Annotated in this window: 98 protein-coding genes (1 of these 98 running past the window's edge); 38 read left to right on the plus strand and 60 right to left on the minus strand. The window is 58.8% G+C overall.

What is annotated here, in order from left to right:
- Positions 1–248: 248 nt before the first annotated feature.
- The 4 genes from GY33_RS0112435 to GY33_RS0112460 form a co-directional block, all read right to left on the minus strand.
- On the minus strand, positions 249–3,620 hold the full coding sequence (locus GY33_RS0112435; protein WP_084185147.1) for a PAS domain S-box protein: 3,372 nt from the start codon (positions 3,618–3,620) through the stop codon (positions 249–251).
- 324 nt (positions 3,621–3,944) lie between these two features.
- Positions 3,945–5,594: a PAS domain-containing hybrid sensor histidine kinase/response regulator gene (locus GY33_RS0112450; protein ID WP_051822594.1), complete on the minus strand. Its 1,650-nt coding sequence runs from the start codon at positions 5,592–5,594 to the stop codon at positions 3,945–3,947.
- A gap of 91 nt (positions 5,595–5,685) precedes the next feature.
- Positions 5,686–7,722: a methyl-accepting chemotaxis protein gene (locus GY33_RS0112455; protein WP_031387644.1), complete on the minus strand. Its 2,037-nt coding sequence runs from the start codon at positions 7,720–7,722 to the stop codon at positions 5,686–5,688.
- 35 nt (positions 7,723–7,757) lie between these two features.
- Positions 7,758–8,240, minus strand: a complete 483-nt coding sequence (locus tag GY33_RS0112460) for a chemotaxis protein CheW (RefSeq protein WP_031387645.1) — start codon at positions 8,238–8,240, stop codon at positions 7,758–7,760.
- A gap of 560 nt (positions 8,241–8,800) precedes the next feature.
- Between GY33_RS0112460 and GY33_RS0112465 the strand changes: the two genes are divergently transcribed.
- Positions 8,801–9,085 carry an AbrB/MazE/SpoVT family DNA-binding domain-containing protein gene (locus GY33_RS0112465; RefSeq protein ID WP_051822595.1) on the plus strand — a complete coding sequence of 95 codons (285 nt, stop codon included), beginning with the start codon at positions 8,801–8,803 and terminating at the stop codon, positions 9,083–9,085.
- An 18-nt stretch (positions 9,086–9,103) separates the two neighbouring features.
- Here GY33_RS0112465 and GY33_RS0112470 read toward each other — a convergent pair whose 3' ends face one another.
- Both GY33_RS0112470 and GY33_RS0112475 read right to left on the minus strand, forming a co-directional pair.
- Positions 9,104–10,021, minus strand: a complete 918-nt coding sequence (locus GY33_RS0112470; RefSeq protein WP_031387647.1) for a diguanylate cyclase domain-containing protein — start codon at positions 10,019–10,021, stop codon at positions 9,104–9,106.
- A 3-nt stretch (positions 10,022–10,024) separates the two neighbouring features.
- A complete protein-coding gene (locus tag GY33_RS0112475) occupies positions 10,025–11,647 on the minus strand; it encodes a PAS domain-containing hybrid sensor histidine kinase/response regulator (RefSeq protein ID WP_051822596.1) in 1,623 nt (540 codons plus the stop codon).
- 244 nt (positions 11,648–11,891) lie between these two features.
- On the opposite strand from GY33_RS0112475, the gene GY33_RS0112480 reads away from it, so the two are divergent.
- From GY33_RS0112480 to GY33_RS0112535, 11 genes are all read left to right on the plus strand, one after another.
- Positions 11,892–12,887 (plus strand): nucleoside recognition domain-containing protein, encoded by a 996-nt coding sequence (locus GY33_RS0112480; protein ID WP_051822597.1) that lies wholly within the window; start codon positions 11,892–11,894, stop codon positions 12,885–12,887.
- Positions 12,888–13,082: 195 nt separating this feature from the next.
- Positions 13,083–16,328 carry a carbamoyl-phosphate synthase large subunit gene (gene carB, locus GY33_RS0112485; protein ID WP_031387650.1) on the plus strand — a complete coding sequence of 1,082 codons (3,246 nt, stop codon included), beginning with the start codon at positions 13,083–13,085 and terminating at the stop codon, positions 16,326–16,328.
- A 60-nt stretch (positions 16,329–16,388) separates the two neighbouring features.
- A complete protein-coding gene (locus GY33_RS20575; protein ID WP_084185148.1) occupies positions 16,389–16,652 on the plus strand; it encodes a BrnT family toxin in 264 nt (87 codons plus the stop codon).
- Positions 16,624–16,893 carry a type II toxin-antitoxin system BrnA family antitoxin gene (gene brnA, locus GY33_RS0112495; RefSeq protein WP_035272126.1) on the plus strand — a complete coding sequence of 90 codons (270 nt, stop codon included), beginning with the start codon at positions 16,624–16,626 and terminating at the stop codon, positions 16,891–16,893. Before GY33_RS20575 ends, brnA begins: the two co-directional genes overlap by 29 nt.
- A complete protein-coding gene (gene purF, locus GY33_RS0112500; RefSeq protein ID WP_031387652.1) occupies positions 16,890–18,287 on the plus strand; it encodes an amidophosphoribosyltransferase in 1,398 nt (465 codons plus the stop codon). The genes brnA and purF overlap by 4 nt, the downstream gene beginning before the upstream one ends.
- Before the next feature lie 28 nt (positions 18,288–18,315).
- Positions 18,316–19,356: a KpsF/GutQ family sugar-phosphate isomerase gene (locus tag GY33_RS0112505; RefSeq protein WP_084185149.1), complete on the plus strand. Its 1,041-nt coding sequence runs from the start codon at positions 18,316–18,318 to the stop codon at positions 19,354–19,356.
- A gap of 67 nt (positions 19,357–19,423) precedes the next feature.
- Entirely contained in the window at positions 19,424–19,975 is a 552-nt protein-coding gene (locus tag GY33_RS0112510) for a YkgJ family cysteine cluster protein (protein ID WP_031387654.1), read from the plus strand.
- A complete protein-coding gene (locus GY33_RS0112515) occupies positions 19,975–22,401 on the plus strand; it encodes a penicillin-binding protein 1A (RefSeq protein WP_031387655.1) in 2,427 nt (808 codons plus the stop codon). The genes GY33_RS0112510 and GY33_RS0112515 overlap by 1 nt, the downstream gene beginning before the upstream one ends.
- Positions 22,402–22,478: 77 nt before the next feature.
- Positions 22,479–22,937 (plus strand): chemotaxis protein CheX, encoded by a 459-nt coding sequence (locus GY33_RS0112520; RefSeq protein ID WP_031387656.1) that lies wholly within the window; start codon positions 22,479–22,481, stop codon positions 22,935–22,937.
- A 132-nt stretch (positions 22,938–23,069) separates the two neighbouring features.
- A complete protein-coding gene (locus GY33_RS0112530; RefSeq protein ID WP_031387657.1) occupies positions 23,070–24,239 on the plus strand; it encodes a D-alanyl-D-alanine carboxypeptidase family protein in 1,170 nt (389 codons plus the stop codon).
- Positions 24,240–24,457: 218 nt separating this feature from the next.
- Positions 24,458–27,292 carry a [protein-PII] uridylyltransferase family protein gene (locus GY33_RS0112535; RefSeq protein WP_031387658.1) on the plus strand — a complete coding sequence of 945 codons (2,835 nt, stop codon included), beginning with the start codon at positions 24,458–24,460 and terminating at the stop codon, positions 27,290–27,292.
- A gap of 28 nt (positions 27,293–27,320) precedes the next feature.
- Here the strand turns inward: GY33_RS0112535 and GY33_RS0112540 are convergent, their stop codons facing one another.
- Positions 27,321–27,506, minus strand: coding sequence for a hypothetical protein (locus GY33_RS0112540; RefSeq protein WP_031387659.1), 186 nt, complete (start codon positions 27,504–27,506; stop codon positions 27,321–27,323).
- Positions 27,507–27,654: 148 nt separating this feature from the next.
- Here GY33_RS0112540 and GY33_RS0112545 point away from each other — a divergent pair, with 148 nt between their 5' ends.
- Entirely contained in the window at positions 27,655–28,293 is a 639-nt protein-coding gene (locus tag GY33_RS0112545) for a Uma2 family endonuclease (RefSeq protein ID WP_051822620.1), read from the plus strand.
- A gap of 14 nt (positions 28,294–28,307) precedes the next feature.
- Here GY33_RS0112545 and GY33_RS0112550 read toward each other — a convergent pair whose 3' ends face one another.
- Entirely contained in the window at positions 28,308–29,516 is a 1,209-nt protein-coding gene (locus GY33_RS0112550; RefSeq protein WP_031387661.1) for an aspartate aminotransferase family protein, read from the minus strand.
- A gap of 147 nt (positions 29,517–29,663) precedes the next feature.
- A complete protein-coding gene (gene dut, locus GY33_RS0112555) occupies positions 29,664–30,116 on the minus strand; it encodes a dUTP diphosphatase (protein ID WP_031387662.1) in 453 nt (150 codons plus the stop codon).
- A 293-nt stretch (positions 30,117–30,409) separates the two neighbouring features.
- Between dut and glgP the strand changes: the two genes are divergently transcribed.
- The 5 genes from glgP (at position 30,410) to GY33_RS0112585 (ending at position 36,592) form a co-directional block, all read left to right on the plus strand.
- Positions 30,410–32,974, plus strand: coding sequence for an alpha-glucan family phosphorylase (gene glgP / locus GY33_RS0112565; protein WP_031387663.1), 2,565 nt, complete (start codon positions 30,410–30,412; stop codon positions 32,972–32,974).
- Positions 32,975–32,984: 10 nt separating this feature from the next.
- On the plus strand, positions 32,985–34,301 hold the full coding sequence (locus GY33_RS0112570) for a phenylacetate--CoA ligase family protein (RefSeq protein ID WP_051822599.1): 1,317 nt from the start codon (positions 32,985–32,987) through the stop codon (positions 34,299–34,301).
- 5 nt (positions 34,302–34,306) lie between these two features.
- Positions 34,307–34,801 (plus strand): hypothetical protein, encoded by a 495-nt coding sequence (locus tag GY33_RS19255; RefSeq protein WP_084185163.1) that lies wholly within the window; start codon positions 34,307–34,309, stop codon positions 34,799–34,801.
- 40 nt (positions 34,802–34,841) lie between these two features.
- Positions 34,842–35,918, plus strand: a complete 1,077-nt coding sequence (locus GY33_RS0112580) for a branched-chain amino acid aminotransferase (protein WP_031387666.1) — start codon at positions 34,842–34,844, stop codon at positions 35,916–35,918.
- A 179-nt stretch (positions 35,919–36,097) separates the two neighbouring features.
- On the plus strand, positions 36,098–36,592 hold the full coding sequence (locus GY33_RS0112585) for a peptidylprolyl isomerase (RefSeq protein WP_031387667.1): 495 nt from the start codon (positions 36,098–36,100) through the stop codon (positions 36,590–36,592).
- A 174-nt stretch (positions 36,593–36,766) separates the two neighbouring features.
- Here the strand turns inward: GY33_RS0112585 and GY33_RS0112590 are convergent, their stop codons facing one another.
- From GY33_RS0112590 to GY33_RS0112615, 6 genes are all read right to left on the minus strand, one after another.
- Complete coding sequence (locus tag GY33_RS0112590) at positions 36,767–37,093, minus strand: helix-turn-helix transcriptional regulator (RefSeq protein WP_031387668.1); 327 nt, start codon at positions 37,091–37,093, stop codon at positions 36,767–36,769.
- The gene (locus GY33_RS22010) at positions 37,086–37,412 is read right to left on the minus strand and encodes a type II toxin-antitoxin system RelE/ParE family toxin (protein WP_031387669.1); all 327 of its coding nucleotides are present in this window, start codon (positions 37,410–37,412) and stop codon (positions 37,086–37,088) included. The genes GY33_RS0112590 and GY33_RS22010 overlap by 8 nt, the downstream gene beginning before the upstream one ends.
- Before the next feature lie 146 nt (positions 37,413–37,558).
- Positions 37,559–38,833 (minus strand): DUF4857 domain-containing protein, encoded by a 1,275-nt coding sequence (locus GY33_RS0112600; protein ID WP_031387670.1) that lies wholly within the window; start codon positions 38,831–38,833, stop codon positions 37,559–37,561.
- Positions 38,833–39,501, minus strand: a complete 669-nt coding sequence (locus GY33_RS0112605; protein ID WP_031387671.1) for a hypothetical protein — start codon at positions 39,499–39,501, stop codon at positions 38,833–38,835. Before GY33_RS0112605 ends, GY33_RS0112600 begins: the two co-directional genes overlap by 1 nt.
- A 13-nt stretch (positions 39,502–39,514) precedes the next feature.
- Entirely contained in the window at positions 39,515–40,396 is an 882-nt protein-coding gene (locus GY33_RS0112610; RefSeq protein ID WP_031387672.1) for an ABC transporter ATP-binding protein, read from the minus strand.
- Positions 40,393–40,716, minus strand: coding sequence for a hypothetical protein (locus GY33_RS0112615; RefSeq protein ID WP_031387673.1), 324 nt, complete (start codon positions 40,714–40,716; stop codon positions 40,393–40,395). Before GY33_RS0112615 ends, GY33_RS0112610 begins: the two co-directional genes overlap by 4 nt.
- A 370-nt stretch (positions 40,717–41,086) precedes the next feature.
- Here GY33_RS0112615 and GY33_RS0112625 point away from each other — a divergent pair, with 370 nt between their 5' ends.
- Positions 41,087–43,021: a heavy metal translocating P-type ATPase gene (locus tag GY33_RS0112625; RefSeq protein ID WP_031387674.1), complete on the plus strand. Its 1,935-nt coding sequence runs from the start codon at positions 41,087–41,089 to the stop codon at positions 43,019–43,021.
- On the plus strand, positions 43,011–43,427 hold the full coding sequence (locus tag GY33_RS0112630; RefSeq protein WP_031387675.1) for a MarR family winged helix-turn-helix transcriptional regulator: 417 nt from the start codon (positions 43,011–43,013) through the stop codon (positions 43,425–43,427). Before GY33_RS0112625 ends, GY33_RS0112630 begins: the two co-directional genes overlap by 11 nt.
- A 16-nt stretch (positions 43,428–43,443) precedes the next feature.
- Here GY33_RS0112630 and GY33_RS0112635 read toward each other — a convergent pair whose 3' ends face one another.
- The 9 genes from GY33_RS0112635 to GY33_RS0112680 all read right to left on the minus strand — a co-directional run bounded on the left by GY33_RS0112635 (position 43,444) and on the right by GY33_RS0112680 (position 53,372).
- Entirely contained in the window at positions 43,444–44,781 is a 1,338-nt protein-coding gene (locus GY33_RS0112635; protein ID WP_031387676.1) for a YhjD/YihY/BrkB family envelope integrity protein, read from the minus strand.
- The gene (locus GY33_RS0112640) at positions 44,759–45,811 is read right to left on the minus strand and encodes a 3-isopropylmalate dehydrogenase (protein ID WP_031387677.1); all 1,053 of its coding nucleotides are present in this window, start codon (positions 45,809–45,811) and stop codon (positions 44,759–44,761) included. Before GY33_RS0112640 ends, GY33_RS0112635 begins: the two co-directional genes overlap by 23 nt.
- Positions 45,812–45,932: 121 nt before the next feature.
- Positions 45,933–46,427, minus strand: a complete 495-nt coding sequence (locus GY33_RS0112645) for a 3-isopropylmalate dehydratase small subunit (protein ID WP_031387678.1) — start codon at positions 46,425–46,427, stop codon at positions 45,933–45,935.
- 1 nt (position 46,428) lies between these two features.
- Positions 46,429–47,700, minus strand: coding sequence for a 3-isopropylmalate dehydratase large subunit (locus GY33_RS0112650; RefSeq protein ID WP_031387679.1), 1,272 nt, complete (start codon positions 47,698–47,700; stop codon positions 46,429–46,431).
- Positions 47,685–49,220 carry a 2-isopropylmalate synthase gene (locus GY33_RS0112655; RefSeq protein ID WP_031387680.1) on the minus strand — a complete coding sequence of 512 codons (1,536 nt, stop codon included), beginning with the start codon at positions 49,218–49,220 and terminating at the stop codon, positions 47,685–47,687. The genes GY33_RS0112650 and GY33_RS0112655 overlap by 16 nt, the downstream gene beginning before the upstream one ends.
- 476 nt (positions 49,221–49,696) lie before the next feature.
- Positions 49,697–50,458: a CDP-diacylglycerol--serine O-phosphatidyltransferase gene (pssA, locus tag GY33_RS0112665; RefSeq protein ID WP_031387681.1), complete on the minus strand. Its 762-nt coding sequence runs from the start codon at positions 50,456–50,458 to the stop codon at positions 49,697–49,699.
- A gap of 12 nt (positions 50,459–50,470) precedes the next feature.
- The gene (locus GY33_RS0112670) at positions 50,471–51,124 is read right to left on the minus strand and encodes a phosphatidylserine decarboxylase family protein (RefSeq protein WP_031387682.1); all 654 of its coding nucleotides are present in this window, start codon (positions 51,122–51,124) and stop codon (positions 50,471–50,473) included.
- 77 nt (positions 51,125–51,201) lie between these two features.
- Entirely contained in the window at positions 51,202–52,905 is a 1,704-nt protein-coding gene (locus GY33_RS0112675) for a potassium channel family protein (RefSeq protein WP_031387683.1), read from the minus strand.
- 38 nt (positions 52,906–52,943) lie between these two features.
- On the minus strand, positions 52,944–53,372 hold the full coding sequence (locus GY33_RS0112680; RefSeq protein ID WP_031387684.1) for a DUF4079 family protein: 429 nt from the start codon (positions 53,370–53,372) through the stop codon (positions 52,944–52,946).
- Between the two features lie 250 nt (positions 53,373–53,622).
- On the opposite strand from GY33_RS0112680, the gene ahbC reads away from it, so the two are divergent.
- From ahbC to ahbA, 6 genes are all read left to right on the plus strand, one after another.
- Positions 53,623–54,816, plus strand: a complete 1,194-nt coding sequence (ahbC, locus tag GY33_RS0112685; RefSeq protein WP_031387685.1) for a 12,18-didecarboxysiroheme deacetylase — start codon at positions 53,623–53,625, stop codon at positions 54,814–54,816.
- A 59-nt stretch (positions 54,817–54,875) separates the two neighbouring features.
- Entirely contained in the window at positions 54,876–55,847 is a 972-nt protein-coding gene (gene hemB, locus GY33_RS0112690; RefSeq protein WP_031387686.1) for a porphobilinogen synthase, read from the plus strand.
- Positions 55,848–55,906: 59 nt separating this feature from the next.
- Complete coding sequence (locus GY33_RS0112695) at positions 55,907–56,119, plus strand: addiction module protein (protein ID WP_031387687.1); 213 nt, start codon at positions 55,907–55,909, stop codon at positions 56,117–56,119.
- Positions 56,116–56,409, plus strand: coding sequence for a type II toxin-antitoxin system RelE/ParE family toxin (locus GY33_RS20580; protein ID WP_084185153.1), 294 nt, complete (start codon positions 56,116–56,118; stop codon positions 56,407–56,409). The genes GY33_RS0112695 and GY33_RS20580 overlap by 4 nt, the downstream gene beginning before the upstream one ends.
- A gap of 62 nt (positions 56,410–56,471) precedes the next feature.
- Positions 56,472–57,650, plus strand: coding sequence for a heme b synthase (gene ahbD, locus GY33_RS0112705; protein ID WP_031387688.1), 1,179 nt, complete (start codon positions 56,472–56,474; stop codon positions 57,648–57,650).
- 32 nt (positions 57,651–57,682) lie between these two features.
- Entirely contained in the window at positions 57,683–58,144 is a 462-nt protein-coding gene (gene ahbA, locus GY33_RS0112710) for a siroheme decarboxylase subunit alpha (protein ID WP_031387689.1), read from the plus strand.
- A gap of 58 nt (positions 58,145–58,202) precedes the next feature.
- On the opposite strand, the gene GY33_RS0112715 is transcribed toward ahbA, so the two are convergent.
- The 5 genes from GY33_RS0112715 to GY33_RS0112735 all read right to left on the minus strand — a co-directional run bounded on the left by GY33_RS0112715 (position 58,203) and on the right by GY33_RS0112735 (position 62,603).
- On the minus strand, positions 58,203–58,421 hold the full coding sequence (locus GY33_RS0112715) for a hypothetical protein (protein ID WP_031387690.1): 219 nt from the start codon (positions 58,419–58,421) through the stop codon (positions 58,203–58,205).
- A gap of 173 nt (positions 58,422–58,594) precedes the next feature.
- Complete coding sequence (locus tag GY33_RS0112720) at positions 58,595–59,848, minus strand: PQQ-dependent sugar dehydrogenase (protein ID WP_031387691.1); 1,254 nt, start codon at positions 59,846–59,848, stop codon at positions 58,595–58,597.
- A 126-nt stretch (positions 59,849–59,974) separates the two neighbouring features.
- Positions 59,975–60,394 (minus strand): pentapeptide repeat-containing protein, encoded by a 420-nt coding sequence (locus GY33_RS0112725; protein ID WP_035272131.1) that lies wholly within the window; start codon positions 60,392–60,394, stop codon positions 59,975–59,977.
- Between the two features lie 388 nt (positions 60,395–60,782).
- Positions 60,783–61,925: an ATP-binding protein gene (locus GY33_RS19260; RefSeq protein ID WP_051822602.1), complete on the minus strand. Its 1,143-nt coding sequence runs from the start codon at positions 61,923–61,925 to the stop codon at positions 60,783–60,785.
- Between the two features lie 309 nt (positions 61,926–62,234).
- Positions 62,235–62,603 (minus strand): hypothetical protein, encoded by a 369-nt coding sequence (locus GY33_RS0112735; RefSeq protein WP_031387694.1) that lies wholly within the window; start codon positions 62,601–62,603, stop codon positions 62,235–62,237.
- Positions 62,604–62,895: 292 nt separating this feature from the next.
- Here GY33_RS0112735 and GY33_RS0112740 point away from each other — a divergent pair, with 292 nt between their 5' ends.
- Positions 62,896–64,689, plus strand: a complete 1,794-nt coding sequence (locus tag GY33_RS0112740; RefSeq protein WP_235185521.1) for a GspE/PulE family protein — start codon at positions 62,896–62,898, stop codon at positions 64,687–64,689.
- Between the two features lie 9 nt (positions 64,690–64,698).
- On the opposite strand, the gene GY33_RS0112745 is transcribed toward GY33_RS0112740, so the two are convergent.
- Positions 64,699–65,916, minus strand: coding sequence for an L-serine ammonia-lyase, iron-sulfur-dependent, subunit alpha (locus GY33_RS0112745; RefSeq protein ID WP_031387696.1), 1,218 nt, complete (start codon positions 65,914–65,916; stop codon positions 64,699–64,701).
- Positions 65,917–66,082: 166 nt separating this feature from the next.
- Between GY33_RS0112745 and xerD the strand changes: the two genes are divergently transcribed.
- From xerD to GY33_RS0112790, 9 genes are all read left to right on the plus strand, one after another.
- A complete protein-coding gene (xerD, locus tag GY33_RS0112750; RefSeq protein WP_235185522.1) occupies positions 66,083–67,072 on the plus strand; it encodes a site-specific tyrosine recombinase XerD in 990 nt (329 codons plus the stop codon).
- A 7-nt stretch (positions 67,073–67,079) separates the two neighbouring features.
- Positions 67,080–69,797, plus strand: a complete 2,718-nt coding sequence (locus GY33_RS0112755; RefSeq protein WP_084185155.1) for a CBS domain-containing protein — start codon at positions 67,080–67,082, stop codon at positions 69,795–69,797.
- Positions 69,794–70,729, plus strand: coding sequence for a transglycosylase SLT domain-containing protein (locus GY33_RS0112760; protein WP_031387699.1), 936 nt, complete (start codon positions 69,794–69,796; stop codon positions 70,727–70,729). The genes GY33_RS0112755 and GY33_RS0112760 overlap by 4 nt, the downstream gene beginning before the upstream one ends.
- A gap of 17 nt (positions 70,730–70,746) precedes the next feature.
- Complete coding sequence (locus tag GY33_RS0112765) at positions 70,747–71,676, plus strand: substrate-binding periplasmic protein (protein ID WP_031387700.1); 930 nt, start codon at positions 70,747–70,749, stop codon at positions 71,674–71,676.
- Between the two features lie 18 nt (positions 71,677–71,694).
- Positions 71,695–75,519: a hybrid sensor histidine kinase/response regulator gene (locus GY33_RS19905; RefSeq protein ID WP_051822604.1), complete on the plus strand. Its 3,825-nt coding sequence runs from the start codon at positions 71,695–71,697 to the stop codon at positions 75,517–75,519.
- Complete coding sequence (locus GY33_RS21830) at positions 75,516–77,606, plus strand: response regulator (protein WP_152555188.1); 2,091 nt, start codon at positions 75,516–75,518, stop codon at positions 77,604–77,606. Before GY33_RS19905 ends, GY33_RS21830 begins: the two co-directional genes overlap by 4 nt.
- A 138-nt stretch (positions 77,607–77,744) precedes the next feature.
- Entirely contained in the window at positions 77,745–78,038 is a 294-nt protein-coding gene (locus GY33_RS0112780; protein ID WP_031387703.1) for a type II toxin-antitoxin system TacA family antitoxin, read from the plus strand.
- Positions 78,035–78,547 carry a GNAT family N-acetyltransferase gene (locus tag GY33_RS0112785; protein ID WP_031387704.1) on the plus strand — a complete coding sequence of 171 codons (513 nt, stop codon included), beginning with the start codon at positions 78,035–78,037 and terminating at the stop codon, positions 78,545–78,547. The genes GY33_RS0112780 and GY33_RS0112785 overlap by 4 nt, the downstream gene beginning before the upstream one ends.
- Before the next feature lie 341 nt (positions 78,548–78,888).
- Positions 78,889–80,130 (plus strand): ISL3 family transposase, encoded by a 1,242-nt coding sequence (locus GY33_RS0112790; RefSeq protein WP_031387705.1) that lies wholly within the window; start codon positions 78,889–78,891, stop codon positions 80,128–80,130.
- Between the two features lie 68 nt (positions 80,131–80,198).
- Here GY33_RS0112790 and GY33_RS0112795 read toward each other — a convergent pair whose 3' ends face one another.
- From GY33_RS0112795 to GY33_RS0112845, 10 genes are all read right to left on the minus strand, one after another.
- Entirely contained in the window at positions 80,199–80,810 is a 612-nt protein-coding gene (locus GY33_RS0112795) for a hypothetical protein (RefSeq protein WP_152555189.1), read from the minus strand.
- An 85-nt stretch (positions 80,811–80,895) separates the two neighbouring features.
- The gene (locus GY33_RS0112800) at positions 80,896–81,537 is read right to left on the minus strand and encodes a hypothetical protein (RefSeq protein WP_031387707.1); all 642 of its coding nucleotides are present in this window, start codon (positions 81,535–81,537) and stop codon (positions 80,896–80,898) included.
- 74 nt (positions 81,538–81,611) lie between these two features.
- A complete protein-coding gene (locus GY33_RS0112805) occupies positions 81,612–82,454 on the minus strand; it encodes a hypothetical protein (protein ID WP_031387708.1) in 843 nt (280 codons plus the stop codon).
- 200 nt (positions 82,455–82,654) lie between these two features.
- Positions 82,655–82,939 (minus strand): DUF2442 domain-containing protein, encoded by a 285-nt coding sequence (locus GY33_RS0112810; RefSeq protein WP_051822605.1) that lies wholly within the window; start codon positions 82,937–82,939, stop codon positions 82,655–82,657.
- A gap of 80 nt (positions 82,940–83,019) precedes the next feature.
- Positions 83,020–83,217, minus strand: a complete 198-nt coding sequence (locus GY33_RS19270) for a DUF4160 domain-containing protein (protein ID WP_200874871.1) — start codon at positions 83,215–83,217, stop codon at positions 83,020–83,022.
- 330 nt (positions 83,218–83,547) lie between these two features.
- Positions 83,548–83,754 carry a hypothetical protein gene (locus GY33_RS0112825; RefSeq protein WP_200874872.1) on the minus strand — a complete coding sequence of 69 codons (207 nt, stop codon included), beginning with the start codon at positions 83,752–83,754 and terminating at the stop codon, positions 83,548–83,550.
- A 280-nt stretch (positions 83,755–84,034) separates the two neighbouring features.
- Positions 84,035–85,477 carry a P-loop ATPase, Sll1717 family gene (locus GY33_RS0112830; RefSeq protein WP_031387712.1) on the minus strand — a complete coding sequence of 481 codons (1,443 nt, stop codon included), beginning with the start codon at positions 85,475–85,477 and terminating at the stop codon, positions 84,035–84,037.
- Between the two features lie 153 nt (positions 85,478–85,630).
- The gene (locus tag GY33_RS0112835; RefSeq protein WP_031387713.1) at positions 85,631–86,194 is read right to left on the minus strand and encodes an NYN domain-containing protein; all 564 of its coding nucleotides are present in this window, start codon (positions 86,192–86,194) and stop codon (positions 85,631–85,633) included.
- A 697-nt stretch (positions 86,195–86,891) separates the two neighbouring features.
- The gene (locus GY33_RS0112840; RefSeq protein WP_031387714.1) at positions 86,892–87,548 is read right to left on the minus strand and encodes a DsbA family protein; all 657 of its coding nucleotides are present in this window, start codon (positions 87,546–87,548) and stop codon (positions 86,892–86,894) included.
- Positions 87,545–87,982: a disulfide bond formation protein B gene (locus GY33_RS0112845; RefSeq protein WP_200874873.1), complete on the minus strand. Its 438-nt coding sequence runs from the start codon at positions 87,980–87,982 to the stop codon at positions 87,545–87,547. The genes GY33_RS0112840 and GY33_RS0112845 overlap by 4 nt, the downstream gene beginning before the upstream one ends.
- A 1,188-nt stretch (positions 87,983–89,170) precedes the next feature.
- Here GY33_RS0112845 and GY33_RS0112860 point away from each other — a divergent pair.
- A complete protein-coding gene (locus GY33_RS0112860; protein WP_051822606.1) occupies positions 89,171–89,752 on the plus strand; it encodes a DUF305 domain-containing protein in 582 nt (193 codons plus the stop codon).
- Positions 89,753–89,811: 59 nt separating this feature from the next.
- Here GY33_RS0112860 and GY33_RS0112865 read toward each other — a convergent pair whose 3' ends face one another.
- The 20 genes from GY33_RS0112865 to GY33_RS0112960 form a co-directional block, all read right to left on the minus strand.
- Positions 89,812–90,366: a pentapeptide repeat-containing protein gene (locus GY33_RS0112865; protein WP_161788474.1), complete on the minus strand. Its 555-nt coding sequence runs from the start codon at positions 90,364–90,366 to the stop codon at positions 89,812–89,814.
- A 59-nt stretch (positions 90,367–90,425) separates the two neighbouring features.
- Positions 90,426–90,692, minus strand: a complete 267-nt coding sequence (locus GY33_RS0112870; RefSeq protein ID WP_031387719.1) for a c-type cytochrome — start codon at positions 90,690–90,692, stop codon at positions 90,426–90,428.
- A 200-nt stretch (positions 90,693–90,892) separates the two neighbouring features.
- Positions 90,893–92,098, minus strand: coding sequence for a sensor histidine kinase (locus GY33_RS19910; protein WP_051822608.1), 1,206 nt, complete (start codon positions 92,096–92,098; stop codon positions 90,893–90,895).
- Positions 92,095–92,802: a cobalamin B12-binding domain-containing protein gene (locus tag GY33_RS0112880; RefSeq protein ID WP_051822609.1), complete on the minus strand. Its 708-nt coding sequence runs from the start codon at positions 92,800–92,802 to the stop codon at positions 92,095–92,097. The genes GY33_RS19910 and GY33_RS0112880 overlap by 4 nt, the downstream gene beginning before the upstream one ends.
- A 42-nt stretch (positions 92,803–92,844) precedes the next feature.
- A complete protein-coding gene (locus GY33_RS0112885; RefSeq protein ID WP_031387722.1) occupies positions 92,845–93,699 on the minus strand; it encodes a hypothetical protein in 855 nt (284 codons plus the stop codon).
- Positions 93,696–94,391: an ABC-type transport auxiliary lipoprotein family protein gene (locus GY33_RS0112890; RefSeq protein ID WP_031387723.1), complete on the minus strand. Its 696-nt coding sequence runs from the start codon at positions 94,389–94,391 to the stop codon at positions 93,696–93,698. The genes GY33_RS0112885 and GY33_RS0112890 overlap by 4 nt, the downstream gene beginning before the upstream one ends.
- Complete coding sequence (locus tag GY33_RS0112895; protein WP_031387724.1) at positions 94,388–95,536, minus strand: MlaD family protein; 1,149 nt, start codon at positions 95,534–95,536, stop codon at positions 94,388–94,390. Before GY33_RS0112895 ends, GY33_RS0112890 begins: the two co-directional genes overlap by 4 nt.
- 329 nt (positions 95,537–95,865) lie before the next feature.
- Positions 95,866–96,678, minus strand: coding sequence for an ABC transporter ATP-binding protein (locus GY33_RS0112900; RefSeq protein ID WP_051822610.1), 813 nt, complete (start codon positions 96,676–96,678; stop codon positions 95,866–95,868).
- Positions 96,662–97,798, minus strand: coding sequence for an ABC transporter permease (locus GY33_RS0112905; RefSeq protein WP_235185523.1), 1,137 nt, complete (start codon positions 97,796–97,798; stop codon positions 96,662–96,664). The genes GY33_RS0112900 and GY33_RS0112905 overlap by 17 nt, the downstream gene beginning before the upstream one ends.
- A 31-nt stretch (positions 97,799–97,829) precedes the next feature.
- Complete coding sequence (gene sugE, locus GY33_RS0112910; RefSeq protein ID WP_031387727.1) at positions 97,830–98,144, minus strand: quaternary ammonium compound efflux SMR transporter SugE; 315 nt, start codon at positions 98,142–98,144, stop codon at positions 97,830–97,832.
- Positions 98,145–98,147: 3 nt separating this feature from the next.
- Positions 98,148–100,955 (minus strand): hybrid sensor histidine kinase/response regulator, encoded by a 2,808-nt coding sequence (locus GY33_RS19915; protein WP_051822611.1) that lies wholly within the window; start codon positions 100,953–100,955, stop codon positions 98,148–98,150.
- Positions 100,945–102,216, minus strand: a complete 1,272-nt coding sequence (locus tag GY33_RS0112920) for a branched-chain amino acid ABC transporter substrate-binding protein (protein WP_161788475.1) — start codon at positions 102,214–102,216, stop codon at positions 100,945–100,947. Before GY33_RS0112920 ends, GY33_RS19915 begins: the two co-directional genes overlap by 11 nt.
- A gap of 67 nt (positions 102,217–102,283) precedes the next feature.
- Positions 102,284–105,565, minus strand: coding sequence for a chemotaxis protein CheB (locus tag GY33_RS0112925; protein WP_051822613.1), 3,282 nt, complete (start codon positions 105,563–105,565; stop codon positions 102,284–102,286).
- A gap of 46 nt (positions 105,566–105,611) precedes the next feature.
- The gene (locus GY33_RS0112930) at positions 105,612–107,315 is read right to left on the minus strand and encodes a glutamine--tRNA ligase/YqeY domain fusion protein (RefSeq protein ID WP_031387731.1); all 1,704 of its coding nucleotides are present in this window, start codon (positions 107,313–107,315) and stop codon (positions 105,612–105,614) included.
- Between the two features lie 24 nt (positions 107,316–107,339).
- Positions 107,340–108,152 carry a DsbA family protein gene (locus GY33_RS0112935; protein ID WP_051822614.1) on the minus strand — a complete coding sequence of 271 codons (813 nt, stop codon included), beginning with the start codon at positions 108,150–108,152 and terminating at the stop codon, positions 107,340–107,342.
- A 114-nt stretch (positions 108,153–108,266) separates the two neighbouring features.
- The gene (locus tag GY33_RS0112940) at positions 108,267–109,262 is read right to left on the minus strand and encodes a hypothetical protein (protein WP_031387733.1); all 996 of its coding nucleotides are present in this window, start codon (positions 109,260–109,262) and stop codon (positions 108,267–108,269) included.
- A gap of 21 nt (positions 109,263–109,283) precedes the next feature.
- Positions 109,284–110,213 (minus strand): glycosyltransferase family 2 protein, encoded by a 930-nt coding sequence (locus GY33_RS0112945; protein WP_031387734.1) that lies wholly within the window; start codon positions 110,211–110,213, stop codon positions 109,284–109,286.
- 63 nt (positions 110,214–110,276) lie between these two features.
- The gene (locus GY33_RS0112950) at positions 110,277–112,706 is read right to left on the minus strand and encodes a glycosyltransferase family 4 protein (RefSeq protein ID WP_084185157.1); all 2,430 of its coding nucleotides are present in this window, start codon (positions 112,704–112,706) and stop codon (positions 110,277–110,279) included.
- Between the two features lie 46 nt (positions 112,707–112,752).
- Entirely contained in the window at positions 112,753–113,241 is a 489-nt protein-coding gene (locus GY33_RS0112955) for a hypothetical protein (RefSeq protein ID WP_031387736.1), read from the minus strand.
- Positions 113,242–113,387: 146 nt separating this feature from the next.
- Positions 113,388–114,401, minus strand: coding sequence for a GDP-mannose 4,6-dehydratase (locus tag GY33_RS0112960; protein WP_235185524.1), 1,014 nt, complete (start codon positions 114,399–114,401; stop codon positions 113,388–113,390).
- On the opposite strand from GY33_RS0112960, the gene GY33_RS20585 reads away from it, so the two are divergent.
- Positions 114,400–115,343 carry the 5' portion of a glycosyltransferase family 4 protein gene (locus tag GY33_RS20585; protein WP_161788476.1) on the plus strand. It continues 334 nt past the right edge of the window, so only the first 944 of its 1,278 coding nucleotides appear in the window; the start codon lies at positions 114,400–114,402; its stop codon lies beyond the right edge, outside the window. The two genes, GY33_RS0112960 and GY33_RS20585, sit on opposite strands and share 2 nt — an antisense overlap.

Consider the following 115,343-nt stretch of genomic DNA (forward strand, 5'->3'; position numbering starts at 1 on the left):
TTTGGCCGTCTGTCCGACGAATACCAGGCCGGCTGGACCGACTTGGACGTTTTTCTTGTGAACCTCCTTGGATATGCCCATGCTCGTTGCGCTCACCACCTGCTGGATGAACTTTTAAGACCACTGCGTAGATGAGGCATCATATCGAAATATATGGTTTAAGTCAATAAAATTTCTGCAGTGCGACTGTATTAGCTATGCAGTAACTTCACGGATATAGGTTGGAAAACAAGATGGAACTACTGTTATCAGTCTTCAGCTACCGTCTCAAGCAACGAGAACCAGGCCGTGAACCAGAACGTCGCCCCTTCGCCTTCCGTGCTTTGCACCCGGATTTCGCCGCCCATCAATTCCACCAGTTCCTTGCAGATGGCCAGGCCCAGTCCGGTACCGGAATGTCGACCCACGTTCTTTCCACGAACATACGGAGAAAACAGCGCATCGATCTGGTCCGGTGAAATGCCGATCCCCGTATCCTTGACCGTGAAACGCAACAGAGCTCTTGGACCGTCAATCATCTCCAGACTACAAAACAGGTCCACTGTGCCCTGATCCGTAAACTTGATGGCGTTGTCGACAAGGTTCAGCAGAATTTGTCGCAACCTGTCCATGTCTCCCCGGAGAACATTCGGCACATCCTCCGCAACGTTCCATTTCAGGGCAAGGCTCTTTTGACGGGCCAAGGGGGTCATCAGGTTCACCGCCTCCTTCACGACCGAGCAGGGCGAGAAGGATTCATCCTGTAGTTCGATCTTCCCAGCCTCGACCTTCGAAAAGTCGAGCAAGGTATTGAGCAGGTTGAGCATTTTTTCCGAACTCGCGATAATATGCGAGACGCATTCGCGCTGTTCCGCATCAAGAGAGGTGTCCACGAGAAGGCTGGCAAAACCAACGATTCCGTTCAAAGGCGTCCGGACTTCATGGCTGATCTTGGCCAGGAAGTCGCTTTTGGACCGATTGGCTGCTTCCGCGATTTCCTTGGCTTGGGCCAACGCTGCCTCGGCCTGCTTCCGCTGCGTGATGTCCCGCAAAAAGCAGACGATCTTTCCTCCGTTCATGTTCAACAATGTCGCGGAGGCCTCGATGTTATAAACTTTACCGTCACTTCTCCGTTGCCGGACTTCGAACAGCTCGCAACCGTTTGTGATGATGCGCGCCACTCTTTCCGCGATTTCAGACGGAGTTTCGTCACTATCCAGGTCTTTGATGTGCATGCGTAGCAACTCTTCCCTGGTATATCCGGACATATGACAATACGCCTCATTGACGTCGTCGATATGACCTTGGAGGTCGACAATGCAGAACCCGTCTCGTGTCGTATCAAGAATTGCCCGTAAGTAGGATTTTTGATCAAGCACCGCCTTTTCGACCAGCTTGCGTTGAGTGATATCCACGCCGACGGCCCAAGCGGCGTTCCCCGTAAAGCTCAGTTCTCGTGGAAGGTTCGACCATGCGACGCAGTGTTGTGATCCATCCTTGGATGTCAGAATAATTTCCTTGTTATCAAATTGCCCCTTTTTTTCCTCCCAATCACGCACGATCTGCTCACGATACCCTTGGTCCGGATACATCAGGGCAAAAATTTCAGGATTGAGGAGGGCCTCTTCTTGAGAATAACCGGTAATAACTTCGCAGGCCTTATTCCAATAGGTGAACCCAACGTTCGGTTCTGTTGTCCCGGCATTGATCAATACGGGCAGGTTTTCAACCAGCGTGCGAAAGCGTCGTTCACTCTCCACGAGTGCTTTTTCGGCCTTTCTACGTTCCGTAACGTCCTGGGTAACGGCCATGGACCTCAGAAAGACAACGTCTTCATCGTATTCGGACACGCCGGACATCAACACTTCCAGTATCCGCCCATCCTTGGTCACCATCTGGTACGGCAGGTCATACGCCGAGCCGGTTTCGAAAAACCTGGGGATGTTCACTTCCACTGCCCTACATCTGGATTCCTCTGTGAAAAAGTCCACGGAGCGGCGTCCCAGCACTTCTTCCCGGGTGTAGCCGAGTTTTTCGAGCCACATGTTGCTGACGCTGACGATTTCGCCGTTATCATTAATGGAATGGAGCATGGCCGGGGTGTTTTCGTACAAGGAACGGAGACGTTCATTGCTTTTCCGTACCGCCTTCTCGGCCGTCAGTCTGTCGGTAAGGTCGATGTCAATGCGGAACAATTCCGCTGGGGCGCCCTCCTTTTTGACGATCGCGTAGCTGGAATACACGGGGACCAGGGAGCCGTCCTTGCGCATCAGCCACAACTCGGAGGCGGGGATGGGCTCGCCGGTTTGGGCCATATGGTGCATCGCCGTTTCGACCTCTTCCCGTATTTCCGGAGGAATGATCAGGTCCTGGATTTTACGGCCCACGACTTCCTCGTAGGAATAACCATAAATCTGTTCCGAAGCCTGGTTCCAATAAAAAGTCGTGCCGTCCATGCGATACCCCTGGACGGCCACGTTGGGGATGTTGGCGAGAAGGTTACGAAAGCGGGCTTCGCTTTCCGCGAGTTGATCACGGGCAATCATCAGATGGGTGAGGTCATGTACCGTGATGATCACCCCGACCATATTTTTCCCCTCTCTGCATGGGGTGTAGCTACGACTCAAATACCTACGGCCTGAATCCAGAGTTATCCATCCGTCATAAAATGTTATTCTTCCATGCAGAAGAGCGGTATCCACGCGCGGTTTAACTTCAAGATCATAATATGCGTCGCCAAAATTTCTGGAAATGAAAACCTGGTGTAATATTCCGATTATTTTTTGCACCGGAATATTAATAATCTTTTCATAGGCGACATTCGCGACGACGATGATTCCTTCCATATTGACGTATACTTGCGCGTCATTTGAATTCATGACCATCATCTTGTAAATATTTAAAAATTTTTCTAATTTGATACGCTCTGAAATCTCCTGCTGATAGCGATACAGCGTCAACTCAAGTTCGCTGTTTTTCTCACGAACATATTCTTCCAGTTGCTCATTTCCACGAACAAGATCACGATCCATGAGTATTCTATCCGTTACATCCTGGACAAGAATATAAGGTTCTGCATCAGTGCTTTCTCCGGGAAGGAAATCCATGGAAATCACTACAAAACGTTTTTCCGATGATTTTGTGACTATACGGAGAAACTGGCTCCCGATGTTTTCTGATTGCTTCGTGGCATCAATAAACGCTTTGCATGCGGATTGGCCTTCAGGAGAAACATGCTTTAAAAAGCGACTCAAGGTGGGCTTGACGGAAAAAGGCGTGTAGCCAAGAAGCTGATACAGGGAAGCGGACCAGCGAGGCGGTCCGGAGGTGGTTCTCAAGGTCCACACCCCGGTCAGTGAATGTCCGCAATCAACTTGTTTTTCTCCAGTTCTTTCGAGACAGTCACTTCTTCCCTCCGCGTCGAAAACCAAAAAAAGCGTGCTCAAGCATGAATCAAGGACCGCGCAAATCCGCTCTAACAACGCGATGGTCGGTTGCGACTCGCCCCGTTCAACGCGGTTATACTGTCTCAGGCTGATGTCGAGCTTTTGCGCCAGTTCGGCCTGGGTCATGTTTTTTAGCGTCCGCAAATACCGTAACCGATCTCCAATGTGGTGATCCGAATTTGGCCATTGATGCATATGCTTCTCCTTTCCGTTCAACGGCGAGCCCGAACCAGTTCTCCCGTCAAGCCAAGCCTCTACATTCCCGTGTCGACATGCTTCAGCGTTTCCCGCACCTCCTAGAACCGCCTCTCCTTTCCCCGCACGGCGTCCAGATCACCGCGGCCTTCAAGGCCAGCCGGTCTATGGTCAACAAAGAAATCTTCCCTGGCTTGCTCATGGAATGTATTCTTGAAAAGAATCCGGGCTCCCATTACTCGCACCTTTTTGAAACCATTTTTTTAGGAACCCATTGCGCAAACTCCTTGGCGAAACTTATGACCCGAAGCGCAAGGCACTCTGCTACACCTCGCCGTCCTCTTGCCGATCATGGTTCAGCACGTCTCGAACCCGGATGGCCAGGTCGCGAAGCTGATAGGGCTTGTGGATGAATCCGGCCGCACCGTTTTTCAAGACCTCATCAACCAGTCCGACTTCATGGTATCCGCTGGCCACGAGGACCTTCACCTCTGGATCGATGCGCCGCAATTCGCGCAAACAGCGTCGCCCTCCCATGCCGGGCATGCCCAGATCAAGAATGACCAGCCGGACTGTGTTTTTCTTTTCCGCGTAAACTACCAGGGCATCCTCTCCGTTTTTCACCGCGATCACGGCATACCCAAGTGACTCAAGGGACTCCTTGGTCAATTCACGAATGTCCGGCTCGTCGTCCACCACCATAATGGTTTCATCACCTTCCGGAAAAACCGGGGCAACCTGCTCCGGCTCATCCTGAACCGCCTCGCGATCCGGCGCGGCCGACAAGTAGATTTTGAACGTGGTCCCCAGGCCCGGTTCGCTGGAGCATGCGACATGTCCGCCGTGGCCAGAGATGATCTCGAACGTCGTGGCGAGCCCCAGTCCGGAGCCTTTGCCGACACATTTCGTGGTGAAGAATGGGTCAAAAACATGCTCCAGCGTCTCCTTGTCCATTCCGCACCCGGTGTCCGTGATCGTCAGCAAGACATGCGGGCCGGGCTGAACACCAGGGAGGCCGAGGGCATGTGACTCGTCGATCATCACGTTTTGCGTCGCGATGGTCAGCCGACCGCCGTCCGACATGGCGTCCACGGCATTGTTCGCCAGGTTGAGCAGCACCTGCTCCACCTGAACCCGATCGGCGTTGACGGTCCAGATATCCTCAACAAGGCGTACCTCCACACTGATCATCCTGGGGATGACATGTTCCAGCAACGCGACGACGTGAGCGACTTCCTGGTTCATATCCATCCATTCCTTGTGGGTTTCGGCCTTGCGGCTGAACTGCAAGAGTTGCCGGACCAGATAAGCGCCGCGATCAACGGACTTGGCGAGTGTCCGCAGACGGCCGATGTCGGGATGGTCACGGGGAACGCTTGGACGCATAAGTTCAATGGTTCCGCTCATGGTTTGCAGGATATTGTTAAAATTATGGGCCACGCCGCCCGTCAGAATGCCCACGGCCTCCATCTTCTGCGCCTGAAGCAGCTGTACTTGAAGTTTTTCCTGTTCTTGCTCCATTTTTTTTTGTTCCGTAATATCCCTGATGGCGCCTATCATCCTGACCGGCTTGCCCTGATCATCCCCTTCAAAACTTCCCACGTCGTGCACCCAGCGTTCCCTGCCGTCGTCTTGCCGGATAATCTTGTATTCCTGGTCGAAACGCTCACATTTTTTCATGGCTTCGTCGCGCGCACGCATGACCTGATCCCGCCATTGAGGATGAATGGAGGACGGCCAAATTTTCGGAAGATGCTTTTCCTGCTGTGGGGTGCCCAAAAGGGAGTTGAGTACTGTTGAGCTGTTGCAGACAGCTCCGACCAAATCCACGACATAGCTCCCTATCCCGGCGGCTTCCAGACATTCAAGCGGCATTGCCTCGCTCTCTCGTAAGGCTGCCTTGGGCGGGAAGTCATCCTTCTCCTGGCTGGCGGGAGCAGCATGGAGGTTCGTTTCGAAGGCGGTCTGTTTCATAATCCTCCTAAACGCTACATGCCGTGTGGCGTTGTCCTCGCGAAAAAATCATCGCCCGGCCCAATCTGGATGATCGGGCCGGGCGAAAGTATCAACCCTGCTTGAGTTGCTGCACCAGGGTGCGCAGTTCCACGGCCTGGCGGGCCAGTTCGGACACGGCCTGGGCCGATTGGTCCATGACCTCGCTGGTCTCCGTGGAGATCCGGTTGATGTCCTCCATCCCGCGGTTGATCTCTTCGCTGGCCGCGGACTGCTCCTCGGCGGCGGTGGCGATGGAGCGGACTTGGTCCGAGGCCTCCTCCACCAGGGAAACAATCTCCCGCAGAGCCTGACCCGATACAGTGGCCAGCTTGGTGGCATCGCCCACGGCTTCGACGGCCTGTTCCATGCCCCGGAGGCTGTCCTTGGTGCCTTCCTGGATGGCCGAAATGGCGTCGCCCACTTCCTTGGTGGCGTTCATGGTTTTTTCGGCCAGCTTACGCACCTCGTCGGCCACAACGGCGAACCCTCTTCCGGCGTCACCGGCCCGGGCCGCTTCGATGGCCGCGTTCAGAGCCAGCAAGTTGGTCTGGTCCGCGATGTCCTCGATCACGGTCATGATCCGGCCGATCTGCTCGGCCTGCCGCCCGAGCTTGGTCAGATCGTCCTTCATAGCCTCCGTCGTGCTTTCCACCCGATTAATGGCCGCCACCGCCTGAGTGACCACCCTCGAGCCGTCCTGGGCCTTGCCCCGTGCATTTTCCGAGCCTTCAGCCGCGGAGGAAGCATTTTTGGCCACTTCCAGGACCGTGGCGTTCATCTCCTCCATGGCCGTGGCCGTCTCTCCAGTGCGATTCTTCTGCTCCTCCGCGCCCCGGCTGGCCTGCTCCACCTGGGCGGAAAGCTGTTCCGAAGCCGTGGTCATCCGTTCCACGACGCCCTCGATGCTGGCCGCGGCCTGGAGCATGCCGTCGCGCTTGGCTGTTTCGGCCTGGGCTCGTGCTTTCTCGGCCTCCTTGGTGGCGATCTTGGCCTTCTCGGTTTCCTGGCTGGCCAAATCCGACTGGTGCTCGGCCTCCTTCATCTTTTCGATCAGGGACTGAACCATGGTTTGAATGCTCTGGTTCAGTTTGCCGACCTCGTCCTTCTGGTTAATGCCGGACTGGGCCTGCAAGTCGCCCTTGGCCACAATCTCGGCGTAGCGCATCAGGCGGTTTACCGGATTGGTAATGCTCCGGCTGACCAACAGGGCGATGATGATGCCTATGACGAAAAATACGGAAGAGGCTATAACGATGATCCAACGCATCGTATATACCTGCTCAAAGACATCGTTCCTCGTCGCGCCCACGGCAATGGACCAGCCCGTGCCCGGAATAGAGGTGAAACCAAAAAAACGATCAGACCCGAAAAATGGGTACTCGTCAAAACCGGACTCACCCCGGGTCATGCGCTGGAGCATGGCGGAGACCGTCGCGAAATCAGGGTTGGTTCGACCTTCTTCGAGGAAGTTGCGTTGATCCAGCACAAACTGCCTGTTGACGTGCGCGATCAAGACCCCTTTGTCGTCGATGATGTAGGAATATCCTCGTTCGCCGTACTTGACGTGGTCCGTGATATCGCTGAGCACGGTCGCGTCCATTACCGCCATCAGCACGCCAACGACTTGGCCATTTTCTCCCCGGATAGGTGTAGCGATGGACAGAATTGGCTGGTTTGTCACCCGGCTGATAATCACGTTGGAGAACACCGATTGTCCGGCCATGGCTCGCTGGAAATACTCCCGGTCCCTGAGGTCCGCAGTGGTTCCGTCCGGGTAACGAACTTGGCCATCCGGGAAGACGACGCCCATGCGCTGATAGTTCAACCGGGTGGTTTCATTTTCCAGGGCCGGTCGCTGCTGGCTCCAGTCCATGGACCGAATAATATGCCGGTTGGCCACCCCTTCAATGGCCAAAAGATGATAATCCAGCTGGCTTCTGAGTAGTCTCGCTCCATCTTCGGCGATAATGACGATGTTTTCCTCGACTTGACTGAACACGGCACGGGAGGCCCGCTCATAGGCGATAAAGCCGAGCCCTGCGCAAACCAGAATCAGCAGGGCCAAAAAACCACAAGTCAGTTTGATGCCAATGGGGATGTTCTTCATTGTTTCCCTCGTTTCTTTTCGGTTGATTTCGGGTTCTATAAGCCCGTAAGCAAATTCTGTTCGCCTCTGCTCAATAAGTGGTCCAAGTCCAGTAAGATCAGGAGTCTATCCGCCAGCTTGCCCACCCCGCTGATGTACTCGGATTCGATCCCGGCAATGATGGACGGTGGTGGTTCCACTGTGTTTGCCGGGATGCGCAGCACCTCGGACACCGAATCCACCACAAAGCCGACGATGACGGCGTTAATCTCGATGACGATGATCCGGGTGTGCTTGTCGTGCTCCTGGCCGGTCATGCCGAAACGCTTGCGCAGATCAATGATCGGGATGACCTTGCCCCGCAGGTTGATCACCCCTTCCACGAAATCCGGAGCTTTGGGCACCCGGGTGATGCCCATCATCCGGATAATCTCCTGCACCTTGAGGATCTCCACCCCGAACTCCTCGTCTCCGATGTGAAACGTGACCAGTTGCAGCAAGGTGTCGTCCTTGCCCGCCGACTGCTGCTGACCGTGCATTTTTCTCCTCCCGTGCTGGTTCATGCTCTAGGTTATTGGCCACTTGCCCCTGGCTCACGGATCATGACCTTCAGGTTGGAGGCCATGGTCGAGAGGGATTCCGGGGGAACCAAGGGCGCCAAATCTCTTCCGGGTATCATTTGAGTTTATTATAATAACACGAATACTGTCGACGCGTATACGACGCGAAACGGCGTATTTGTGGCGTTTTTTTTGAAGAGAGGCATTAACGCTGAGCGTTGATCAGGAGAGGCTGGACATGAAGATCATGCCATGTCCGCGTTTTTTGTTCCGCGAGAGGAAGGCGGGAGGTGTCGATAGGCGGTGTCTCAAAATGGTGGGCCAGGCGTCTTGCCTGTCCACGGAGGCAGGATGCTGCGCTATTGGTTCTACGCGAGTGATTGGAATGCCGGCATATTGCCGCTGCCCCGCGTTGCCGCGCCCATCCAGGGCGGCCGCGAGAGACGCCCCTACGGAGGATTGACGGGCACAAAAATAACTACCACACTCTTCAGGTTGTTTTTGCTCGCATCCGTAATCTGCATAAAAAGGAGTACGATATGGAAGCAAGAGCCGTTAAAATGGCTAACAGTCTGGCGTTCCTGATACCCAAGCCAATCGTCGCGAAACTCGGACTCATGGAGAACACCTCTGTCGATATTTCACTCAGAGGCGACGAAATTGTGTTCAGGCCCATGCCCAGAAAGTATATTCTGTCCGAACTTCTGGCCGGGATAACACCGGAAAATATGCATGACGAGGTCGGCTGGGGCGAGCCTATGGGGCAGGAGCTGCTCTGGGACGCATCCCAGACCAACCCCCTGAAACCTTCAAGTGTCTATTGAGAGAAAAGGTCCGAGGTATCAATCCCCGGCGGCCTGAACCCGATTACGACCGGATTCCTTGGCTTTATAGAGAGCACCGTCCGCGGCATCCACCAGCTTGCGGGGAGAATCCTCAAACTCGTTGAAGCCGGTGGCGTGGCCCAGGGAGACGGTCACGTGGTCGGCAATGGGGGAGTGTTCGTGAGGCAGTTTGAGGTTGGAGACGGCCTCGCGCATGGCCGAAGCGATCATCTCGGCTCCTTGGACGTCGGTCTCAGGGAGCAGGGCCGCGAACTCCTCGCCGCCGTAGCGGGCGACCAGGTCCGCAGGGCGTTGGGTAACGGAGCGCAACGCCTTGGCCACCTGCTGCAGGCAGATGTCCCCGGCTCCGTGGCCGTAGTTGTCGTTATAGGCTTTGAAATGATCGATATCGATCATCACCACGCTGATGGGCAAAGCGTTCCGGGATGTGCGTTTCCATTCATGCTCCAGGCTTTGGTCGAAACTGCGCCGATTGGCGATTCCGGTCAGCCCGTCCACCATGGCCAAGCGCTCCAGCATTTCCGTACGGGCCTTCAGCTGAACGTGGGTGCGCACCCTGGCCTTGACCACCGGAATGCTGAACGGCTTGGTGATATAGTCCACGGCCCCGAGATTCAACCCCAGGGTCTCGTCCTCGCTGGAGCTTTTGGCCGTGACGAAGATCACGGGGATATTCTTGGTTTCCGGAGCATTTTTGAGCCGTCGGCAGACTTCGTACCCGTCCATCTCCGGCATCATGACGTCCAGCAGGATGATGTCCGGCGGATCGTCGGACGCGGCGATGGCCAGGGCCTTTGGGCCGTTGGCGGCGATGCGCACCCGGTACTCCGTGCGCAGGGCTTCGACCAGCACCTGAATATTAATGGGGACGTCGTCCACGACCAGTACGGATCGGAGTTCCAGGGATTCGGACATGCGTCATGCTCCTTGTTGCGGTTGCGACGACACGGCGGTTCGCATCGCCTGGAGGACGGCGGAGGCGGATTCGTAGTCAAAGTGTTCCAGGCAATGCCGCGCTTCGTCCAACAGGACTTGCTCTTTTCCGGCCAAAGCCTGGCTCAATCGCTTCAGCATGACTTCCTCCACCAAGTCCCCGCTTTCCACCAGGCGGATCATCCGCTCCAGGATTTCCAGGGCAGTCGCGGCGTCCGGTTCGCCTGAATCATCCGTGACACTTGAGATATCCGGCGGATTCGCGGCGGAGAAGGAAGCGATAGGCTGGTCTGGTTCCGTTTCCGGGGCAGGTTGAAGGATCGCGGTGAGCACGAAGGTGCTGCCCTGGCCCGGAACGCTCTCAAAGTCCAGATCGCCGTTCATCATTTCGGCCAGAAGCTTGCTGATGGCCAGCCCCAGCCCGGTGCCGCCGAATTTCCGGGTGGTGGACGCGTCGGCCTGGGTGAAGATGGAGAAAAGTCGTTCTCGCTCTTCAGGTTTGATGCCGATGCCCGTATCTTTCACGGCGAACCGCAACCGAACCTGATGGGCGTCCCGCCCCTCAAGGCTGACATGAAGCTCCACCCCGCCCCGCTCCGTGAACTTCACGGCGTTGCCCAGCAAATTGGCCAAAGCCTGTTCCAGGCGCAACGAGTCGCCCACAAGGCTTCGGGGAACATCCGGTTCAACCTGTAAGGAAAGAGTGAGCCCTTTTTCCTTGATCGACGCCTCAATAAGCGCGGACAATTGATCCAATACCTCGTTCAAGGCGAAAACCCGTTGTTCCAAAACCAGCCGCCCGGCCTCGATCTTGGAATAGTCCAGGATGTCGTTGAGGATATTCAACAGCATCCCGGACGAGCGCAGCACCTTTTGCAGATAGTCGCGTTGCCGCGACTCCAGTTGGGTTTCCAGGCAAAGCTGGGTCAGGCCGATCACCGCGTTCAAGGGGGTACGGATTTCATGGCTCATGTTTGCCAGGAAAGCGCTCTTGGCTTTCGACGCCGTCTCAGCCGTTTCCTTGGCCTGGACCAGGGCCTCTTCGATCCGCTTCCGCTCCGTGACGTCACGGGCAGCCGCATAGATAATTCCCCCCTGAGGCTTGGAGCGCCATTCGATCCAGCGGTACGAGCCGTCTCGGGAGTGAAGACGATTCTCAAAAAAAAGCAAATCCTGTTGCGCGGCCAGGCGGGCCCCGGCAGCCAAGGTCCGGTCCACGTCCTCTGGATGAACGAAGTCCAGGTACGGTCGCCCCTCAAGCTCTGAAAGCGGGTATCCGAGCACCTTTTCCCATTCAGGATTAAGCTGGATAAATCGTCCATGGACATCGGCAATGCAGAGCAGGTCCAGGGAAACGCTGAAAAACCGCTCCAAATCGACGTTTCTTTTTCGCAGGGCCTCATCCGCGGCGGACATGCGCGTCGCGACACAAGTCCGTCGCCGTTGGCTCTCCGCGAGCACGAGCACGGAGGCCACGGCCAACAACGCGAACAGGCCGCCCAAAGCGAAAAGATGCTCCCTCCAGGATACATGAAACGTGATGAACCCGCCGAGAGCAGTCAGCACGGTCCCCAGCAGCAACCATTGCGTCAGATATTGTCGTTTCATGGAGGCGATCCCGTGACCAGCTTGATTGCGAGCATGAGCGCCGCTTTGTTGAGCGCTTGCCTGGAGATGTCGGTGGACGTTCGCAACTGTTCTGTTTCGAAAAAATATCCTGAGCACAGGCACGGGCAAAGTCAATCACGGCCTGAAATGCCGATGGTGAAAGACCGATGGTGAAAGGGTTGACAGCGAAGCCGGACGTCCATAGGCCTCACGCAATCCCAAATCAAAGGACAGTCGCTCCGCCATGCCCTCCTCCAGTGCCTTGTTTACAGCTCTGCATGCCACGCAAGACTTCTTGCGCCGCAACATCCTCGCCGCCGGTCAGGTCTGCGCGGCGCTCTTCAAGATCATGATTCCGGTGATGATCGTGATGAAGGTATGCCAGGAATTGGGGCTGGTGGCCGTGCTCGGCCAGGTCATGGGGCCAGTGATGGAGGTATTCGGGCTGCCCGGCCCCATGGGATTGGTCTGGGCCACGGCGCTTTTGACCAACCTCTACGCCGCGGCCGTGGTCCTGATCACCCTGCTGCCGGAAGCGCCCCTGACCTCGGCCCAGGTCACGGTCCTGGCGACCATGATGCTCATCGCCCACGGCCTGCCCGTGGAGCTAAGCATTGCCAGGCGCTCCGGGGCCCGGGTGCGCACCCAGTTTGTCGTGCGGATCGGAGCGGCCATACTCTGCGGCTGGCTGCTGTATCTGGGCTATGGATGGCTGAATTGGGGAACGACGCCGGTCCAGCCGTCCTGGATTCCGGATTCGCCGCCCACGGGCTGGGCGGCCTGGGTGCTGCGGGAAATCCGCAATCTGGCGGGCATCGCGGTTATCGTGCTGATCATGCTCATGCTTCTGGACGTGCTCAAGCGCCTGGGCGTCACGGACCTGATGATCCGCCTGCTCTCCCCGGTGCTCAAATCCATGGGCATCGGCCGGGAAGCCGGGACCATCACCATCGTCGGCATGACTCTGGGCCTGTCCTACGGCGGCGGGCTGATCATCCACGAAGCCCGCTCCGGACGTATTCCCGCCAAGGACGTCTTCCTGGCTCTAACCTTCATGGGGCTGTGTCACAGCCTGATCGAGGACACCCTGCTGATGCTCCTGCTGGGCGCGGACATCAGCGGCGTGCTCTGGGCCAGAATGGCCTTCTCCCTGGTCTTCCTCTGGATTCTGGCCTGGACCGTGGCCCGCCTCCCGGAGGGGGTGATCAATGCCTTGCTTATCCGCTCCAGGGATTCATGATGACGGCTTGACGTGTGTTGCGACCCTCGGTCCGTTTGCGTTTAACCGCGCACTTAGGTAGATAAAACTGTTTTTCGCGGGAACTCACCTCTAAGGGTCTTCTAGACCCCACTGGATGAACTTCGCGGTGCATTATTTGGTCTATGGCGAACAGCTTTGCCTAGCCGACAACCTTCTACCACCCCATTCCGAAACATGCCCAAACGAACCGATCTTCGCCGCATTCTGCTCATCGGCTCCGGCCCCATCGTCATTGGTCAGGCCTGTGAATTCGATTATTCCGGGACCCAGGCTCTCAAGGCCTTGAAGGAAGAAGGATACGAAGTCATTCTGGTCAATTCCAATCCGGCCACGATCATGACCGATCCGGAACTGGCCGATAAAACCTACATCGAACCCATTGATCCGGAAGTGGTTGCCAAAATCATCGCCCGGGAGCGTCCGGACGCCCTGCTGCCCACCCTGGGCGGTCAGACAGGTCTGAACACGGGGCTGGCTTTGGCCGAATCCGGAGTCCTGGACCAGTACGGCGTGGAACTCATCGGGGCGACGCAGGAGGCCATTCGCAAGGCTGAAAGCCGGGAAGAGTTCCGCCAGGCCATGCAGAACATCGGCCTGAACGTTCCCAAGAGCCTCATCGCCCGGAACATGGATCAGGTCCGCCAAGCGGCCCGGGAGATCAGCTTTCCAATCATCGTCCGCCCGGCCTTCACCCTGGGCGGCACCGGCGGCGGTGTGGCCTACAACCAGGAAGATCTGGAAGCCCTGGCCGAACAGGGATTGACCGCCAGCATCAAGACCGAGGTCATGCTTGAAGAATCCATCCTGGGCTGGAAGGAATTCGAGCTGGAGGTGATGCGGGACAAGAACGACAACTCCGTGATCATCTGCTCCATCGAGAACCTGGACCCCATGGGCGTACATACCGGTGACTCCATCACCGTGGCCCCGGCCCAGACCCTGACCGACGCCGAGTACCAGACCATGCGCAACGCATCCCTGGCCATCATGCGCGAGATCGGCGTGGAGACCGGCGGCTCCAATGTCCAGTTCGCGGTCAATCCGAAAAACGGCGACCTGGTGGTCATCGAAATGAACCCCCGGGTATCCCGCTCCTCGGCCCTGGCCTCCAAGGCCACCGGCTTCCCTATTGCCAAGATCGCGGCAAAGCTGGCCGTAGGCTACACCCTTGACGAACTGCCCAACGACATCACCCGGGAAACCATGGCCTCCTTCGAGCCAGCCATAGACTACTGCGTGATCAAGATCCCCCGCTTCACTTTCGAGAAATTCCCAGGCTCCCAGGACTACCTGACAACGTCCATGAAGAGCGTGGGCGAGACCATGGCCATCGGTCGAACCTTCAAGGAGGCCTTGCAAAAAGGCATGCGCTCCCTGGAAGTCGGGGTCACGGGACTCAGTTCGGACCTTTCCCAGTCCGTCCCGGACCACGAAACCATTCTCAGCGGGCTGCGCCTGCCCCACTCCAAGCGACTGTTCGTCCTGCGTCAGGCCCTGGTGGCCGGAATCGGCGAAGCCGAAATCGTGGAGGCCACGGGCATTGATCCCTGGTTCATCCGCCAGATCGCGGAGATCGTCGTCTTTGAGAACGAATTGAAGCAGTTTGCCCTGGCCGAGAACCTCTCCGCCGCCAACCCGAACATGGCGGACATCCTGCGCCGGGCCAAGGAGATGGGCTTTTCCGACGCCCAACTGGCCGCGGCCTGGAAGCGGGCCGAAACGGACATCCGCAAGCTGCGCCAGGAACTGGACGTCCTGCCCACCTACAAGCTGGTTGACACCTGCGCCGCGGAATTCGAGGCCTACACGCCCTACTATTATTCCACCTACGAGCAGGAGAGTGAGACCCGGGCGAGTACCCAAGACAAGAATAGTCGCAAGGTTGTCATCCTGGGCGGCGGCCCGAACCGCATCGGCCAGGGCATCGAGTTCGACTACTGCTGCGTCCACGCCTCCTACGCCCTGCGGGAAATGGGCGTGGAGTCGATCATGGTCAATTCCAACCCCGAAACCGTGAGCACGGACTACGACACCTCGGACCGGCTCTATTTCGAGCCCCTGACCTTCGAGGACGTGCTGAACATCGTGGAAACCGAAAAGCCCGAGGGGGTAATCGTTCAGTTCGGCGGTCAGACGCCGCTGAACCTGGCCGTGCCCCTGATGCGCGCCGGAGTGCCCATCCTGGGCACCAGCCCGGACAGCATTGACCGGGCCGAGGACCGGGAACGCTTCCAGGCCCTGCTCCAGAAGTTGAACCTGCGCCAGCCGGACAACGGTACGGCAATGACCCCGGACGAGGCCATCGTCATCGCCGGACGGATCGGCTACCCGGTGGTGGTCCGGCCTTCCTACGTCCTCGGTGGACGGGCCATGGAGATCGTCTTTGACGAGGCCCAGTTGCGCTCTTACTTCACCGAGGCGGCCCAGGTCTGCCCCGGTCACCCCATTCTCATCGACAAGTTCCTGCAGCACGCCATCGAAGTGGACGTGGACGCTCTCAGCGACGGCCAGGATACGCTGGTGGCCGGGATCATGGAGCACATTGAGGAAGCCGGAATCCACTCCGGCGACTCAGCCTGCGTCCTGCCTCCGCACACGCTGCCCGAGACAATCATCGCCGAAATCCGCCGCCAGACCGAAGCCCTGGCCCGGGAACTGGGCGTGATCGGACTGATGAACATTCAGTACGCGGTCCAGGACGGGACGATCTACATTCTGGAGGTCAACCCCCGGGCTTCGCGCACCGCGCCCTTCGTGAGCAAAGCCACCGGCCTGCCCCTGGCCAAGCTGGCCACCCGGATCATGCTCGGGCAAAAACTGAAGGATCTGGGCATCCCGGACCAGGTTCCGCTGAAGTACATCTCGGTCAAGGAATCCGTCTTTCCGTTCCGACGCTTCCCCGGTGTGGACGTGCTCCTGGGACCGGAAATGCGCTCCACTGGAGAGGTCATGGGCATTGACGAGAGCTTCGGCCTAGCCTTCATGAAGAGCCAACTCGCCGCGGGCCAACGCTTGCCCGAATCCGGGACGGTGTTCATCTCCGTGAACGACGCGGACAAGCAGGACGTCCTGCCCGTGGCCAAAATATTCCAGGAACTTGGCTTCCGGATTCTGGCCACCAAGGGCACCGCAGGCCTGCTTCAGCAACACGGCCTCAGCGCGGAGCAAGTCTTCAAAGTCCACGAGGGCCGTCCCCACGTGGTGGACCATATCAAAAACAAGGCCATCGACTTGGTGATCAACACCTCCTCCGGGAAAAAAACCGTGCACGACTCCTCCTCCATCCGGCAAACCACCCTGCTCTACGGCATCCCCTACACCACCACCCTGGCCGGCGCCAAAGCCATGGCCCAGGCCCTCCAGGAACTCAAAGGCCGGGGCATGGAAGTGAAGAGTTTGCAGGAGTATCATCAAGGTTGAACTTTGAGCTAAAAATTCTTATTTTTACTTAAACACGTTACGCAATGCTCAGGGCTCTTCATGCGGTTTGAGTTTGATTCCTCCAAAAGCAATGCAAACCTGCTCAAGCATGGGATAAGCTTTCCAGATGCAACAGCTCTTTGGATGGATGAAAAACGTCTCATTGTTCCCGCCAAAATGGTTCAAGAAACTCGTTATGCCATTATCGCGGAATGGAATGGCAAAATTTGGACGGGAATTTTCACCATGAGGTCTGATGCGATTCGGATTATCTCCGTAAGGAGGGCGCGCCAAAATGAACGAGAACACTATTCTAAAAGCTGAAGAATTTGATCGACGTTTCGATGTTGGAGAAGATATTTCCGATTTTCTCGACTTCTCTCAAGCAACAAGGCCCGGTTTGGAAAAACAGACCGTTTCCTTTTCCTTTCCGAGTTGGATGATCTCGTCCATGACTGATCAAGCAAAAATACTCGGCGTCTCCACGGAAGCCATGGTGACCATGTGGATTTCCGAGAAATTGCCGAAAACGCAACGACACACTTTTCAGGAACACGCTCAATGAAACGAGAATACTGCGGACTCGTCGGCATTTCCGGGCATCCGGAAGCGGCCAGGATGGCCTATTTCGGGCTGTACGCCCTGCAGCATCGCGGCCAGGAAAGCGCGGGCATCGTGACCTGGGATGGAACCAAAATCCGGGAGCAGCGAGGCATGGGCCTGGTGGCCGACGTGTTCAACGAGCGCCATCTGGGCAAGGAACTCAAGGGCTCCACAGCGGTGGGACACATCCGCTACTCCACCACCGGAGCCTCCCTGCTGCGCAACGCCCAACCTTTCATGGTCCGCTTCGGGGAATACCGTCTGGCCATCGGGCACAACGGGAACCTCGTCAACGCCCAGGCCTTGCGCCAGGAACTGGAAGAGCAAGGGTCCATCTTTCAGACCACCATGGACAGCGAGGTCATCGTTCACCTGATTGCCCGCAACCTGAACGGCAAAAGCCTGGAGGAAGCCATCGCCCTGGCCTGCTCCCGTATCCAAGGGGCCTATTCGCTGATCATCCTGGCCAACAACAAGCTCATCGCCCTGCGCGACCCTCTGGGCTTTCGCCCCCTGGCCCTGGGCCGGATGGGCGACGCCTACGCGGTGGCCTCGGAAACCTGCGCCTTCGACCTGCTGGAGGCGGAATACCTGCGTTGCATCGAGCCTGGGGAGATGGTGATCATTGAGGATCGTTGTCTCAGCTCACGACGCTTCGCCGAGGCCGTGCCTTCCAAGTCCTGCATCTTCGAACTGGTCTATTTCGCGCGACCGGACTCCCTGGTTTTCGGACGGGAGGTTTACGCGGCCCGCAAGCGGATGGGGGAACTTCTGGCCCAGGAAGCTCCGGTGGACGCGGATTTCATCATGCCCTTCCCGGACTCCGGGATGTACGCCGCGGTGGGCTATGCCCAGGCCTCGGGCATGCCCTTCGAACTGGGCATGATCCGCAACCACTACATTGGGCGGACCTTCATCCAGCCCTCCCAGGACATGCGGGACTTCGGCGTGCGCGTCAAACTCAATCCGGTCCGCTCGCTGATCAAGGGTAAGCGATTGATAATCATCGAGGACTCCATCGTCCGCGGCACGACCATCCGCACCAGGGTCAAGAAACTGCGAGAGATGGGAGCCCGGGAGATCCACATGCGGGTCAGCTGCCCGCCCATCCGGCACCCTTGTTATTTCGGCATCGACTTTTCCTCCAAGGGGGAGCTGATCGCCTCCAACCATCCGGTTCCGGACATCGCCCGCTACATCGGCCTGGACAGCCTGCACTACCTGAGCATCGAGGGGCTGCTGAACTCCGTCGGCAAGGACATGGGCTACTGCCTAGCCTGCTTTGACGGACGGTATCCCGTGGACGTGGACCCCGCCTGCTCCAAGATGTGCCTGGAGGACAAGTGTTGCGGATAGTCCACGAGATACTGCACGGAGGACGGCGATGACTCAGATTCCGCCCCAGACTCCATATCAAGCCCTATCTCAACCCTCATCCCAAGAAGCATCGGACCGCGACTGGCTGGCCCTGGGCCGCGAAGTCCTGGACGTGGAGATTGCCGGTCTGGTCGCCGTGCGCGACGACCTGGGCCGGGGCTTTCTGGACGCCCTGGAGACCCTGGCCGAATGCTCCGGGCGAGTCGTGGTCATCGGCCTGGGCAAGTCCGGTCTGGTGGGCCGCAAGATCGCGGCCACCCTGAGCAGTACCGGCACTCCGGCCTTTTTTCTGCACCCCGTGGAAGGCGCCCACGGCGACCTGGGCATGATTCGTCCCGAAGACGTGGCTCTGGCCATTTCCAACAGTGGCGAAACCGACGAGCTGAACGTCATTCTGCCCACCTTGCGCTCTCTTGGGGTGCGCGTCGTAGCCCTGACCAAGAACGAGCGCTCTTCCCTGGCCGGGCTGAGCGACATCGTGGTCAAGGTCGTCGTGCCCAAGGAAGCCTGCCCCCTGGGCCTGGCCCCCACGGCCAGCACCACCGCGGCCCTGGCCGTGGGCGATGCCTTGGCCGTCTGTCTGATCCACTGGAAACGCTTCGACGCCTGCGCTTTTCGGCGTTGCCACCCGGGCGGCACCCTGGGGCAACGATTGCGGCTGCTGATCCAGGATGTCATGCACCGGGAAAACCTTCCGATAGTCCGCTCAGGAGTAGCCCTGGCCCAAACCCTGACCGTGCTGAACTCCGGTGGCCTGGGCACCGTGGCCGTGGTGGACGATCAAGGCCGCCTCTCGGGCATTCTCACGGACGGCGACGTTCGACGCATGGTCTGTCAGGAACGACTGGACCCTACGGCTTCGGTGGATTCGGTGATGACCAAATCTCCACGCAGCGTCTATCCGGACCAGACAGCGGCACTGGCCTTGGACGTCATGGAATCCGCGGCCATTACCGTCCTCCCCGTGGTGGACGCCGAAGGCCTCCTCCAAGGTATGGTCCATCTGCACGACTTGCTTGGCAAGGGGGGCGTCAAGTTCGCCGGATAATTCGTCCGATAATTCGCCCGAGAATTCTTCGGGCGCGACAATACTTGCATATGTTCAAAAAGTTTCAATGACTACGCAGGCCGCGCCAGTCGATATATGTGCACAGTGCGCCGGACAATTTCCGACCTGCTGCCGCATCGTTCCCGGAAGGGAGGCCTCCTGCATCCCCATCAGCCCGGAAGAACGCTTGCGGCTGGAGTCTCACGCCTCGAAACCTGGTATTCCGGCATGCGTCGAGGAGCCCAATTCCGAAGGCTTTTTGCGGGCCGTGCATAAACTGTTTCCTGGTCGCCGCGAAATTATCCAGAAGCTCTTTCCATCCCGAGGCACCCACTTTCGTTTGTCTGTAACCGTTGATGGGAGTTGTATTTTCCTCGACAAAAACGGCTGTGTTTTGACCGTGGAGCACCGCCCCTATTATTGCCGACTCTACCCTTTCTGGTTTATTCATTCCCAATTGTTCACGTTGACCTCGCCGGAATGCTTGGCCGTGAACACCTGTTCGACAACCTCGGGGCTGCTCGCCCTGTTCAAGACCGATACATCCGCCCTGCGCACCCTGCACGATTCCTTGCTGACCGCCTGGGGGCTTTTCGCGGATGAGGCGAGACGGAAATAATGCGCAAACTGCTGATCATTGGCCTTACTCTGATGCTTTTTCTGACCCTGGCAGGGGTCGGAGGCCTCGTCGGACTCTATGTCTGGGCCTCGCGGGACCTGCCCAGCTTCAAAAAAATCACCGACTACAACCCGCCTTTGGTGACCACGGTCCTGGCTCGGGACGGCGAGGAAGTCCTGGGATATTTTTTCAATGAACGTCGTTTCCTGGTGGAGTCCACGGACTTGCCGCCCCACGTCATCCAGAGCTTCCTGGCCGCCGAGGACAGCAATTTCTATCACCATGAGGGCATTGACATTTCCGGAATCCTGCGCTCCCTGATTCGCAACATCCAGGCCAGGGGCATTGTCCAAGGCGGAAGCACCATCACCCAGCAGGTGATCAAGTCCCTGTTGCTCACCCCGGAACGCAGCTATGAGCGCAAGCTCAAGGAAGCAATTCTGGCCTACCGGTTGGAGCGCTACCTGACCAAGGATGAAATCCTGACCATCTATCTAAACCAGATATTTTTCGGAGCCGGGGCCTACGGCATCGAAGCCGCGGCCAGGACCTACTTCAACAAACACGCCCATGAGCTGGATTTGGCAGAGGTAGCCCTGCTGGCCGGTCTGCCCAAGGCGCCTTCCTTGAACAATCCGTTACGCAACGCCGCCGGGGCCAGATCCAGGCAAGTCTATGTGTTGGATCGCCTGCTAGCCCTGGGATGGATTTCTCCGGACGATTACTCGACTGCCCTGGAACAACAATTGGTCTTTGACAGCGGAAGCGATCCTTCCTGGCGGCGCGGTGCTTGGTATCTGGAGGAAGTCCGTCGGGATCTGATCGCCAAGTACGGAGAGGAAAAGGTCTACACCGGAGGACTGAAAGTCAGGACCGCGGTGGACCTACGCCATCAGATCGCGGCGGAACAGGCCATGCGCTCCGAGCTGACCGCTCTGGGCAAGCGCCAAGGCTGGCGCGGTCCTATCGAACGCCTGACCGGCGCGGCGGCGGATGTTTTTTTACAGGATCAGCATGTGAACTTGGACGCGTTGCTGAACGGAGATTGGATTCGGGTCCTGGCCACGGACGTGCGCACCGATGGCGCGTATGTCCGCTTTGGTCCGTATCATGGATGGCTGGACGTCGCGACCATGGGCTGGGCACGAACTCCAAACCCGGCCCGAGCTCCGGAAGATGTTCCGCCGATCCGGGACGCTCAACGCGTCTTGGAGGTCGGCGATGTTGTGTGGGCCTCGCTGCTTCCCATGGAGAACGAAAGCCTGGACGAACTGGACCTGGAGTTGGAAGCGGAGAGCGCCGAGCAGGCCGATAGTATCGCCCAGACCTTACTGGGCAGAAGGTGGGAACTGGCCCTGGAGCAGGAGCCCACCGTGGAAGGCGCCCTGGCCTCCATTGATCCCTTGACCGGCGACGTTCTGGCCTTGGTCGGCGGTTACAGCTTTCAGCGCAGCCATTTCAACCGGGCCACCCAGGCCGTGCGCCAGCCCGGCTCCACGTTCAAGCCCATCGTCTACTCCGCGGCCCTGGACCACGGCTACACGGCGGCATCCATCGTCATGGACGCGCCCATCGTCTTTACCGACGCCGCTACCAGCGACACTTGGAAACCGGAAAACTTTGAAGGCCGATTTTACGGCCCGACCATGCTCCGGACCGCTCTGGTCAAATCCAGAAACCTGGTCACCATCCGGGTGGCCCAGTCCGTGGGCATCACCAACATCATCCAGCGGGCGCGGGAACTCGGCCTGCAGGGCGACTTCAGTCCCGATCTCTCCGTCAGTCTCGGTTCCATCCCGGTCAATCTGGTCGATATGTGCCAAGCCTTCTCCGCCTTTGCCCGGGACGGCTCCACAGTCGAGCCTCGAACCATTATCTCCGTGCATACGGCCTGGGGTCAGCCGCTGTTGGAAAATGAAGTCCACGCCTCTCCAGCAATATCCGCCCAAAACGCGTACATTATCACCAACATGTTGGAGGAGGCGGTACGCGACGGCACCGGACGTCGGGCCCGCGCCCTGGGACGCCCGGTGGCCGGAAAGACCGGCACGACCAACAACCACCACGACGCTTGGTTCATCGGCTACACCCCGTATCTGCTGACCGGGGTATACGTTGGTTTTGACCAACTCGCCCCCCTGGGCCGCCTGGAAACCGGTTCGCGGGCCGCGCTACCGGCTTGGCTGGCCTACCGGCAAGAGGTGGAAAGCATGTATCCCACGCAAAATTTCTCCCCTCCCCCCGGGCTGATCATGGCTCGGGTCGACGCTGAAAGTGGTCTGTTGGCCGGACCGGCCTGGGTAGGGCCAACCTACCTGCTGCCCTTTGTTGCCGGAACCCAGCCCCAGCAGGTTGCCAGCTCGCGAACGAACGACGGAGCAGGGCGACCGAGTTCGGAAGAAGACTTGCTGCGGCAAATATTTTAGCACATAATCCATTGTCATTACTTTTTTTTTTGTGGCTTGATGCCGATCCGTCACCAATCCATCAAGGAGCACCATCCATGAGCATAGAAATCGCCAAGTCCTTCATCAAGGCAACAACGGAAGTCTTGTCCACCATGGCCATGATCACCCCCGTGGCGGGCAAACCGTACGTCAAGAAGGACATCATGGCTAAAGGCGATGTTACCGGAGTGATCGGCCTGACCGGAGACAAAACAGGGACCATATCCGTTACCTTCACCCAAAAATGTGCGCTTGCGGTGGTCAAAAACATGTTGGGAGACGACATCCAGGACGTCATCCAGGACACCAAGGACGCCGTAGGTGAAATCACGAACATGGTTTCCGGCAAGTCCCGTCAACTTCTGGCCGAGACCGGATTGACCATCCAATCGGCCACGCCCACGGTGATCATGGGCAAAGGCCACACCATTCACCACATCTCCTCCGAGCCGATCATGGCCATCCCGTTCACCACGGATCATGGTGAGTTCACTGTTGAGTTTTGTTTTCAATGATACGAACCTCTCTTCTCGCCGGAGCGGAACCGATCTTTCTTGCTCCAGGTCCCAAGGTCATCCCAGCATATTGCGGATGCCTCAACCTCAGACTCCGCATCGTCTGAAAACATTTTTCCAGGATGACGTATCATGCGACTGCTCCGTATTTCTTTCTTTTTTTTCCTTTTCCTGATTCTGGCCACGTCGGTCCACGCCCGCCTGGAGATCAGCCCTCCCTCCGAACTGACGGCCCGCAACTATTTTCTCATGGACGCCCGCAGCGGCGCGACCCTGGCGGAAAAAGACGCCGATCAGCGCGTGGAGCCGGCCAGCCTGACCAAGATCATGACCGCCTACCTGGTCTTTCGCGAGCTGCAAGCCGGGAAGCTGACCCTGGACGAGGAAGTTCCGGTCAGCGAACAAGCTTGGCGCACCGGAATGACCGGAGCGTCCCGGATGTACATCGACGTGGGCAGCCACGTCACCGTGGAGGACCTGATCCGGGGGATGATCGTCCAGTCCGGCAACGACGCCTGTGTGGCCCTGGCCGAACGGATCGCCGGAACCGAAGCGGCCTTCGTGGACTTGATGAACGCCCAGGCCCTGGCCCTGGGCATGAACGACACCCGGTTCCAGAACAGCCACGGTCTACCCAGCGAACAGACGCAGTACACCTCGGCCCGGGACATCGTCACCCTGGCCAGAAAGCTGATCATCAACTTCCCGGAATATTACGGCTACTACTCGGAACGCAGCTTCACCTACAACGACATCACCCAGCACAACCGCAACCTGCTTCTCGGCCGGGACCCCTCGGTGGACGGCGTGAAAACCGGCTGGACCTCAGCAGCGGGATACAATCTGGTGACTTCGGCCAAGCGCGACGACATGCGGTTGGTAGCCGTGGTCATGGGCATCGAGGCTTCCAGCTCCCGAGAAGGAGGCTTGGCACGGGCGGATCAATCGCAAGCCTTGCTGAACTGGGGGTTTCGACAGTTTGAAACCGCGACTATCCAACAACCCGGAGAAATTCTCGTTGAGCCTCGACTATGGTTCGGAGCTGAGACCCGCCTGCCCGTGGGCGTCGAAACAACGTTTTATGCCTCCATACCCAGAGGCAGCCGGGAAAACCTTCGCCTGGAGTTAGCTCTTCAGGAATTAATCGAAGCTCCGGTGGAAATCGGTCACCCCGTGGGCGAGCTGCGAGTTTATCTCCAAGGCGACCTGATCGCCGAGCACCCCCTGGTGGCGTTGCGCACCGTAAACAAGGGCGGCATCTTCCGCTATCTTCTGGACACGATTCTGCGCTGGTTTCAGTAAAGGCTCCGGATTCCGGGGTAGGGAGCCAACCCCATTTAGCCGAACTCCCCCTTCCGTCGGTGCCGCTCAGCGGTTGATATTCACCTTTTCCGCGCCAGTAGCATTCCATGTCGCCTTCTCCCGACTCTTCCTCCGGTTTTTCTTTCGACTCCCTTTCACTCGAATCAGCGACGCGACAAAGCTCCGCAGCTCGGTTACGCGACGAGCGCGACGAACTTTTGCGGTCCACTTTGGCCGAAGGCCTGGTCCCGCCTGATTTTCCAGTGCGCTTGTCCCGGCTTACGGACCGCTACTTCCAGGACAGAGTTTCGGAAATCCTGGCGCAATCCACTGAGGATACAAGCCGGATTCTCTCTGATCCCTTTGTCGTGCTGGGCGTGGGAGGATATGGCCGGGAATCTCTGTGCCCCTATTCCGATCTGGACGTGCTGGTGTTGTACCAAGATAGCGTGCCTGAAACGGCCGGCCCTTTTTGCCGGGAACTCTTTCTCCCGCTCTGGGATCTGGGGTTGGAACTGGGACACGGGGTTCGCTGCCTCCAGGAATGTCTCGCCCTGGCCCAGGAGGATCACAAGACCTTCACCGCCTTCCTTTCGACGCGGTTTCTGGCCGGAAGCCACTCATTGATGCAGCGGTTCGCCGAGGCCTTTATTGAGCTGGCCGCGCACCACGATCTCGCACTCCTGGCTGATATAGCCATCGCCACCGATAGTCATGGTGGTCAGGGCAGGAGTGTTAAGCATGGTTCCAGTCCGGACGAGTCCGCACGGGAAGGTCCTGGGGAACTCCCAGGTGGACTCTCGGAGGAACTCTCGGGCGGGGCTCGAAAACGAAACGCTGATTTCTTTTTCGACCTTGCGACGGAAAATCTCCTGGAACCCAACACCAAGACCAGCCCCGGCGGCCTTCGGGACTACCACCGTCTGCTCTGGCTGGCGGTCCCGCGCTTGGCCCCTGGCCAGGACCGAATAACCACTCAACCGGTAGGCCCATTCTCTGAGGCGGATGTTCTCCAGTTGGAACGGGACGTGACCTTTCTGCTCCAAACCCGAACGGCTCTGCACTTGACGGTTGGCCGCAAGGCGGACGTGCTGCACCTGGAATTGCAACCCCGTGTCGCCCGTCTCCTGGGATTCGAAGGAAACAACGCCGGTTTGGCCGTGGAGTTGTTTCTGAGCAAACTGCACAAGGCAATGGAGCGCATCAGGTCCATGTACCTGGCGGTTCTGCGTACCATCCGCGGCCTGGAACGCCCTCCATCCCTCTCTTGGCTGGACAAGGAAGCCCACCAGGGCATCGTCCTGGCCGCCGACGGACTGACCTTTGCCCGTGCTTTCCCTCCTCGACACCTCCCGCCTGGAAAACAGGTCATGGCCCTGTTCACCGCGATGGGGCAAAACGGCCTGCCGCTGTCCTGGACGGTTCGCGAGGCGGTGGCTTCCGCCTGTACCTCCCTGCTTCAGGACGTGGGAGAACGTTTCGAGACCCTCCAGGAACTGACGGCCATCCTGATGGCTCCCGGCGGCGTTCAGGCTGGACGCGACCTGCTCGCATCCGGCGTACTGGGTGCCCTGATCCCGGAACTAGGCCGGGTCCAGGACCGGATTCAATTCGATGCCTATCATCTGCGTCCTTTGGGAGCGCATACCGTGGAAACCCTGGGCTGGCTGAACAGGTGGAACAAGAAGGGCGTGGAGGAGCAAACCTCCCGGAAAGGGGAGCGAAGGTCGTTGTTGGCGGGAGACATACTGCAGCGCCTCCCAGGGGGCGTCACGTCTTTGGTCCTGGGGGCGTTGCTGCACGACATCGGCAAGGGCGCGCCCGACCATGCCGCGACCGGGGCGGAAATGGCCACGAGAATCCTGGAACGCTTTCAGGTTCCGGAGCCAATTGCCCGAGAAACTACGTTCCTGGTCCGTGAACATCTGCTGCTGTTCAAGACCGCCACCCGCAAGGATCTGCACGACGAACAGGTGGTGGCCGCCTGCGCCGAGCGCGTCGGCGACGAGGCGCGGCTGGATCGCCTGTTCCTGCTCAGCATGGCCGATGCCCGGGCCACCGGCCCCAAGGCCTGGAACGAGTGGACCGCGTCCCTGCTCCAGGACCTCTATTTCAAAATCCGCAAGCTCTTCACCCATGGCCCGCTGTCCGAACCCCAAGCCATGGAGCGGGTCGAAAAAGTTCGAGAAGAGGTCAGACACCTTTCCTTGGGACGCGACGTCCCGAAAAAACTGGATGACAAACCGGATAACGACCTGGATGAACTCCTGCGCAAAATACCCTTACGTTACCTGCTGACCACCCCGCCCGGCACCATCGTTCGCCACATCCACCTTGTCGCCCGGCTTGCCCGGGAGGTGGCCGAGGAGAGAATACGCATTCCCGGAGGACGCGGCGGCCTGGGGCACGCTACCGTGGAAGCGGCGGACCTCCCGGAATTTGGGTGCCATGAAGTGACCTTCGCCGTCATGGACCAGCCCGGTATTTTTCCGGTGCTCTGCGGCTCTCTGGCCTTGCACGAAGTGAACGTCCTGGCCGCGGAGGTGGTTACCTGGCCCGACGGCGTGGTGCTCACCCTGTTCAAAATTCAGGACCCGCCGGACCCTTTGCACCTGGAAGAACTGGCCTTCCGCCTCAAACAAGCGGTCAAGTACGCCATGACCGGCAAACTTTTTCTGGACTACCGCCTGGAGGAAAAACGCCGTTCTCGGTTGAACGTCAAAATCATCCCTCATGCATTGCCGCCAATGGTCCGAATCGACAACGAGGGCAACGATTTTTCCACCCAAGTTGAGGTCATCGCCGACGACCGCCCCGGCTGCCTCTACCAGATCGCCGATGCTTTCGAGCGCCTCCAGGTCCGGGTCCATCACGCTAAAATCGCCACCCAGGCCGACCGCATCGCCGACACCTTCGACGTCCGGGACAATTTGGGTCAAAAAATCACCGACCCCGCCCACCTCCGGGAAATCCAAAACGCCCTGCTTTTCGCGCTTCAAAGCGGGCCCGAACCGACCAAGAACCTTCAAACCCACTCACCACGAAAAAGTTGAACGATTTAAAAGCTTTTTACTCCTTGCCCTACACCGCCTCGTCGACGATCTGCCCCGCGGCCTGCTCCGGAGCCCTGGAGGCAGTTGCCAACTCTTCTTGTCGGCGAATATCCTGCTGTTGAAGTCGTTCCTGCTCCGCGATTTCCCTGCTCCGCTCACGTTCCGCTTCAATCTTGGCAGCGGCTACCTGGGCCTGCGCCGAGGAAACGTCCATGGTGAACCTCCTTGTTTGGTTGGAAAAATGGAAGCATGCCGACCTCAACCAAGATCGGTCAAGCCTTGTATTGCCGACGGCGTTGCTCTACGATCAAGGCCGTCCCCTAACCCGAAACGATTGCAAATTCTTCCAGACGGAGGCAACCATGGGCAGACCGCAACCCGTCGAGACCATCAGCATTCAGGAATATCTGTCCGGTGAATTGGAAAGCGATCTCCGCCACGAGTATATCGACGGCGCGGTCTACGCCATGGTCGGCACCAGCGACAGGCATGGGCTGATCGCCCTCAATATCGCTACGGCCCTGCGGCCTCACGTCCGGGGCACACCCTGCCAACTCTTCATGTCGGACATGAAGGTCCGCATCCAGCTTCAAGGCAAAACCATCTTCTATTATCCGGACCTCGTCCTGTCCTGCGACCCGAAGGACCGGCAACCCTACTTCCGAACCAGCCCGTGCCTGATCGTCGAGGTCCTCTCTGCTTCCACACGCAGAGTAGATCAGCAGGAAAAACTGGCCACCTACATCACCATCCCCAGCCTGCGGGAATACGTGCTCATCGATCAGGACCGCGAGTTAGTCCAGGTGCATCGCCAGTCGGAGAGCTGGGTCGGCCAAAACATGACCTCGGGATCGGTCCTGTTCGCATGCCTGAACGTGGAACTGCCGCTGGAGCTGATTTACGAAGACGTCCCGCTTCCGGGTCCAGGCATTGACGTCCTCCGGGACCACGACGCTCTGGAGTATGGCGGAGAAGCTGAGGCCCCGCTCCCCCACCATTGACGCTCTCGGCTCGGTCAGGCCGTTTTTTCCAGAATATCACTCAAGGCTTGACTGAACCGTCGCAAATCCGCCTCCGTGATTACCAACGGCGGAAGAAGGCGGAGCACCCGGTCCTGGGTCAGGTTCAGGACGAAACCCGATTCCAGAAGCCCACGCCAGACGTCCTGACCGGGAAAAGCCAGTTCGATGCCCAGCATCAGGCCGCGACCGCGCACGTCGGCGATCTTGCCCGGATGGGCCGCCTGAACCTCGCGGAACAGGCCCTGGGCCAACTCTCCAAGGCTCGCGGCCCTGCCGGGCAGATCGTCCCGGAGCAGGATGTCGATCACCTTGGCGGCCACCATGGACGGGACCGGCCCGCCGCCGAAGGTGGTGGCGTGGCTGCCCGGCTCAAACCCCAGGGCCGCCTCGTCGGTGCAGAGCATCGCCCCCATGGGCAGGCCGTTGGCCAAGGCCTTGGAGGTGGTCAGAACATCCGGTCGAAGCCCGGCCTGTTGGTGGGCCCAGAATTTCCCGCTGCGCCCCATCCCGGTCTGCACCTCGTCCACCATCAGCAGCACGCCCCGCTCCCGGCACATATCCTGAACCGCTGCCAGGTAGTCGTCGGTCAGAGGCCGGACCCCGCCTTCTCCCTGGATGATCTCCAGGAGCACGGCCGCGGTTTTCCCGGACACGGCTCTCTCCAGGGCGGAAAATTCCCCGAACGGAACGGTCTGAAACCCCTCCGGCAAAGGCGCGAAGCCGTCCTTGACCTTGTCCTGGCCCGTGGCCGTCAGCGTGGCCAGGGTCCGGCCATGAAAGGACCCGGCCAGGGAGATCACCTCGTAGGCCTCGCGGCCCTTGACCTTGCGCATGTACCGGCGGGCCAGCTTGATGGCCGCCTCGTTGGCCTCGGCTCCGGAATTGCAGAAAAAGGCCTTGTCCAGGGCGCAGGTGGCCAGAAGCTTCTCGGCCAGGACCAACTGCTCCTCCTGGTAGAACAGATTGCTGACATGGATCAGCCGCTCGGCCTGATTCCGCATCGCGGCCAACAGTTCCGGATGGGAATGGCCGAGGTTGCACACGGCGATTCCGGCCAGCAGGTCCAGATACTCCCGTCCGTCCGGATCGACGAGGGTACATCCCGAGGCCGAAGCCACGGCCAGAGGATAGCGACCGTAGGTCCGACACAATACGCGCTGTTCGCGCTCCTGGAGCGCGGCAAGAGAAGTTATCGTAGGCATAATTCGTCAGGTTACTCGTTGTATGTTGATAAAAGACGCGAGGCAAAGCCTGCAACTCAATATGTCAGTCCACGGATCTCAAACTTCAGCCCTCAGTTTTCAACCCTCAGGTCTCAGGTTTCATCCCTCAGCCCTCTCCCTTCCCCCTCATCCCGTATGCCCGAACCCGCCAGCCCCGCGCTGGGTGGCGGTCAGTTCTTCCCGAACCGTGAATTCGGCTTGAAAATAAGGCTGAAATATGAGCTGGGCAATACGCTGGCCACGGGTGATGATCCGCTCCTCGCCGGAGGTGTTCAGCAGAGAGACGATGATCTCGCCGCGGTAGTCCGGATCGATCACCCCCACGCCCTGGCTAACCACCAAGCCCTGCTTCGTGCCCAGGCCGCTGCGGGAGTACACGAACCCGGCGATTCCCGGTCGGCGGATGTCTATGGCCAGACCGCTCGGAACCGCCGTGCGTTCTCCCGGAAGCAAGACCCGCTGTTCTTCGGTAAAACAGGCCATCAGATCCAGTCCGCAAGACCCCGGCGTCGCAGCCCGAAGATCGGAATGGGACCACAGCGAGCTGAGAACGCGAATATCGACTGGAATGGAATGCATGGAAAAATTCCTCGATTTTTGAAATGTTTTTTTCGGCGTGCGGCCACGTTTTTTTCAATAGCCCTTGCGTCCACCCCTCGCAAGTCATCGACCGCGGCATCAACAGATTTATCGGCTGTTTCCATAATGCGGACTTCGGCCATTGAACTTTTGGCCGTTCCCTGGCAAAACTCTCAGTCAAGCCGGGGCTTGCCTCGACGCTTCTCCCCGCACCCTCGGCACCGGCCCGCGGGAACGGGCCTTCCGGAACACTCCCGGCCCTCGCCAAACATGTCCGATTCAGGAGACCCACCATGAAACCGCTGCGCACTTATAGCGTCATTCCCAAGCTCCCCGCCAAGTTGCACGCCTTGTGGGACTTGGCCTACAATGTCTGGTTCGATTGGAACCATGAGGTGACCGGACTTTTTTCTCAGATCGACCCCAAATTATGGGCTCGAAGCTATGGGAATCCCATTGCCTTTCTCAACAACCTGCCTCAGACCACCCTTGAGTCCCTGGCCAAGGACGACTTCTTTCTGGAGCGCCTGCGTTCGGTCAAGCACAGCCAGGACATCTACATGGAGCGTAAGAGCACCGCGCTGCCTTTCCCTTACAAGGAAAAGCAGCCCCTGGTGGCCTACTTTAGCCTGGAATACGGGCTGAGCCTCTGCCTGCCCATCTATTCCGGAGGCCTGGGCATCCTGGCCGGGGATCACCTCAAGTCCGCCAGCGACCTGAACATCCCTCTGGTGGGCGTGGGCCTGGCCTATCAGCAGGGCTACTTCCGGCAGTATCTGACCGCGGACGGCTGGCAGAACGAACGCTACCCGGACTACGACTTTTCCCAGATGCCCATGGAGCTCGTCCGCGACACGGATCAAAAACCGATCACCGTAAACGTGGACCTGGCCGGTCAGCCATTGTCCGCCCAGATATGGAAGGTCCGGGTGGGCCGGATCCAGCTTTACCTGTTGGACTCCAACATCTCCGAGAACCCGCCCCACTTCCGGCAGATCACCTCCCGGCTCTACGGCGGAGACCTGGAGATGCGCATCTGGCAGGAAATCCTGCTGGGCATCGGCGGGATCAAGGCCCTGAACATCCTGGGCCTGACGCCCCGGGTGATCCACATGAACGAGGGCCACTCCGCCTTTGCCGGCCTGGAGCGCATCCGGGTGTTCATGGCCGAGTACGGGCTGTCCTTTGAGGCGGCCATGGAACTGACCGCCTCCACCAGCGTGTTCACCACCCACACTCCGGTCCCGGCCGGCAACGACCGCTTCCCCGCGGAGCTGATGCAGCGCTATTTCGACGGCTACGCCCGCAGCCTGGGGTTGGCCTTCAAGGTGCTTTTGGCTCTGGGACGGGAAGACCCGCGCAACGACGGGGAATGGTTCTGCATGACCGTCCTGGCCCTGCGCCTGTCCCGGTTCAACAACGGAGTCAGCGAGCTGCACGGCCATGTTTCCCGGCGGATGTGGCAAAAGGTCTGGCCCCAGTACCCGGTGGAGGACATCCCCATCGGCACGGTGACCAACGGCGTACACATCGCTTCCTGGGTGGCCCGGGACATCGCCATGCTCTTCGAGCGCTACCTGGGCGGCAACTGGAAGGAAGATCCGGACTGCACCCGGGTCTGGCAGCAGGCCGAAACCATCCCGGACGGGGAACTGTGGCGGGCCCATGAACGGCTGAGGGAACGGGTCGTGGACTACGCCCGCTTCCGTTTACGCGAGCAACTGGTCCACCGCGGGGCCAGACGCAAGGAGCTGCAGGAAGCCGACGAAGTGCTGGATCCGCAAGTCCTGACCATCGGCTTTGCCCGACGCTTCGCCACCTACAAGCGGGCCACCCTGCTCCTGGCGGATCGGGAGCGCTTCCTGCGCATGCTTATGAATCCCGACCGGCCGGTACAGTTCATTTTTGCCGGAAAGTCACACCCCCACGACAACGAAGGCAAAAAATTCATGCAGCAGCTTGTCCAGTTCTGCCAACAGCCCGAGGTGCGCAAGCGGGTGGTCTTTCTGGAGGACTACGACATGGAGGTGGCCGAGTATATGGTCCAGGGCTGCGACGTCTGGCTGAACACCCCCCGCCGCCCCTTAGAGGCCTGCGGCACCAGCGGGATGAAGGCCATTGCCAACGGGGTGCTCCACGTCAGCACTCTGGACGGCTGGTGGGTGGAGGCCCATGGCATGGACAGCGCCGTGGGCTGGGCCATCGGCCAGGGCGAGGAATACGAAGACACGGCCTATCAGGATTTCGTGGAAAGCCAGATTCTGTATAACCTGCTGGAAAAAGAGGTCATCCCGACCTTCTACGAACGCGGCCAGACCAATCTGCCCCGTGAGTGGATCCGCCGGATGAAAAAATGTCTCCAGCTCTTCACCCCGGTCTTTACCTCGCATCGGATGGTCGCGGATTACGTGAAGAACGCCTACCAACCGGCCTACAAGAACTCCGTGAGCCTGATGGAGGATAGCTTCACCCCAGCCAAACAACTGGCCTCCTGGCGAATGGAAATCATGACCAAATGGAACGCCCTGCGGATCACCAATGTTCAGGCCAGTGCCCCCGACGTCCTGCATGTAACCCAACCCATGGACGTCCAGGCCGACGTCTACCTCAACGGCTTGAATCCAGAGGACGTCCGAGTGGAAATCTACGCTGGCCCTGTCACCGCGGACGGCTCCTTTGCCCAACGCGGCACGGCCTGCATGGACCTGACCGGGCCCCTCAAGGATGGCTGGTACCGCTACTCCGGTCAATTCATCCCCGAGGCCCCCGGACGTTTCGGCTTCACCGTGCGCATGCTCCCCAACCACAAACTCCTCCTGGACCCGCACTCCCTGGGGTTGATTCATTGGGCGCAGTGAGGAGATAAGTATGACCTTCATCCCCCAAACATTCCCCGAGCAACTGATCGACATCCAGGCTGCCGGGCTACGCTGGACCGTGGAGCACGCCTACGCGGGCAGCCCGTTTTACCGTGAGCGCATGGACCAGGCCGGGGTGCGGCCCGAGGACGTCCGGACTCTAGACGATTTGCGTCGCCTGCCCTTCTGCGACGCCGAGGATTTGCAATCCGGCTACCCGTATCCCCTGCGCAGCGTGCCCTTCGAGGACATCGTCCGCATCCACGCCTCCTCGGGCACCACGGGCAAGCGCAAGGTGCTCTGCTACACCCAACAGGACATTGACGACTGGCAAAACATGTTCGCCCGCTGCTACGAGCTGGCCGGGCTGACCCCGGCGGACCGGGTCCAGATCGCGGTGGGTTACGGGCTGTGGACCGCGGGGGCCGGGTTTCAACTTGGCTGCGAGCGGTTCGGAGCCATGGCCGTGCCCCTGGGGCCGGCCAATTCGGACATGCACTGCGAAATGATGGTGGACATGGAAACCACGGTCTTCTGCGCCACGGCCTCCATGGCCCTGCTCATGGCCGAGGAACTGCACCGCCGAGGCCTGATCGACCGGGTCAAGGTCTCCAAGATCATCCTCGGCGCGGAACGGCACGGCGACTCCATGCGCCAACGGATCAAGGAACTGCTGGGCGTGGAACACATCTTCGACATCTACGGCCTGACCGAACTCTATGGCCCGGGCACGGGGCTGGACTGCGCACTGCACCGGGGCATCCACTACTGGGCCGACTATTTCATCCTGGAAATTCTGGACCCGGTCACCCTGGAGCCGGTCCCACCCGGCGAGCCGGGCGAAATGGTCGTCACCACCCTGCGCAAACAAGCCGCCCCGTTGATCCGCTACCGCACCCACGACGTGAGCCGCCTGATCCCCGGCGAGTGCCCCTGCGGCGTAAGCTTTCCGCTGCATGACCGAGTTCTGGGGCGCACGGACGACATGTTCATCTACCGGGCCGTGAACATCTACCCGGGCCAGATCGACGACGTGCTCAGCCGCATCCCCGGTCTGGGCAGCGAATACCAGATCCACCTGCTTCACCGGGACGACGGCCGGGACGTCATGACCCTGAAGGTGGAACGCGGACCCAACGTGGACGTCTCAGCGGACAAGGACCTGGCCGAGGCCGTGGCCGGAGAGATCCGGCGCAAAATCATGGTCCGCTCCCAGGTCGAAATCCTGGACTACGCCGCCCTGCCCCGCACCGAGCGCAAGAGCAAACGGGTCTTCGACCACCGGGAAAGCGTGTCCAGCTTTTGGGACCGGGCCAAGGCCGGGTGAGCGGGATGAACGGTTCTTCAGAACGCTTTTCAGAGCGCCCCATCTACACCCACACCCAGCGCGGCACCCTGATGATCGCCACCTTCGTGCCGGCCGGAGCCTTTGTCCTGCATCAGCTGATCCAAGGCGGAGCATCATGGCTCTGGGCGCTGTTGGTCGTGGCCGTGGCCATCGGCTTCACCTTTTCCAGCCTGACCGTGACCATCACCTCCGCCGCGCTGACCGCCGCCTTCACCCCGGGCTGGCCGCGCAAGGTCGAACGGTTGGAAAACATCGACCAGGTCAAGGCGGTCCGCAACCCGTGGTACTACGGCTGGGGCATCCGTCTCACGCCCCACGGAACGCTCTACAACGTCTCCGGCCTGGACGCCGTGGAAATCCGCACCAAACAAGGCAAAACCTTCCGCATCGGCACCGACGAACCCGAGCCGCTGGTTCAGGCGATCCAGCGGGCAACCGGCCACGCGCTCCGCATGGAGAAACCGGACTTACGGGCATGATCCCACAACCTTCAACCCCAATGCATTGGAGGAATAATCAATGGATATCCGCATCGAACCGGCCCCGGAGGACCAACTTCGCGGCAAGCCGGCGGACGAGAGCAAGCTGGTTTTCGGCAATACCTTCAGCGACCACATGTTTCGGGTGGACTACCGCGAACCCCAGGGCTGGGTGGACGCGCGGGTGGTGCCGTACCAGAACATCACCATGGACCCGGCGGCCATGGTCCTGCATTACGGCCAGGGCATCTTCGAGGGCATGAAGGCCTACCGCTGTCGCGACGGTCGGATTCACCTGTTCCGGCCCTTCCAAAACTTTGAGCGCATGAATCGCTCGGCCACCCGGCTGTGCATGCCGACCATCGACGTGAACGACCAGCTCGCGGCCCTGGAGGCCCTGCTTCGCGTGGACCACGCCTGGATTCCCCACAGCATGGGCTCATCCCTGTACATCCGCCCGACCATGATCGCCTCGGAACCGCACATCGGGGTCCGACCGGCCAAAGAGTACATCTACTACATCATCACCGGGCCGGTGGGCGCCTACTACGCCGAGGGCTTCAGCCCCGTGAGCATCTACGTGTCCGACGAGTTCGTACGGGCCGTGCGCGGCGGCGTGGGCGAGGCCAAGACCATGGGCAACTACGCGGCCAGCCTCTTTGCCGCGGAAGTGGCCAAGAAGAAAGGCTTCACCCAGGTGCTTTGGCTGGACGGCATCGAACGGAAGTACATCGAGGAAGTGGGGACCATGAACATCTTTTTCCGGATCGGAGACACCCTGGTCACCCCGCCCCTAACCGGCTCCATCCTCCCGGGCATCACCCGTGATTCGGTCCTGACCCTGGCCAAGAAATGGGGAATGGACGTCCAGGAACGGCTGATCGACATCCAGGAATGCGTGGACGCCATCCAGAGTGGAACCATGACCGAAATCTTCGGCTCCGGCACCGCCGCAGTCATTTCCCCGGTGGGCTCCATTTCCTATAAAGACAAGAAGTACACGGTCCGGGACGGCGGCGTGGGCGACCTCGCCCGGCGGTTGCATGACGAGATCGTAGGCATCCAGTACGGCGAGAAGGAAGATGCGTTTGGCTGGGTGCATGAAGTGAAAATCTGACCGAGGTCACGGCCATGACGCGAAACACCCCAAAGCCCGGCACACGGGCCACGCGAATCCTTTCTGTTCAGATCCTGGGGCTGATCCTGGCCATTATCCTGGCCACATTCCCCTTGGCGGCATCCGCTCAAAACGCCGCCTCACCCGCTCCCGACGAGGGAGCCCAACCGTTGGAGAAAATGATGACCACAGTCGTAATGACCACCAGCCATGGAGCGATCACCATTGAACTGGACGCCGAAAAGGCGCCGATAACCGTGGAGAATTTTCTGCGTTACGTGGATGACGGCTTTTTCCAAGGCACCATTTTTCACCGCGTGATCCCCGGATTCATGATCCAGGGCGGCGGCATGACCGAGGACATGACCCCCAAACGCGGCCATCCGCCCATCAAGAACGAGGCGGACAACGGCCTGAAGAACCTGCGCGGCACCCTGGCCATGGCCCGCACCGCGGACATCAACAGCGCCACCAGCCAGTTCTTCATCAATCTGAAAGACAACGCCTTCCTGGACCACGGCGGCCGGGACTTCGGCTATGCCGTGTTCGGCAAAGTAGTGGAGGGAATGGACGTGGTGGACGCCATTGCCGGAGTGAAGACCGGCAACAAGAGCATGCACCAGGACGTCCCGGTGGAACCGGTGCTGATCACGGACATGGTTCGCGCCGAGTAGTTCGACGGTGAAATCTCCGGACGCTCTCCGGCGAAGCTTCCCCTTCTAAAAAGGTCGCTCACTGATACCGACCAGCCGTGCATGGGCTGGATGCCGGTTTCAGTGAGCGACCTTTGTTTGTCCTCCGGACCGATGACGATGCCCATCGAGCGAGAGGAAATATGTTCCGCTGGATCACCTGATAGCTGAGGGGGGATTCGGTACCAATTTGATCTCGAGATGGCACCCTACGGCATGTGCGTATTTTTTGAGAGTCGTCACGGATGGAGCGTGTTTTCCAGCTGCTTCCAGACGCGACACAGCGCTTTTGGTCGTTCCCATCAACTCCGCAACATCCTCCTGGGTCAAACCGGCCCGGGCCCGCGCTGCCAGCAATTCGCGAACCAGGACATACTCTTCCGCGAGTTCTTCATAAGCCTCCTTGAACCCTTTGCGTTTCATGCTTTTTTCGAGAAACGCCTTCTGGTCGTGGAGAACTGGTTGATATTTGAGTTCAGTCATTTTGCACCTCTCTCATTCTTTTCCGGGCAATCTTCAGCTCATGCTCAGGAGTCTGTCGGGTCTTCTTTACGAAAGCGTGAAGGATGATCACTTTTTGCCCGATGATGAAACAGTATAGTGCACGTCCGATTCCTTCGCGTCCCCGCGCCCTCAATTCGAAAAGTCCTTCGCCCATGGGGCGTGAGTGCGGCATGCGCAGGCTTGGGCCAAACTCGAGCAAAAGGTCAACCAGTCGCGCGTAGTCTGCAAGAATACCAACGGGCCAGTTTTCAATATCCTCTCTTACCTTCGGATGAAAGTATTCAATCGAATAGGGCATGGCTATAAGTTAGCAAATTTGATAACAATAGTCACGCAAAAAAGGTGACTGACCAAGCTGTCGGCGCACCTTGAATAAGAATGTCAAGGAATGCCGGACCCGGCCCCCAGGACAATCTTTCGCCTGGGGGCCGGCCAAAGATGTTTTCAGGAAGCCCGGCGTCCAGGCTGGAGGAAAAGCACGGCCAGGAGGCCGATGAAGCCGGTCAGGGCAACTGGGGCAAGGTCCGCGAGCCCGGGCAGGGTTTTGTCGCGGCCGCGACGGATCAGCAGGAGGACGGCCAGGGCCGTCAAGATTCCGCCGATGGACCAGGGGCCGCCGAGCTGGATTTGGAGGTCGGCTTGGCCGCGCCAGGGGCTTTCCAGGTGCAGCTCGACGGGGAAGAGAAACCCGCGCATCCGCTGAACCCAGGGCGACGAAGCCTCCCGGCGGGAAAGCTCGAATCGGCGTACCGGTTCGTAGGCCGTGTTCATGGCAACGCCGAACACGCTCTTATCCGAACTCACGGTCACGGTCCGGTACAGCGGATCAATGAGCAGCTTCAGATCCATGCGGGCGGGGTCGTAGCCTTGCACCGGCAGGGGGATCAGTCGGTAGTCGTCCCATGAGATCAGGAACGCTTCGCCCCGGTGGGTGATGATCACCCCGTGAAACTCCCGGCGCTCGTTCTCGTTGACGATGATGTCCAGAACGTCCAGGGACGGATCGATGTCCGTGGCGACCACCTCGGGCTGATTCAGGACCCGTTTGACGTGGAATATCCGCCCCACTGCGTCACGGATGAAGTAGCCGTCGTCAAAAGGCTTCAGATTCGTGGCCCTGCCGCCGATCACCGTGGCCGGGAAGGAAAACCCAAGTTCCCGCAAGGTATTGGTGAACATTTCCGTCAGGTCGCGATCCAGGCGATTATAATCCGCGTTCAGAAATTCCATGGCCGAATCCGTGAACCGGAACATTTCCACGGGGAAGCGCATCATGGCCACCGCCGGATCGATGTTGAACAGCGGATACAGGTCGATGCGCGGATGATGGCCGCGCAAATGGCGGGCGCGAATTTCCAGGCCCTGGCGGTCCGCGGCAATGGCCTCCGTGTCGAAGGCGCGTCCGGCAATGGTCATGGGCAGCAGGTTGCGCCGCTCCAGATTGCGAAAATAGACAAAGGGCAATTGATCCTCGAATTCCTGGCGGCTGTAGTCCCGGCCCTGTTCATCCCGATACAGGAACTGGTGACCGCCCAGGGACTCCTGGTAGATGAACTCTTCCAGAAGAGGACTGAAAAACAGCAACGGCTCGTCGCCTCCCGATCCTCCGACCTTGTCGAAGATCGCGGGCAGCAGAAAGATCAAGGCCAGGACAGCCAGAATCGTCGCGCTCCATCGCGAGACCGGGGTGAGTATGCGGGATAAAATATTCCCGGACATCACGCACCTCCCTGGTGAAACCGGCGACCGGGTTCAAAGACGCTCAACAGCACCAGGGGCAGCGCGGCCAGCAGCCAGGGCAAGGCCGGAGTGAACCAGCCGTAGCCGCGGCCGATCATGAGGACATAAGCCGCTGTCCCGAACACCAGCCCCAGGAAAAATCGGCGCGGCCATTTCGGCTCCAGGAGCAGGGCCGCCGCTCCCAGGTAGCCCAGCATGCCTGCCGCGTACCAGGGGGCCATGGTCGCCAAGGATGAACAGCTCACCTCGGCGGGAAAATAGCGGGCCATGGTCAGGTGGGTCAGTCCGGCGACGACTCCGATCACGACCAAGAGATGCCCCAGGCCAGCCAGCAGGCACCAGGCCAGCATGGTTTCCCGGGCAACGGGCAGGTGCAGGGCGATGCGCATCCGGCGGCCCAGCAATTCAGGAACAAACTGGGCCGCGGCCAGGGCCAGGCCCGTGAGCAGCGGCAGGTGGCGCATCTGGTACTGGAACACGGTCTGGAGATGAATGGCTTGGTACCAGACCATCTGGGCGTGCTCCGTGGTCATCTGCTGGCGAACGTCCAGAAAGACCTTGACGCAGAATCCCACGTTCACGGCCAGGGCCGCCAGAAACACCCAGCGCAGTTTCAGCCCTTCCTTGAGCAGTATGGATCGAATCATTTCTCTTCCTTCTTCAATATTTGCCCATCAGGCCGATGAACCCGTCCTCCAGGCTCATGGACGCTTGGGAGAGATCCCGGGCTTGGACGCCCAGTCCGGCCAGGTGGCGTTCCACGGCCTGAATATCGGCGTACGAATATAATGAAATCGTCCTTCCGCGCCGTTCAAAGCCCTTGACGATGTCGTCCCGGGGCAGTTCGTCCACGTTTTCGCAGTGAAAGACGTATTTATTGAACGCGGTCATGAACTCCTCCAGCCCGACCTGCATGATCTCGCCCCGGTCGATGAAGATGATCGTGTCCACCAACTGCTCCAAATCCTGGACAATATGACTGGTGACGAAGATGGTCTTGCCCTTTTTGGCCGCGAAATCGTGCAGCACGTCCAAGAACAGCCGCCGGTATCCGGCGTCCAGGCCCATGGAGTAGTCGTCCAGGATCAACAAGTCCGGGTCCTGGGCCATGATCACGCCCAGCACCACCTGGGAACGCTGGCCGCAGGACATGTTGCCCACCTTGTGACTCAGGGACAGGCCCATCTTGTTCACCAGCCCGAAAAACATTTCCGGGTTCCAGCGGGGATAGAAGCCGCGATAAAAGCGCTCGGTCTGAGCAATGGTCATGAATTCGTAGGCCAGATGCCCTTCGTGGAGCAGACCGATCCGAGCGCGCACGGCCGGAGGCAGGTCATGGGAATCCTCGCCCAACACCAGGCACTCTCCCTTGAAGGGCTTGAGAAAGCCCATCAGGATGTTCACCAAGGTGGTCTTGCCCTGCCCGTTCTTACCCAGCAGCCCGCAGACCGACCCTTCCGGAACGCTGAAATTGAGGTTCTCGTAGATCGTTCGCCCGTTGTACCGATGGCCCAGGCCACGGATCTCGATGGCGTTGCTCATTGGCCGATCTGCCGTCCAGGCACCCGCAACTGGTGTTCGGGACCGGCATCGAAGACCACGAGGAAATCTCCACGGGGCTTCATGAAGGTGAATTCCGAGTTGTTGTCCATTTGGCCTTCCTGCAACACCCTTCCATCAGAAGACTTGATCCGCATGATCACGCCGCCTGCTGATGAGCCATCGGAAAACCCGCCCTGGCAGGTGATGGAATTGTCGCCGTTGTCCATGCACAGCATCAGGGGCGTATGTGCCCAGGCCGCTGAACCGGCCGGAATCAGAAAGACAAATGCCAGCCAAACGATCGCTCTTCTAAAAAACATCCTACACCTCGTTCCTTTTTTGAGGTTGATTCTTCTGCTCGGAAAATCAGGGCAGAGTCCATTGGGCAGGCAAAAAAGCGGTAGTATGCCTGCCCCACAATGGAAACGGCTACGCCTGGAGTACATGAGTAGTTGCAGTTTGACGGTGAATCCATTCTTCGCTTTCAACTTGAAACCCTGTCGCGAAAAGCACATCAAGCATATCAATCAACTCACCCAAAATGTCAATGGTGTTGAAAACAATTTTCATAATACTGATTGTAATTTGATGCCACCCCTTTACAAGTATCAAGCTATCAACTAATCAAAAAACTTTATAGTCAAACTATATTCTCGAAACACAAACCTTATTCATTACCTGGAGTTGACCATGATCGGCCGCTTCGCCACCCTGGGCGTGTACAGGGAATTGTTCGTCTTGCGGGATTTTCAGGTGTGTCTGGCCGGAGGCGGTTTGGCCCTGGCCGGATATCTTTGGGAAGTTTTCGGGTCGGCCTGGGCCTGGCCCGTTCTCGTGCTCTACGCCGGGGCCATCGGACTGAACGGCGGGCCGATCATCTGGGGGGCGATTCAGGGCCTGCTGGAACGCCGGGTGAACGTGGACGAACTGGTCAGCCTGGCCCTGATTGCCTGCCTGATCCAGGGCGAACTGCTCACCGCGGCCGTGGTGGCCTTCATCATGACCCTGGGCACGCTGATCGAAGAGGCCACCAGTGATTCGGCCCGCCGCTCCATCCATGAACTGATGCGCGTGGCGCCCCAGACCGCCCTGATTCTGCAAGCCGACATCGAACGGGAAATCGCGGTCCAAGACATCACTCCAGGCGATCTGCTCCTGGTCAAGCCGGGAGACCGCATTCCCGTGGACGCCCGGATCGTTTCCGGAGCCTCGGCCCTGGATGAGTCCGCCATCACCGGGGAATCCCTGCCCGTGACCAAAAGCGCGGGAGACGAGGTCCTGGCCGGAACCCTGAACCACAACGGGGTGCTGCGCATCCGGGCCGAAAAGGTGGGCGAGGACACGCTTCTGGGCCGGGTCGTCCGCCTGGTCGGCGAGGCCGAGCTGCACAAGCCCCTGGCCACCAGGTTTATCGACCGCTACGCCGCCTGGTTCACGCCGCTGATCCTGGCCATTGCCGGACTGGTCTGGTACTGGTCCGGGGACTGGAGCCGGGCCGTGAGCGTGCTCATCGCCGGTTGTCCCTGCGCCCTGATCATGGCCGCGCCCACGGCCACCGTGGCCGCGGTGGGCCGCCTGGCCCGGGCCGGGGTCCTGGTCAAGGGGGGGCGTTACCTGGAGCAGGCCTCCAAGGTGGACGCCCTGCTCTTTGACAAGACCGGCACCCTGACCAGTGGTCGGCCCAGGGTGGAGGAAATCCGGGCCGATGACGGCTGCACTCCGGAAGAGGTCCTGGCCTGCGCGGCCTGCGTGGAAAAGGACGTCAGCCATCCCCTGGCCCGGGCCGTGCTCAAGGCCGCCCAGTACGCCAGAATCACCCTGGGCACGGCCACGGACGTGGTGGCCGAGGTGGGCCGGGGGGTACGGGCCGTGGTCCAGGGGCGGCACATCGAGGTGGGAGGGGCGGCCCTATTTGCCCGGGAGGGTTCCGGAAAGGGAGCCGGGGCCGGGCCTTTACCGCCGGACTTGCGGACCTGCCTGGAAACCATCCAGGCCAGGGGGGCCACCCCGCTGCTGGTTTACCGGGACCAGCGCCCCATCGGCGTGATCGGCGTTTCGGACACGGTCCGGAGCGAAGCCGCCCAAACCATGCGTCGCTTGCGCAATCTGGGCATTTCCCGCCTGGGGATTCTCTCCGGGGACCATGACCTGTCCGTGCGCCGGGTGGCGGAACAGCTTGGCATTACCTGGACCAGGGCCGGACTCAGGCCGGACCAGAAACTGGAAGAACTGAGTCGACTCCAGGAAGCCGGGCATACGGTCATGGTCGTGGGCGACGGGATCAACGACGCTCCGGCCCTGGCCCGGGCCAACGTGGGCGTGGCCATGGGCGGCGCGGGCACGGACGTGGCCCTGGAAACCGCGGACATCGTCCTGACCCGGGACGACATCTCCCGCCTGCCCCTGCTGATCCGCCTGAGTCGGAAAATGCTCACCGTGATCAAGATCAACGTGGTTTTGGGCCTGAGCTTCAACGCCCTGGCCGTCTGGGGCGGCGCAGTCGGCATCCTGGGACCGATTCAGGCCGCGGTGGTCCACAACGTGGGGGCCGTAATCGTGGTCTTCTCCTCAGCCGCCCTGGCCATGGGCAAGGATGACCTTCAGGAGCAACGCAATGAAACATGACGAAGAACTGACCTCCCTGCTGGTGGAGTTTCACGAGAAATTCGCCTCCTGGGAGCACGGCGTGGTCCGGGGCAAGCCGCTGACCCTGCAGCAGATCCACGCCATGGAAATCCTCTGCGCCCACGGTCGGCTGACCATGAAGGAACTGGCCGAAAAAATGGGCGTGACCACCGGCTCCCTGACCGTGCTCGTGGATCGTCTGGAAAAAAAAGGCATCGTGGAGCGCCAGCCCCACGAATCCGACCGCCGCTCCATCCGCCTGGGCATGACGGCCAAAGGCGAACAACTGGCCGCCGAACACCACGACCTGCACCTGAGCCTGACCCGTGAACTCACCGCCTGCCTGAGCCCCGAGGAAACGAATCAACTAATCAATCTGCTGCGGAAGATGTTGCCGTTTTTTTAACCCCGCAAGCGCGACGTCAAGACGCACCTGGAGAGCGCTCCCCCCCTGTTTTCGCCGCCTTCATCGCCTGCTTCAACCGCAGGCCCAAGGAACTGATGATTTTGCGGGATACTGCGGGGCTGTGGGCCAGGAGGCCTTCGAAGGTATTGGCGGAAAGGAGCAGGAGTTCGGAGTCGGTTTCGGCTCGGGCCGTGGAGAGGCGGGGTTGGTCCAGAAGGTAGGCGGTTTCGCCGAAAAACTGTCCCGCCTCAATGACGGCCAGGGGCTTGGAATCCGGCATTGGTTTTCCGCCGAACAGCGCGACCTTGCCGGAGTGCAGGTAGTAGATGTCCCGGCCCTGGTCACCCTGGCGATAGATGGCCTCTCCCTCCGGTACGGTCTGGGCGTACTTGGAGAAAATACGCCGGGACGAGCCAAAAAGTTTGCCCTCCATTCGCCCGCCGATTCCGGAAGAATTGTTCTGGGGGGCGATGATCCGGTCCAGGGCCAGGATGTCCACCCGGCCGGCCACTTCCACGAACTGGGCGAAGAGGAAAAACAGCAGAAAGACAAGATAGACCCAGAGCAGCAGGAAAATTACCGCGCCCAGGGAACCATACAAGTAGTTGTAGGAAGCCAGGGTGACGTACTGCAAAAAAGCCAGCTTCAGGCCGTGGATGGACAAGGTGCATAGCCCCGCGCCCAGGGCCGCGTGCCAGATTTTTGGCTTGGAGAGGGGCAGAAAACGGTAGCAGATGAAGATCAGGCCGAAGACCAGGGCCAGGGGCACGACGAAGCCGGAGAGGGACAAGAGCAGATCATATATCTGGATCAGCCAGGCAAATTCCTCCAACTTGCCGTGTAGAAAGCGCAAAATCACGTTGGTCAGCGCGGAAAGCAGCAAGAGGGTCAGGACGCCGGGGACCAGGACCAGGGACAGCAGGTTGCTCCAGACGAAGTTTCTGGACCGATCGCTGGGAAAGATCACCCCAAAGGCGCTCTGGATGGAGCTGATGATCAACCTGCTGGTCCAGAGCACTCCTAAAAGTCCCAATCCGCTGATCGCGGCTTGGGTTTCCAGGATTCCGATGCGCCGAAAAAAATCCTCGTTCAATTCTTTATTGAACTCTGCCAGAAACGCGAACAGCTCCGCGGTCAATTCAGGGTGGTTGACGAGCGAGGTGTTCAGGATGGAAACGACCACCAGGATCAGCGGCCCAATGGACAACAGGAAGTAGTACGCCGCCGCGGATGCGTGGCTGGAAAGCTGATTTTTCAGAAACTGGAGGACGGTGCCGTACGTGGTCTGCAAAAACCAGTTCAGACCGTCCTCCAGAAGATGGAAGGGAAGTTTAAGCCACGCCCTCGGCCACACGATCGCCAACCTCGTCCGTGGTCATGCCCATCCGTCCCGCTGCCTGGCTGGCCATGGAGGGCAGCAGCCTGATCACGGCCTGCTCCACGGCCTGGGCAGCCTGGGCTTCCTTGAGTTCCACGAGCATCATCTGCCCGGCCAGGATCGCGGCCAGGGGGTTGGCCTTGCCCTGCCCGGCGTATTTCGGGGCCGAACCGCCGATGGGCTCGAACATGGACACGCCCTCAGGATTGATGTTCCCTCCCGCGGCAATGCCCAGCCCGCCCTGGGTGATGGCCCCCAGGTCGGTAATGATGTCCCCGAACATGTTGTCCGTGACGATCACGTCGAACCATTCCGGGTTCTTGACCATCCACATGCAGGTGGCGTCCACGTGGGCGTAGTCCAGTTCCACCTGGGGAAACTCCTTGGCCAGCTCATGGAAGACCCGGTCCCAGAGGCCGAAGGCAAAGGTCAGGACGTTGGTCTTGCCGCACAAGGTCAGCTTCTTGCGCGGCCGGGAGGCGGCCAGTTCAAAGGCGTAGCGCAGGCAGCGTTCCACACCCATGTAGGTGTTCACGGACTCCTGGACGGCGATTTCATGCTTGGTGCCCTGACGCAGGCATCCGCCGCTACCCGCGTACAGGCCCTCGGTGTTCTCCCGGACCACCACGTAGTCGATCTGTTCCGGCCCTTTGTCCTTGAGCGGGCATTCCACGCCGGGATAGAGCTTCACCGGGCGCAAATTAATGTACTGATCCAGGGCGAACCGGAGTTTCAGCAAAACCCCCTGCTCCAGGATGCCCGGCTTGACGTCCGGATGGCCGATGGCCCCGAGATAGATGGAATCCAGGCCGCGCATCTCCTCCAACACGGAGTCCGGAACCAGCTCTCCGGTCTTCAGATAGCGCTCCCCACCCAGATCAATGTGCTGCCAGTTGATCTTAAATCCATATTTCGCCCCGGCCGCATCCAGCACCTTGCGGCCCTGCATGGTCACCTCCGGCCCAATGCCGTCGCCGGGGAACCAGCCGATGTTGTAGCTGCGCATGTGGTTATTTCTCCTCAATAAGGTTCATGAATATTGATTAAGGTTCAACGGTTCACGGTTCAACGGTTCTCTGTCACGCTCTCCGTTCTCCTGACTCCTGACTTCTGAATTCTGAATTCCGTCACCCCGCCATCTGCCTGCGCACGTACCCCACCAGGCCGCCCTGGGCCAGGATTTCCCGCATGAACGGCGGAACCGGGGTGCAGGGGATGTCCTTGTTCTGGGTCAGGTTGCGGATCAGGCCGTTTTCCGGGTCCACCTCCAAGCTGTCGCCTTCGTTGATGCCGTCCACTTCGTCGCCGATTTCCAGCAGGGTCAGACCCATGTTGAAGCCGTTACGGTAGAAGATCCGGGCGAAGCTGTGGGCCAGGACCACGGGCATGCCCGCGCCGAGAATGGCGATGGGCGCGTGTTCCCTGGAAGAGCCGCAGCCGAAGTTCGGCCCGGCCACCAGGATGTCGCCCTTTTGCACCCGGTTGATCCAGCCCGGCTCCAGACCCTCGAAGCAGTTCTTGCCCAGTTCCAATGGGTCCGTGGTGACCAGAAACCGGGCCGGGATGATGGCGTCCGTATCGATATTGGTTCCGACCTTGCGGGCCGCTCCTGTATAACTCATGTTACTTCCTCCCCACGATTTCAGCAGGATGGCAGATATGCCCGGCAATTGCCGTTGCCGCGGCCACGCCCGCTCCGGCCAGATAGACCTCGCTTTCCAGGCTGCCCATCCGGCCCTTGAAGTTGCGGTTGGTGGTGGCCAGGACCTTTTCGCCGGAGGCCAGGATGCCCATGTGTCCGCCAAGGCAGGGCCCGCAAGTGGGCGGGCCGACCACGGCCCCGGCGTCCATGAAGATCTCCAGCAGGCCCTCGCGCAGGGCCTGCTTGTAGATCAGCGGCGTGGCCGGAAGGATGATCAACCGCAGGCCCTTGGCGGCCTTGCGGCCCTTGAGCAGGGCCGCGGCCCGGCGCAGGTCGCTGATCCGGCCGTTGGTGCAGGAGCCGATGACCACCTGATCCACGGCCACGTCCGCCACTTCCTCCACGGACCGGACGTTGTCCGGCAGGTGCGGACAGGCGATCTGGGGCGAAAGGCCGGAGACGTCGAAGGTCAGTTCCTGTTCGTAAACCGCGCCCGGGTCCGGGGCAATGGCTGTAGCACCTGTGCGCCCGGCGGCCTGGGCATAGGCCAAGGTCTTGTCGTCCGCGGCGAACAACCCAACCTTGCCCCCGGCTTCGATGGCCATATTGGCCATTGTCATCCGGCCTTCCACGTCCATGGCCGCGATCACCGGGCCGTCGAACTCCAGGGCCTTGTAGGTGGCTCCGGCCACGCCGATCTTGCCGATCAGCAGCAGGATCAGGTCCTTGGCTTCCAGGTGCTCGGGCAGAGTTCCGGTAAAGGTGGCCCGGATGGTGGACGGCACCTTGAACCAGGTTTCGCCCAGGGCCATGGCCGCGGCCACGTCGGTGCTGCCCATGCCCGTGGCAAAGGCCCCCAGCCCGCCGTAGGTGCAGGTATGGCTGTCCGCGCCCACGACCACGTCGCCCGGGCCCACAAGACCCAGCTCCGGCAACAGGGCGTGCTCCACCCCGGATTCGCCGCCGTCGTAGAAATGGACGACGCCCATCTTGCGGGCGAAATCCCGGACCGCCTTGACCTGCTGGGCCGAGTCGATGTCCTTGTTCGGGGTGAAATGGTCGCAAACCAGGAAGACCTTTTCCGGGTCAAAGACCTTGGTCGCGCCCATGGCCTCGAAAGACTTGATGGCCAGGGGCGCGGTGATGTCGTTGGCCAGCACCGAGGACAGTCGGGTCCGGACGATCTGGCCCGGTCCGGTGATCGATTCCTCGGTGCGGCCCTGGAGTATTTTTTCGGCTAAGGTCTGGGGCATATTTTTTCCTCCGTTTTTTTGGCGATGCGGTTCAAAGCGTTCAGATAGGCCTTGGCGCTGGCCACGATGATGTCCGGATCAGCGCCCCGACCCACGGCCGAAGCCCCTTGTTCCTCAATGCGTACGGTCACCTCGCCCTGGGCGTCCGTGCCCCCGGTGATGGCGTTGACCGAGAACTGCAACAGCTTGGGGTCCCGGCCGCAGAGCTTGGCAATGGTGTGGAAGACCGCGTCAATGGGGCCGACGCCGAAATCCGCCAACTGCTTCTCCTGGCCGTCCACCTCCAGCTTCATGGCCGCCGTGGGAATGGCCATGTTCCCGGAAAGTACGCTCAGATAGACCAGTTTGTACTTGTCCGGGATACGGTAAATTTCCTCCAGGACCAGGGCCTCGATGTCCTCGGTGGCGATCTGTTCCTTCTTGTCCGCCAAACGCTTCAAGGCCTGGAAGACCAAATCCACCTGGTCCTCGTCCAGCCGGTAGCCCAGTTCCTCCAGCCGTTTTTTCAGGGCGTGCCGGCCGGAGTGCTTGCCCAGGACCATTTCCGTGCCGGAACGTCCGATGCTTTCCGGGGTCATGATCTCGTAGGTGGAGCGGTGCTTGAGCATCCCGTCCTGATGGATGCCGGACTCGTGGGCAAAGGCGTTAGCCCCGACCACGGCCTTGTTCGCCGGGATGGGACGACCGATGACCAGGGACAGCAGGCGGCAGGAGGGAAAAAGCTGCTCGGTCTTGATGGTCGTGGTCAGGTTGTAGACGTCCTTGCGTACGTTCAGGGCCATGACCACCTCTTCCAAAGCCGCGTTACCGGCCCGCTCGCCGATCCCGCTCAGGGTCACCTCGGCCTGCCGGGCCCCGGCGCGCAAGGCAGCCAGGGTGTTGGCCACGCCCAGTCCCAGGTCGTTGTGGCAGTGCACGCTGAACACGGCCTGGTCGCTGTTGGGCACCTTTTCCAGCAGGTAGCGGATCAGTGCGGCGAACTCGTCGGGTTGTGCATAGCCCACGGTGTCCGGAATGTTGATGGTTTTGGCCCCGGCGGCAATAACTCGCTCCACGACCGTGGCCAGGAAATCCCATTCGGACCGGGAGGCGTCCTCGGCTGAAAACTCCACGTTGGAGGTGTGTTTCACTGCGTGACGCACCGCGGCTTCGGCCATTTCCAGCACCTGATCCGGGGACTTGCGCAGCTTGTACTCCATGTGCAGGGGCGAGGTGGCCAGAAAAGTGTGGATCCGCGGGTTCGCACCGTCCTTGATGGCCTCCCAGGCCCGGTCGATGTCCCCGGGCGTGGCCCGGCACAGTCCGGCCACCTGGCAATCCTTGACCGCCCGACTGATGGCCTGGACAGCTTCAAAATCCCCCTGGCTGGCGGCGGGAAATCCGGCCTCGATGATATCCACGCCCAATATTTCCAACTGCCGGGCCAACCGGATTTTCTCCGGCATGCTCATGGTCGCGCCGGGCGACTGTTCGCCGTCGCGCAACGTGGTATCGAAGAAAAGCACTCGTGAATCGCTCATGATATCCTCAGTACGTTATAATATTTTGCAGTTGAATTAGTTCATGTTTACGTAACCAGAATAGGCTTTAAACCGCCCGCTCCCGTTGGTCGCTCAAGACGCAAGGGGCACCAAGAAAAACATTTTGAAAGCGCAGGATAGATGCGCTTTCAAAAAAGTTGCGTCACCTCTGACGGGGTTTAAAAAACATTCGTTTAATAACCTTGATCGCACAGTGGACAATGTCTTTCCCAATAGCATTGACGTCCATTCAATCTTTCCTCATCGTCGGCAGGCGTGAAGCTTTCGGCTTACGCATCTTTCCAGCGGAAGCCGAAAAAACTTCTTGGCGTCCTCCGTGCCTTGAGCGAAGCGAGCGGTTTACATATCTGAAGCCACAAAATCGCGCTCATTTTCGGAACAACATCGCGTCACCGCGAACTGTTCACGAAGCAAGGAAAGAAATCAAGAAAAACTATGAGGGGGTGGGGGGTTGGTTACGGGAGTTCATGAGGGGACTCCCGTAGCAGACGAACTTTGCGAAAGGGTAGAATCAGGAAGGACAGGACCAGCCCGGAAAGCAGGTATGTCAAGAAAAACAGGAATCCCAAAATCTTGGGCTCGGAGGCGATGACCACGAAGATCAGCATGGCCGCCACGGTGGTCCGGAACGGATGGCTGCGCATGCCGTCGAACTCCTTCAAGGACGGATAGCGCACCCGACTGACCATCAAAAAAGAGAGCACATACACCAAGACCAGGGTGATCGTGCCGTACTTGTCTTCGAGAAAGGCGGGAGACTGGGTGCTGAACAGAACCAGGGTCGCCAGGACGCAGGCCGCGGCGGGGATGGGCAGGCCGATGAAGTATTTCTGGGAAATCTTGCCGGACTGGACGTTGAATCTGGCCAGCCGCAACGCGCCGCAGGCCACGATCAGGAAGGAGGCCAACAAACCCAAACGGCCATACTCCTGCAACTGCCACATGTAGACCATGATCGCCGGGGCCACGCCGAAGGCGACCAGATCGGCCAGGGAGTCAAGCTGAACGCCGAAATCGCTGGTGGAGCGGGTCAGGCGGGCGACCATGCCGTCCATGCCGTCCAGGACGCAACTGACCAGTATGGCCAGGGCGCAATACAGAAACTGCCCTTCGATGGCCCAGATGATCCCCAGAAAGCCGGAGAACAGGCTGGCCGTGGTGAAAAGATTGGGGAGGAGGTAGACTCCCTTGCAGATGGGTTGATTCGGGCGGTTCACAAGGACTCGTTTTCAGGAATGTTGGTCTTTCAGAGCAGCCATGACGGTCAGGCCGGCACATGTATGTTGCCCTTTCGTCACACGAACTTCATATGCATCCGGCAAGTAAAGGTCAACCCTGGAGCCGAATTTGATCAACCCGATCCGTTGGCCGCGAGCCACTTCATCCCCCTCCTCGGCCCAGCAAACGATCCGCCGAGCCACCAAGCCCGCGATCTGGACCACGGTCCAGCCGTGGCCGTGCTCGTCTACGATCCGAAACTGATTGCGCTCGTTGTCCTCGGATGCCTTATCCAGGGCCGCGTTCAGGAATTTTCCGGGAAAGTAGGTGATTCCGCCCACCCGTCCAGTCACCGGGGTCCTGTTCACGTGCACGTTGAACACGTTCATGAAGATGGAGACCTTTGTCCGCACCTGGCCCGTGGCCGGATCGACCGCGGGGCCGATGAAAACGATTTTACCGTCCGCCGGGGCCACGGCGAGGCCCGGTTCCTGGGGCGTGACCCGCTCCGGATCGCGAAAAAAGTTCAAGGTCAGGATCGTCAGGACAAGGGCGATCACGGCCACGCCTCCCCAGCCGAGAACGGCCAGGATCAACGTCACGAAGGCCCCCAATCCGATATACGGCAGGCCCTCTTTGGCGACTCCGGGTGAAGATTGGCGCATTTGAATGCTCCTTATGTCAGGTCAAGGTTCGGGTTAAAAAACCGGGGCCGTCGCCCCCTCTTGCGGCTTCTACTCACTCAGTCCCCGTTGGTGAACGACCCCATGAAACACTGCTCCGCCTCGGCGTTGCCGATCATGATCAGTTCCGCGTCCGGGTCGATGGCGCTGCCTGGCGAGGGGTTGATGTTCAGGCGGCCCTTGCTGTCGATGGCGATCACGTTGCAGCCGGTCTTCTGGCGAATATTGCTTTGCTCCAGTGTTTTTCCGACCAATTTTTTAGGAGCGGGCATCTTGAAGATGTTCAACCCTTCGGACACCATCAAAGTGTTGTCCTGCAACAGGTAGTTCGTAATGCTGGTCACGCCCAGGGAGGCGTAGGACATCACCAGGTCGGCCCCGGCTCGGTGCAGTTTGGAGATGTTCCGGTCCAGCGTGGCCCGGGTGATGATCTGGATGTCCGGCCGAAGGCGACGACAATAAATGGTCAGATAGATGTTCATGTCGTCGTCGTGGGTGGTCACGATCACCGAGGGCGCGGCGTCGATGCCCGCCTTGCGCAGGGTGTCCAGATCCGCGGCACTGCCGTGGACGTACTCGTCTTCCGCGCCCTTGATGGCGCGAACATTCTTTTCCACGATCTTGTAGACCACGCCGCGAGCTTTGAGCGTATCCGCCGCTGCCCTGCCGACCCGTCCGCCGCCCAAAATCAGTACCGGGGCCTCGCTGGTCGCGTAGCCGCCGAATTTTTCATCATACATCGCCAACTGCTGATCCGACCCGGCCAGGACAAGGACGGTGGATGCGGAAATCATGGTGTCCGGCAAGGGCACCTTGTATTTGCCCCGCTCCCAAACCCCGGCCACGGTGATCCCGGTCAGTTCCCGCAACCGGCTTTCCAGAATGGTTTTCCCCTCTAACGAACTGCGCATGGCCGGGACTTCGGCGATGAGCAGCTCGTCGAACCGACCGATGATGTTCGCCCGCATGCTCACGCCAAGGACCCGCCGGGCCAGGGACTGCCCGAGCATCTTGGTGAACTGGTAGACATGGCTGCTGCCGGCCAGTTCCAGGATATCCACGGAGTCGTCGTCCGAGGCGTTGGAAACTATGGGCGTTTTTTCGCACAGTTCACGCAGGGTATAGACGATGTTGGTGTTGATCTTGTCCTCAGTGTGATTCACCACGATCAAGGCCGCCTTGTCCGCCTGAATCCTGCGGTACGTTTCAATATCATCCAACTCGCCGAGCACGACCTTGAAGCCCTGTTCATGCAACCCCTGGGCGGCTTGCTGCTCGCCGACCACCAGATAACTGTTTCGGCCGTACTGCTTCAGCTTGCCCACCAGGCTCAGGCAAATCGGATCGATGCCGACGATGATCACGTGATCCGCCGTATTCTCGGGAAGAGAGCGAATGGTCCGCGACTTGGACTGGGCTTCAAGCCAGGGGGCGTAAAAAAACTGAATGAAGGTGAAGGGCAGCATGACCAAAAGAAAAACCACGCCGGAAAGCAAAACCACAAGAGAAAATATCAACCCCAAATCCGTATGGAAGATGATGTCCCCAAACCCCAGAGTGCTCATGGTGACCAACGTCCAGTAGACGCCCGCCACCCAGGAATAGGAACGGCCCTCGTGATGGACCATGATCACGTGGAACAAAATGCTGTAAACCGTGACCAATGTCAGCAGGACCACGATAAACTTCACCAGAATCCGTAAGTCCTGCTTGGTTTTGTTTTTTTGCAGCAGGGCGATGATTTGGGAGGGAAGATACTTCATAAGAGAGTGAAAAGATCAAGATTCGTGACAGAGGAAAACTAATCGAGGATGAAAAACCGCACCACGTTGAGCCCGGTCCATATCTGAACCAGGGCCAGAAAAAGTACCGCGGCGTTGTTCATCCCGTGCAGTATGGGCAGCCTCTTATACTTTCCCTTGCGCCTGTCCAGCAGCAGACCGCTGACGAGCCCGAAGACCATCAGCGGCCCCATGGCCAGACCGACCAAATAATGATGCTGGGTATAGCCGGTTCCTCCCCAATAATGCGCCGTGACCGCGGCGCCGCCGATCAGGCCTGCCAGGAGAGCCGTCAGCGTAATCAGGCCGAGGGATACATGGCGTTTCCAAAGAAAGGACGCCTTTTTGCCGGAAAAAGCGGCCATGAGCCGCGGCCATCCCAGGTAAAAAACATACACGGCGAGAATGGTCGCCGCGAACTGCCAAAGCGGATGAATGTAGTAGACCATGAGGCACCTCAATGGTTGTTTTCAATGAGTTTTTTTCGACACACACGGACAAGGGCAGGAGGAAAGCCGTGGAGACGAGGACAATCCGGGGAGGACTGGGAAAATCTCAACTCACTCGGGCCTTGTCAAGGCGATTGTTTGGCCTTATCCCCAATCCACTCCGCGCATGGGCTGTTTTTGCCTTCCGGAGCAAAATGACCTATATTTTCTTTTTTCATTTTCATTGCCATCAATCTTTGAAGAGGAAACCATGATCGGTATATCAAAACTCTATTGCGGAACCATTGAGCCATCCGACGCACTGCGCTACGGTCGGCATTCCGGCAAACTGCCCTCACACCTACTCCAATTCTCCCAGGACAAAAAGCCCGTGGTGGTCTGGAACATGACCCGGCGCTGCAACCTGAAGTGCGTCCACTGTTACGCCCAGGCCGTGGATCCGGACGGCACGGATGAGATCTCCACGGCTCAGGCCAAGACCATGATCGACGACCTGGCCGCCTTCGGCTCTCCGGTGATGCTCTTTTCCGGCGGCGAACCCCTTGTTCGCAAGGATCTGGTGGAACTGGCCCACTACGCCGTGTCCAAGGACATGCGCGCCGTGATCTCCACCAACGGCACCCTGATTACCAAGCAGAAAGCCAAGGAACTCAAGGACGTCGGCCTGTCCTACGTGGGCATCTCCCTGGACGGCGGCGAGGAAGTTCACGACCGCTTCCGCGGCGTAACCGGATCCTACAAAAAAGCCCTGGAAGGCATCGCCAACTGTCAGGCCGAGGGGCTGAAGGTCGGCCTGCGGTTCACCATCAATAAGCGTAACGTCCAGGAAGTGCCGGTTCTCTTCGACCTGATCCGGGACTTGGAAGTCCCGCGGATCTGTTTTTATCATCTGGTCTACTCCGGCCGGGGCTCGGACCTGATGAACGAGGACCTGGATCACGGCCAGACCCGGGAAGTGGTCCACCAGATCATCGACCGGACCAAGGCCCTGTTCGACGCCGGGATGCCCAAGGAAGTCCTGACCGTGGACAACCACGCCGACGGGCCGCTGATTTATCTGCGCCTGCTCCAGGAAGACCCCAAGCGGGCCGAAGAGGTCCGGGAACTGCTCTCCTTTAACGAGGGCAACAATTCCGGTCGGGGCATCGGCTGCATCTCCTGGGACGGCCAGGTCCATGCCGACCAGTTCTGGCGCAACCACACCTTCGGCAACGTCCTGGAGCGACCATTCTCCGAAATCTGGATGGACCCGAACATCGAGCTGCTGGCCAAGCTGAAGGACAAGAAGGCCCACGTCACCGGACGGTGCGAGACCTGCCGCTTCCTGAGCGTCTGCGGCGGCAACTTCCGCGCCCGCTCCGAAGCCTACCACGGCGACATCTGGGCCCCGGATCCGGCCTGCTATCTGACGGACGAGGAAATTGCCGGGCCGGCCATTGCGTGACGCAAGGCTTTGACGAGACGCATTGCACCTCTCTTGATTCCAAAAGAAGACGGGATATTATGACCTTCCACAGAGGACGCCGCTTGCGGCGGACGGCCACGTTGCGCGGCTTGGTGCGGGAAACGACCCTTTCCCGCGACGACCTGATCCAGCCCTACTTTGTCGTGGATACGGACGACCCCAATTTCGTCAAGCCCATCGGGGCCATGCCCGGCCAGAGCCAGCTCGGCCTGGGCAAGCTGGTGGAGCGGGTGGGCCGGGCCGTTGACCTGGGGCTTGCGGCCTGCATCCTGTTCGGCATCCCCAAGACCAAGGATCCCACCGGCTCCCAGGGTTGGGCGGAAAACGGAATCGTGCAGCGGGCCGTAGCTGCCCTGAAGCGCTCCTACCCGGACCTGTGCGTGATCACGGACGTCTGCTTGTGCGAGTACACTTCCCACGGCCACTGCGGTCTGGTTTCCGGCGATGAGGTGCTCAACGACCCGACCCTGGAGCTGCTGGCCAAGGTCGCCCTGTCCCATGCCCGGGCCGGGGCGGACATGGTCGCGCCCTCGGACATGATGGACGGCCGGGTTTTGGCCATCCGCGAGGCCCTGGACCACGAAGGCTTCCCCCACCTGCCGATCATGAGCTACGCCGTGAAGTACGCCTCGGGCTTCTACGGCCCATTTCGGGAGGCCGCGGAAAGCCCGCCCCAATTCGGGGACCGCAAAACCTACCAGATGGACCCGGCCAACCGCCGGGAGGCCTTCCGGGAAGCCCTGGCCGACTTGGACGAGGGCGCGGACCTGCTGATGGTCAAGCCGGCCCTGCCCTACCTGGACATCCTCCGCGACCTGCGCGAAACCACGGACGTGCCCCTGGCCGCCTACCAGGTCAGCGGCGAATACGCCATGATCAAGGCCGCCGCCGCAAACGGCTGGATCGACGAACAAACCGTGGTCCTGGAAACCCTGACATCCATCAAGCGGGCTGGAGCAGACCTGATCTTGACGTATTTCGCCGAGAATGTGTTGGGCTGGCAAAAATGATAACAATCTCTAGGCTAAGGGTCTCGCTCAAAAGCGGTGTATTTTTCTAGGAGTTGCTTATGATGATCGAAGAAGTCACGACAAAAGCATTATGCCTGAAGCCTATAGAAAGAATTCATCTTGTAGAGACCCTTCTGGACAGTCTCAATCCTTCAGACAAGAGTATTGAACAAAAGTGGATTGAAGAGTCAGAAAGGAGATATCTGGCCTACAAGCAGGGAGTGCTTAAAGGCATATCCTTGGAACAAATCCGTGCAAGAATGGAACTATGAGTGTTATCCTCATCCCACCAGCAGATCAAGAGCTTCAAGATGCTGTCACCTATTACAACGGCGAGTTTTCTGGACTTGATGGCCAATTTTACGCATCTTTTCTTGATGCCGTAGATAGTATTGCCGCTAATCCTGAAATGTGGCGAAAGATCGGACAAAATACAAGAAGATGCAATATCAAGCGCTTCCCTTATCTCGTTTTATATGTTGTTGACAGTACGGACATATTGATAACGTGTATTGCCCATCAACATATAAACCCGGAATACTATATGACACGAATTTCCTGAATGTGCTCCACTCTTTGTAATTCATCCCCCATATTCTGAACACTATGCAGCACTCCCACTCCATGAATACAAATCAAAGCATCCCTCATGGCACCCGCTCTTCCAAGCATCCTTCCGAGCATCCGCAAGGCCATCCCATCGGCCATCCAAAAGGCCTCTCGGGCATGCCCAAAACCCTGCCCGACGGCTCGCCGCCCTGTCGGCTGATCGCCTGGGAGGTAACCCGGTCCTGCAATCTGGCCTGCAAGCACTGCCGGGCCGAGGCGCATATGGAGCCGTATCCGGGCGAGTTTTCCACCGAGGATGCCAAGGCGTTGATCGACACCTTCCCGGAGGTCGGGGACCCGATCATTATTTTCACCGGCGGCGAGCCCCTGCTCCGGCCGGACATCTTCGAGCTGGTCCGCTATGCCGACGCCAAGGGCCTGCGCTGCGTGATGGCCCCCAACGGCACCCTGGTCACCGCGGACGTGGCCCGGAAGATGAAAGAGGCCGGAATCCAGCGGGCCAGCATTTCCCTGGACGGGCCGGACGCCGCCAGTCACGACGTTTTCCGGGGGGTGCAGGGAGCGTTTGACGGGGCCTTGCGGGCCATCGAGCACTTCAAGGACGTGGGTCTGCCCTTTCAGATCAACACCACCGTAACCCGGAACAATCTGGGCCAGTTCAAGGAGATCTTCCATCTGGCCGAAAAGCTGGGCGCGGCGGCGTGGCACATTTTTCTGCTGGTGCCCACGGGACGGGGCGCGAACCTGGGCCGGGAGGTGATTTCCGGCGAGGAATATGAAGAGGTGCTCAACTGGTTCTACGATTTCCGCAAGACCACCAAGATGCAACTCAAGGCCACCTGCGCGCCCCACTACCACCGCATCCTGCGCCAGCGAGCCAAGGAAGAGGGCATTCCGGTGACCATGGACAACTTCGGCCTGGACGCGGTCAGCCGGGGCTGTCTGGGCGGCACGGGGTTCTGCTTCATCTCCCATACCGGCCAAGTTCAGCCCTGCGGCTATCTGGAGTTGGACTGCGGTCAGGTCCGGACCACGCCGTTTCCGGAAATCTGGAGAAAATCGAAACAGTTCCTGGAGTTTCGCGACCAGAAAACCTACCACGGCAAGTGCGGAGTCTGCGAATTTCACAAGGTCTGCGCCGGATGCCGGGCCCGGGCCCAGACCATGAGCGGCCATTATCTGGCCGAGGAACCGTTGTGTACGTATCAGCCAAAGAAGGCCGAACCGAAATAACCAGCACCATAACACCCCGAAGCGAAGCAGCCATGGACGCCATCGACAAAAAAATTCTGGACCTGATCCAGACCGACTTCCCCCTGGACCCGCGGCCCTACGCCCGGATCGGCGAACAACTCGGCCTGACCGAGGCCGAGGCTCTGGCCCGGGTGCGGGCCCTCAAAGGCAAAGGCATCATCCGCCGCATCGGAGCCAATTTTCAGTCCCGCAAGCTGGGCTGGACCAGCACCCTCTGCGCGGCCCAGGTTCCGGAAAGCAAGCTGGACCAGTTCACTTCCGAGGTGAATCGCCACCCCGGCGTGACCCACAACTACCTGCGCCAGCACATGTACAATGTCTGGTTCACCCTCATCGCCCCCAGCGTGGACAAAGTCCGCGAAACCCTGGCCGAGATCACGGCCAGGACCGGCATCGAAATCCTGAACCTGCCCGCGGAAAAGACCTACAAGATCAAGGTGGACTTTCCCATGACCGAGAACGACCAGGACTGAGGCCGCACCCGAACAAAAATCAAGGGGGAGCCTCAGAAGAGAGCTTCGGAAGGAGCTTTCAGGACGCTTCCCCATCCCAGCTTTTTTGCCATTCGTCCAAGCTGTCCAGAATAGCCACGATTCCTTCCAGCACATCCTCGGATTTGTTCTCCCCGCCGACACCATTCGTCCCACCCGGCTCGCCCCGGCCTTCCAGCCCATCGGCGTTCTTCTCTTCAGGCTGAGTATTCAGCAAACCGGAGACCCCCGTCCATTGATCGGAGTTCGTCTTTGGCATGATCTACCTTTCAGGTCTTTGCACACAAGGCATTGCTTCGAAATAGTTCAGAATTTATTGCCTTCTGAAGAATTGAATTATCCGCTTCCCTCAAGGCTCGCCGCTTATTCCTTGGCGTACCTGGCGCTTTGAGCGACCAACGGGAGCGGGGGGCTCGATTTTCCAACGAATTGCTACGGCCCGGCGGCTTCCACCCGCCAGATTTCGCCACCGTCAATGGCAACGTAAAGCGCGTTGTCCGGGCCCAGGACCAGAGCGCGCATGCGCTGCGACGGCAGGCCGGGGACGACGCTCGCCTCCATGGTCATGCCTTCCTCGTCCAACCGCAACAGCTCGATGCGCGCCCCGCGCAGAAACCCCACGGCCAGCCGCCCTTCCCAAGCCTCCCAGCGAGGCCCTTCCAGAAACACGCACGGTCCCATTCCCTCGGAAGCGCCGCGATTGTTCCAGGACGGTTCGAGGGCGTCGGGAAACCGGGCCAGATCCGTCATGGGCGTGGGCCTGCCCTCTGGGTTGTTGGAGGTGTATCCGCAGTAGTCGCTCATGCAGGACACCCCAGGCATGGGCGCGGGGTCCCAGCCGCCGTTGCCGCCCGGAGCAAGGGGCGTCACTTCGTCGTCATGTCCGGGACCGTGTTCGCAGGTAAAGGGCTGGCCCGTGTCGGGACGAAACGCGAGGCCCTGCACGTTGCGGTGCCCATAGGTGAAGATGCGCGGATCGCTTCCGACCGAAGTATTGTTGGCCGGAGTATTTTGGGCCGGGGTATTGTTCCCCGGCGCGGCGTTGCCGTCGCTGTCGACGCGCAGCACCTTGCCGCCCAGGCGGGAAAGATCCTGGGGCAGCGGGCCGTCGTGGTTATCGCCGGTGGCGACGTACAGATAGCCGTCAAACGGGCTGAACCGGATCCGGCCCCCGCTGTGCGCACCTGCCCGGCCCCAGCGGTTGAAGGACTGTTTGTAGGAAATATCGGTGATAATATCCACGCGGTCCGCGACAACGGCGTAGGCTTCGTCGACGATGAGACGCACGACGCGGTTGGTCTTACTCTCGGCGGCGTCCGAGGCCATGTACACGTAAACGCGGCGGTTCGCGGCGAACTCCGGATCCAGGGCCACGCCCAACATACCGCTTTGCCCCTGGCAGAAAAGGTCGTCCGCCTCCAGGACCGCGCCGCGTGTTCCGAACAAATGTCGAACCGTCCCATCCGGAGTGCGCACGGACAACCCGCGGCATTTTTCCGTGAACAGCATGACCCCGTCCGACGCAAAGGCCAAATCCCACGGATTGTTCAAGCCGGACATGATCACCGTACGATGAATTCGAGGTTCACCGGCATCCGCGACGGACTGATCGTGGCCGCAGTGGGCGTAAAAGGCTACGAGCAGGGCCGTGAGCAACAGGGACAGTACGTTTGTCTTCCGTTTCATGGATTCACCTCCGGAGCTTGAATAGAAATAGGAGTTGAAGTGGACCTGGTTACTGGGAGTTGCTTTTTCAAACGAGGGAACAGGGCGGACGAGACGGCGTGGACCTGCCTTGCGGACAAAACGTGATCAACCGCATACCCCTATGGAGCCTTCGGCGCATTCGCGTCCGTCGATCCAAGTGACCCCGCTGAGCTTGGCCCCTGTCAGGTTGGCTCGGGTCAGGGTTGCTTCAGTCAGGTTCGCTCCTCTCAGGTCGGACCAGCTCAAGTTGGCATTGCTCAGGTCGGCATTGCTCAGGTCGGCGCCCACCAGCCCGACGCCGTTGAGGTTGGCCCAACTCAGGTCGGCGTTGCGCAGATTCGCTTCGGTGAGGTCGGCCCTGTTCAGTCTTGCTCCGCTCAGGTTCGCTCCGCTCAAGTCGCACTTCGGACACTGGTTGCTCCCCCGCAATTGATCCAGGTCGGCTTGATCAAAAGCCTCAAGAGTTCCAATCGTGCTCAGGAGCAGGAAGACGGTGATGATCGGCGCGACAATGTGCATGGTCATTGATGTGTTCTTCTCCTGTATAGAGGCCCCCATATTTCGGACAGCAGTTGAAGATGGCGCCATCCAGGAAATCTACTATACTGGTTTAGGCTGAAAGTTGAATTTTTCCCATGATGCCTTTAGGCCGCCCTTTCTGGGCTCTTCCTTGTTTCACCATGACCAACCCAGGGCGTTGCCCTGGGCTCTGGCATGTCGCCCCTTTGGGGCTTCAGGCAAGCCCTGAAAGGGCGAAATACTACAGGCCAGGGCAACGCCCTGGAAAAATGCCCACCACCAAACATTCAGCCCTGAAGGGGCGGCCTAAAAGATGAAACACTCCCTCTTGGCACAGCAGCAAATTGAAACATTTAACCTCAATCAGAATAACTTAACCTAAGCCGGCACAGTCTCACACCCTGGTGTATTCCGCACAGTCCTCCTGAAACTCGGTGATTATTTCCTCGGTAAGGGTCGGTCGAAGCGAAGGGAGAATTTCCAAGAATGTCTCAGTGGTGACCAGATAATCATGTTGCAGGTTATACTCCTGTTCAAAGGCGTGCTGCCGTACCTTCTGAAAAAGATACTCGATGTCCGCCGGAGTGAAGAGCGGGGTGAGGGAAACCAATCTGTCCAGGTCGACAGTTCCGCAATTTGTGCGCGCGATATAGTGCTCGAATATGGTTTTACGTCCCTGCTCGTCCAGGCTGCCCACTGGAATGATGCAGTCGAAGCGGCCGGGTCTGAGCAGCGCCGCGTCCAGTTGCCGGATATAATTGGTTGCGCAAATGAGAAGATTTTTTCGATTCCTGGCTTTCAACAAAGGTACCTGCTTTAGGAATTCATTGGTGATGGACTTGTCAACCCGGGAAGCATGATCGCGGCTGCCCGCAATTTCCTCGAACTCATCAATGAAGACCACCGTCTCATCCAAGTCATATACCTTTTCCATGATTTTCTTCAGGTTGGCCCCCAACCGGTCTTGACCGTCCTCCATCAAAACGCTCGGGCTGATTTCGATGTACCACCATTGAAGGATGCCGGCGATGGCCTTGACGAAATGGGTTTTTCCCGTGCCCGGGGGGCCGAAAAAGATAATGGCCCTCGGCGGCGTAACACCATGCTTGCGGGCGAGATCTGCTTTTTGGAGAGTGCGGATAATCCTGTTATTCACCACCTGTTTCGGGGGTTGGGAGTCGGAAATGGTCTCCCAGACGGCCCGATCGACAACCTGCGCGCCGAGTTCCCGAAGACACTGGATACGTTTGCTCTCCCTGGCGTCCTTGGTAATGGGATCAATGTTTTCAATGAAGTCGATACATGCCAACTTGAGCCCAACGTCGCGTCCCAATCTTTCAGAAAGAACCCACTTGTGCTGGAGAATTCTGGACCAAAGCAAGGCGGCTGTTTCAGGTTCGAATTTCAGGCCGGTTGCGGCAAAAATTTGCGCTGCGTTATCCTCCTGATCAGAGACAGAACGGTCTTCCGGGGCATCCTCGCTGTGAAAATTCACAGCTTCTTTTGCGTCTGTTGATTCCTTTGCTCCATTGTTCATGTTCGTTCCTTCTGAAGGGTGTTTCTTATATAAAAGATTAACACTACGGCGAAACTTCATGCTTTGACCAGCAGGAGGCCTTGAGAGTTGCCCACGGAAAACACGGAAAAGCACGGATAAGCACGGATAAGCACGAAAAATCCTGGGAAGGATGGCATCTTGCCCTCGGCATTATCATGAGTTTCGGCGAAGTTTCCCTGGAGTGATAGGCTCGATGCACTTCGGTCCGTTTTCTCCTCCGGGCATCCCAACGGGATTCCGTCCCATAGCCCAAGTTTTCCCTGAATCTCGTGCCGACAAGAGCCTGGACTATTTCCTGTTGACGAAGGAGATGAGGCAATCCTGCATCAATGCTCCCGACTGCATGTCCATCCACGGGCTTTGGACCGTGACGTCCACCTCATCGCCCTTCCTGAACATGGCGGACTCATCGCTGACAATCACCTCCCGGAGGCCGTTCTGCGCCCTGTAAAACTCCACCACCGCGGCCACGGAATCGCTGGTGTGAAAAGCCGTGCCTTGCACGCCGAGTCCTTCTTTCAAGAATTGGGTGGCGCCGGGATGTTCCTTGGCGCCAGGATATACGTCCACCCCGAACTGTTCCGCGGCCAAAGCGAAGCAGGGCATGCATGCAACGGCAAGGATGAGGAAAGAACAGGCAAGTAATTTCGTTCGCATGACAGGGTCTCCTTGAAGTTTGAGGTGAGAAGGGACTGATTGCAAGACGACGAAAGCGGGCTGGACCTCTGAAACCAGCAAAAAGATCATTTTACGGATCATTGTCAGGTTCACTTTGACCTGTCAAACCGTGGCTCACCATCACACAGCGCTGAAAAATCCCCATCCTGCTTCCGCCCTGCCCCTTGCCTTGCTCTACCCGATGTGTTTCCTTGGCCCGACACATCCAAGGCAGAGCCACGGAAGACTCCCCGTCCCGGTTCACTTCATTACTCTTTGCCCAGGACCATCCATGACCGCCATTGACCACTGCGCTTTCCATCCCCACACCCGCCTGGACTACTGCCTGAACGACCTGCTCCCCATTCTGGAACAGGCCGGCGAACTGGACCCCGAACGGCGGCGGATCGTTCTGGGTCAGGCCCGGCAGCGGGATATCGCTCTTGATGATCCGCTGTCCGGGCTGGACCTGATTTTGGGGCTGAAGCTGACCCGGGCCAAGGCGCCTCGGGAGAGGCTGACCGAAGAAAGCGTGCTCCGGGCCGTGGCCAAGCGATTCGGTCTGGAGTTCAAGCGGCTGGACGTGCTGGAACTGGATCTGGAGGTCAGCACCCGGACCATTTCCGAGGGCTTTGCCCGGACCAATCTTCTGGTTCCGCTGCGCATCGTGGACGGCCATCTGGAAATCCTGGCCCACAATCCGTTTCACCCGGAACTCTGGGAGGACATGTGCCGGGTCACGACCCTGCCATTGCGCCTTTTCCTGGGCACCAGGGCCGAGATCACCCGGCTGATCGACGACTTCTACCAGTTCCGCCAGGCCGTGAAGGCCGCGGAACAGGAGTTCCTCAGCGCTTCGGAGTCCCTGGCCAACCAGGAACAGCGGGTCCGGGTCGGGGAGCGGTCGGATTCCGGCTCGCAGAAGCATGTCAGCAAGGCCGTGGACTATCTCCTGCACACGGCCCTGCGGGAGCGGGCCAGCGACATCCACCTGGAGCCCAAGCGCGATGCATCCCTGGTTCGGTTTCGCATCGACGGGGTGCTCCACCCTCTCTACCGCCTCCCCCTGACCGTGCATCAGGCCATGATCAGTCGGCTCAAGGGCCTGAGCCGCCTGGACATCTCCGAAAAGCGGCGGCCCCAGGACGGACGCGTCCAGCTCGTTTTGGACGAAATCCGGACCGATGTCCGGATTTCCACAATTCCCGTGGCCTTCGGGGAGAAGATGGTCCTGCGGCTGCTCTCCAGCGACACCACGCTGAAGAAGCTGGACGAACTGGGCATGGAGCCGGACCAGCTTGTCCTGTTCCGCTCCTTCCTGGCCCGCTCCAACAGTCTGGTGTTGGTCACCGGCCCCACGGGCAGCGGCAAATCCACCACCCTGTATTCGGCCATGAAGACCCTGGCCCATCCGGGCGTGAACGTACTCACCCTGGAGGACCCCATCGAGATGGTGGTGGACGAGTTCAATCAGATCGGGGTTCAGCCCAAGATCGGCGTGGATTTCGGCCAGGTGCTCCGGCACATCCTGCGTCAGGATCCGGACATCGTGATGATCGGGGAAATGCGCGACCTGAACACGGCCCATGAGGCGATCCAGGCCGCCCTGACCGGCCACCTGGTCCTCTCCACCCTGCACACCAACGATGCGGCCTCCTCCATCACCCGCCTGCTGGACCTGGGACTGGACGCCTTCCTGATCAACGCGGCCCTGGCCGGAATCGTGGCCCAGCGCTTGGTGCGCACCCTCTGCCCGCATTGCAAGGTGCAGGTCCGCGTTACGGAGGACCAGGCCGCGCTGTGGCGAGCCGGAGGGATGGACGCGCCGGAGACGATCTGGACCGGGCCGGGCTGCGAGTTCTGCCGCAATACCGGCTACCTCGGGCGCACCGGGATACATGAAGTCCTGCCCTTTGACGAGGAACTCCAAGACGCCGTGCGCCAAGACACGAACCTTACGGCCCTACGCCGCCTGGTCCGCTCCAAGGGCGTGGCCGGCTTGTTTCAAAGCGGGATCGTCAAGGTGCTGGCCGGGACGACCACCATGGACGAGGTCGTGCGCGTCACCGGCGGGGTGAACGGGTAGCACGCACTATCAAGTTTGCTTCCGGTCCCGCGCGCCCAGGTAGACCTTGGCCAGCCCGCCTTGTGCCGTTTCCCGGTACAGGCTGGGCAGGTCGTGGCCGGTTTGCTGCATGGCTTCCACCACCTGATCGAAGCTGATCAAATGGCGTCCGTCCGAAAGCAGGGCGTATTCCGCGGCGGCCAGGGCACGAATGGCCGCGAAGGCGTTGCGCTCGATGCAGGGCACCTGGACCAGCCCCAGGATCGGATCGCAGGTCAGCCCCAGGTGATGCTCCAAGCCGATTTCCGCCGCGTACTCGATTTGATGCGGCGACCCTCCCAAGAGCTGCGCCGCCGCGGCCGCTGCCATGGCGCAGGCCACGCCCACTTCTCCCTGACACCCCACCTCGGCCCCGGAAATGGAGGCGTTGTGCTTGACCACGTTGCCCACCAGCCCGGCCGTGGCCAGGGCCCGCAGCAGATACTCATCCTCCAGGCCCAAATCCCGTTGCAGATACGAAAGCACCGCGGGCAGGACGCCGCAGGAACCGCACGTCGGCGCGGTGACCACGAAGCCCCCGGCGGCGTTGTGCTCCGACACGGCCAGGGCATGGGCCGAGAGAAGTCCGGTCCGTCCGGCGGAGCGACGCAGTTGTTTGACCCGGGTCAAAAACCCCCGGGCCTTGCGTTGCAGGTTCAACCCTCCGGGAAGCGATCCTTCCTCATCCAACCCCGCGGCGATGGCCTCCTGCATCTTCAGCCAGACAAAGCCCAGATGGTCCCACAGGTCCGACCCTTCCACCGCCTCGGCCAGGGCCCAAAGAGGCTTGCCCCGGGACTCGGCCCAATCCAGGATTTCCTTCATGGTTGTCTGGGCATAGAGCTTCGGGGTTTCGGCCCCGCTTCGCCCGGCCTCCCGCAGCTCTCCGCCGCCGATGCTGAAGACGGTCCAGGATGCCAGGGAGCCGCCGTCCGCGGCCAAAGCCTCGAATAGCATACCGTTGGGATGCTCAGCCAGCGTCTCCTCGCTCCAGACCACGTCGCAAGGCAGAGGCATCACCCCCTGGACGACCGCCTGGTCCGTCAGGTGACCGCGTCCGGTCAGGCTTAAACTGCCGTACAGCGTGACCCGCACCCTGGCGGCTTGCGGATGACGAGCCCGAAACACTTCCGCGGCCCGGCGCGGCCCCATGGTATGACTGCTGGACGGCCCCATCCCATACCGGTACAATTCCCGCAATGACTGCATATCCGTTCCCCCTTCGTCGTCGATAATGATCGTCGCTGCCTTGTGGGACGATAAAGCAAGAACATGCCCTCCACAAGAAAAAAACTCCGAATCTCATGTAACGGTCTAAAAAAATTGCGATCCAACAACGCTTGACTCGCCGCCTCGTGGTTCATCCGGTTACCCCATGCCTTCTCTCCCATCGCCTCCCCCCTCTTCCCCCACCCTGCATCCCTGGATGGATCGATTTCTGGAATACATCCTGGTAGAAAAGGGGCTTGCGGAAAACAGCGTGGCCGCCTACACCACGGACCTGGAGTCCTTGCAGCGGTTCCTGGGCCCTGAGGAGCTGAAGTTGGAGAGCTTTTCCAGCCAACACGCTCTGCTGTACTTGTTGCATCTGCGCCAAGCAGGATTGCAAAACCGGTCCCTGGCCCGGCATCTGGCCACGTTGCGCGGCCTGTTCGCGTTTCTGGTCCGGGAGCGGCTGATCGCCGAAAATCCGCTGGAAAAGCTGGAAAACCCCAAGTTGCCCCGCCACCTTCCGGATGTGCTCAGCCGGGAGGAGGTCACGGCCCTGCTGGCCCAACCGAACAGCAACGACAAACTGGGGTTCCGGGACCGGACCATGCTCGAACTGCTCTACGCCGCCGGGCTGCGGGTCTCGGAGCTGATCGGCCTGCGTCCCGGGGACGTGGATTTGCAGGCCGGATTGCTGCGGGTCTTCGGCAAGGGCCGTAAGGAACGGGTCGTGCCCATGCACGCCTCGGCCGGGAAATACCTGGATATCTACATCCAGAACTGGCGTCCGGCCTTTTCGCCGAAAGCAGAGGTTCTGTTTCTGAACCGTTCCGGCAAGGGACTGACCCGGCAGGGAGTCTGGAAGCTGATCAAGGCCTACGCCCAAAAGGCCGGGATTCGCCAACCCATCTCCCCGCATACCCTGCGCCACTCATTTGCCACGCACCTGCTGGAAGGCGGGGCGGACCTGCGCACCGTGCAGATCCTCCTGGGCCACGCGGACATCCTGGCTACGGAAATCTACACCCATGTCCAGACATCGCGCCTGAAAAGTCAACACCAGAAACACCACCCTCGCAGTCGAGCCCCGGCCTCCCAAACCCAGCCCCCCTCTTCCGCCGTCACGAATCCTGACCCCACTAACCCTGAACCCTGATCCCCGAATGCCCACATCACCCAAAACCCTGATCACCGCCCACAACAACGCCGACTTCGACGCCCTGGCGGCCATGGTCGCCGCGGGCAAGCTGTATCCGGGCGCGACGCTGATTTTTCCCGGCAGTCAGGAAAAGAACCTGCGCAATTTTTTCATTCAAAGCGCGACCTATCTCTTCAATTTCCAGTCCATGAAGGAGATCGACGCCTCGGCCGTGGAGCTGCTGGTGGTGGTGGACACCCGGCAACGCTCCCGGGTGGAGCATGTCCGCTCCGTGCTGGACCAGCCCGGCCTGACCATCCATGTCTACGACCACCATCCGGATTCCGAGGAGGACCTGCCGGCCCAAAAAAGCGTGGTCCAGCCCTGGGGATCGACCACGGCCATCCTGATCAAGGAAATCCGGGAGCGTGGGCTTTCCGTGAGCCCGGACGAAGCCACGATCATGGGCCTGGGCATCTACGAGGACACCGGGGCCTTCACCTTTTCCTCCACCACCACCCACGACTTCGACGCGGCCTCCTGGCTCCTGGCCCAGGGCATGGACCTGGACACCATCTCGGATCTGATCACCCGGGACCTGAGCGCCCAGCAGATCAATCTCCTGCACGCCATGCTCGGCACGGCCGCGGTGCACGAGATCAACGGGATCGAGGTGGTGATCACCGAGGTCAGCGTGGACGAGTACGTGGGGGATTTCGCCGTGCTGGTGCACAAGCTGGTGGACATGGAGAACATCCGGGTGCTCTTCGCCCTGGCCCGGATGAACGACCGGGTGCACCTCATCGCCCGTAGCCGGCGGCCCGAAGTGGACGTGGGGCGGATCTGCGGCTTTTTCGGCGGGGGGGGGCACGTCTACGCCGCCTCCGCGACCATCAAGGACCGCACCCTGTCCGAAATCAAGGACGAGCTGTTCGCCCTGCTCTACTCGCACATCAACCCGCAGATCCTGGTCCGGGACTTCATGTCCAAGCCCGCGGTCACCGTGCCCGAGGGCACGACCCTGATCCAGGCCACGGAAATCATGACCCGCTACGGCCTGAAGGCCATTCCCGTGGTCCATGAGAACGGCGGGTGCCTGGGAATCCTGGAGCACCAGCTGTCGGACCGGGCCGTGGGCCACGGCCTGGGCGAGCTGACCGTGGACGAGTACATGCAGCGGGACGTGGCCGTACTCACGCCTGAGGACGATCTCTACGCGGTGATGGAAATCATCCTGGGTCAGAAGCAGCGGTTGGTGCCGGTCATGGAAGAAGGCCACGTCAGCGCGGTGATCACCCGCACGGACCTGATCACCATCTTCATCCAGGAGTCCGCCCGGATTCCGGAATTTTTGCTGCCCGAGCGCAAAACCGAGCGCAACGTCAAGAACATGCTCCGCTCCCGACTGCCGGAGCCCATCCTGAGCCTGTTGGAGCACGCCGGGGCCCTGGGCCAGGCCATGGGCGTGAACGTCTACGCCGTGGGCGGCTTTATCCGGGACATCCTGCTCAACCGGCCAAACCTGGACATCGATCTGGTGGTGGAGGGCGACGGGATCGGCTTTGCCCAGCTCTTCAGCCGCGAACTGGACGGACGGATCCGGATGCACAAGAAATTCCAGACCGCCGTGGTCATTCTCCCGGACGGCCAGAAGGTGGACGTGGCCACGGCCCGCCTGGAGTATTACCAGTACCCCACGGCCCTGCCCACGGTGGAACTCTCCTCCATCAAGATGGACCTCTACCGCCGGGACTTCACCATCAACGCCCTGGCGGTGCGCCTTGCGCCGGACCATTTCGGGAATCTGGTGGACTTTTTCTCGGCCCAGAAGGACATCAAGGAGAAGAGCATCCGCGTGCTGCACTCCCTGAGCTTCGTGGAGGACCCGACCCGCATCCTTCGGGCCATCCGCTTCGAGCAACGCTTTCATTTCCGGATGGACCGCCAGACCGAGCGGCTGATCAAGAACGCCATGAACCTGAATCTGTTCCATAAGCTCTCCGGGCGGCGACTATTCCAGGAGCTGCGGCTGATCATGGAGGAACGCGAAGTTCTGGCCTGCTTCCGGCGCATGGACGGCTTCACCCTGCTTCAGGTCCTCCACCCCCTGCTCAAGCTCACCGACCAGCTGGAAACAACCCTGGGCGAGGTGGAACGGGTCCTGAACTGGTACCGCCTGCTCTACCTGGAACCAAAGGCCCAATCCTGGAAACTCTATTTCCTCGGCCTGGGCTCGGCCCTGGACGACGCCCAGTTTCAAATCCTGATGCGTCGTCTGAGCTTTTCGGATAAAGACGAGTCATCCCTGTGGGCCATGCGCCGCACCCTGGATGAAACCATTCACCTTCTGAGCCAATGGCAAGGCCGCGACGGGGCCATGAGCGAGCTCTTCTTCATCCTCAACCCGCTGCCCCTGGAGTCGGTTCTGTTTCTGATGGCCCGTGGCCAGAAAGAGGCCATGCGCCGAAATATCTCTCTGTTTCTGACTCAACTCAGAACCCAGAAGGTCGCGATGACCGGCAAGGACCTCAAAGCCATGGGCCTGCCCCCCGGGCCGCACTATTCCGAAATCCTCCGGGCCGTCCAGGCGGCCATGATCGACGGCAAGGCCCCGGACCGGGGCAACCAGTTGGTTTTGGCCGGGAAACTGGTGGACGAATATAAACGGGCCGCGCCTTCACGGAATGGAAACAGCGAAATCCCCAACAAGCTGAGAAACACAAGGAGACATACCACATCATGATCCAATCTTATTTTCGGCGCTTCTCGCGCCTTTGGCTTCGCGCCGCGGCCATGGTCATGGCCCTGATCACGTTTTTGGCGCCGGTCTTCATGGCCGGTCCGGCTCAGGCCCGGTCTTTTCAGGACATCCTGGACAGCGGAGAACTGCGGGTCTGTTTCGCGCCGATCCATCCATCCGTGGTCCAGGCCGAACCCGAAGACTGCCGGGAGGACTGCCGTTTTTCCGGCCCGGCTTTCGACGCGGCTCGTGCCTTCACGGACTTTCTTGGAGACTCGGTGACCATGCGCGCCCTGCGCATTGATTGGGACGAACAGTTTTTCAGCGACCAGGGGCGCACCGACCGGGACGCGGAATACGTGCCGGCCTTGCTGGATTCCGGGCGTTGCGACCTGTACCCCAACAACCTGACCAGAAATGCCTGGCGGCTCCAAAAAATGGACATCGTGACCATGTTCACCAACCGGATGATGGTGCTGGTCAACGCCGAGAGCGGACAAACCATCCGCGGCCCATCCGAGCTGGGGGGGAAGATCGCGGTGGTGGAAAAGGACACATCTTACCATACCTGGCTTCAGGACCGGAACCAAACGATTTTCGTGAACGAACCAGTGGACATCCGCCTCCAGCCAACCGCCGACGGTCTGAACAATTTGGCTCAGGGAAAAGCCGACTTCACGGTGATCGACGCGGACGCCGCGTTCTGGATCATCCGGAATCAGTTTCCCGACCTGATCATGGCCTTTCCCGTGGGGTCCATGGAAGAAGTGGGCTGGGGGATCCGCAAGGAGAGTCCGGAATTGCGCCAAGCCCTGCAGGACTTTTTCGACCAGCAACGCGCGGGACGCGATTCAGCCCTGAACGCGACATGGAACCGCCATTTCGGCATGAATCTGAACCAATTCATCAGCCTGCTCGGCTCGATGCAGGACTAACTCCAGGAGAGACCGCCATGTCCACCCAACTCGTGTTCGCCACTCCCAAGCCCACCTGGAAATACCTTGGCTTTGCCCTGCTTTTCCTTCTGCTCTGCCCGCTCCTTTGCGTCTCCCCGGCCCAGGCCCGAGGCCTGGAGGAAATCAGGGAGTCCGGAGAACTTCGGGCCTGCATCGTCCCGGTGACCCCGGCCTACGCCACCTTTGCCGATCCGGCCTGTCTGGAGAACTGCCTCGTCTCCGGGCCGGTCCCCCGGGTGGTGGAAGCCGTGGCCGCGGCCTTGGGGCCGGACGTGCGCCCGGTTTTTCATCGACTGGAATGGGACGAGCAGTTTCACAACGCCGAAGGCCGGACCGTGCTGAAGGACGAATACACTCCGCACCACCTGGAAACCGGGCGCTGCGACGTCTACCCCACCCACCTGACCAAGAATGAATGGCGGCTGAAAAAACTGGACTTCGCCATCCTGTTCATGAACCGGATCATGGTCATCATTGATCAGGACCGGCTGCCCGAGTTCACGTCCATGGACGATCTGGCCGGAAAAACAGCCGGGGTCGCCCTGAACACCAGTCTGCACACCTGGGTCCTGGAGCAAAATCAGGAGGCGTTCCGGGACAATCCCATCCAGGTGCTTTTGATCGACTCCGGCGCGGAACTGGATTCCGTGCAGTCCGGATTCGTGGACTTCACGCTGCTGGACGCGGAGGTTTCCCTGTGGGAGTCCGTGAACCGCTTTCAAGACTTGAACGTGGCTTTTCCAGTCGGCCCGGTGGATGAAATCGGCTGGGCCTTCAACCGCCGGGATCAGGATCTGCGGGATGCGGTGCAGGCCTTTTTCAACGAGCAGATCCGAACCGAGACCTCGACCCTGAACAGCATCTGGAAAGACGAGTACGGACTGACCCTGAGCCAGTTCCGGATTCTGATTCAAGCGACCCAGTAACCCTCTAGGATTCTTCTGATGCCTGGCTCCAACTCACCTTTTTCGGCTTCTTCCATCAAAACCCGCCTGCTGCTCATGACCGCCGGAATCGTGCTCCTGGTGGTCCTGGTGCTTTCCCTGGTCACCGCCTACCGGGCCGTGGGGCTCCTGGAAGGGGAATCCCGTCGGGAACTGCGTCACTCCCTGGCCCTGACCTCGGACATCTTCAAGGAATTCATCAACGTCCGTCAGGCCAATCTGTACATCTGGCGGGGCAACCCGCTGGTGGAGTTCGTGGGTGCCGATCCGCGGCTCGGCTCGGTATTCGTACCCAGCCTGCGCGACTTTTTCGCCCAGATCAGAACCCAGGAGCCCTGGATCGAAAACATCCTGATCACCAAAAACCACGAGGCTCTGTACGAGGACACGCCCTACCTGCGCTGGCTGGATCAGCCGGAGCGCGACCGCCTGATGGACCTTCTGAACGAGACCGACGTGGAGACGCCCCTGCTCCTGGCCCTGCCCCGCACCCCGAACATGCTCGCCCAACGTCACGTGCTGGTCTTCAAGCAGGCCATCCTCAACCAGGGCGTCCCCCTGGACGACACGCACCTGGTAACCATGATCAACCTGGAAACAGCCGGACAGGCCCTGTTCAGCGCGACCAGGATCGGCAACCAGGGCTTCGTGAGCCTGGCCTACCAACCGCATCAACGCCCCTTTTTCACCCCGGACCAGGTCGTGGAGGAAGGCGAGCCGTCGCCGGCACGGGCCGAGTTCAACACCTTGGCCCGGCAGTGGAACCAATCCGGAGACATTCCTTCCCAGACCTCCATGCTGCTCCTGGATCATCTCCAGATGAACGATCTGCCCATCTGGCTGATCGGCGTGGCCGCGGTGGACGACATCAATCGTCCGGTCCGCGAACTCCTGCTGTACATGGTGGCCGTGGGCGTCTTGACGCTGCTTCTGGGCATTATTGCCGCGGCCTTTTTCTCCGGGCGCATCGCCGGACCGATCCGGGAGCTGACCGACAAGGTCCAACGCTTCACCCTGACGTGGCGGGAGCGCAAAGCCGCAGGAGAAATTACCTTGCCGCCTTCGGATCCGCATGGCGATTTCGCGCCCAAATACCAGGGCGGCCCACCGTCATCGCGAGACGAACTGGCCGTGCTGGCCGACTCCTTCCACCTGATGGCCCGGGAAATCCACGAGCTGTTTTCCAAGACCCAGCAATACGCCCGTGAATTGGAACTGCACAGCCTGCATCTGGAACGTTTGGTGGACGAACGAACAGCGGAATTGGCCGAGGCCAACGTCAATCTGCTGGAAGCCAAGGAGACGGCGGAAGCCGCCACCAAGGCCAAGAGCTTCTTTTTGGCCAACATGAGCCATGAAATCCGCACGCCCATGAACATCGTCATCGGCCTCAGCCACCTGGCCTTGAAGACCGACCTCACCGAACAACAGCGGGACTATCTGACCAAAATCCGCGGCGCGTCCCAGAACCTGCTGGGCATCATCAACGACATCCTGGACTTCTCCAAGATCGAGGCCGGACGACTGGACTTCGAACAGATCCCCTTTGACCTGGACGCGGTGATGAGCAACCTGTCCACCCTGTTCTCGGAAAAAGCCGGAGCCAAGGGCGTGGAATTCCTGCTGGCCTACGCTCCGGACATCCCGCAACATCTCATCGGCGACCCCTTGCGCCTGGGCCAGGTGTTGACCAACCTCACGGGCAATGCCCTGAAGTTCACCGAGCATGGGGAAGTAAAAGTCGGCGTGAGTTTGCTGGAGGAGTCGGACGACCACGTGACGCTGCGTTTCGCCGTCCGGGATACGGGCATCGGGATGACCAGGGAGCAGATCGACAAACTGTTCGCCGCCTTCAGCCAGGCCGACGCCTCCACCACGCGACGCTTCGGCGGCACCGGGCTGGGGCTGACCATTTCCCAACGCCTGGTGGAGATGATGCACGGCCGGATCGAGGTCCGCTCCACACCGGACCAGGGCAGCGAGTTTTCCTTCATCGCCCGGTTCGGCAAGCAAAAGGAACGCCCGACCCATTGTCTGACCAAGGCGGATTTCGGTCATCGCCGGGTCCTGGTGGTGGACGACAGCCTCAGTGCCCGGGAAATTCTCCGGGACATGCTGGTCAGCTTCAATCTGCTCGTGGATACGGCGGCCTCGGCCGAGGAAGGCCTGCGTCTCGTCCAGCAGGCCGACGTCCAGGACCGTCCCTATGATCTGGTACTCATGGACTGGCAGATGCCGGGCATGGACGGCATCGAGGCCATCCGCCGGATTCGCTCCGAACCGCAAAGCGAGACCCTGCCCCTGATGGTCATGGTCACCGGCTACGGCCGCGAGGAAGTCATGAGCCGGGTCAGCGACCGGGAACTGGACGGACTGCTGCTCAAGCCGGTCAATCCGTCCATGCTCTTCGACGCCCTGACCAGCTTTTTCGCTGATCCGTCCTGCACCTCGACCGTTCGGAAGCAGGACCGCCTTGTGCCTGCCCCGCCCCTGCCGGACAAGCTGCACGGCCATGTCCTGGTCGCCGAAGACAACCCCATCAATCAACAGGTGGCCAGGGAACTGCTGGAAGGCTTCGGCCTGACCGTACGTCTGGCCGACAATGGCAAAAAAACCTTGGAACTGCTCGCCGCGGAGCGCTTCGACCTGGTGCTGATGGACATTCAGATGCCGGAGATGGACGGGTATGAGGCGACGCGGAGAATCAGGAGTCAGGAGATGGGAAAAAATGCTGGAATGCCGGAATACTGGAATGCTGGAATTGATAAGGGAACCGATTTTGGCATTTCAAACGTATCCGGTCATGATGCCGGGGAGACGAATTCAGCAAAAAATGCATCCCGGCATCCCAGAATCCCAGAATCCCAGCATCCCAGAATCCCCATCATCGCCATGACCGCCCACGCCATGACGGGCGATCGGGAGAAATCCTTGAACGCCGGGATGGACGATCATATATCCAAGCCCATCGATCCGGATCTGTTGCAGCGCACCCTGGCGCGATGGCTACCCACGGACGATGGAGCACGAGAAACCGATGAACCCGCCACGCCGCCGCGAACCGCCCCGGCCAGCGCGGTCTCCTCCCCGTCCGCCTCTTTGCCCGCACTGTTGCCCGATCACTTGCCCGGCTTTGACCTTGCCCAGGGGCTGACCAGGCTGCGCGGCAATGAGAAGCTGTATCTGAAGTTGCTGTTGGATTTTCAAAACAGTTACGCGGATGGGTTGGAAAAAATCGAGCAGGCCGTCCAGGCCGGAGAACGCGAGCAGGCCGCCCGCACCGTGCACGCCCTCAAAGGCGTAGCCGGCAACCTGGCGGCCAACGATTTCTTCGAAGCGGCCCAGGAACTGGAGCACGCGCTCAAGCTCGATCCGGACACCGATCCAGGCGGCCTGGACGCGGCCCTTGCCGGTTTTTCCACCGCGTTCCAGACCGTGATGACCGGTCTTGCCGTCCTGACCCCGTCGGATGTCTCGCCGGAAGCATCACCGAATGCATCACCGGAGGCATCACGGAAAGCCTCCATTCCGGCCTCGGGAATCGTCCCTTCACCCGCCGAAACAACGCGGAAAGAGAGCCCGGCATCGCATTCCGACGTTGACGTGATCGCCCTCCACTCCCTGATTGATGATCTGCGTGAACTCCTGGAGGACGGCAACCCCAAGGCCGAGGAACTGGCCGAGAGGTTGCTAAACCGACTTGATGGAAGATATTCGGACCTGACCGGTCGACTGCTGCAAGAAATTCAGGACTTTCAATTCGAAGACGCCGCGGGGACCATCGCGGAACTGACAAGACGGGTTGGACCGTCGGAGACAAAATGACTGCACGAAAATCCCGTATCCTGATCGTGGACGACGAGCGACCAAACGTCCAGGTTCTCAACGCCATCCTTCAGGACCATTACGAAATCAGCGTGGCCTTGAGCGGCGAACAGGCCCTGAAACGGGCCTTTGGCGAAAAGAAGCCGGACCTGGTTCTGCTGGACATCCAGATGCCGGACCTGGACGGGTTCGAGGTCTGCCGAAGGCTGCAGAAACATCCGGAAACCAGGGACATTCCGGTGATCTTCATCACGGCCAAGTCCAATGAAAAAGACGAGGAACAAGGCTTGGCCGCGGGCGCGGTGGACTACATTACCAAGCCCTTCGGCCCGGCCGTGGTTCTGGCCCGGATTCGGGTCCATCTGGAATTGAAGCGAAAGCGGGACATTCTCCGAAACCTCTCCAACAAGGACGGCCTGACCTGCATCGCCAACCGTCGCCGATTCGAGGAATTCCTGGAATTCGAGTGGCAACGTGCCGTCCGTAGCGGCGAACCGCTGTCGCTGGTCATGGCGGACATTGATCATTTCAAATTGTACAACGATCATTACGGCCATGCCGCGGGGGATGAATGCCTGCGGGAAGTGGCCAGAAGCCTGAGCGGCATCGTTTCCAGGCAAACCGACCTGGTGGCCCGGTACGGAGGAGAGGAATTCATCTGCCTGCTCACCGGCACGAACCGGGACGGAGCCAGGGAAGTAGCCCGAAAAATGCGCGAGGCCGTCGCGGCCCTGGGCATCCCCCACGCCTTCAGCCCCGTGGCGCCGACCATCACCTTGAGCCTTGGCGTGGCCTCCATGGTTCCTCAACGGGACGGCAAGACGGCCCATGATCTCTTCCTGGCCGCGGACAAAGCCCTGTACAAAGCCAAAAGCACGGGCAGGAACAAGGTCGCCGTGCTGGACGGACTGGGCGAGACCAGCGGACCGTTCACCGCTTCGCGACCGGTCCGGGAACAACAAACCATCCTGATCGTCGACGACGAGCAGATCAACCTGAACGTGCTCAAGGCCATTTTCCAGGACGCCTACCAGATCATCAGCGCCACATCCGGAAGCCAGGCCCTGGAGCTGGCCCGGGCCTTGCCCGCGCCGGACATCATTCTTCTGGACATCCAGATGCCGGACATGGACGGCTACGAGGTCTGCGAGGCTCTGAAGGACGACCCGCGGACCAGGGACATCCCGATCCTGTTCATCACCGTCATGTCCACGGAAACGGACGAGGCCAAGGGGCTGCGGCTGGGCGCGGTGGACTACATCCCCAAGCCCTTTGACCCATCCGTGGTCCACGCCCGGGTGAGCACCCACCTGACCCTGCGCCGCACCCTGACCGACCTGGCTCGGCGCAACACGATCCTTGAAGACGCCCTGAGCATGCGCGACAGCGTGGAACGCATCGTGCGCAACGACCTCAAGCGCCCGCTGATGGATATCCTGAACAAGTCGGATCGCCTGCTCGCGACCCGGGACCTTCCGGCTTCGTTATGGGAAACCGTACGCGACATTGAACGATCCGGCTTCGAACTTCTGGAAATGATCGCCGCGTCCATCGACCTGTGGAAACTGGAGCGGGGCGTCTATCAGGTCGACCCCCATCCGGTGAACCTGACCCGCATCGTTCAAACCGTGCTCAGAGCCCTGTCGCCCCTGGAAGCGATGAAGAACAAGCCCGTCCAGCTCGTCACCGAAGACGCCCCAGCCACGATTATGATCCACGGCGAGGAGTTGCTCTGCTATTCCATGCTCCTGCACCTGATCAAAAACGCCCTGGAAGCCGACCCGCCGGACCGGCCGGTAACCGTGACCCTGGAACAAGCCCCAGGCCAGGACGCGGACCACGACACGAATCGAAACCAACAAGGCCATCCCCGAACCCGTGTCCGCATCGCCAACAGCGGCGTCGTTCCCCCGGAAATCCGCCCCCGGTTCATGGAAAAAGGGGCCACCTGGGGCAAACCCGACGGCAAGGGCCTGGGGGTCTACTCCGCCCGCCTCATCGCCGAAACCCTCGGTGCCACCCTCCAGGTCCACATCGACGACGAAAACCAGCGCACCGAAATCGTGCTGGAGTTTTCGGGGGAATAGGGGCGTCCTCTCCAGACACGGCGCGACACCTCGCGCCTTAAGCGATTTGGAATTAGCTCAATCGGCTCGGTCGACGTTTGTCATTTGTACTAACATGGATTATCGTCCACCCAAAATCACATCCCAATGGAGGACACCATGGCATCCACAATGACGGTCGGACCAATGCGGACAGCAAGACTTGGGCTGCGCGCCACGCCGCGGCAAGAAGCGCTTTTGCGCCAGGCAGCGGAATCGACGAACAGGTCGCTCACGGATTTTATCCTGGATGCGGCTTGTCAGGCAGCCGACCGGATACTGCTCGACCAGAAAATGTTCATGGTTTCCGGACACACATATCAAGCCCTTCTTGACCTGCTGGACGAACCGGAAACAGACAATTCCGGGCTGACCGATCTATACGCCCACCAGCCGCCCTGGGCGGCCAAATGATCTGTTCGCCCCCCGCACCGCTGTCCAAAGCTCACTTGCTTGGTGATTTCGACTGCGGCAAGCCTCTTCTCAACACATGGCTCACGCGGTATGCACTTCAGGCCCAGGGTAGCGGTTCCGCCAAAACGTACGTAGTCTGTCACGCTTTTCGTGTTGTCGGCTATTTCAGCATGACCGTCGGACAGGTGGAAACCCATGAAGCGCCGGAAAGAATCCGTCACGGCATGGGACGGTATCCAATCCCGGTGGTCATCCTGGCTAGACTGGCCGTTGACCTGGGATGGCAAGACCGCGGGCTCGGCGTGGGCATGTTGCAAGATGCCATTCGACGAACCTTCTTCATTGCCGAACAGGCGGGCATCAGAGCCCTCCTGACTCATCCCATGGACGAGAATGCCGAATCTTTTTACCGCCGCTTCGGCTTCATCTCCTCTCCCGTGTGCGAGCGACAACTCCTCCTGCTGCTCAAGGATGCCAGAAAGTTTGTTCAGACGAACCAGGCTGATTGAGTTTTTGCGTTACCCAGCAAAATAGTTTGCGGTATACTCCCGAACAGCGCCGACAGGCTAAGAGTTGGCCGGGGGGTCTGGGCCGGAAGCAGGGAGGGGCTGAGGCGTGAGGGGAAAAGAATGTTCTTGGTTCGTCGTTATTCGTCGTGGTGATGACGGGGTGAGAAGCTCTGGGGGTAGGAAGTGTCGCGGGAACGACCAAACTCAGCGGCGGATTTGTGCAGCGAAGCGAAGGCAAATGGCTCTTCGACGTTGGACGTGGAATTGGCAATTCTCCCCTGTGGTACTATCTGCATTCGGAATGAGTGTTTTTCGATCCCCATTTTCCAGGAGATAGCCCAATGAACGCGAATGACCTTCTGACTCTTGGCCTTGGATTAACCGCTCCTTGGCAGGTTGTCGCCCAAAAGCTTGATACCGGGAAGCAGCCATCCGAGCTTCGCTTGGAAGTCGAGGCGGACCGAGGCACCCTTTATCCGTGTCCGCAGTGCGAAACGCTCTGCAAGGCCCATGACTTCAAAGAGTTTTCCTGGCGTCACCTCAACTTCTTCCAACACCACTGCCTGATCAAAGCCAGGGTTCCACGAGTCAAGTGCGCCGAGCACGGCATCCACCGGGTCAAAGTGCCCTGGGCTCGCGAAGGCAGCGGATTTACGTTGCTCTTTGAGCAAGCCGTCATGCTTCTGGCCCGCGAGATGCCCGTAAACGCGGTGGCCAATTATGTCGGCGTCACCGACAAGCGTATTTGGCGCGTGGTGACGCACTATGTCTACCAAGCCATGGGCAAGCTGGATCTCAGCCGTTTATGCGGCATAGGCCTTGACGAGACGGCCACCAAGCGGGGGCATCACTACGTCACCATTTTTGTGGACATGGACCGAGAGACCCGCCCCGTTATCTTTGCCACGCCCGGCAAAGGTAAGGCATGTTTTAAGGAGTTCGCCAAGCATCTCAAAAAGCACGGCGGTAATCCCGACAACATTATTGAAGTCGTTTGCGACATGTCTCCTGCCTTTCTGTCCGCGGCCGAGAAGACATTCAAATACGCTTCAGTCACTGTAGACTGGTTCCATGTCGTCCAGATATTTACAAAAGCCCTCGATGAGGTGCGTCGGCTGGAAGCGAAACAAGTCGAGCTGCCCAAAGGGGTTCGTTGGGCGACCCTCAAAGGGCTTGAAGCCTCTCGGACCGAGGAACAGGACGCTGCCTTGCGAGAGTTGGAGGAACGTGGGTTGGCGACAGCCACGGCTTTTCGAGTCAAAGAATTGCTGCGCTGGGTGCGCCAAGCCGATACCAAGCAGGCGGCTCGATGGAGGGCTTCCCGGTTTTTCGCCTTCGCCCAGGAATTGATCGGCGACGAAAACTTGCTGAAGCCGGTCAAAAAGGCATTGAGCACGTTCCAAGAGCATTTACCTCGAATCCTGAGACGATGGGAGTCGTTGCTCTCAAATGCCAGATTGGAGGGCTTAAACAGCCTCTTCCAGGCGGCACGTTCGCGAGCCAGGGGATACCGCAACGAGGTGACATTCATCACTGTGATCTACCTGATCGGAGCACCCATCAGGGAACTACTCGTTCCATAGCAATTCCACGTCCAACGTCGAAGAACCAGGCAAATCCGTCCGCTGGAGTGCCTTGTTGGGCCAGGCGTTCACAGTATTGCCAATAATGACTGAATAGTCGTCCACACACCCGGTTGTGCCGCAGTTGCAAGCAGGCTTCCGATAGCCCCCTCCGTAATATTCTTAAGGCTGCGACCGACCTCCTTGATAACGGTCGGATTCGGTTCATCAAGTAACTGTGCCTCAATGGTTGCGATTTGAGCTCTTGCCTTTCGTTCATCTGCTGCCGATAGATTCAGCTCGCAGAGGTGCGCCCTCATTAGATCTACTAGTCGCTGCAAGTCCTCATTGGAGGGGATGGCATAGGAAATACTCTGCTCTTGCTGTGCGTGAATACCCTGCTGTATCGGTGAATTGTGTGCTTGTCCAATACTGAGATTGTTATGATTGAAGACATGGGGTGGGTTCATAAGGAGGTTTGCCTGATCCCACCCATCAGGCGTAAAGGCAACGTATCCACGACCACGATCAAATAGAAGACTTTGATTCACAAGTTCTTGGACGGCATCAAAAAATATGTCCTTATCAATATGATCGAACCCAATCATGACCTCAATGAGCGAGGCGTTCTTCGTCGTAAGATGTCCGATCTTTCTGAAGATTGCCTTCAATATCTGATCTTTTAGCTGTGAACTGGCCAATGCTTATCCCCCCGTTTTGTTTTCTATGTCCAACGCCTAGCTCACAGGAAAATTAGGAGCGCAGCGAGTAATTTTTCCTATACAGCTACTTGTTAGGAGCAGGCTGATGAGTTTCACTAAGTTTAAATAACCCGTAGTAGATCACGTACCCCATTGAAAATAGCATTACAGCCCCTACTTTATAAGATTCTTGCTTAACAGAGTCTAAACCCAGCGCAGATTTCACTGCGTCAATAAAAATGTAATGCTCGAAGTACCAAAGCACTCCGCTCGTAAAGCACAGCAGACAGGCAACTGCCCCCATAAGGCTTGTAGCGGCAAATGATAAAGATGAGTTATGTTTTTTAAAAAAATATGCCAGCAGTATAATTCCGGAAAGGGCTGTAAAATACATTGATACTTTAGGCTGCCCTTCGTTTTTGAAAATACCAATGAGAGAAATAATAAATATTAGCCCAACATAAAATAGCCAAGCTTTGTTTTCTTCGATCAGTCCCGAAAAGTGGCTGGCAAGGGCGATAAAAACAATAAACAAAAAATAGAAAAATGTAGCAGCGAAAATATAGAAAAGACTTGCTAATTCCCCTTGCACTAGAAAACCAAATGGCAGCTCAAAATTTTCCGGAGCGTTCATTACATAGAATGCACAAAGAAACGGCAAACAATAGGCCAAATTATAGATTGACGAATTAACGACCTTTGAATCAAACCCAAAACTTAGTGCCATACTAAAAAGCTCCTAAAGTTTGAAATCACCGGCGCTGCGCGGCTTTATCGCGCAGCGTCCGGTGGATTGATAGGTTAGGCCAATTGCATGAAACTAGGAAACCCATTTTGGACTGCCTCTTGGATTGGTAGTTCGTCAACACCGGCTATTAGCCACTCACGGTCCAACTGGAGTCTGGCATTCAAATTTTTCCATTCCTTAACCATCGTCTTCGAGTGCAAAGGCTCTCCTTCAAACCTGTGCCAGAAAACAAGCACTCTGTTTACTCGCTTTGTAGATTGGAGAAACTCAGTGAGAGCAACCTCAACCTCAGACTCTGCATGGGCTAACTCTGGAGAGATGCGAAACTCCGATGCGATAGCAACACAAATAATTCCTGGGATATCAGTCGGTAGCTGCTTTCTTGCCTCCAAGAGCGCGTTTTTCAGTTTCCTCCTATCCGTAATGGGGCCAGCGCGTCGGCTTTTAACCTCGATCGCGACCGGCTTTTCTTCAATCGACAATTGGAGATCGTAGTCTCGTCCCTTTATCCCCGTAGGTTTCACGAACTGAACGACGCAGGAGTTTTGAAACAGCAAACTCGCAGAATGAAGCTCGAAAAATACGGGTTCAAAATCTCTAGTCATGAGAGAGGAGATGAAGTCGTCGTATCCTGGCGCATGCCTCAGTAGAAATAGCATGTGGGCAAGGCGCACTACATTTAGATGAAACTCGGAAGCACCGCTATCAGTTGAAGTGTCTTGCGCAAATGGGGCAAGTCTGTTTTCGCCGAGCCGACAATGACTGTCAAACCAGTCTTCGCCAAGCGTCATATCAATTATGTAGTGGGAGATTACATGCCATTGCATGCCGTAACCTTCAACTGCGTATCTGTCCCGCAGAAAGGAAATCATGTTCGGATCAAAGCGCGGCGTCATTCTGTTGATCCCAATGGCCTAACGGGCCGGGGCTGACCGGCTTCGGCCTGTTCTGGAGTAAGCTCGCTTGCGAAAGGACAGGCCGAAATCCGGTCCAATCGGTTGTTCTCGACGCGGCATCTGCGGCGAGGGCAACCGACTGGACGCAGTCAGCCCCGGCCCGTTCCCGCGACGCGGATGCGTCGCGGGAACAACCAAGCTCACCGACGGCAATGGAGCGCAGCGGAATTGCTGTCCGGTGGAGCGCCTTGTTGGGCACTTTGAATATCCCAGATAATGGTGTCTGCGCTGAAATCCTGTTCATGCGGCCATGCAATTCCATGATGGACAGGGCGCACCGTGCAAAAATATGCCTCATTCACAAGTTCTTTGAATGCCCCTCCACGTAAATAGGGCTTGACATCAAAGATGCCAGAAATGCCACTACTTGTCTGAATCTCAATCCGATAGTCTTCAAGAGGGATGGCTTTTACGATCTTGTCCATAGATCCTCCTATCGCAATGGGTCGACTTTGAACACTGGTTCTCCAGAAACTGCCAACTTCCAGTTTGCCATCAAGTCTTCTCAGTGTATTTCGATCCACGCCTGTACCAGTTTCATCTTGGCTGGCGGTAGATTGCCACCGAGAACAGAACCATCCTCAATGGCGATGGTCGCTTCGAATTCTCCATATTCCGCGTGAATGTGCGGGGCACTATGCTTCTTGTTGTCGTAGAAATACATCAAGATCAGAATCCCATAAAACATGGAAATCGCCGACACTATGGACTCTTTGTTTGATTGCCCAACGTGGAGTTCACGCTTCGGTGCGCCAGCGACGATAGGGTACAACTCATGGTTGGCCCGTCATCAGTCTGTCGTACTCCGCATGAGTGCCGATCCAAACCCACAGGAATCCAGCTGGATCGGGCACGGCAAGTGCACGGTGGTGTATCCCCACGCGAGCCGACCAGAGTTTCCCCGTCTTTTTGAAATGAAGGGATGGGTGACGAGGGTTGCGCTGGAGCAAGGCAAAGCTCTGATCGGCGACCCTCTGTATCTCCGGCGGCAGGGCTTCGTAGCAGCGCCAGAAACGTCGGGTCGTTCGGTGCATCAGAGCGGCCTCGTCTCGCCGGACTTGGCATCGCGTAGAGCCTCATCCACGAGGAAGTCAAGCTTGCCGTCGGCGCTGTCGCGCTCAATCTGCGCATCCCACGCCTGCCAGTCCTTCTCCACGATCCAGTCATGGATCTTGGAGAATTGGTCACTGGGCAGTTGCTCGATCGCGCGCTCGATTTCTAATAGCGTTGTCATGTTCACAATGTACCTCCTTCTTGCGGCACGGGCAATCGCGTTTTCAGTCCAGGCTAACGGGCCGGGGCTGAACGGCTTCGGCCTGTGCTGGAGTAAGCTCGCTTGCGGAAGGACAGGACGAAATCCGGTCCAATCGGTTGTTCTCGACGCGACATCCGCGGCGAGGGCAACCGACTGGACGCAGTCAGCCCCGGCCCGTTCCCGCGACGCGGATGCGTCGCGGGAACGCCGCGCTCTGCGGCAAATTTGGAGCGCAGCGGAAAAGTTGTCCGTCAGCAGCGCTTTGTTATATTAAGTTTAGGGTCTTCCATAAACCTGAGTGCACCACTATTTTATGCTTAACATTCAATTTTGCGTTTATTTTACGATGTTTCCACGAATAGCGAGGTGTACCTTTGTCAGTATTCCACTCATTACCAATCCATGAGGCATTAAATAAATCTCTAGCTATTTGCTCTGCTGAAAATTTCTCCTTACTAAATCCGTATTCGATGAGCTTTTCCTGAAACTGATCTAGGGTGAAATCTCGACCCAACTCCGTAATTATGTCGGACATATCCGTTCTTAGATTTTCGCCCATTAAGCCGACCAGAGCGTCACTAAGCTCCTGCAAAAACCAATCCGAATAATTATTTAATGCTGAAAGAACATCAATTCTGTCAAATGGAGGTTTTTTTCCAAGCTTTTGGAGCTCTCGAAAGAAACTAACCAAGTCTCTCGGTAGAAATCTTGTGTTTACCAAAACAAAATCTAAAGAACTCGATCTATTAATACTTGGCGGAAACCATTCTCCCCACAGTTTCTTAGCATTACCCTCGAAGCCAGCAACATGAGCTCTTTTCGAGATGATTTCCAAAAGGCTTGTATCAAAGGGAGACCTTACATTGTCATACCACTTAAGCTGAACGCCGTTGTCATTTATTCGCTTCGTCAAATTTGGATCTGGCACCAATTGAAGGACTTCATTGCGAATTAGAATTATTGTCTTAGCATTAACACCATGCTGATGAAAGTAAATATTAAGTTGACGAACAGCGTTGATAAGATCGGCAATAAACGGACTGTTATTACGGCCATCACGCAGTACATAATCCAACCCATCTATCACAAGATAGTATTTAGATTCCGCCGGCGCTATTTTATCAAATTCACTTTTTAGAGATTCTAAAAGTGATGCCGGATCCTTAATCTTGAAGTTGTCCTCTTCAATTTGCTCTCCCGATACTTCCGAAATCGCAGACTTAATTTTACCAAATATACCTCGCCTACTCGTATACTGGACAATATGAATAAGACTATCGGACTTTGTTAAACCATATTTATCAAGGGAATTTTTAAGCTCGACTATATTGGGGTTTTGTTCCGCAAACTTTGTATCTTTCAAAAACAGCGGAATTAGCCTAAGAAACAAAATCAATTGCCAAGCGGTAAGGGCACCTCCAATAGACTGACCTTTTTCACCGCCTGTTTTCTTTAGTAGCTGAAATTCAAACTGTTCTAGAATATCTCCATCTACAAACATATCCCATTGATGCATTAGAGATAGCTTCGACGAAAGAGCAGTTTTACCCGCTCCTTTAGGTCCAATAACAATAAACTTATCGGGCTCCGATATTTTTTCCAATATCCCATCTATATCAACATAGGCCTTTTCTAATAATTCAGGCGAATACAACCTTTCCTCTTCAGCATCTGTATATTTAAAGTTTATATCGCTAAAAGATGGCATAAATGATTGATCCTATTTGATGTAATATAACGGGCCGGGACGCAGTCAGCCCCGGCCCGTTCCCGCGACGCGGATGCGTCGCGGGAACGCCCGGCTCACGCGCCGGTTTGGAGCCGCGAAGCGGCGGAAAATCGGTCGCTGTGCAGCCGATTGTTAGCGACTTTTGCTATTATCCACTAGGCTTATGAATTCTCGCCATTCGTTGTCAAGATCTTTTATTGTTCCAAATACCTCCACTTGTTGTGCATATGCCTTTGAATACGAACTTTTCCAAAGCCAGAGCTCAAATGCCCAGCCTGACGTATGTATGTCAGAAAGTATGGATGCAAAATCCTTGTCGCCAGTGCACAGAATAATTTTTTTATTCACGTTTGAATCACGATTTGTAAAGAGTGTTTTAGCAACTTCCCACCCAATTTTCATGTCTACGCCTTTCTCTTGCTTTTTACCCGTTTTTATATTCGGATACTTTGGCAGGGTGTGTACTTCAAAGCCCGCCCTTTGGCAGTTAGTGATAAGGCTTCCGGCAAGCTCGGAACCCACTAAAACCACTCTTTTTACATTTCCGTTCTTTTCGACAAATTTCTTAAATTTGAAATAATCAATTTGAGGCTTCTTATTTCCATTGGAATTAGCGACTTTGTTTACGTGCTTGTACCCCTCAATGTATAAGAACGAATTGTCGACGAAAACATATAGCTCTTCATGCTTACTCATTGTATCTCCTCAATCTCGCTAACAGTGTTATTATGCGGAACTCACAAAATTCCGCCCCTCCAAATTCTCAGCCTTAACACCTGCTGATTTGGCAAGCATTTTCCGAAAAAACAACCGACACTTATTCTACTATTTCAGGCTACTAAGAAACATCTACTAGATACTCCTTGACGCCGAGGTCAGCATTATGCGTTGTACTGAGGTTGGCTTTATGCGGCAGGCAATGTGATCGACAAAAAAGTGGGACATAAAGCCAACTTCGGATGAAGAAACGAACCGCCAGCTTCCGTTGGTCGCTCAAGGCCCGAGGTACGCCCCAGTGAAACACCCTGAAAGGGTACCCGCTTTCACCGGGCAGGCAAGGATAAGATTTTGGAAAGCAGGGAAAAAGATGCTTCCCAAAAACACTGCCCCTCCCCGGCGGAAGGAATCAGCTTCTTCGCGCCCTGAGCGAAGTGGGCGGTTCAACTCTGGTAATGTCAACAGGTTCTGAATCATCCCTGAATGTTGAAGTCTGTAAACGACATTTGGAGTGGAAGCAATCGTATCTGCCCCCTGTTCGCTTCCTTAACTGCGCCGGTCATGGGGCTCCCCTCTCCTCCTGCTGTTCATGCTGGGCGTGGCGGAGACGATGCCGTGTCATCGGACGGTTTGTCCTGGGACACGGCATCGTCTCCGCTCTTTTTTCAGCGTCGGCTCACTGTGGGTACATCCGCGCGATCTCCGACTCCACCAGTTGCTGCAACTGCTTGAAGCCGAAGGTTGTCAAGGGCTTGCCGTTGACGAAAAAGCCCGGGGTTTTGGTGACGTTGAGCGCCCTGGCGTCGGCGATGTCCTGCTCCAGGATGCGCTGGATTCTTGCTTCGTTCATGTCGTTTCTGACCATGTCCAGGTCCACTTCGGCCATGGCCACGAAGTCCCAGAGCAGATGCGGTTGCGGGTTCTGGTGGCTGGCCCAGTGGCCCTGGCTCTGGTACATGATGTCCAGCGTTTCCCAGTACTTGCCCTGATTGCCCGCTGCTTCGAGGATGCGCACGAAATCATCGGCCCCGTCGTGGAACGGAGCGTATCGCAAAACCAGCCTGATTTTGCCGGGATTGTCGTCCATCAGTTTCTTCACGAAGGGGGAAAACGCGGCGCATGTCTCGCAGGCCGGGTCCATGAACTCCACCAGGGTGACCCGGGCATCCGGGCTGCCCAGGGTGGGCGAGTGAGGCCGGACAAAGACTTCGGCGTCTTCCCGGGCCAGAAAGTCCAGCTTTTGCGCTTGCTGCGTCTGGTAGACATGGGTTGCGATGATGAAGAGCAGACCCAGGAGCAGTCCGGCGGCGGCAACGAGATATTGTTTCCTCATTGAGAAATTCTCCTATTGAAGGTGTACAGTAGTACCAGAATGATCGTGAAAGCCATGAATGAGAGCATCGGAATCGTCAGGAAACCGAGAATGTCGAAATAACTCTCCGTGCAGGAGACCCCCTGACTGCACGGCTTGATGCTCTCCGGGACTATCCCGTAAACAAGCAGATTTTGGTACAGGGCCACGAGCCAGCCCGCGCCTGCCAGAGGCAGGGCGTAGCGCACCACGCTCTTGTCGCAGAAAAAGAGACCCGTGGTAAATATGAACGCCAAGGGAAAGAGAAAGATGCGCTGGTACCAGCAGAGAACGCACGGGGGCAGTTGCATCACGGCACTGAAGAAAATGCTCGTCAGTGCGGACGCAATGGTCAGCAGCCAAGCCAGAAAGAGAATATTCCAGCCTGGATTACTCATGCTATCCGTAGAAGCCATGCGGATTGACCTCCCATAGCAGTCAGTAAAAAACTCCCAATCGCAGCAACGCGGCAATTGGTGTTTTTTTGGGACTGTTGCCAAATATTTTTTTCAACACGCAGCACGGAGTAATGCCGTTGCCGGGGTCGGAATCGGGATCGGGGTCAAAACGCGGGGATGCGTTCAAAATTCCTGTTTCGATTCCGAATCCGAGAGCGAAGCACCGACCCCGATTGCCGGAGCAAGAGCGGACACAAAATGTGCTGAGCAGTTACGAGCAAACAAGATCAGGAAAGTTCGGGAGGGAAGTCGATACGACGGACCAAGTCCGAAGGAGGGCGCGCAAAGGGTGGGCGGGCGAAGGTGATTGTCAACGGAAGGCCAAGGGTGGCCTCGGGAAGGAAGGACGTGAGCAGTTTCAGGCAAAAAAGGCAGAGGCACCCCTGCTCCGTGCATGGGGTTGGGTTCGCGGGTTCATCAGGGCTGAACGGCACGCAGCAGGAGTCCAGGTCAGCAGGATGAAGCAACGCCGAAACAACAGCCCCTGCCCCACTTGCGGCAAAAGAGGTCGTCAGCAGGACGAGCAAAACAAGTGCCCTTAAAAGCAACACACGCATTTTTCAAAAATACCGCGCCGAGAGCCGCATGTCAAAAAGTCTGAATCGTGAACTTTTCTTTGACAACCTTTATTTCGAACTTACGCTGAATTTATACTGATTGAGGTTGAATGTTTCAATTTGCTGCTGTGCCAAGAGGGAGTGTTTCATCCTTTTAGGCCGCCCCTTCAGGGCTGAATGTTTGGTGGTGGGCATTTTCCCAGGGCGTTGCCCTGGGCTGAAGTATTTCGCCCTTTCAGGGCTTGCCTGAAGCCCCAAAGGGGCGACATGCTAGAGCCCAGGGCAACGCCCTGGGTTGGTCATGGTGAAACAAGGAAGAGCCCTGAAAGGGCGGCCTAAAAGCATCATGGAAAAAATTCAACTTTCAGCCTAAACCAGTATAAAGCGACTGAACAAGTGGGTGCACGTATGGAAAAGGTGCGAGGGCATGACGAAAGGGCTTCTGGAGGAGTCCTCCGCGACAAAGGAGTGAAGGAGTAAGCGTATGAACGGCCCCCGTCCCGCATTCCGGATCGATATCACCGGTCTTTCGTCCGGTTCGCGAGGCGAGCACGGCATTATGGATGTTTAAACACAACAAGGAGAAGCAATGATGAAAACAATGAGTCTCATGACGTTCTGGATGCCCCTTGCGGTGTTGAGCCTCCTGTTCATGACCGGTCCACACGGCCCGGCGGATGCGGAGGAGCATGGACATCAACATCAAGTGGGAAGCGAATTGGAATTTCTCGTGGAAATGATCCCTCACCATCAGGAGGCCGTGGACAGCGCCAAGCAGATCATGGCCGTCACCGAACGTAAGGAACTACGCGACTTCGCTAAGGAAGTGATGGACACGCAGGCCGAGGAAATCGCCAAGATGCGCCAGTGGATCAAGCAGTGGCATCCTGACGCGGCCATGCAGGCGACCTACCAGCCCATGATGCGGGAAATCGAAGGATTGTCCGCGAAGGAAGCGGACATCGTCTTCCTGGAGGACATGATTGAACATCACCTCGCCGCCGTGCATATGGCCCGGGATGTTCTGGACAAAAATCTATCCGAGCGCGACGAGGTGCGGATTCTGGCCGAAGAAATCATCGCCGCTCAGAACCGGGAGATCGACCAGATGCGGGAATGGTTGGAGCAATGGGGCGGCGCTTCGGCTCCGGCGGGCCACCACGGTCATTGATCACCAGGACGCAGAAGGGAAGGAAGCACCCCGACCCGGTTCCAGAGCATACTCTTTACTCAGTCCAACCTGCATTCGCCTCTGGAACCGGGGTCGCACGTGCGGCCATTGATCCACACGGCGCCCGTCAGGTTGGCCCCGTTCCATTCCGCGCCATCGATCCCGGCCCCTCTCAGATCGGCTCGGCTCAAGTCCGCCAGGAACAGATTGGCGCGAACCAGACGCGCGTTCCTCATGTTCGCCCTGTTCAGGTTGGCTTTGAACAAGACGGTCTCGGTCAGATCCGCACCGGCAAGCACGGCCCGGTACAGATTAGCCCCGGTGGCGTCCGCGCTGGACAGATTCGCGGCCTTGAGATCGACCCGGATCAGGTTGGCCATGAACAGGTCGGCCCCGTGCAAGTCGGCTTCACGGAGATCCGCTTCGAGCAGATTGGCTTCCGCCAAATTCGCGAACCGCAAATCCGCGCCCCACAAATCAGCCTTGGTCAGATCGGCTTTACTCAAATCCGCCCGACTGAGATCGCATCCTGGACAAGACCGGGTGACCAGCAAGCGCTCCAGGTCGCTCTGGTCAAACGCAAAACCGGGACATGCCATCGCCCAAATAAGCACGGCCGCCATCGCCAAGGCGATAACGGCCGTATTCGCAACGTTCTTTTTCACCGAATTTTCTACCTGTTGACCAGATACTCCACCACGGCGTCCCGCTCTTCAGCGTTGAGCAATCCGGCCCGTTTGCCGATCATCCGGTCCACCGTGGTTTCCCAACCGGCTTGGTCCTTGGTGGCTCGCTCCACCCGTCCCAGACCGTGGCACTGGGAACACCGCTCCTGATAGAGCTTCTCCCCACCCAGGGCTACGGCGGAAACGGCCGCCGTACCCGCGAACAGTAAAAACCCGCCCAGAGCCAAGCTGGTAATGATAGCGGTCTTTTTCATGATGCTGCCTCCTTAGGTTTGACGGACAGACTCGTCACCAATGGTTTGTCCGTGATGCGATCAACTCTCACGTAGCCTGACAGCAGGCCCGAAAAAAATCAATCGCCGAAAGTATCCGACGATGCACGAGCCGACTTTTTTTTTGAGCCTTCTTGAAGACAGGATGCTTGACGGACTTCGACGTTCCGGAAAGCTTCGCGCTACCCGTTTCCCATGGGCAAACGCACGAGCAACGTCGTTCCCTGGCCGACGACGCTCTCCAAGCGGACCCCGCCGCGATGGGCGTCGACGATGCGCTTGACGATGCTCAGGCCCAGGCCGGTGCTGCGTTCTCCGGCGGTGGGCCGGGCGGTGGCCTTGGCAAAGGGCTGGAAAAGTTTGGCTTGGTCTTCCGGGCTGATGCCCGGTCCATGATCCCGGACCGTGAACAGCAGGTCGTTCCCTTCCCGGACCAGACTGATTTCGACCCGGCTCTCCGCGCTGCTGAACTTCACGGCGTTGCTGACCAGGTTGTCCACCACCTGGGTCAGGCGACCGCGATCCCCTTGTATGACGAACGGGTCTTCTCCCTGGACGACGAAAGCCAACTCCACGCCCTTGGCCTCGGCCGCGGTCCGGGCATAGGATGTCTGCTGGGAGATCAATGCCTCCAGGTCAACGGTTTCCAGCTCCAGGGTCAGCTTGCCGGACTCGATCTGGGAAAAATCCAACAAGTCCGAGATTAATTGGAGCAAAAAGCCGCAGCTGGAATCGATCAGTTGGAAATACAGCGTGGAGTCTTCATTGAGTTTGCCTTGAAGCTCGCCCTGGAGCAGTTGGCTCAGATTCAGGATGTTGCCGATGGGGTTGCGCAGGTCGTGAGCCGCGATGCCCAGAAACAGGTTTTTCTGTTGATCCAAGGCTTCCAGTGCACGGGTCTTCTTGACTAAATCCCGCTGCATGGTCACCAGCTCGTTGTTCAGCCTGGTGACCTCTTCATAGCCTTGGAGGTTCATCAAATGTAGTTCGTCGGCCAATTCCTTGCGTCGCTTGACCTCGGCCCGCAGCAGGGTGATCTGGTCCCCGTGCATGCTCAGGATTTCCTCGTAGAGTTCCATAACCGAGTTGATGTCCTCGGCCCCGACGATGACCGTTTGCTTCTCATGACGGATTCCGGTGAACCGGAGAATGGTCACTGCGTTACCGGTGGCCACGCCCAGTTCCCAGTCCAGGACAATGCCTTTTTCCTGAATCTCCTTCAAAAAAAATTGAGCTTTGGTCAGGGAGGTGGGATGGACGAACGCCGTGAACGGCAACCCAGTGGGAACGTTCTCGAACCGGTTGCGCTCGTCGGCCAGCACTTCCCGGACAACTCCCATGTCGTCGCACAGCAGGGCCACGACGTCGCGTTGTTCGCTTCGGTTCATGGATTTCTCCCGTCGTCCAGAAGACGACCGGCCACCTCAATGGCTTGATCGGCGTCCGCGGCAAAGGCATGCGCTCCCACGCCCCTCCAAAGCTGCTGATTGGCCAGAAAGGGATATCCACCGACCAGGATCTTGACGTCGCGGCATTCCGGACGGCTGCGAATGCGCAGGATCAAGCGACCCACGAGGTGCAGGTGGAAGGTCATGGTCACGGAGATGCCCACAACCCCGGCCTTCTGCTCGACGATGGTCCGGACCACGTCCTCGTCCGGGGTATTGGCCCCCATATAGTAGGTGTCCCAGCCTTCCATTTCAAAAAAGTCCGTGACCATCCGCATCCCAATCTCGTGCAATTCCCCGCCCACGCAGCAGCCCACGAACCTGTGCCCGGTCTGCTTGCCGCTGAAGATGTACGGGTAGAGCAAGGACATGGCGAACTGCGTCGCCGCGGTGCAGTAATGCTCCTGAGCCACGGAGACCAGGTTGCGTTGCCAGAGGTCGCCGACCTCGTAGAGAACGGGCTGAAACACCCGCAGATAGACGTCCTTGACCGAGACCCCGCTCTCTACGGCCTTCACCACCGCTTCCGTCGCTTCCTTGCGTTTGGCCTCCAGCAACAAACGCAAGTAGTTCCGGGCCAACTCGGCATGCTCTCCAGCCATCTCCGAGAGGCCGACAAATAAAGGGGGTTGTTCTTGATTCATGACGACTTCCATACACATTTTCGGATGAGGAATGCCTTGATTTTACCCGTCCTTGGTATCGTAAAACCCGTTGTAGGTCCAGGTCAGAGCCAGGGCGAACAAGGCCGCGGCCACGCCGATGCCGGCGTCGTAATACGGCGGCGCGGTCAGGGAGAGGCGCAAGAGCAGAGTGGACACGGCATATCCGGAGTTGCGCAGCACCGCGTGAAAAGTCGGCAGGAAGCGATGAGAAACCAGGACCAGCAGGATGTCGCTGAAAATCAGGACCGTGTAGAAGGTGGCGAAAAAGGCGAAAGCGCGGTCTCCGAAGAAAAAGTCCCAGCCCCCGTAGAAAGCCAGGGCGACGAACACCGCCAGCAGCCCCAGGGCCACCAGCTTCTTGGCCGCCACGAAGCGGTACCGGGTCTCGCCGATTATCCGCTCGCCGCGCTGCTTTTGCTGGCGGTAGTAAAGCCCCAGGATAACGAAGATGGCCAAGGCCCCGAAGCCGTCGGACAGGATGCGCAGCACCGGCATCATGTCCGTCCCGAGCTGGATGGGTTCGGGCAAATAGACCAGTTCCTTGAAGGAGTTGCGCAACAGGATCAGGGCCAGGATCTCGAACTGCTTACCCACGGACTTGGAAACCGAACAGGGCAGCACGAAGATCAGGCTGACCACCTCCACCAGCAAAACCAGGGTGAAGGCCGCGTTGATGGCCTGAAAATGGCTCAACCCGACCATCCCTTGCAGGGACGCCGGCAATAGCCCTTGCCGGTTCAGCTCAATCAGCGCCAGGGAGGTCAGAAACAGGGTCACCAGCAAGACCGTGACCACCTTGCGGTTGGCCTCGGACTCCCAGTAGGCATGCAAGGGGTCGAAGACGTGGGTCGCGGCGTCGTAGACCCGTGTGGTCATTGATCAGATCCTTGAAGACGGCCCTGACTCGGTTGTGAAACCGCTCCTGAAAAGGACGCGCTCCGGAAGGCGGTCTCCACGTCCGAGAGAATCATTGTCAGGGCCAGATTCCATCCGGCCACCAGGGAAGCGATCGAGCCATCCGACAGAGTCAGTTCCTGGCGATAATCCCGTTGCACGACCACCTCCATGGCGCCCAAGCGGTTCGGACGCAACAGCAGCATTTGCAGGGCCAGCACGGCTTCCCGCCGTCCGTCACGCAGATCCCGGTGCAGTTCCTGAACGTACCCTTCCAGGATCAAGTCCGGCTCGGTCAAGCCTCCCAGATCCGTGACCAGACTGAAAATCCCGGCCTGGCCAAGCCAATTTCGAAACTGTTCGGCGAGCATTTCACCGGGAGGCAGAAAAAAGCGTTCGTAAAAATCCCGCTGAACCAGACCATCGGGCCGGATGGTCACGATTCCTCGTGAATCGTAAGCCGGAGCGACGCGGAAGGAGCGCACGGCCAGAATCGGAGCCTCGGCGGGACGCTCCAGTGCGGGCTCCGGACGCTGGACCTGAAGCAGATAGTACCGTCGATCCGGGTCCGGACGAGACAGGGAAGCGCAGCCCGGAAGGCCCGCAAGGGCGACCAGAAGGAAGGTCAGTGCGACGAGTACGTCCCGTCGCAAGTAGGACAAAAAACGCGTCATGGGTGCTCCTCCTGATTTCGGGAACCGGCCGGAGGATCGCCGAAGAACAGCCTGGAGGGATAATCCCGGGCGTCGTCCGTAATTTCCCGTACGTTTTCACTGGTCCGCCCAAGGTTATGCAGCAGGACGTCGATCTGCTCCAGTTTCGAGGCCAGACGAAGCTGGATCTGACCCAGGAGTTGTTGGAAGCGTAAAAAACTCTCCTGGGCCGTGTCCGCGGCAGAGGAAAAGTCCTCCACCATCTCCGGCGCATCAGCCATGGCCCGTCGCAGATCGACGACGGCCAGACGTAAATCCTCCAACCCGCCCTGCTCGGCATGGACCCATTTGTTCACCTCTTCGGCCATGCCCCGCACTTCGCGCATGGCCAGGGAGACGTCCTGAAAGATGGATTGCAGATCCATTCTTTCGCCCTGCCCCGCGGGATCGTCCGGACTGCCCAGAAGACGGGCCACCTGAGCGTTGGTCCGGCGCAACTCTTCCATCAGGGCAATGGCCTCGGCGCTGAACTGCTCGGTCTGCACCGCGTCAACCTTGACCATCACCAGGTTCATAAGCTCTTCCAATCGTTCCAGCGGCTTGTTCAGATTAACCCCTTCCAGGTTCTTCAGGGTGGTGCTGACCGACTCGAAGGTTTCCTCGAACCGGGTGATGGTACCCGGAGCCGAAGGAATATAAGGCGCGACGGGCGTCCAGTTGATGGGCAGAGCCGGGGCCCGAAACGGGCTGGTGTAGTCCAGTTCCAGGTAGGCCGCGCCGGTCAGTCCCTGGGGAGTAATCCGGATCCGCAGCCCGGTGGCGATTTCCTCGGCCAGGAGCTCCTTGAATTTGTCTCGCGGAAAATCCCCGAATTTATCGGCCTGCAGGCCGATCTCCACCAGCACGTAACGGTGTCCGGCCTGGAACGCTTCGGGGTACTTGAGATAAACAAAAGAGATTTGTTCGATATTGCCCACCTGGACGCCGCGCATCTTGACCACGGAGCCGGCTTCCAGCCCCTGGGCGGATTCGTCCAGATAGGTTTCCACGAGGATGCGCTCACTCCAGAGCTTGCCGCCGCCCAGCACGATCAGCCCGGCGAGAATCAGGACCGAGGTGATCAAGACGAAGGCCCCGAGTTTGACGTAGTTGGTTTGGACGCTCATGGAATTAGGGGGTTCAGGGGTTCAGGGGTTCAACGGTTCAACGGTTAGAGGCTTTCCACAACATCTGAGAATGGTCTTCCTTTGGTACGTTTTTCCGAATGTTTTTCTCCTATCCCGAAGGGATTGCATCGTATAGCCGGTGGTTTCAACCACCGGCAAGGTGGATTGCAAGGGAGCGAGTCCTGAAGGGACGACATTAACTTCTGAAATTGACAAAATATCGTCCCTTCAGGACTTGAAATCACTGTGCAATGCCTTCCGGTGGTTGAAACCACCGGCTATACGATGTCTCCCTTTCAGGGAGATGGCATTGCTACATCCTTCATCCTTCATCTTTCATCTTTCCCAGTCACATGACGATGAAAGAAGTCATGGACCAGCGAGTCTGTGGAGTGGTCGCGCAGGGTTCTCGGATCGCCCTGGGCTACGATGCCTTGACGGGATTTGTCCAGCATGATCACCCGGTCGGCGATGGCGAACACGCTGGCCAGTTCATGGGTCACGATCACGAAGGTCATGCCCAGGCCCCGGGCCAGGTCCAGGATCAAGGCGTCCAACTCGGCGGAAGTCACGGGGTCCAGGCCGGCCGAGGGCTCGTCCAGGAACAGGATGCAGGGGTCGAGGACCATGGCCCGAGCAATGGCCGCCCGCTTGACCATCCCGCCGCTCAGCTCCGAAGGGGCATGATTCTCGAACCCGGCCAACCCTACCTGAGCCAGCTTCATTCGGGCCACGCGCAATTGCAGGGGCTTGGGCAGGTCCGTACACTCCTCCAGGGGCAGGAGAACGTTTTCCAGAACGCTCAGGGAGCCGAACAAAGCCCCGCTCTGGTAGCTGACCCCGAAGCCGTGCAGGATGCGCGTTCGCTCCGCCCCCCGGGCCGCGTGAACGTCCCGACCGCTGATCAACACCGTACCGGACATGGGCCGCTCCAGGCCGATCATCTGCTTGAGCAGGGTGCTCTTGCCGCAGCCCGAGCCGCCCAGAAGGATCACCACCTCGCCGGGAAAGACCTCCAGGTTCACGTCCCGAAGGATGATCCGTTCTCCGTAACCGGTCGTCAAGGCTTGGACCCGGATCAACGGTTCACCCCGCGAGCCGGCTTCAACGCCGCAGGCCGTGGTTTCAGTAATGAAAGACATAATACAGCACCGCGAATATGCCGTCCATCACCGCGATCAGGATGATCCCGCTGACCACGGCGCTGGTGGTTGCCGCGCCCACGGCCCAGGCCCCCTGTCCGGTCTGCAGGCCGCGCACGCACCCGATCCAGCCCACCAACAAGCTAAAGACGAAGGATTTGAACAGGCCGTTGGCCAGGTCCCCCACGCCCACGGAAAGAGTCACCTGATTGGTGTAGCTCACCAGGGGATAGCCCAGGGAAAGCATGACCACGGCCCCGCCGATCAGGCTGAAGACGATGAACACCATGGTCAACAGCGGCGTCATGCACATGGCGGCCAGCATCCGGGGGACCACCAGCAGCCGGACCGGGTCCAGGCCCATGGTGGTCAGGGCGTCCAGTTCCTGGTTGATCTTCATGGTGCCCAGTTCCGCGGCAAAGGAGGCTCCGGAGCGCCCGGCCAGAATGATGGCCGTGACCAGCGGGCCGAGTTCCCGGATCATGGACAACCCCAAAAGTCTGGCCACGTAGATTTCCGCGCCGAACATCCGCAGGGGCATGGCGGACTGGAAGGAGATGATCAAGCCCATCAGAAAGCCGATGAGCATGATGATCAGCACGGCGTTGGCCCCCACGGTTTCGCAGCTGAGCCAGAAATCCCGCCATCTGATGCTCCCGGGACGGCGCAGAGCCTGGGCGAAGCCGGAGACGAACAGCCCCACGAAGCCCACCAGATCCCGCACGTCTCGCCCAAAAGCCTGGGCTCCGCGCCCGATTCGCTCCAGTACCGTGCCGCGCCGCCCCGGAGCCGGGCCACCTTGGCTCAGGGCCTGAAACCGCTCCAGGCTCCCGGCCAGTTCCTCGCGCATCCCGACCAGCTCCAGCCTTCCTCCCCTGCCCCGCAAATCCTGGTCGAGTTCCGTGAACAAGGCCAGCCCGGAAGCGTCCACGTACCCCACCCCGGAAACATCCAGGCGCAAAATCACCGACCTGGCCTTGCCGACGAAAACCTGCAATCGCCGCCAGATATCCCCCGTGCTTCGAACATCCAGCCGACCGGTCAGGGTCGCGGACAACGTGCCGGAGAGATTGGCGGGCAACTCTTCAAGGATTGCTTGCGAAAGGAGATCAGATTGCACGGCGGACCATCGTTGTTGGAGATCGCCTGATTCAGGAAACCAGCTTCAAACCCAAAATCCCGGTTACGATCAGGAGGATACAGCCGATCCGGGCCCAGGTCGCCGGTTCGGCGAAGAGGATGATGCCCAGGATGGCCGTGCCCACGGCGCCGATGCCGGTCCAGACCGCGTAGCCGGTGCCCACGGGAATGGTTCGCAGGGCCTGGGCCAGGAAGCCGAAGCTGAAGAGCATGGCCGTCAGCGTCAACGCCGTGGGCCAGAGTCGGGTAAAGCCGTTGGAGTACTTCAGGCCGATGGCCCAAACTATCTCAAAAACACCGGCAACGGCCAGAAAAAACCAAGCCATTGTTCATCCTCGTGATGAGTTGCGATTTTCCAGCACGTCGAGAATTGCCCGCCGCAAGGCATCAATGCTGAACGGTTTTTGCAAAAACGCCCCCGGGCGATCGGCGGCGAAGCGCTGTTCCGCTTCCCGTGAACTGTATCCGCTGCACAGGACCACCGGGACGTCCGGCGCGATCTTGCGCAGTTCCGTGAACGCCGTGACTCCGTCCATGTTCGGCATCATCAGATCCAGGAGCACGCAGGCGATCCGCTGATGATGCTCCTGAAAAACCCGGACCGCCTCGACGCCGTCATTGGCCGTGAGCACCGCATAGCCAAGATGCCCCAAAGCTTCAACCGAGAGGTCCCGAACCATTTCCTCGTCGTCCACGACCAGAATCAGTTCCGGATCCGAAGAAACGGCTGCCTGAGGCTCGACGGCCGGACTCGGAGCCGGCGACGGTTCCGGAACCGGTGTGTTCTTTATTAATGCGTCGTCCACCGGAAATAAAACATGAAACGTGGTCCCCGAGTCCGGAGTGCTGTCCACAATGATCGCCCCGCGATGACCGCGCACAATGCCCAGGACCGCGGAGAGCCCCAGCCCGCGCCCGGTGAATTTGGTACTGAAGAACGGATCGAACAGTTTGGACTGGACGTCCTCGCTCATTCCCACGCCCGTATCTTGAACCTCCAGTTGGACGAACCAACCTGGCGCGGGCTTTTCCTCGAGCCGGGAACGGCCCAGCAGCTTTGCGTCGCAATATGCCAGCCTGGTGGAGAGGACCATGGTTCCGGGATGGTCGCCAATGGCTTCCGAGGCGTTGGTGATCAGGTTCATGATCACCTGCTGGATCTGCCCGGCATCGGCCCGGATCGGAGGCAGGGACGAAGCCAGGTCCTGGACGAAGCGAACGTTCTTGCCCAGCGCGGTTTGAAAAATATGGGCGTTGTCCCGAACCAGATCGTTAAGCACCACGGAACGGACATCAAACCCGCCCTTGCCGGAATAGGCCAGCATCTGCCGGGTCAGGTCCGCGGCCCGCCGGGCGGCTAAAAGGGCATGTTCCACGCGCTTGCGGCTCGGTTCCGTCAAGCCGGACATGGACAGAGCCAATTCCATGTTGCCCATCATGGCCGCGAGAAGATTATTGAAATCATGGGCGATACCGCCGGCCATGACTCCCAGGCTTTCCAGCTTCTGGGAATGAAACAGCCGCCGTTCCATCTCCAGACGTTGCTCCTGCATCCGGGCGCGTTCAGTGACGTCTTCCAGCAGGACCACGGTTTCGCCGTTGGCCGCTCGGGAATACCGAACCCGCAGGATGCGTTCCTCGGAGATGCGGATCTCTTCCGTGCCGACACCGAGGCGAAACATGTCCAGGTGTCGTTCCACCCTTTTTGCTTGTCGTCCAGACTGATTCGCCCCTTGGGATTGTTCGTGGGGCAACACTCCGGACTCCTGGATCACGGACAGGCACTCTTGAAACGAAATGCCCGGACGCAGGGTGCTTTCCAGGGCCGGGAACATCCGGGTCGCGTTGCGGTTCGCGACGACCAGGCGACCGTGCTTGTCGAACAGGGCAAATCCTTCCTCAATGGACTCAATACCCTGAAACAGCCGACTCTGGCCCATTTCCACACGCCGCTGCAGGTCGTGCATCAGCTTCGCGATGCGCTCGGCCATGGTATTGAAGGTCTCGGCCAATCGGCCGATCTCATCGCTGGATCGCACCTCGGCCCGGGCCCGGAGATTGCCGCCCCGAATCTGGTCCGCGGCAACGGTCAGGACCGCGAACTTGCGGGAGATGGAGCGGTGCATGACCAGGGCCGAGGTCAATCCCAAAAGCACGGCGCAAATCACGGCCGCGAGCAAAAGCATGGTGGCGTTCCAGTTGGTCTTGTCGATACTTTGCCAGGCTCGATCCACCTCTTGCCGAGCCAAAAAAATCAGTTGTTCGGAAATAGGCGTTAATGCATAAATACGAAGATCAAACTCACGGGACCTTTCCTCCAGCTGACGATCCAATTCCAGAATCTGTTCACTGACATGCGCGTGATACTGGAGCATGTTCAGCAGGTCCGAACGGCTGACGTTGGGCAAATGCTCGTCCACATGCAGGCGATCTTCGAGGGTTCGCAGCAAGTTCAGCGCGGACTGCATATCCGAGCGCTGGCGGGTGGCCAGATATCGATTTTGCCAAGTCTGGGCCGTACGGAACAGCAGAAGCAGATCCCCGCGCTGAAGCATTTCCATCCGCTCCACCAGCACGTCGCTGATCACCAACAGCGTGGTTTGGCGTCCGGTATCCTCTTTGGCCAATTCTGAAACCAGCAATACGGATTCGGCAAACGTCTCGGCATAGTGCTTCGCCGCGGAAAGATAAAAGTCCAGATACAGTACCGCGTCGCGCAAATCCTGGCTGATAGCCGGATCATCAAGCTTGCCGCGCAACCCGTCGGTCAGGGCGATTACGCCATCGATTCGAAGTTGCAGCGGTTCCCCGAAGGACTTCATGGCTTGGGAAAAACCGACTCTGGGCCATTGTTGAAAAAAACCCCGCTCAAGCTGGCGGGCATATTGGAGTTCCCGGTCGATTTCCAGGGTCAGTTCGCGAATGTCCGTGCTGGCGACGATCACGGACTTTACATGGCTCAGGGCCGTACGCAGGGCGATGCCCCCAGTCAGGGCGGTGAGCATGATCAGGAGCAGCATAAAGGCCATGATGGCCGCGAACTTGACGCCAATGGAGGAACCGCGCCACCATTCCCGGATCAACGATCCGATGCCGTGCCTGGACTTCGGGGAGGCTGCCGTGGAATCAGGGGGCATAAACGGCAAGGGTGTTGTTCAGGGTCTGTTCGAAATCCATGGACGCTTCCAGGCGGACCAGCTTGAACCGCGGAACGCCGCAGTCGCCGAAGGCGTCGCAGTTCAGTGCCCCGGTCAATCCCGGAAAACGAAGCAATCCATACAGGACGTCCCGGATACGTTGCCGCTCGATGCGCAGAGAACCGTCCGGCTCCGGAAAAGAAGCCTGTTCCAGGGCGTGGAGCAGGATAGACGCGGCATCGTAACCGTGGGCATGGAAATAGCCCACGGTCCCCGTGCCGTAAGTCTGAACGTAGCGGTCCAAAAACGTTGTATAAGCCGGACTCCGGACCTGGGCCGGAGCGATGAAGAGCATGCCTTGACAGGCGATGCCGCAGCCCTGAATGAATGGCTGATTCAAGATGGAGTCGGCGCTGAGCAGAGTCAGATCAGACAGCTTTGGTTCGGCCCGGACGGCCTGGATCAAATATTCGGCCTCCGGAGAAAAAATTGGCAGGAAGAGGAATTCCGGACCATATCCGGCCATAGCCTGGGCCACTGGCCGCATATTGCGGTCTCGCTGAGCCACGGTACCGGTGAAGACTACCTCGCCGCCCTTGGCCAGAAAGGCTTCCGCAAAGGCCTCGGTCAGGCCCGAGGCATAAGGGCTTTGGTCATGGACCGTGGCGGCTCTGCGCAAACCAAGAAAATCATAGGCAAAGGAGGCCGCGGCCATCCCCTGGAACTGATCGTTGGACGCAGTCCGAAAAAAACCCGGCTGCTGATGCTCGCCGCGTTTTCCGCTCTTGGAGGTCAAGGAAGAGGCCGTGGCGGTCCCGGAGACCATGACCATGCCCGCTTCGGAGAGAACGCGGGCCGCGGGAACCGCCGCGCTGGAACAGTGGGGTCCGTGAATCGCGACCACGCTCGGATCCGTGACGATCTTCTGGGCCGCCACCAATCCGCCGGACGCGGAACACTGTTCGTCCTCACGGACGATGGTCACGGGCCGATCGTACGGCCCCCCGTGCTCGGCGACGCGCAATTCCAAGGTCCGAACAAGCTCTTCGCCCACGGATGCCAAAGGCCCGCTGAAGGTCTGCAGACTGACGAGCTTCACCGCCTCGCCCGGCTCAACCCAGACGCACCCCAGAGCGTCCCGGCAGGTCGATCGCGTCGCGGTCTCCGGAGCGCAACCCGCTAGAGCCGCGGGCATGATCCCAAGCAGTAGCCCCAAGACAAGCCGAAGCGTCCAAAAGCGTAAAAAATCCGTTGTCTTCATCGGACTCCCGTGGCGTTGAATCCAAATTCCCTCAACGGCGGCCTTCATCTCGTGACGAGACGGATGGTCAACATGTTTCCAATCGCTTCAGGTAGCGCAGACATACCTCACGCCCGTCATGCCAGTGGATGATCTTATCCACGCAGCGAAAATCCATATTCTTCAAGGTATTATGATATTCTCGAACCAGAACGTCATTCTCACCGGCGCACATATTCTTCCCGACGCAGCTCTCGCAGGGCCTCTCCATGCCCTGTATCCGTTCATGGCAGGACTGCCCTACCAAGCCCTCACCGAAAAGCCGCTCAATGGCTTTGTTGGCATATAGAATTTCATGGTTAGCCATGTCCGCGACGTAGATGCACTCATCGATGTCGTCGAACCAGTCGAAGATCTGCATCCGTTCCACACGCAGTGCGTCCTCGGCTTTTTTATGGTCCGTTATGTCCAGACAGGAACCGATATAGCCGATGAATTGGTGGTCCGCGTCGTAACGGGGATGCCCAATATCCAGAATCCAGCGGTATTCTTCATCGTGGCGGCGCAGTCGATATTCCATTTCAAACGGCTCGCGACGGTCAAAAGCGTCGGAATAAATACGCAGACAACGGGCATAATCCTCCGGGTGGACGCCTTTGGTCCAGCCATCCCCCAGCTCTTGTTCCATGGTCCTGCCGGTAAAGGCCAGCCAGGGTTCATTGAACCAGGTGCACAGCTTGTCCGGGCCGGACATCCAGATCAGGGCCGGAGAGGTATTGGCCACGGAGGCGAAGCGCTGTTCAGACTCCCGCAATTCCTGTTCCACGATTTTAAGCCGGGTGATGTCCACGAAGGTCAGCACGGTGCCTGAGTAAACATCGGGCCCGACAAGATAGGGGGTGATCCGCATCAGATGCCACCGGTCGCCCTGGGCCCGGACCTCGGTCTCGAGCATCTCGGAGCTCTCCTGGACCTTGCGAACCATCTTCGGCAAATCGACGTCTTCCAGAAAATGGACGATGTGGGAGATGGGCCGGCCGATGTCTTTCTCCATCAGGCGGAACAACTCGGTAATTTTCGGAGAAAACCTTCGAACCTCGAAATTTTCATCCAGGAGAAGCTTGCCCACCATGGAGGCGGCCAGGAGGTTGTTAACGTCGTGGTTCAGTTCGGTCAGCTCGATGATCCTGTTCTGATACTCCGCGTTAACCGTATACAGTTCCTCATTGGTGGATTGCAGTTCCTCGTTGGTGGCTTGCAATTCCTCATTGCTGGCCACCAGTTCTTCGTTGGTGGCTTGCAGCTCTTCATTGGAGGTTTCCAATTCTTCGATGGTGGCTTGCAGATTTTCTCGGGAAAATTGCAGTTCCTGCTCCAGATCGTTGATGCGCTGCTCGGCTTCCTGGCTCAAATCACAAGCATTGGCGTCCAGGGTCACGCCGGGTTGGGGCGCTGTCTTCGAAGCATCTTCAATAAGCACGGCCACCAGCGGCGCCTGCCCCTTGGCCATGGACAAGGGAATGAACCGCAGATTCACGGTGCGGGTATCGATGGCCGTGAGCATGGGCAGGTTGTGAAACGCCACGTCCTTGCCCTGGCGAAAGACCTTCTGAATGCCCGTGGCCATGGGGATGGCCAACTGCTTGGTGGCCATCTTGGTCACGTTCAGGGTCGGCTTGCCCGGCGGCAAACGCAAATACCCCTCGCTGTCCCCGATGATGCGCAGTACTTCCATCTGCTCGTTCACGATCAGGGCCAAGGGAATGTAGTGGACGCTGATGGCGTCCAGAAACCGCTCCAGAATCCGGTCCGAGTCTTCGGAATGTAAGACCTTTCGGGCCGCGGCGAACTGCCCTTTGACCTCCTGAACTCGAGTGTCGGACACGGCCAACTGCATTGGTCCCCCGATTCGCTTCATTCGGCCCTTGGACTGGTAGAGTTTCCATTTATGATCCAGGGGGGCAAAGAACTCGGTCATGTCTCCTATGGTTTCACTGGTGCCCAGAAAGAGGATTCCGCCGGGATTCAGGGAAAAATTAAAAAACTCGAAGACCTTTTGCTGGAGGGGAGGCTGAAGGTATATCAGCAGGTTGCGGCAGGAGATCAGGCTGATGTTGGTGAAGGGCGGGTCCTTGATCAGGTTGTGCTGGGCAAAGACCACCATTTCCCGGATGGTCCGGGAAATCTGGAAATGTTCGTCTTTTTTGTGGAAGTATTTGGCCAGCCGCTGAGGGGAAACGTCCGCGGCAATACTTTCCGGATAGATCCCGTTGGCCGCGAAGTGGATGGCGTCCCGATCGATGTCCGTAGCGAAAATCTTGATGTCCCGGCTGATCTCCAGGTCCGCCAGGCACTCTCTGGCCAGGATGGCCAGGCTGTAGGCCTCTTCCCCGGTGGAGCAACCGGCCACCCAGAAGCGGATCTCCCTGGTTTCCACGCTTTGGATCAGCTCCCTGAGCCACTTTTGCCCCAGCAACTCATAGACCGGAGGATCGCGAAAAAAGCTGGTCACGCCGATGAGCAGCTCCCGGAACAGTGACGCGGCCTCCCCGGCGTAGCTTTCCATGAAGGCGACGTAGTCCTTGATGTCATTGACCTGATTAATGGTCATCCGTCGTTCAATCCGTCGGTTGACCGTGCTGGGCTTATAATACGTGAAGTCGACCTTGAACCGCTCCCGAAGGATGGAAAAAATCCGGGTCAGGCCGTCCTCTTCCTTGAACTGCGTCTCCGACCGCTTGGCCTTGCTCACGTAGGGATGCTTGACCCAGTTCAACAACTGACCGGGCATCTCCTCAGGCGAAAGGATGAAGTCGCACAAACCCGTGGAAATGGCGGCCCGGGGCATGCCGTCGAACTTGGCGCTCTCCTCGTTCTGGACCATGATCATCCCGCCGAATTCCTTGATAGCCCGCACCCCGCGCATCCCGTCGCTGCCCGTGCCGGAAAGGATCACCGCCACGGCCCGCTCACCCTGGTCTTCGGCCAGGGAATGCAGGAACACGTCGATGGGCAGGTTGATGCCCCGGGTATGGTCCTGCTCCGAAAGCAGCAATTTACCGTGAAAAATGGTCAGGTTCTTTTTCGGGGGAATCAGGTAGACGTTGTCGGGCTCGACCAGCATGCCCTCCTCGGCCCGATGCACGGGCATCCGGGTCTTTTTGGAAAGCAGCTCCTTCATCAGGCTCTTGTAGTCCGGCGACAAGTGCTGGACCACGATGAATCCCAGCCCGCTGTCCGGGACCATGTTCGTGAAAAAGGCTTCAATGGCCTCTAACCCCCCGGCGGACGCACCGATGGCCACGTAATGGGTCGGGGCCGCGGGACCGGCGTCGCGACCCGGAGACGTGGAGGAGTCGATGTTGGACATGGCATGCGTCTCGTAAAGGTTGGGGTTGAAGGGCGGTGAGGAAGATTCAGATCTTTTTGCTCTCCGCGGCCTGGACCTTGGCCCAGGAGTCTCGCAGGGAAATAATCCGGTTGAAAATCAATTCCTCCGGGGTGCTGTCCACGGGGTCCACGCTGAAATAGCCCAGCCGCTCAAACTGCCAGCGGCTGCCCGTTTCCGCCGCGGCCAGGTGCGGCTCCACAAAACAATCATCCAATATTTCAAGAGAATTAGGATTGAGATTGCAACGAAAGTCCTTGCCTTCCGGGGCTTCGTTGGGATTGGGCGTTGTGAAGAGATGGTCGTAGATCCGCACCTTGGCCCGCTTGGCCGTCTTGACGCAAACCCAATGCAGGGTGGCCTTGACCTTGCGCCCATCCGGCGTACCGCCTCCACGGGAGGCCGGGTCGTAGGTGCAATGCAGCTCCACAACCTCACCCAGGCTGTTTTTGATCACTTCCCGACATGTGATATAATACCCGTAGCGCAAACGGACCTCCCGACCCGGCGCCAGTCTGTAGAATTTCTTGGGCGGCTCCTCCATGAAATCGTCTCGCTCGATGTACAGCTCCCGGCCAAAGGGCAGCATGCGCGTTCCCATCTCCGGACTCTCCGGATGCAGAGGGGCTTCCAGCTCGTCTATCTGGTCCTCCGGGTAATTGGAGATCACCACCTTCAGAGGCCGAAGCACGGCCATCACTCGCGGGGCCCGGGCGTTGAGCACCTCCCGGACGCAGTGCTCCAGCATGGAAATATCCACCAGTGAGTCGGCCCGGGCCACGCCGATCCGGTCGCAGAAGGTCCGCAGCGCCTCCGGTGGTACGCCCCGCCGCCGCAGGCCGGTGATGGTGGGCATCCGAGGGTCGTCCCAGCCGGACACGGCCTTGTCCTGGACGAGCTGGATAAGCTTGCGCTTGCTGAGCACGGTGTAGCTCAGGTTCAGCCGGGCGAACTCGATCTGTTCCGGATGGCAAGGGGTTTCCAGGGCATCCAGGAACCAGTGGTACAAAGGGCGGTTGTTTTCGAATTCCAGGGTGCAGATGGAGTGGGTGATCCCCTCGATGGAGTCGGACAGACAGTGGGCGAAGTCGTACATGGGATAGATGCACCAAGCGTCTCCGGTCCGGTGGTGGGCTGCCTTTTTGATCCGGTAGATCACCGGATCGCGCAGGCTGACATTGGGCGAGGCCATGTCGATTTTAGCCCGAAGCACATGCTTGCCGTCCTCGAACTCCCCGGCCCGCATCCGGGCGAACAGATCCAGATTCTCTTCAACGGTTCGGTCGCGGTACGGGCTGTTCCGGCCCGGCTCGGTCAAGGTGCCGCGGTAGGCCCGGATATCTTCGGTGCTCAGGCTGCACACATAGGCCTTGCCCCGACGGATCAGCTCCTGTGCATAGTCATGGAGCCTTTCGAAGTAATCCGAAGCGTAGAACAGGTTGTCGCCCCAGTCGAAGCCCAGCCAACGCACGTCGCGCTTGATGGACTCAACGTACTCCACGTCCTCCTTAATCGGATTGGTGTCGTCGAACCGCAGGTGGCAGGCCCCGCTGAATTCCCGAGCCAAGCCGAAATTCAGGCAGATGGACTTGGCGTGACCGATATGCAGATATCCGTTGGGTTCGGGGGGGAATCGGGTCGTCACCCGGCCGTCGTTCTTTCCGGCCCTCAAGTCTTCCTCGACGATGGCCTTGATGAAATTGGGAGCAATGGTGTTGGTTATGTTCGTCATATGATTGACTCCTTGATCGGTCTTTTAGTTCGACCCGGCCGAATCCCGCGTCTTGGCCAGTTCAATAACGCGCTGGAACTCGGACAACGGCACGGCCCCTCGCAACGGCATGCCGTTGACCAGAAACATGGGAGTCCCGCTGAAGCCGAACTTCCGGGCCTCTTCCATATCGGCCTGGATCAGATCAGCCATTTCCGGGCGCTTGCGGTCCTCGGCGAACCGATCTGAATCGAGACCGAGTTCAGCGACGATCTCCTGAAGCACCACCTCGGCCCCACCCCGCAACCGGGCCTGTTGTTCAAAAAGGCGGTCATGCAGTTTCCACGCCGCCTCATGGCTTTGCAAGGCCACGGCTTCATACGCCACGGCCAATTCATGGGAAACCGGATTCAGGGGCAGGTGCTTGAACACCAGGCGCAATTCCCCGGCCTGATCCAGGGCCATCAGGCGTTTGACCGTCTCCGTGGCCTGGCTGCAATACGGACACTGGAAATCCGAATATTCGACAATTGTCACCGTGGCATCAGGATTGCCCCGGATTGGACGTTTGGAAGAAACTTCCGGATTACGGACCATGGCCAAATCAGCCTGTTCCTGCCGACGTTGATCCGCATCCCGCTTGGCCATCACGGCCTGTTCCAGGATTTCCACCAGTTCCACGGGATTATCACGCAGAACATCCAACACTAGTTCGGGATGGGCCGCAAGCAGTTCCCGAACCTCGGACGGCTCGATACTTCCGGCCGTGTCTCGGGCATCAACCGCCTGGGGTGCAAGCCAGCAGAAAACAAACGCCAAGGCCGGAATGAAAAAAGAAAGACGCAAGGTTTTTATCATGGGTCAGTGTGCTCCATTTCGAAGATGAAAAGGCAGTTTTCGGTTCATTTAGGGGTAGCATCCAAAGCTCATTGGGACGGACGAGATTAACCATATAACGGTACACCTCGGCCATTAAAAAAGAGAATGGAACGTCATGACCAACGCTGTCAAGCTGAGGAACACGATGACGACGTGCCCCAGCATCAGTCCTTTCAGGCGCATGGGATTCTGGCTTTTGATCAGCGGAACCAGGCTCAGCCAGGCCAGCAGGGATACAAACAGAAACATCAGCATAGCCGCAAGGGCCGAAGAGTCGGATAGCGCCGCAAGGGCCGTCGGAAGCCGGGGGGACTGGTCCTGGAGCACCATCTCGGCCCAAGAGAGGCTCAAAGCGGCAAACGCCGCCACGCCCCAAAGCACCTGGATCACGCCGGAACTCAGGGCCCTGGTGGCTAAGGTCCGCGCGGCCCAGGCGTAGTAGTCCCGTCCGTAGTCTTCCTTGTTGCGCCGCGCCACCAGAAACAACAGCCCACCGCCACCGGCCAGGGCCATGGCCAAAAACAGGCCTTGGGCCCAGACCAGCCAGGCCTTGGGATTCTGAAGCAGGTCCGGCAGGACCAAGGGATCCATTTTTGGGGCCAACCCCTCGGCACGAACGAGTTCCAGCCAGCCGACCACAAAAAACATCAGAGCGGCCATCCAAGCCAGACAGGAGATGCCGCCAAGCACGAAATGCACTGACGACCCTTTTTTATGTCGCCTCCAGGCCCGGGCAGTAACGATGGACGTCAGGACGGCCAGCATGGCCACATGTCCGGGGATGTCGAAAAAGAGATGATAAAACTGCCGCAGCTTCTCGGACACAGGCCATATCTCGCCGATCCACAGCCCCCACCTCGCTGAAACAAGCAACAGCCAGACGCCCAAAACGAGCATCCCGAACTCGGATATCTGCTTGGCCAGCTTGTCCGCGAACACCCTGGACGATTTTCCGTATGTCGCAGCGGTAAGCACGGCCACGAAAACCGCGCCCATGGCAATCAGTCCGGGCAGGAGCAATCCCGCCAGGCCCAGGGCCGGAAGCAGCACGTCCGGCGCGACCAGGGCCGCTATGTCTTCCATCCGCATGATGTTTGGCTCCCGAAAGTCTTATCTTTCAATAATTTCGCGAATAATATAGGACTTATCCTTGGATTTCTCGTAGTATAACTTGGACATCATGTCCGCGAGGAGGCCGCTGACAAAGAGTTGCAATCCGGTGATCACGGAAAAGGCGGACAAAAGCGGCCAAACCGTGTTGGACAGGTTCTGGCCCTTCAGGAACAAGATCACCGTATACAACGAGAAAATCAGTCCGATCCCCAGCATGACCATCCCGGCACCGCCCAACAGGTGCAGGGGCCGGACCGCGTACTTGTTCCAAAACCACACGGAAACCATGTCCACGAAGCCTTTCATGGCCCGTTTCCAATTGTACTTGGAAACTCCGGCCACACGGGGCCGATGATTGACCTCCACCTCGCCCACGGTGAAGCCCTTGATCTTCAGCAGGGCCGGGATGAAGCGGTGCATCTCGCCGAAGAGATTGATGTTCTCGAAGCACTCCCGTCGATAGACCTTCAAGGCGCAGCCACTGTCATGGATTCTATCCTTGACCAGCACGTCCCGGAGCATCTTGGCCCCATTGGAAAAGAACCGCTTGGAAAAATTATCCTTACGGTTCTTGCGCCATCCCGAAACCACATCGTAATCGTGCTCTTCCAAAAAGGCGATCATCCGGGGGATGTCCCGGGGGTCGTTCTGTCGATCGCCGTCCATGGTCACGATGTATCGGTATCGGGCCTGCTTGATCCCGGCGTCGAACGCGGCGGTCTGTCCGAAGTTGCGGCGAAACCGGACGATTTTCGCCGGAGAACACTCTTTGGCCCGCTTCAGCGTCTCATCCTCGGACCCGTCGTCCACCAGGATGATTTCATACGTATACCCGTTGGCTTCGCAGACATCCTTGATCTCCCGGTGCAGTTCCGCCACGTTGCCCTCTTCGTTGTACAAGGGCACTACGACTGATAATTCCGTCATGATGGCAACTCATCTTTTTTCATAACTGTTCGACAAACAAGTAAAATCAAATCGTACTCGTGCTCAGCCCAGCCCCATTCGATCTAAAACCCGCTGGAATCGGTCATGGAACCTCTCGGCAACAAAGGCTTCCCGACGCTCCCGTTGGGACTGAATCACCCGTTGCCGGACTTGCTCGTCACGGATCAGCACATGGGCCAGAGCGGCCAGTCGGGAATAGCTCTCCACCCGGTGGATCAACGCTCCGGCTCCGCCCATGGTTTCCGGGACCGCGGAACTGGCTAGAGCCAGCACGGGGATATTGAACCACATGGCTTCGATCAGCGGTACGCCAAAGCCCTCATGCTCGCTCATGGACCAAAACAAGTGAGCCGTGCGGTAGCAGGACTGCAAGCTCGAATCAGAAATGCTTCCCAGAAACACCACGTTGTTTCCAAGGCCGAACTTATCCACCATCCAGGTCAGGCTGACATAATAAGGGTCCGCCAAGTCGTAACCGCCCGCCAGGATCAACCGGGCAAAAGGATCCAGGGTCCGGTACGCGGCAAAGGCCCTGATCAGTTGGTCCTGACGTTTGTTCGGCGCCAATCGCCCCACGAACAGTATATTCGTCCGTCCGTCCTGAAACCGGGCCATCAGGGTCGGCCCTGGAGAATTGTTCCACTGGGCGGGATCCACGATCAAGGGCAGTACGCCCGGATCATGAAATCCGGCCAGAGCCAGTTCCTGGGCGTTGTAGGCCGATACGCCGACGCTGAGGGAAAATTTGGCCGCCAATAAACCGAGTTCAGTCCGGCCGCCTTCCAGCAGACTCACCCGAGCGTCGCTGTAGGGCGTGTAGAAATGAGCCGGAGTGATATTATGGTAAATCAGGCATTTCGGCCCATTGTGGGTCGCGGCAAAGGGCGTCAGATCAGAACCGATGGAATGGTGGTAGATCAGGCCGTCGCCGGGTTTGATGCAGCCATCCTGAAAAGGATGGGCCAAGTGCTGGGCCGCGGAGTCCAGGTGCTGTCCGGGCAGATAGATTTCCGAGGCCAATCCCCGGGCAAGGAGCTGTTCCCGGATGGCCCGGGCATAGTTGGAAATGGCGTCGCCCAAGCGAAAGCCGGCCACAATCTGATGGACCGACCGGCCCGAGGAGCGCACTTCGACACGGCTTGTTTCCGGCGGCTCCGGCGCAGGGGCCGAGGTCGGAATCAGGCCCAATGCCTGTTCATAGCGATCCACCACTCGTTCCCAGGAAGCGTGTTCCCGGGCATAGGCCTGGCCCAGTCGTCCCAGAGAGCTCAGCTCGTCCTCGGACGCCTGCTCCACGGTTGCGAACAAATCAACCCATTGATCCAGGGTCTCCGCCAGCCAGCCGCCGCCACTCCGACGGACCACCGTGGCCGTGGCCAGACAGCGGCCATGGGCCGCCACCGGCCGCTCACTGAACCAGGCCTCCATGATCACCCGCGAATAGCTCTCGTTTTCGCTGGGATGAAACAAGGCCCGGCATTTGGCCAGGAGGACGGCCTTGTCCTCTTCGCTCACCAAGCCCAGATCCACCACGCCGCGTTCCCGATCGTCGTAGGAACGATCCCCCGGACCGGCGAGAACCAGTCGTAACCGGGACTCCGGGTGGCGGGATCGATAAGCCTGGTGGGCTCGAACCAAAAAGTCCGTATTCTTATGCGGATCCCTCCGGCCCAGGCAGAGCACGAAGGCCTCTCCCGCCTGATCCAGAATCCGATTCGTATCCGACCCGGCATGCGGAGCGACCAGTTCCACCCCCGCGCCCACCAGCACGCCCTTGGAGACGATCCCGGGGCCGTAGAGCCGCTCGGCCAGAGCCTGTTCCCCGGCGGACAGATACAGTATCCCCCTGGCCTTCCGGAAAATTCGCTCCACCTGGGGCAGATAGGCGTAAGCTTCGTCGTGCAGGCAGGGCATCAGAAAGGCTCGTTCCGCCACCAGCGGCAGCCCGTTCAAAATCGGCCCGTACAGATAAGGCAGAAAGACCACGGCGGCGTAGTTTTGACCCTGGCCGCGCAGATGGTTCAACAGCCCCTGGGCGTTGACGCTGTCCGAGGCGAAAACTTCGGACGCATTGCCCGGCACCGGACTGACTCCGGGCTTGAGCATGTCCCGGTCCAGGCGCAGCAAGTGGCCGTTCAGTGCGTTGAAATCGTGAAATGAGCTTCGGCGCAGGGCGAACCGGCGGATGACCAGGCCATCCTCGCGACTCACGCCTTCGGGATAATGGTTCTCGGCCCAATGGTCCTGAAACGAGCGACCGCAGGTGGTCAGCACCTCGACGCCATGGCCCCGAGCCGCCAGCCGGGTGGCCATCTGCCAAGCCTGCTGTTCGGCCCCGCCCTTGAGGTCCTTGCCGAACCAGGGAATGACGATGGCGATGGTTCGCCCTATGGAATTGGTGTGCACGGTGAAATCGGATCGATGAAGTGATGAGAAGACGCGGTCCGGATCATATCTGGAAAGATCAGGCATGGACTCCTTGATCGAGACGACGAGGCCGGGACTATCCCCCGCGACGTCAGCCGCGGTCCCGCAATTCCCGCAACTCACTTTCCAGGCGGTCCACCATGGCCTGCTGAGCCGCGGCCCGGGTCTGCATATCGCGCAACACCTCGGCCAGCTTGTGTTGCCCGCGCCGGACCTGTTCGTTGAGCTGGCGATTGACGGCCATGGACTCCCGCAAGGCCTTGATCAGGGCCAGATTCACCGTGCGCTGCTCCCGGAACAGCACCTCGTAGAATCTCAGGATGAAACGATGCAGAAATCCCAGATATTTCAGGGGAAACCGGCTCATCCTGGCCGGCAGCACGGTTCTGGACGGGAAACATTGGGCCGCTTCGTTGACCAGACCTTCCACATGATAACTACGCAAGGCAATGTCATCCTGCAGGGCCTTGATCATCGGATCGCCCTGATCCGCGTTCATTTCCGCCAATACGGCCTCGATCTTGGTATTGAGTTCGTCGACGGAGATTCCCGCCGCGGTGATATCGGTGGTTTCAGGCATTATTCTTGGGTTCAACGGTTCAATGGTTCACGGTTCTCAAGCTGAAGGCAGGATCACAGCCTCTCGGCTTGTCACTGTCCACCCTGTCGCCAAACATGTGACGTCTCTCTTCTGACTCCTGTCTTCTGTTTTCTGAATTCTGTCTTCTACCCCTTCACCCTCGCCTCAACCATCATTCGAGCCACGTCCGGCATGGCGAACTTGGCTCGCCACCCTAATTCTCGCGCGGCCTTGGTCGGGTCGGCGCGGCTGATCATGATGTCCGTGGGGCGGATGAATTCAGGATTGGTGCGCACATGACGGGTCCAGTCCAGGTCCAGACGCTCGAAGACCATCCGGACAAAGTCTTCAAGGCTGAAGGTTTGGCCGGTGGCGATCACGTAGTCGTCCGGGGTGTCCTGCTGGAGCATCAGCCACATGGCTTCCACGTACTCCGGGGCCCAGCCCCAGTCCCGCTGCACGTCGATGTTGCCCAGGGACAATTCACCGCCGCCCTCCCGGGCGATCCGGCAGGCAGCGGCCACGATTTTCTGCGTCACAAAGCGTTCCGGACGCAGGGGGGACTCGTGGTTGAAAAGAATTCCGGAGCAGGCATAGAGACCGTACGCCTCGCGATAATTGGCCACTTCCCAGAATGCCGCGGACTTGGCCACGGCGTAGGGGCTGCGTGGCCGGTAGGGTGTCTCTTCGTTGGCGGGCACTCCCTGGGTGTTCCCGAAGCATTCGCTGGAACCGGCATTGTACAACCGCACCGGTCGTTCAAAAAACCGAATCGCCTCCAACAGACTGATCACCCCGACGCTGATGCTCTCGAAGGTCTCCATGGGCTGTTCAAAGGACAGCCCCACGGAACTCTGTCCGGCCAGATTGTAGATTTCATCCGGCTCGGAGCGGATGATGGCCTGTAATACGCTGCGAAAATCATTCACGGCCACGGAGAAGAGCGTGACCCGGTCCAACACGTCCAGCCGCCGCAGGTTTGCGAACGAGGACATCTGCACGTCCCGTGACGTACCGAAAACCTGGTAGCCCTTGTCCAGCAGCAGTTTCGTCAAATAGGCCCCGTCCTGCCCGGAGATGCCCATGATCAGGGCTTTCTTTTGTTTGTTCGGCATGTCCTTGGATCTGTTCAGGGTTACCATTTCGGAAGGGATGTTCATGAATGCGATGGCCTTGCGTGAAGCTGTTCTTTATGGTCAAATTTTCAGCTTGTCCACCTGGAACCCTATGCACCACATCCACCACTCATCACCCAGCAAACCCGACGTCCTGCTGCTCACGGACGCCTTGCGCGACACGCCCCTGACCGGCATCGGCCGGTACGTTCTGGAGTTGGCTCGCGGGTTGCGGACGCATCACGGGCTTGGCTCAACGCGTTTTTTCGCGGGCCGCGGCTGGGTGGCTGATCCCTGTCTGCCCTTTGCCGAAAGAGCGGAGGCATGCGTGGAAAAAAACGGATGTCTCCAGTCACTGCGCAAGACCCTGCCCTGGCGTTGTTTGCAGGACCAAATCAGCTTCAATCTGAAAAAGGTCTCTTTTTGGACAAAAAACCGCCGGGGGGCAACCCCGATTTTACATGGGCCCAACTATTTGCTTTTGCCCTACGACGGTCCGAGCGTGGTCACGATTCACGACCTCTCTTTCATTCATTACCCCGAATATCACCCCAGGGAGCGGCTTGCCCTGCTGGACCGGGAGTTGCCCAGAACTCTGCGCCAGGCGGACCACGTACTTACGGACTCGGAGTTCGTTCGCCGGGAAATCATCCGGATTCTGGGTGTGGCCGAGGATCGAATCAGCGTCACGCCTTTGGGCGTGGACCCCGTATTTCAGCCCATGTCCCTGGAGCGCACCTGGCCGGTCTTGAAAGAGTTGGACCTGGAACACGGACGCTATCTGCTCTGCGTGGCCACACGGGAACCGCGCAAGAACCTGACCCGACTGCTCACCGCTTTTTCCGGTCTCCCGGCTGGACTCAAGTCCGCTTTTCCTCTTGTCCTGGCCGGTTCCGGCGGATGGCTGACCGAAGACCTGGAACTACGAATCCAGCCTCTGGAATCCTCCGGGCTGGTCCGTCGGCTGGGCTATGTTCCGGAACCCAA

This window comes from Desulfonatronum thiodismutans (assembly GCF_000717475.1).
Classification (GTDB): Bacteria; Desulfobacterota; Desulfovibrionia; order Desulfovibrionales; family Desulfonatronaceae; genus Desulfonatronum; species Desulfonatronum thiodismutans.

Bases quoted from the DNA above. Each gene is read 5' to 3' on its own strand.
- GY33_RS0112510 (WP_031387654.1), top strand. From the start codon at position 19,424: ATGACTACGCAGGCCGCGCCAGTCGATATATGTGCACAGTGCGCCGGA.
- GY33_RS0112895 (WP_031387724.1), bottom strand. From the start codon at position 95,536: ATGAGCGTCCAAACCAACTACGTCAAACTCGGGGCCTTCGTCTTGATC.
- GY33_RS0112645 (WP_031387678.1), bottom strand. From the start codon at position 46,427: ATGAGTTATACAGGAGCGGCCCGCAAGGTCGGAACCAATATCGATACG.
- GY33_RS0112530 (WP_031387657.1), top strand. From the start codon at position 23,070: ATGCGACTGCTCCGTATTTCTTTCTTTTTTTTCCTTTTCCTGATTCTG.
- brnA (WP_035272126.1), top strand. From the start codon at position 16,624: ATGAACGAGAACACTATTCTAAAAGCTGAAGAATTTGATCGACGTTTC.
- purF (WP_031387652.1), top strand. From the start codon at position 16,890: ATGAAACGAGAATACTGCGGACTCGTCGGCATTTCCGGGCATCCGGAA.
- ahbA (WP_031387689.1), top strand. From the start codon at position 57,683: ATGGACGCCATCGACAAAAAAATTCTGGACCTGATCCAGACCGACTTC.
- GY33_RS0112845 (WP_200874873.1), bottom strand. From the start codon at position 87,982: ATGGCTTCTACGGATAGCATGAGTAATCCAGGCTGGAATATTCTCTTT.
- GY33_RS0112785 (WP_031387704.1), top strand. From the start codon at position 78,035: ATGATCTGTTCGCCCCCCGCACCGCTGTCCAAAGCTCACTTGCTTGGT.
- GY33_RS0112755 (WP_084185155.1), top strand. From the start codon at position 67,080: ATGCCCACATCACCCAAAACCCTGATCACCGCCCACAACAACGCCGAC.
- GY33_RS0112625 (WP_031387674.1), top strand. From the start codon at position 41,087: ATGATCGGCCGCTTCGCCACCCTGGGCGTGTACAGGGAATTGTTCGTC.
- GY33_RS19910 (WP_051822608.1), bottom strand. From the start codon at position 92,098: ATGAACCGAAGCGAACAACGCGACGTCGTGGCCCTGCTGTGCGACGAC.
- GY33_RS0112925 (WP_051822613.1), bottom strand. From the start codon at position 105,565: ATGTCCAACATCGACTCCTCCACGTCTCCGGGTCGCGACGCCGGTCCC.
- GY33_RS0112930 (WP_031387731.1), bottom strand. From the start codon at position 107,315: ATGACGAACATAACCAACACCATTGCTCCCAATTTCATCAAGGCCATC.
- GY33_RS0112675 (WP_031387683.1), bottom strand. From the start codon at position 52,905: ATGAAGTATCTTCCCTCCCAAATCATCGCCCTGCTGCAAAAAAACAAA.
- GY33_RS0112630 (WP_031387675.1), top strand. From the start codon at position 43,011: ATGAAACATGACGAAGAACTGACCTCCCTGCTGGTGGAGTTTCACGAG.
- GY33_RS0112465 (WP_051822595.1), top strand. From the start codon at position 8,801: ATGGAAGCAAGAGCCGTTAAAATGGCTAACAGTCTGGCGTTCCTGATA.
- GY33_RS0112460 (WP_031387645.1), bottom strand. From the start codon at position 8,240: ATGCACGGTCAGCAGCAGTCGGCGGGCAAGGACGACACCTTGCTGCAA.
- GY33_RS0112955 (WP_031387736.1), bottom strand. From the start codon at position 113,241: ATGCCTGAAACCACCGATATCACCGCGGCGGGAATCTCCGTCGACGAA.
- ahbD (WP_031387688.1), top strand. From the start codon at position 56,472: ATGAATACAAATCAAAGCATCCCTCATGGCACCCGCTCTTCCAAGCAT.
- GY33_RS0112605 (WP_031387671.1), bottom strand. From the start codon at position 39,501: ATGATTCGATCCATACTGCTCAAGGAAGGGCTGAAACTGCGCTGGGTG.
- GY33_RS0112505 (WP_084185149.1), top strand. From the start codon at position 18,316: ATGACTCAGATTCCGCCCCAGACTCCATATCAAGCCCTATCTCAACCC.
- GY33_RS19905 (WP_051822604.1), top strand. From the start codon at position 71,695: ATGCCTGGCTCCAACTCACCTTTTTCGGCTTCTTCCATCAAAACCCGC.
- GY33_RS0112725 (WP_035272131.1), bottom strand. From the start codon at position 60,394: ATGACCATGCACATTGTCGCGCCGATCATCACCGTCTTCCTGCTCCTG.
- GY33_RS0112640 (WP_031387677.1), bottom strand. From the start codon at position 45,811: ATGCGCAGCTACAACATCGGCTGGTTCCCCGGCGACGGCATTGGGCCG.
- GY33_RS0112735 (WP_031387694.1), bottom strand. From the start codon at position 62,603: ATGCGAACGAAATTACTTGCCTGTTCTTTCCTCATCCTTGCCGTTGCA.
- GY33_RS0112835 (WP_031387713.1), bottom strand. From the start codon at position 86,194: ATGAGTAAGCATGAAGAGCTATATGTTTTCGTCGACAATTCGTTCTTA.
- GY33_RS0112515 (WP_031387655.1), top strand. From the start codon at position 19,975: ATGCGCAAACTGCTGATCATTGGCCTTACTCTGATGCTTTTTCTGACC.
- GY33_RS19915 (WP_051822611.1), bottom strand. From the start codon at position 100,955: ATGCCCCCTGATTCCACGGCAGCCTCCCCGAAGTCCAGGCACGGCATC.
- hemB (WP_031387686.1), top strand. From the start codon at position 54,876: ATGACCTTCCACAGAGGACGCCGCTTGCGGCGGACGGCCACGTTGCGC.
- GY33_RS0112950 (WP_084185157.1), bottom strand. From the start codon at position 112,706: ATGCCTGATCTTTCCAGATATGATCCGGACCGCGTCTTCTCATCACTT.
- GY33_RS0112540 (WP_031387659.1), bottom strand. From the start codon at position 27,506: ATGGACGTTTCCTCGGCGCAGGCCCAGGTAGCCGCTGCCAAGATTGAA.
- GY33_RS0112760 (WP_031387699.1), top strand. From the start codon at position 69,794: ATGATCCAATCTTATTTTCGGCGCTTCTCGCGCCTTTGGCTTCGCGCC.
- GY33_RS21830 (WP_152555188.1), top strand. From the start codon at position 75,516: ATGACTGCACGAAAATCCCGTATCCTGATCGTGGACGACGAGCGACCA.
- carB (WP_031387650.1), top strand. From the start codon at position 13,083: ATGCCCAAACGAACCGATCTTCGCCGCATTCTGCTCATCGGCTCCGGC.
- GY33_RS0112920 (WP_161788475.1), bottom strand. From the start codon at position 102,216: ATGAAGACAACGGATTTTTTACGCTTTTGGACGCTTCGGCTTGTCTTG.
- GY33_RS0112520 (WP_031387656.1), top strand. From the start codon at position 22,479: ATGAGCATAGAAATCGCCAAGTCCTTCATCAAGGCAACAACGGAAGTC.
- GY33_RS0112650 (WP_031387679.1), bottom strand. From the start codon at position 47,700: ATGCCCCAGACCTTAGCCGAAAAAATACTCCAGGGCCGCACCGAGGAA.
- GY33_RS0112805 (WP_031387708.1), bottom strand. From the start codon at position 82,454: ATGACGCCGCGCTTTGATCCGAACATGATTTCCTTTCTGCGGGACAGA.
- GY33_RS0112890 (WP_031387723.1), bottom strand. From the start codon at position 94,391: ATGACGCGTTTTTTGTCCTACTTGCGACGGGACGTACTCGTCGCACTG.
- GY33_RS0112680 (WP_031387684.1), bottom strand. From the start codon at position 53,372: ATGGTCTACTACATTCATCCGCTTTGGCAGTTCGCGGCGACCATTCTC.
- GY33_RS0112790 (WP_031387705.1), top strand. From the start codon at position 78,889: ATGAACGCGAATGACCTTCTGACTCTTGGCCTTGGATTAACCGCTCCT.
- GY33_RS0112870 (WP_031387719.1), bottom strand. From the start codon at position 90,692: ATGAAAAAGACCGCTATCATTACCAGCTTGGCTCTGGGCGGGTTTTTA.
- GY33_RS0112610 (WP_031387672.1), bottom strand. From the start codon at position 40,396: ATGAGCAACGCCATCGAGATCCGTGGCCTGGGCCATCGGTACAACGGG.
- GY33_RS0112830 (WP_031387712.1), bottom strand. From the start codon at position 85,477: ATGCCATCTTTTAGCGATATAAACTTTAAATATACAGATGCTGAAGAG.
- GY33_RS0112810 (WP_051822605.1), bottom strand. From the start codon at position 82,939: ATGGACAAGATCGTAAAAGCCATCCCTCTTGAAGACTATCGGATTGAG.
- GY33_RS0112935 (WP_051822614.1), bottom strand. From the start codon at position 108,152: ATGATAAAAACCTTGCGTCTTTCTTTTTTCATTCCGGCCTTGGCGTTT.
- GY33_RS0112695 (WP_031387687.1), top strand. From the start codon at position 55,907: ATGATGATCGAAGAAGTCACGACAAAAGCATTATGCCTGAAGCCTATA.
- GY33_RS0112780 (WP_031387703.1), top strand. From the start codon at position 77,745: ATGGCATCCACAATGACGGTCGGACCAATGCGGACAGCAAGACTTGGG.
- GY33_RS0112550 (WP_031387661.1), bottom strand. From the start codon at position 29,516: ATGCCTACGATAACTTCTCTTGCCGCGCTCCAGGAGCGCGAACAGCGC.
- GY33_RS0112580 (WP_031387666.1), top strand. From the start codon at position 34,842: ATGGATATCCGCATCGAACCGGCCCCGGAGGACCAACTTCGCGGCAAG.
- GY33_RS0112800 (WP_031387707.1), bottom strand. From the start codon at position 81,537: ATGGCACTAAGTTTTGGGTTTGATTCAAAGGTCGTTAATTCGTCAATC.
- GY33_RS0112670 (WP_031387682.1), bottom strand. From the start codon at position 51,124: ATGCGCCAATCTTCACCCGGAGTCGCCAAAGAGGGCCTGCCGTATATC.
- GY33_RS0112940 (WP_031387733.1), bottom strand. From the start codon at position 109,262: ATGCGGATGGAAGACATAGCGGCCCTGGTCGCGCCGGACGTGCTGCTT.
- glgP (WP_031387663.1), top strand. From the start codon at position 30,410: ATGAAACCGCTGCGCACTTATAGCGTCATTCCCAAGCTCCCCGCCAAG.
- GY33_RS0112945 (WP_031387734.1), bottom strand. From the start codon at position 110,213: ATGACGGAATTATCAGTCGTAGTGCCCTTGTACAACGAAGAGGGCAAC.
- GY33_RS0112715 (WP_031387690.1), bottom strand. From the start codon at position 58,421: ATGCCAAAGACGAACTCCGATCAATGGACGGGGGTCTCCGGTTTGCTG.
- GY33_RS0112475 (WP_051822596.1), bottom strand. From the start codon at position 11,647: ATGAAACGACAATATCTGACGCAATGGTTGCTGCTGGGGACCGTGCTG.
- GY33_RS0112900 (WP_051822610.1), bottom strand. From the start codon at position 96,678: ATGTCTTTCATTACTGAAACCACGGCCTGCGGCGTTGAAGCCGGCTCG.
- GY33_RS0112470 (WP_031387647.1), bottom strand. From the start codon at position 10,021: ATGTCCGAATCCCTGGAACTCCGATCCGTACTGGTCGTGGACGACGTC.
- GY33_RS20575 (WP_084185148.1), top strand. From the start codon at position 16,389: ATGCGGTTTGAGTTTGATTCCTCCAAAAGCAATGCAAACCTGCTCAAG.
- GY33_RS20580 (WP_084185153.1), top strand. From the start codon at position 56,116: ATGAGTGTTATCCTCATCCCACCAGCAGATCAAGAGCTTCAAGATGCT.
- ahbC (WP_031387685.1), top strand. From the start codon at position 53,623: ATGATCGGTATATCAAAACTCTATTGCGGAACCATTGAGCCATCCGAC.
- GY33_RS0112545 (WP_051822620.1), top strand. From the start codon at position 27,655: ATGGGCAGACCGCAACCCGTCGAGACCATCAGCATTCAGGAATATCTG.
- GY33_RS0112960 (WP_235185524.1), bottom strand. From the start codon at position 114,401: ATGAACATCCCTTCCGAAATGGTAACCCTGAACAGATCCAAGGACATG.
- GY33_RS22010 (WP_031387669.1), bottom strand. From the start codon at position 37,412: ATGCCCTATTCGATTGAATACTTTCATCCGAAGGTAAGAGAGGATATT.
- xerD (WP_235185522.1), top strand. From the start codon at position 66,083: ATGCCTTCTCTCCCATCGCCTCCCCCCTCTTCCCCCACCCTGCATCCC.
- GY33_RS0112860 (WP_051822606.1), top strand. From the start codon at position 89,171: ATGATGAAAACAATGAGTCTCATGACGTTCTGGATGCCCCTTGCGGTG.
- GY33_RS0112745 (WP_031387696.1), bottom strand. From the start codon at position 65,916: ATGCAGTCATTGCGGGAATTGTACCGGTATGGGATGGGGCCGTCCAGC.
- sugE (WP_031387727.1), bottom strand. From the start codon at position 98,144: ATGGCTTGGTTTTTTCTGGCCGTTGCCGGTGTTTTTGAGATAGTTTGG.
- GY33_RS0112720 (WP_031387691.1), bottom strand. From the start codon at position 59,848: ATGAAACGGAAGACAAACGTACTGTCCCTGTTGCTCACGGCCCTGCTC.
- GY33_RS0112455 (WP_031387644.1), bottom strand. From the start codon at position 7,722: ATGAAGAACATCCCCATTGGCATCAAACTGACTTGTGGTTTTTTGGCC.
- GY33_RS0112600 (WP_031387670.1), bottom strand. From the start codon at position 38,833: ATGTCCGGGAATATTTTATCCCGCATACTCACCCCGGTCTCGCGATGG.
- GY33_RS0112435 (WP_084185147.1), bottom strand. From the start codon at position 3,620: ATGCATCAATGGCCAAATTCGGATCACCACATTGGAGATCGGTTACGG.
- GY33_RS0112590 (WP_031387668.1), bottom strand. From the start codon at position 37,093: ATGACTGAACTCAAATATCAACCAGTTCTCCACGACCAGAAGGCGTTT.
- GY33_RS0112880 (WP_051822609.1), bottom strand. From the start codon at position 92,802: ATGAATCAAGAACAACCCCCTTTATTTGTCGGCCTCTCGGAGATGGCT.
- GY33_RS0112615 (WP_031387673.1), bottom strand. From the start codon at position 40,716: ATGTTTTTTAGAAGAGCGATCGTTTGGCTGGCATTTGTCTTTCTGATT.
- dut (WP_031387662.1), bottom strand. From the start codon at position 30,116: ATGCATTCCATTCCAGTCGATATTCGCGTTCTCAGCTCGCTGTGGTCC.
- GY33_RS0112450 (WP_051822594.1), bottom strand. From the start codon at position 5,594: ATGAAACAGACCGCCTTCGAAACGAACCTCCATGCTGCTCCCGCCAGC.
- GY33_RS19260 (WP_051822602.1), bottom strand. From the start codon at position 61,925: ATGAACAATGGAGCAAAGGAATCAACAGACGCAAAAGAAGCTGTGAAT.
- GY33_RS0112585 (WP_031387667.1), top strand. From the start codon at position 36,098: ATGATGACCACAGTCGTAATGACCACCAGCCATGGAGCGATCACCATT.
- GY33_RS19255 (WP_084185163.1), top strand. From the start codon at position 34,307: ATGAACGGTTCTTCAGAACGCTTTTCAGAGCGCCCCATCTACACCCAC.
- GY33_RS0112655 (WP_031387680.1), bottom strand. From the start codon at position 49,220: ATGAGCGATTCACGAGTGCTTTTCTTCGATACCACGTTGCGCGACGGC.
- GY33_RS0112765 (WP_031387700.1), top strand. From the start codon at position 70,747: ATGTCCACCCAACTCGTGTTCGCCACTCCCAAGCCCACCTGGAAATAC.
- GY33_RS0112570 (WP_051822599.1), top strand. From the start codon at position 32,985: ATGACCTTCATCCCCCAAACATTCCCCGAGCAACTGATCGACATCCAG.
- GY33_RS0112840 (WP_031387714.1), bottom strand. From the start codon at position 87,548: ATGAGGAAACAATATCTCGTTGCCGCCGCCGGACTGCTCCTGGGTCTG.
- GY33_RS0112885 (WP_031387722.1), bottom strand. From the start codon at position 93,699: ATGACCACACGGGTCTACGACGCCGCGACCCACGTCTTCGACCCCTTG.
- GY33_RS0112480 (WP_051822597.1), top strand. From the start codon at position 11,892: ATGCCCTCCTCCAGTGCCTTGTTTACAGCTCTGCATGCCACGCAAGAC.
- GY33_RS0112740 (WP_235185521.1), top strand. From the start codon at position 62,896: ATGACCGCCATTGACCACTGCGCTTTCCATCCCCACACCCGCCTGGAC.